A 115343-nucleotide genomic window follows, 5' to 3' on the forward strand; every position below is an offset into this window, starting at 1 on the left:
CGATCTTCAGATATTTATAATTGGCCGCGGTTACAATAACCGCTGGCAAGGTGTCCTGACCATAAGCCGCCGCCCAATGACTCAGCGTGCAGGCGACGGTCAACGCAATAAAGGTTCCCGGTTTCATAATTCGCAGATTTTTTTCTAAAGCTACGCTCCCCAGCCCCTAATCGTATTGACAACCGTCACCGGCACAACTGATCGGCATCAAAATGATCTAGGAGATTTCCCCCTTCTCATTCACCTGCACCCGAAGGCGCTTGCTGCCGTTTTGCAGAACCAGTTTGTATTTCTTTTCCGCACTCCCCCCATCCGCGCTGAAATAATTCACCAGGTAGACGTCCTTGGTGATACTCCAGTTCGGGTATTGAGTGACCACGGCCTTCGCAACCGCCGAAGGCAACCGGATATCCTTGTACTTCTCCGCGGTCCGCAGCAATTTCCCATCCTTATCGTACGCGGCCAGGATCTCCCCCTCCGGCAGATAGAACGAGATGAAATAGGTTTCATAGTCTTCTTCATAGTAGTCCGAATTCTTGATGTCGTAGGTGGCGGCCATGCGCTGAAGCCGCTGCACTGGCACGGCTACCTCCTTGCCCCCCACATTCTTCAGGTATTTGTAATTGGTGGCAATAACGGAAACCTCCGGTAACACCTCCTGGCATAAAGCACGCGTCGCAGAACCCAGGACGCATAGTCCTGCCAATAGCATGAACGTACCCGATTTCATACATTTAAATTTTAAATTTTAAAAAAAGGATTTGCCTAAAGATAGGCTGTAAATAGGCCGCCCGCAGTGACTCCGGTCATCGCATGGGATGATTGAGGTTATAATGATCTCTATCAGCCTCCCGCTTGACCTCTCTCAGCAGCATCCGAAACGGGACAGGTTAGTTTTAGGTATGAAGAAGATTGTTCTGGCTACCGACTTCTCCGATAACGCCGGCCAGGCTGCCGCCTGCGCGGCGGGTATCGCCGCAAAATGCGGCGCCACGCTCTATATCCTGCACGCCATGGACGGCGCCACAGACCCCGTTATCGAGCCCGTGGCGTTGGATACCGTCCTGCTGGAAAGATATACCCGGGAACGATTCGACCGCCTGCGGGCGGTGAAACAGCACATCGCCGATCAATACGCATCCCTGCGCACTGAACTGCGCCTCTCCCGTGCCATGGCCGCCGACGCGATCCTCGCCCTGTCCCGGAAAGAACAGGCCGATCTTATCATCATGGGAGCTCATGGCGGCGGCCGCCTTAAAGAGCTGGCTATCGGCAGCGTAGCCGCCGATGTCATCGACCACAGCAACATCCCCGTCATGGCAGTCCCTCCGGAATATATATTCCATGAACCGGATACCTTTTTGCTGGCCATCAAAAGACCCGGTGAGAATGCCGCGCCGCTGAATGTCCTGATCGGGATGGCCGCGTCCTTTGGAGCACGCATCGACATCGTATCCTTCGTCAATTCGCGCGAGACGGGAACCCCGGATGACCTTGAGACCGAAAAACAGCTGAATTATTACACCGGGTTCCTGCAACGCTCTTTTCCCGCCCTCGCATTCACCTCCGAAAAACTGGATGGCGACGACTTCCAGCTGTCCATCGACCGGTATTGCCGCAGCCATGATGTCGATATGGTTGCGCTGTTCAAACATCCCCGCCACCTTCTTGATATGCTATGCTGCCGGAACAACACCCGCAGAGCCGTTTTCCACTCCCACGTTCCCGTCCTCGTCCTGCCCGGTTCATAGCCCCGCCCGTCTATGCCCTCTCCGCCACACGTGACGGCCGCAAGTCCATAGGATGACAGGCATCACCTATCGGGCTGATACGTCTCACAAAAATGATGGCGTCCATGTCCGAAGTTTATCATAACCGCTTCAGCGGCAAAATCAAGAGTTTATGAAGAAGAAAATGCATATCCTCGTCCCGACGGATTTCTCCCCGGCCTCACGCGCCGGGATCCGCTTTGCCATACAATGGTCGCAACAGCAAAATGCTCACCTGACCTTCGTCCACGTCATGCATATCGTACGCCCGACCAGATGGACCGATAAGCAATACGATACCTTTGCCGCATCGGAAAGAGCCTTGTATACAAAAAAGCTCAGGGCCTTCATCGCTGATATACAACGTCGCCAGCCCTTGCGTCCCAAATCCTGGTCGTTAGTCTTGCTGGAAGGCTTCAACGCTGACCTGGCCCTGATCGACTATTGCCGCGAACATCCCGGTATCGGGCTGGTCTGCATGGGCACGAAGGGCGCCAATCGCACAAGACGCATCTTCGGAACGAATACCGGCAATTTTATCCTTCAGTCCGATAAACCCGTGATCGCCGTTCCCGCCACCTACAGAAGAAAGCCCATTTCCCGCGTCACTTACGCCAGCGACCTGGCTGACGCTGCACGCGAATTGAAACAGGTGGTCGCTCTCGCAGGCCCTCTTCACGCAAAGGTTGGTATCCTTCATCTGACGGAAACCGGCGAGACGACGCCCGATCCCGAAACCCTGAAAAAGCTTTGGAAAAAGGAAGCCGGCCGCAATGTGACGATAGAATTCAGAAAAGCCGACCCCGCCGTTTCGATCGCAAAGAATCTCCAACAAACAGCCCGGACCCTTCAGCCCTCGTTGCTGATCCTGTTCTCCAACCGCCGCCGCACTTTCTTCCAATCCCTGCTCTATCCCAGCAACGCCGAACGCCTGGCCGTTGCCGCAACCGTCCCGCTGCTGGTATTGGGAAAAGAAGGCTAATAACGCTATCGTCCCAGGATCAATACCCCTTTTTGCATCATATCATCGACGATATTCCTCGCATACCGTTTGGCCATCGCATCCGTCGGATTCCTGCTGAAGGCCTTCGATTGCCCCGACCACAGCAACTCCCCGGTCGCTACCCGGTAAAGATTGCTCTCCAGCAGGACCTCGACATCCGTGACGACATAGCCCGGCTCCGAATAGTACCTCCCCACCCGGTAATAATATCCATAGTATCCCCGATAATAGCCGACAGGACCATAATAGAATCCTCCCGGCACCCAACGATCCTGCTCGTTGACGCTCAACACCCGCACGGTCACTACACCATCGAATTGGCCGCCCAGCAACAACTGACGCATCTTCGCCGAATCCATCGTGGCGAAATTCGGCCCGAAGACATCCAGGCTTGTCAGCGCCATGAATCCCCGCCGTTCCAATTCCGCCTTGATATGATCCTCGCCCAATTTCCGTTTCTCAAGGTCCTTTCCGAACGAGGCAACCAATACCCGCGAAAATCGCCCGGGTTGGATTTCCCGGTCGCTCCAGGATGCCGTCAGCCTCACCGACGGCTCGCACGAATACAACAAAATGACAGAGATCAGCAGCGGCGCACACAACGCCCGGCTAAAAGTGAAATGCCGTTTCATATTCATGATTTTTTAATTAATTGCAAATCGATCAATTGCAGATCCCCTGCACCTCCACCTTACAGATGCCCTTTCCCCATTTATTCAAATAGTTCACCGTCGCCTCGATGGCGAAGATCTGGCTCTTGATCAGCGTCGTCAACTTCAGCAAGCCTTCCTCTGCCGGCGTGGTCACCGCGCTCGCTCCTGTTCGGCCATACTCTTCTTCCAACAGCCGGCTAAAGACGTCATGATAGTAGTAGATGTCATCCAGGTATTGCAAAACCGCGTCCCTGATATAGCGGATATCGCCGCTGCCCAGGAGGGTCCCGGCATCCTGACGGGTTATCCCAAGACCCGTTTTCAGAGTTCGTAATAAGGGCAGTTGAATCTTGTTTTGGTATAACGTGGCGCGCTGATGGAAGCGGCTGATCTCTGCGGAAAGCCGGGCGGCAAATCGCGCAGGATAAGCCTCCCCGCGTCGGGTGGCAGCAAGGACTCTTTGCATTTTCTTCATCAGGTTCCCAAGCCGCCGGCTGATCACCCGGTCCTCCCGTTCCATCTTGACCACCATCCCTGCGATCAGCCCGGACTGCGTGATCCTGTTTTCCAGGATCCGCTCGAGCCACATTTTCTCTTTCCGGTCCGTGCCGAAATGCCTGAAACAGACGTTTCTATATTGCCGCTCCTCCCGGGGAAGGCCGGGGTCCTCCTCCCGGAACTGCTTCAGGAATTCGATCGTTTGAAGTTGCATGGTTATCGATTTCTTCCCAAGATAACGCTCCCGATAGGACGGGGGACAGGAGCAAGGTCATGAACTCGCATGATTTCCCCGCCTATCCCATTTGACATCCATCAGGATGGCGCCGTACGTGATACAGGCCAGCAGCGGGAAAAGGATCCACCCCAGCACGGGAATCCCAAACGCCACCTTCAGCACAAAAAAGATTCCAAAGGCCGTCCAGACCATCCGCCAGAATTTCCAGGGCGCCTCCTGGTCTCTGTTTAGCCGGTTCGCAAGGACCAGTGCCATCAGACCGCTGGCGAATAACCACAGCGCTACATAGCCGAAAAGCAGCCCGATCGCAAGAGGGATGCCGACGATGGTGAAGAAGCACAACCCGATGATCACCGGTACGGCAACAACAAACAGAAAGCCCGCTCCCAACGACCTCAGCGTATCCCGGGAGAGACGTTGCCCGGCCTTCCGCAGGAATCCCCCGAACAGGTATTGCAATACGATGATCTCCACAAACCCTGCGCCCAGCCAGGCAAGCAGCCCCAACAGGGTCATGCTGCCAAGAAAATACCAATGGCTTCGTGGAAGCGCCAGGCTGTCGTCACGGACGGCCTTGCCATTCCTGACCGAAGAACCAAAATCAACCGCGCTGCCGCTCCAATACCGCACCGGCCCGTCAAAGGATGCGTTCGTCCCGATACCCAGCGATTGGGCCGCCGCCAGTACCGAATGGCCCGCCACGGCGCCGTCGATCTCGATGGCCCCTCCCCGGCAGTCCAGGTCTCCACCTACGGAACCGTACAAACGAAATCGTGCCGCACCCGAACGGATGCTCCCTTTTACAATCCCATTGACCGATAGGTCGCCGCCCGTCGCCAGCAGGCTGCCCCCGACCACACAACCTCTCTCGATCGTTAGTGTCCCGCCGGCCAAAGCGACATCGCCGCGAACAGATCGGGAGATCCGTAGGTCTCCACTCGCACAACGAACCTTCCCGCCGGCATACCCGCCGAGCGTTACCCGTCCGCCGGCAATCAGGATCTCATTATCCACCGTATCATTGAGATACACCGTTCCGCCCGCCACGATGAGATCTCCGTGTATGGGTGCGTTGACGACAACCGTTCCTCCCGCCAGGTAAACATCTTCATACACCGGGTGGTTGATAACCACATTCGAACCCGACTCGATGATGATGGAAAAGGCCCGCTGTCCCGTAAAAAGGAAAAAAACGAGCAAAACCGCCGCCCGGAACAGGCGCCGGATCGATAGAAAAGCATGCTCGTTAAAGGGTGATTCCGCTATCATAACAGTTGCTTTTTGAACCCAACAGGATTGCCCAAATGTAAACCCCGCCCGCCGCCGCCGTCATGATGCCTGTCACAACCCCGATTGATGATCATCAAGCTGATCACCTTTAACCTTCCCGCCGTAATCAACATCAAGACCGTCCCTGACGTTCATCATCACCTCCCATTCGCCGTTGGCTTATCTTTTCTTAAAAAGGGATGGGAACCAAACTTTCAAAAAATGCACTGAGCATATTGCAGGCCCGATACCTGCTCAAAGACGAAAAAGGCCGGATCATCGAAAGCCCCGACGGGCTGTTTCAGCGGGTCGCAACGGCCATTGCCCGCGCTGAGTTGGCATGGGGCAACGAGGCTGACCGGCTCCATTGGGAAACAGTCTTCTTCGACATGCTCAGCAGTCTCCGTTTCCTCCCCAATTCTCCCACATTGATGAACGCGGGAACACCCTCCGGCCAGCTTAGCGCCTGCTTCGTACTGCCGGTGGAAGACTCCATAGAAAGCATCTTCTCCACTCTCAGGGACGCCGCCATTATACAAAAAAGCGGCGGCGGTACCGGATTCAATTTCTCCCGTCTCCGGCCCCGGCACGACCTCCTCGCGGCCACCGGCGGGTCAGCCTCCGGCCCCGTGTCGTTCATCAGGGTCTTCAATGCGGCCACCGAAGAGATCAGGCAGGGCGGCAAACGTAGAGGCGCCAACATGGGCATCCTGGATGTCGATCACCCGGATATAGAAGAGTTCATCAATTGCAAACGACAGGAAGGCGCCCTCTCCGGCTTCAATCTCTCCGTCGGAATATCCGACGCCTTTATGAAGGCCCTGCAAAACAAGGAGGACTGGCCGCTCAGACACCCTTCAACGAATGCTGTCGTCAGGACCGTCCCCGCTTCCCGGCTTTGGGATGCCATCGCGGACAACGCCTGGCGCACCGGCGACCCCGGCCTCCTCTTCCTCGACACCATCAACGTCGCTAACCCGACCCCTGGACTCGGACGCATCGACGCGACCAACCCTTGCGGGGAAGTGCCGTTGCTGCCATACGAAGCCTGCAACCTCGGATCGATCAACCTCGTCCGTTTCATTCGAAAGGAACAAAACGGCAACACGATCGACTGGCCGGACCTGGGCCGGACGATCCATTTCGCCATCCGTTTCCTGGATGACGTCATCGAGTGCAACCGCCATCCCATCGATGCGATCCGCAAAAGGGTACGCTCAAACCGGAAGATCGGCCTCGGCATCATGGGTTGGGCCGACTTGCTCGCCCTGCTGGATATCCCCTACGACTCCGATGAAGCGCTTGCGCTGGCCCATCGTCTGATGAAATTCCTCCGGGAGGAAAGCTACGCCGCCTCCGCGGCCCTCGCCGCTCAAAGAGGCCCCTTCCCCAACTGGGATAAGAGCGTCTATGCCGCCGGCCTGCCCCTCCGCAACGCTACCCGCCTCAGCATCGCCCCCACCGGAACCATCTCGATCATCGCGGACGTCTCCTCTTCCATCGAACCCCTGTTCGCCCTTGCCTGGCACCGACAGGGCGCCGTCGAAGGCGAAGAACTGGAATTCTTCAGCGCACCCTTCGCAGAATACCTGCACCAAAGACAGTTGCGGACGGGCGCCCCAATCGGCGAGGCGCCGGACAATGGCTCGGCGACAGACCTCCGCCAGCTCCCGGCCGCCGCCCGCCGCCTCTTCAGGACCGCGCTCGAAATAACCCCCGAATGGCACCTCAGGCACCAGGCGGTCTTCCAGCAATATACCGACAACGCCGTATCCAAGACGATCAACCTCCCCGAGTCGGCTTCACCCCAGGACATCGCCCGGATCTATCGATCCGCCTGGGAACAACGCCTCAAAGGCATTACCGTCTTCCGGCACAACTGCCGCTCCGGCCAACTGCTCCACCCTGGCCCATTCTCCGCAACCGAAGCCTGCAAAGTATGCATCGAATAACCCATCAATACCCGAATATGGCTACCATTACAAAAGCCAGGGACCTACGCCCGGGCATAAACCTGGACCCGTCAGCGGGTCACAACGCGGAATTGGCAAACATCTTCCACCAGATGGCCTCCTGCTACCGATACCTCGGCGCCAGGCATCGCTTTCGCGTTATCGCCTACGACAATGCCGTCCAAACCATCAATGGCCTCAAGGACGATATCTCCACTTACGCCGCCGGCGTAAAGACCCTGGACAAACTGCACGGCGTCGGCGTATCCATCGCCTCCAAGATCATCGAATTCCTCCAGACCGGGCAGATCGCCGCTTTCGAAAAGCTCAAACAACGGGTGCCTCCCGGACTGCTGCCCCTCATGGACATCAATGGCTTCGGTCCGGCCACCGTTAAAACCCTCCACAAAAAGCTGGGCGTCAGCAACCAGGAAGAGATGCTCGCTGCCATCGAATCCGGAAGGATCGGGCGCCTCAAAGGCTTTGGTCCAAAGAAAATAAACAATATGCGCAAGGGCCTTCAACTTTTCGCCGGACGGCAGACCCGGATGCTGCTCTGGGACGCAATGCAGATCGGCGACTCGATGCTCAATGCCGTCCTCGCCATTCCCGGCGTGAAAAAGGCCGATCTCGCCGGCAGCCTCCGCAGAAGAAAAGAAACCATCGGCGACATCGATATCGTCGCTACGGCGGACAAAAAGGACTGGACGACCATCACCGGCCGGTTCACCAACCTGCCCGTCGTCCAACGGGTTCTGGCCGCCGGCAAAACGAAGGCCAGCATCCTGCTGCAAAAAAGCAACGCACAGATCGACCTTCGCCTCGTATCCGAACAGGAATACGGCTCCGCCTTGTTGTACTTCACAGGCTCCCGCGAACATAACATCGCCCTTCGCACCTGGGCCAAAACCCGGGGATGGAAGCTTAACGAATACGGCGTTTTCGAAACGGATACAAATAAACGGCTGGCAGGCGCTACCGAAGAGGAGATTTACCGGCTCTTCGGCATGCACTTCATCCCGCCCGAACTCCGGGAAGAAAAAGGCGGCATCGACCTCGCCCGCAAAGGGCCCCTGCCAAAGCTGATCGAAATAAAGGACATCCGCGGCGACATGCACGTACACAGCACCTGGAGTGACGGCACCGCAGACATCGGCGATATCGCCGGACACTTGCGCAAGACCTTTCCCGCCTACGAATATGTCGTTATCACCGACCACTCCCCCAGCCAGCGCGTGGCCCGCGGACTGACGCCACAGGAATTTACCCGGCAATTCGCCGAGATCGACAGGCTGAACGCTAAATTGGGCCTCCCCTTTGTCAGGAAAGGTGTGGAAGTCGATATCCTTGCGGACGGCTCGCTCGACCTCTCCGACCACCTGTTGAAACAGTTCGATTGGGTAGTTGCCTCCATACACAGCCTTTTCAACCAGGATAATACGGAAAGACTGATCACAGCCTGCGAACACCCCCTCGTTTGCTGCATCGGGCATCCCGGCGGAAGGCTCATCGGTAAAAGGGAACCCTATCCCGTCGACTGGCGCCGGTTGATCCAAAAGGCGGCAACAACGGGCACCGCCCTCGAGATCAATGCCCAGCCCGAACGTCTGGATATCCCCGACACGATCGCAAAAGAAGCGGCAGAAAAAGGCGTCCGGCTCGCCATCGGCACGGACGCACACGCTCTCAACCAGTTCGACTTCATGTCCATGGGAGTCTCCATGGCCCGCCGCGGCTGGTGCACAAAAGAAAACATCCTCAACACGGCGCCATGGAAGGAGATCGAACGATTCCGGTCGGCAAAAAGACACGGCGAATGAATCATTTCCGTTCTGGCAATATCAACAACGGTATCCTCGCTTCGAAGATCATTTCATGCGTATGGCTCCCCACAAACCATCGCTGCGGCAAGGAATGCGGTCGCGCCATCATTACCACCATTCCGATGTTGTGGGTTCCCCCGAAGTCATTGAGATGCTCCGCTACATCGTCCCCCATCTCATACTCGTATTTTATGTCCCAGGTCTTTTCCAGGCTCCCCAACGGATTCGGTTGATGCAGGATGCCGATGAACTCCTTTGTTCCCTTCTGAATGACGCGAAGCGCATAAAGCCTCGAAGAAAACACAGCCACCAGCTCTCTCAGGGTATCGAGGACATGAAGATCCGTATCCGGCCGGACATCGTTTCCAAGCAGGATTGCCGAAGGCGGCAGATAGCGCGCTTCCTCCGGCACCACAAGCAGGGGTGTGGTGGTCTTCCGGGCCAATGCGGTTACCGTACTCCCGAAAACCCTGCGGAGCGCCTTACCTCTGCTCTTCATTCCCACAACGAGGAGATCGGCGTTCTCTTCTTCCGCCGTCTCGAGAATAGAGGCGACAACAGGCCCCTTTACCGATCGGGTGTTCATCGCCTGGGTTTTACCTTGCTTAAAAAGATCCTTCTGACGAAGAAGACCCGACTCGACAAGCTCCCTGGCGTCCGCAGCGTCGATCACCGCCAGCGACATCGTGTCTGTTACAGGCACAGGGATCTCCTGGTACACCGCCAGGATCGTAACGGCCGCGTCGAGCGCGGCCGCCAACTTCGCACCATACTCCACCGCGCGATCGGCCGCCGCGGAAAAATCGGTTGCAACAAGAATGCGTTTCATGATATCTGTTTTTTTAGTCGATAAAAATGCCGTAACGATCCGCTCCTTTCCGCGGTGCTCCTTAATGCAACAAACCCGCCAGCGACCGCACCCTGCCATAGTCCTCCTCTCCCGCCCGGTGCAAAAGCAGGTACTCGACGATATGGTTCAAACTCACCACTCCCTCGAATTGACCGCCTTCCACCACCGGGTACAATTGCTCGTCATCGCGCCCCAACTGCTCCAGCACCGTATCCGCCGTCGCCGCCCCATCCAGCAAACTCACCTCCCCCTTCACAAGGCTATGCAACTTTTCCCCATAGCGCTTCTCCGCCAGCGCCTTGACTACCTCCAACCGGTTGATCGACCCCACCGGCCTGGCCCCTTCCATGAGCATGAAATACTTGCTGTGATTCGTCATCAGGATACTCGCCGCTTCCCGGACTTCCATATCCGCCTGCAGACTGGCATAATCGTTCATCACCACCTCATTCAGCCGGATTCCCTTTACCAGCGACCGCAACCGGAGATAATGTTCCTCCGTCCCGGCGCTGAACAAAATAAAGACACCGACCAACGGCAGGATCGGGTTGATGACGACGATGCCCAACGCTATAAAGACCCATGCAATACCCTTCCCGATCGCCGCCGCAATGGTCGTTGCCCGCACATAGTTCATCCGGAAACCCAACAAAGCCCGGAGTATCCGCCCGCCATCCATCGGGAAGGCAGGGATCAGGTTAAAGACCGCCAGCCCCACATTCACCATTCGCAGATCAAATACGAACATCCCCAATCCAAAGGCCGGTGCCCGCTCCGGCTGCGCCCAGAACGGAGCGCCGGGATCCTGCAGCAACCAAAGCAAAAAGGCAATGATGATATTCATGGCCGGTCCGGCAAGACTGATCGACAACTCCTGCCGCGGATTGTCGGGAAATTTCTCGATGCTGGCCGTCCCTCCGATCGGCAAAAGCACGATGTCCCTCGCCCGGATACCGAAATATCCCGCCGCCATCGCATGCCCCAGCTCATGCAGGGCCACACAGGCAAACACCGCCAGGACGAACAATAGCGACCACAGCAGCCGGCCCGCATTCGTACCCTGCTCGACATTGAGCAGGACTACCCAGCCAAGCAGCAACAAAAAGGTCCAGTGCACCGAAATACGGATGCCCCGGACGCTGAGTATTTTTATTGACCCTTTCATCGTTTCTTTTTCTTAAAGAAAGCACACCCGGCAGGAAAATAGTATGAGCAGGGTCAACGTTGAAAGTGACTCGGGTCATTGGTCCGACCCTCCCCGCTCCGTTACCTTCATAGCATGATAAAATATCCTTCCACCGCCATCTACAAAGATATCATGGGCCGTGTGCCCATCCCGCCGGCTGTATCCCTGCTGCTGCCCTTCCACCCGGTATTCTCCTCCCACGCCGAACTGAAACATCGCGTTAAGATCGCACTGGAGAATGCCCGCCACGAATTGCTCCGCAACTACACCGCCGAAACCACCCTCGCGGTCATGGAAAAGCTCGCGAGACTGGAAGCCCAGCTCGATTACGCTACCCCCCATAAAAGCATCGCCCTCTTCGCATCCGCTCACCTCGGCAAGCTTTGGTATTTCGATACCCCCGTCGAAGAACGGCTCACGATCGGCGACACCTTTGCCGTCCGCGACCTGGTCGCCGACAGCAAGCAGCTTCGTAACTACCTGATTCTACTGCTCAGCGACAAGGAATGCCGCTTCTACCTGGCCGGCGAAGACCGCCTCGAACGGCTGCCGGCCTCCGCTCCCACGGAAGTTTTTGCATATGTCAACGAGAAACCCGAACGCGTCGCCAACTTCTCCGACCCCGGGCAACGCAAAGAGATCGTAATGGACAAGTTTCTCCATTATATGGACGATGAACTTTCCCAGGTCCTCACCCGCCACCCCTTTCCCGTCTTCTTGATGGGACCCGAAAAAGTGATCGGCCACTTCAAGGCTCACTCCGGCCATCTTCCCCAGATCGCCGCCTGTCTCCATGGCAATTATATCGATACGCAGGAATTCCAACTGCTGCAATTGATACAGCCCGCCCTCGAGGCCTGGCGCCGGCAGAACAAACAATCCATCCTCACCCTCGTCCGGAAAGCCGCCGACGACAAACGGCTCAGCACCGGCATCACAGCCGCCTGGTCCGACGCCTGGCATAACAAAGCCCGCCTCCTCGTCGTCGAAAAAGGGTACCGCTTCCCCGCCCGCCGCGGCGATACCCCCGACCAGATCTTCCGGGAAGATTCCGCCGAAAATAACCCCTTCTATATCCCCGATGCCGTAGACGCCCTTATCGGCCAGGTCATCGCCAACGGCGGCGATGTGGAATTTGTCGACGACGGCGACCTCGCAGAATGCCAGCACGTCGCCCTCATCCGCTATTATTGACCCATCTAAGGGTTATTGTGTAATGCCTGCGTCATAATTTGGCGGCTTCGTCAACCTGCGGTACCTTCACGGGCACGATCTTTTTTTACCTGGCCTAATCCTCCGTCCGACCATGCCTGCCGCAAGGAGTGTATATACGGTTTTAGCCATCCTGCTCCTGAGTACCGTTATTGGCCTGCTTCTGATCGCCCTCCGGTATAACCAAGCCTTCACCGATACTACAGACTGGATGCACCACACCATCGTCGTCCTGAACGCCGATCAGGATGCCCTGTCGGCTCTTCATGACTACGAAGCCGGGAAGATCGGCCACAACCTCGTCCAGGACCGCATCCTACGCCTGCAGCAGTTGACCGCTGACAACGCTTTCCAACAGGAAAGAACCCGAAAAATGCTGCTATTCTCGGCCTCGCTGCCGGATTTTCACACCGGCGGCCTCACCCTTCGCGATCCCAACGTAGACCGTATCCGGACGGCTCTACTCGAGTTCCAGGGAGAAGAGAACAGCCTGCTGAAAAACCGCGAAGCCGCTTCCGGCCAGAGCCGGAGATCGCTGAAAAACGCCATCGGCTACCTCCTGGCCGCCGTCTTCACCCTGCTCTCGGCCGGTCTCTATATCGCCTGGTACAATTTCAATCGCCGCCTCAAAGTGGAAAAGGCGAAACAAGAATCCGAAAGCTTACTGGCGCTGCTGGTCGATCACGTAAATGACTATGCCATCATCATGCTCGACGCCGAAGGAAGGGTGCTCAGCTGGAATAAAGGAGCCGAGCAGATAAACGGGTATACAAGAGATGAGATCATCGGCAAACCCTTCTCCCTCTTCTACACCGATGAAGAAGTGGCCCGCGGTGAACCGGAGCGCAATTTGCAAAAAGCCGCAAAAGAAAACCGGTACGAATGTATCGACATCCGCAAACGAAAGGACGGTTCCCAATTTCACGCCGACGTCATTTACACGGCCTTGCGCAATGAAAAGGAAGAACTGACCGGCTTTATCAAGATCACCCGCGATATCACCGACCAGATCGCCGCACAGGACGAGATCAACAAGTCCCTGGCCCGGGAAATAGAACTCAATGCGATGAAATCCCGTTTCGTAGCGCTCGCCAGCCACGAGTTCAAAACCCCGCTCAGCGTGATCCTCAGCTCCACCAACCTCATCGAGAAATACCACTCGCCCGAGATGGCCGAAAAGCGGCTCCGGCATGTGCATCGAATCAAGTCGAATGTGAACCATCTCAAACAGCTGCTCAATGATTTTCTCTCCCTGGCCAAACTGGAAGAAGGAGCGACCCACAACGAACCTGCCGCCGTCAATGTGATCGGGATAGCGGAAGAGACGATCCAGGATATGGACGAGACCAGGAAGGAAGGGCAACACATCGAATTCGAAATAACGGGCGACCCCGGTCCCGTAGCCCTCGATCCACACCTGCTCAGAAATATTCTCAACAACCTGCTGAGCAATGCGATCAAATATTCCCCGGAAGGAAGCCCCGTCCGGTTCCTGCTCCAATTCGAAGCGGAGACCGTCCGCTTCCAGGTCATCGACAAGGGCATCGGCATTCCCGTGGAAGAACAGGAACAGCTGTTCGATCGCTTTTTCAGGGCAAGCAACACTTCCGGCATCTCAGGCACCGGCCTCGGCCTCAGCATCGTAAAGCGATATCTCGACCTGATGGGCGGCACCATCCGGGTGGAAAGCCAACCCGGCGCCGGCTCCTCCTTCACCATCCAACTGCCGGCCCGCAGGGAACATCAACCCCAAACCATTCGCCGGTGACCAACTTCACCCATGTCCCTGACCCCCGTTCTCCTTTTCACCCCCGCCGCATGCTTAGCTTTGAACCATCAATCATCCTAAATTCATTTGTATGAGAACAGACGCAGATATCCAAAAAGATGTGATGGCCCAGCTCAAATGGGAAGCTTTCCTGCATGCCGAGAACATCGGCGTCGCGGTCAAAGACGGGGTCGTAACGCTGTCGGGACACGTCGACAGCTATAATAAAAAGATCGGCGCAGAAATGGCCGCCAAAAAAGTCCTGGGGGTAAAAGCCGTTGCCGAAGAAATTAACGTAGGAGTGTCCCCGATCTACCGCCGCACCGATACCGAAATAGCCGAAGCCGTTGTCAACGCCCTCCGCTGGCACAGCGCTGTCGTCGAAGACAAGATAAAGGTGAAGGTCGAAGACGGCGTCGTCACTCTCGATGGCCAGGTGGACTGGAACTTCCAACGCCAAAACGCCGTCGACGCCATCCAAAACCTCATCGGGGTTATCAGGGTGAACAACTTCATCGTGGTAAAACCATCACCGACCTCAAATGACTTACAGGAAAAGATTCGCCAGGCGCTCCTCCGCAGCGCAACGGTAGACTCCGATAAGATCGCCGTCACCGTAACCGGCAGCAAAGCGATCCTCACCGGCACCGTCCGCTCCCTCGCCGAAAAAGACGACGCCGAACTGGCCGCCTGGTCGGGCCGCGGTATCACCTCCGTCGAGAACCGGCTTGAAATAGCCATCCCGGAATTTTCTTTCTAGTTGTCCAGTCGAACGGATGCAGGTATAGTCGGAAGGGCGCCGCAAGGCGCCTTTTCCTATTCACCTCGGTATCTCCACCGTAACACTCGTCCCATCCCCAAGCTCGCTCTCCAGCCGGATCGTCCCCCCCAACAATTCGACATACCGCCTGACAATATGCAATCCAAGCCCCGTTCCCTCGATATTCAAGGCATTTCCACCCCGGAAAAAGCTGCTGAACAAATGCTGCTGATCTTCCGCCGAAATACCGATGCCCCGGTCCCTCACGACAAGGACAAGGGTAGCCTCCGCTGCAGCACGGGCGTCCAGCCGGATCTCCGAACCCTCCGGCGAGAACTTCACCGCATTGCTCAACAGGTTGATCAGGATATTCTTCAATAGCCGCTTATCACTCACGAACCCATCTCCCCCCTCCAACGAAAAAGCAATGGACTGCCCCGCCTTCGCCAGCGGCCGCATCTCCTCCACCACCTCCTCCAGGAACTCGCGTACGACGAACTCCGCAGGCTCCGGCTTCACCTTCCCCTCCTCCAGCTTGCCCAATGAAAGGAAATCCTCCAACAGCGTGTTCAGGTGCTTCACCGCGTCCCTGATCCGCTTGATATGCTTGTCCCGGTTATCCTGCTCCTCCGTCTTGGTATATCGCGAAAGCAACGCCGCCGAAGACAGGACCGTACTCAACGGGGTCCGGAACTCATGCGAAGCCATCGACACGAACCTCGACTTGATCTCATTCAACTCCTTTTCCTTGCTCAACGCGTCACTCAGCTCCGTCTGGCTACGCTCCAGCTCGTTCAGTGCCTCCCGCAATATCAACGTTCGCTGCTCCACCTTCGCCTCCAGCCCCGTGTTGAGCTTTCGAACATCTTCCGTGATATGCTCCAGCTGCCGCTGCCGGTGGATCAACTCCATTTCCGACTGTTTCCGCTGCGTAATGTCCACAATAAAAGCAATGACATACAATTTCTGCTTCTGCCGGTAATAGCTCAGGCTCACCTCCACCGGGAATTCCGTCCCGTCCTTCTTCCGGGCAAAAAGATCTCTCCCATGCCCCATCGTCCGGTTCCCGGGATGCTGATAGAATCCCTCCCTGTCCTTCACATGCCGCCCGTGGAAGCGCTGCGGGATCAGCACGTCGATCGTCTGCCCGGGAAGATCCTCCCGGTCGTATTCGAAAAGCCGGTAAGCGGCCGGGTTGAGCAAAATGATCTTCCCCTTGTCATCCGTAAGAATGATGCCCTCCGTCGCATGCTCGAACAACGCCGTCACCTGGTGCTGCTCCGACTCGATATTCCGGTAGAGCCTTTTTACGTACAACACGAAAAGGGTCGCCATGATCACGATCAGCAACGAAAAGGCATGCTGCAGTATCACCTGCTGCCGGTCCATATTGTCATGTGGATAGAAGGAAGCCAGGATGATCAGTAATGCACTGATCCATCCGAACAGCCAGGTGTCCCGGTCCCGGGGCACCAGAATAGTAAGGAGAATGGCGCCGATCAACCCGCCATCGATCAGGCTGTATTGAGGGTTCAGATATTGCAGCACCGCCGTGCCGATCGTAACAATAGAACAGAACAGAAGTATATGACCGGACTTTTCTTTAAACATCAGCCTTGGGATAGTTTTTTTAAATGTACGACTATCCTTTTAATAATACTTGATCACCGCAACCGGACCGTAGGGGAGCAACAGTTCCTTATCCAATTTTTCCACCGACCCGCCGTTCTCCAGCACCTTCTCGATAAGCCCGTCGATCTCGCCGTCCGCATAGAAGTCCGGATGATCGCCGCCCGGCGCCTGCCTCTCGACAATGATCAACCGCGAGTTCCGGCACCCCGCCGCCTTCCGCACCTCATGGACGCCGCAAACCAGCTTCCCGGCCTGGGCCGCCTTCTCCATTTGTTGCAGCAACAAACGCGTCCTCATCGCCTCCCAATCGGCCAGCTGCGGCGCCAGCAGGGCCATCAACTCCGCTTCGCTTACACCGATGCCTTCCTTCTGGACAACTCCGGCAATGTGGTGAGGGTAATGGGTCACCCGGGCAAAATGACCGGCTACCCGCTCGATCGCAACGACAAAGACAGGCAGGGGATACACTTTCAGCACCGCTCCCAATCCCTGGTCCATAAAATGAAGGAACTTATTCAACATGACCTCCCGATCCTCCACATATACGTTCTGCGAACCGTTGGTCTTGATCAGCTTCAGCCGGCTCCCATTGCTCCAATACATTCTTGACTCCTTTGCGCTCAGTAACAGCACCAGGAAATCCCGCGAACCGGCCTTGCAATCGGCAAGATCCCGCACCAGGAAAGGCTCATCCACCAGCACCCGCTCCTCGACCTCGTAATCCAGATAGATCACCTTCGAAACCTCCTCCGAAACGAAAAGGGCAACACCGACTTTATGGGTCGACGAGTTCAGCCCCCGCACCAACTGCTGCAGATTCCGGACGACCGGCATCGCCGTCTCAGCCGGGTGCGCTTTGAACAGCTTTTTCTCGGCCGCGGCCAGCGCCCCCTTCAACCGCGCTTCCAGCTCGGCCCGTGGGGTCATCTTGGGATTATAGGGCAACACCAGCGCAACGCTGGGCTTCCTCACCGCCGCCATCGCCTGCGGCAGGATCCTGGAGGGCATATCGGAAATTTGCATAGTTTACCGTTTAGCTTCAAAGATATCGGTCCGGCCACCCCAATTCCCATGAGGGCTGTCAGTAAAAAGGCTGATCGTGATCATCGCCAAAGGCCGGACCCCCGGTTATCTTCGGTAAAAAATTGGAATATGCAGAAGGCAGGCATCGTTCTATCCGGCGGCGGGGCCCGCGCCATCGCTCATCTGGGCGTCCTTCGCGCCCTCGAAGAACAGGACTTCCACCCCGCCGCCCTCGCAGGGTCCAGCGCCGGCGCCCTCATCGCCGCACTGTACGCCTCCGGCCTGTCGCCGGAAAAAATAAAGGACCTCTTCCAGGACTCAGCCTATTTCGGGGTCTTCCACCTCCTCTTCGGCCGGCCCGGCCTCTTCGATATGCGCGCTATGCGTTCTACTCTTGAAACCTGGCTCCCGGCAAAGAATTTCGAAGATCTGCCCGTTCCCCTCTATGTCGCCGCCACCAACCTCACCACCGGTCGCTCGGAGATAATTTCCTCCGGCCCCCTGCTCGAACCCCTCCTGGCCTCCGCCTGCGTCCCCATCATCTTCGAACCCGTCCTCTACCGCGGCTGCCAATGGGTCGATGGCGGCGTACTGAATAATTTCCCCGTCGAACCTTTGCTCCGCCACGGCCATTTCATTATCGGCTCCCACGTCAACCGGCTCACCGACCACCTTCCCCCTGACCCCGCTCCCCACAAAAGCCAGGTCCTCGAACGCTGCTTCCACCTGGCCATCGCCCACGACGTCTACCAAAAAGCCACCCACTGCGACATCTTCCTCGACCATCCCGGCCTCACCGGCTTCGGAATGTTCGACACAAAAAAAGCCGACCACCTCTTCAGGCTCGGCTATGAATATTGTCTGCAGGCGCTCTCCGTCAGATACTGAAGAACGTGGTGGCGATATGCTGGCTCCGCTCGAACCTCCCCGACTTCTCCTCCAGCCGGATCCGGAAGGTCACCCCCACGATCTTGTTCAGTTCCACCGGCGCAAACGGCCAGTCGGGTGACAAATGCGTGGTTTCACTGCTGATCACCGGCAGGATCCGCTCATGCAGTTTCTGCAACGCCTCCTGTCGCAAGAGGGCATCGGTCAGCTCCTCGAACCGGCCATGCGCCACCACACTCTGCCAGTTGCCCATATCCTGCAGCCGGTCAACCTCGAAACAGACCACCGGTTGTTTCCGCATGATCTCGACCTTTAATCCCTCGTGCGTATGGCAATATACATATTCGCCGTCATAATGATAACTGATCGGCACCACATACACCTGTTTCCCGTCGCTGCAGCCCAGCCGGCCCACGACCTCCTTGCGCAACAGCTTTTCGATCTCGGGGGAGCTTAATTTTCCTAACATGTCGTTGAATTTTCCACCGAATCTAGCGCGGCGGGCCGCCGAAGAAAATGACAAGGGTCATCCGGCCGCATGATCTGTTTCATACACCGGCCGCCGCACGAAAAATAACTTTAAGAAAAAATTGCCATGTCCGTCTTTCATCAGCAGATGCATATCCCGGTAGCCCATCGACGCACCATCACCGCTGATCTGGTAATCCCAGGCGAGGCTACCGCCATCGTCATCTTCGCCAACGCGGGACCCGGTAGCCGCCTCCACCGGCTCCATCTGGCCGTGGCCGCCCGCTTGCAGCATTCCGGTATCGGAACCCTGCTGCCCGATCTCCTCGATGAATCCGAACTCGCCGCATCCGCGGAATTCAATATTTCCCTGCTGACGAAAAGGCTGGTCGACGTGACAAAATTCATCAACGATCGCGATCTCTTCGGACATTACCGCCTCGGGTACTATGGCACGGCCACCGGCGCCGCCTGCGCCCTGCAGGCTGCCGCGGACCTGGATTCGCTTATCGGCGCCGTTGTCTGTCGAAGCGCCCGCCCCGACCTGGTCAGGGACGCTCTCCCCGAGATCCAGTCCCCCGTCCTGTTCATCGTCGGAAGCCTCGACCGCTACGTCCTCCAGCTCAACAGGGATGCCATGGAAAGCCTCTCGGTCGAAAAAAAACTCACCGTGGTACAGGCCGCTTCCCACTTTTTCGACGAATCCACGATCGCCGAAGCCGCCGACCTCGCCCGGTCCTGGTTCCACTGCCATCTCGGATTGCCGGCCCACAACCACCGCGTCCCGGCCTTATCGACCATCCTTCCAGCTCCGCAGATGGATCCCAAAGAATAGATAGAAAAGCCCGACCGACAACAGCGCGCAGGCCGTCCAAAGGGAAAGCCCATCATTGCCCGGAACAGGATTATACAACACCAGGAAAGAGAATACAAGCCCGGCCACGCCCAGCAGCGCCATCCACACCTTCTCCTGCCAGATCACCGGCAGATCGAAACAACGGCCGGCGATCGATATGCTCCGGAACAAAAGCCAGAAGCCGGCGAAAAAGGGCAACGACACCGCCGCCAGCACCGGCGTAAAAAAAAGAACGCCCGCAACCAGCAGGTCGAAGAAACCTCCCGCCAGATGCCAGCCCCACCCATGCACAGCCCTGCGGTTGCCAAGGGCAAAACCGGTCTCGGCAAGTCCGTTGATGACGAACGCAAGTTCAAAATATGGAGAAAGACTGCCATAACTGGCCACCGGATGACCAAATACAACCAGGCTGAACACCAACAACGCCATCCCCACCAAAAGAAAAAGCCACCAATAACGTACCACGCTTCGCACTTCGGATATCATACTCATGACACATCATTTTTAGCCGGTTCACCGGGCAGCACCAACATTGGAACATGGGTCTTGAAGATCATTTGCCGGGTCTCGCTCCGCAGGAACCATCGCTCCGGGCCCATCCGCGGATGCGGCTTCATCACCAACAGGTCGATCGGGCTGGCGTCAATATACTCGCTCAACGCGTCCGTCACCGATTCACCCGCGGGCATTTCGCACAACGGCGAAAAGGCCCCGATCGTCCGGTTCCCGCCGTCGGTCTGGTGCAATATCTCGATCACCTCACCCGCTCCTTTGTTGAACAGCCGGATGATGAACAATTTCGAATGGAACTTTTCGGCCAGCTCCCGCACCGGCGCCGGGATCGAAAAGCCCGTTTCCGTATACACATCGACGGCCATCGCAATGGCCTTCGGCGGCGAAAAACGAACCCCCTCCGGGATGATCAGCAGCGGCACCCCCGCCTTTCTCCCAAGCCCGGTTACCGTGCTCCCAAACGCCCGCCGCAACTCCCTCCCGCTTCCCTTCATCCCCACGACGATCCAGTCGGCCTGACGAGCCCGCACAACACGCAGCATCGCCGGCGTCGCCGATCCTTCACAGGCCATCGCCTCGATCGGCACCGCCCCGTCGCCCTTTATCAATTCCGCCTCGTTGGCCACATCCCGCTGCACCATCACCCGCATGTCCTCGGCATTCAGGATCACCGGCGCCTCCGTAACGGGAATGGGCATCTGCTCAAACGCGCTGGCAAGGATCACTCCCGCATCGAAGGCCTTCGCCAGCCGCACTCCCCAATCCGCCGCATTCCGCGCAGCCGGCGACAGATCGGTGGCGATCAGTATCTTCTTCATATTTTTTAGGTTGATCAGTTCTCATTATTCGTGAATACTCATCACCGGCACCGCACAATGCATCACCAGCCGCTTGGCCTGGCTCCGGTGGAACTCCAGCACATTGTGCTTCTTCGGAAACACCACCAACAGGTCCGCCCCACAGCCCTCCAAAAATTCACTCATCCCCTCGGTGATGTTCTCGGCCCGCACGATCCGCAACGCCGGCTGCAGACCCGTCAGCTCGCTCTTCCAATGATTATAGGCCATCGTGAACTCGCTCGCACTCTCGTCTTCCCTCAGCACATGAACCACCTCCAGCCGGATACCCGGCATATTTCCCATCAGCTGTAACACCGGTGTAGCCACCGGCAATCCGGCCGAAAGATCCTCCTGGTCACAGGCGACCACCACATACCGCATGCTCTGGAATCGTACTCCCTCCGGTACCACCAGCACGGGGTAGGGGAGATGCCGCACGGCTCGCACACTGTTGCTGCCGGTCAGCACATTCTCCAGGCCCCCGCCCGTGGCGCCCATCACAACCAGTAACGGCTCCTTCTCTTTGCAGTATTTCTCGATCTGTCCTTCCACCGTGCCGATTTCCATATCGCTATGGATGGTCAACTTACCCCGGCTCCGCCTGAAAAGTTCATGGGATAGATTGTCCAGCATCTCCCGGCCGCTGCCCTGCAGGTCCTCGAACGCCCTTTCCGGCATCGGTACCTCGGACATGCTCATGGGGATCTGGAAGATATACAGCAACTGGATCTCCGCCCCGATCGACAGGGCCAGGTCCGCTGCATACCTGGCTGCATTAGCCGAATTCTCGCTGAAATTCACTGGGACTACTATAGGTTTCATGATCGTATCGTTTCGGCTAAACTACACGCCGCCCGACCGATAACCGCTGACTCCCATCATCCCGCCCGCTGACTCCCGTCAACCTCCAATATTCATCCATCAACCGCAGATACCCCGCCGCAGCCTCCAGCGACACCCGCTTCTCCTCCTGCGAAACGGCGCTCCTCGCGCGAAGACTGTTGATCTTCGCCCGGATATTCGCCCTGTAAGCTTTATAATAGTTCAATAGCCGCCGCTCATCCCCACCCATCACACCCGGGAACTCCCGGCAATACCCGCTCACAAACCGTTCCGCCAGACCCGCGCATCCCAAACTGTCCAGATCCATACACAGGAACGCTATATCGTTCAACACATCCACTTGCCGCAGCCCGTCGTTGAACTCGATACAGTCGAATACCTGCGGCCGCTCCAGCAAAAAGATATTCCGGCAATGCAGATCCCCATGCCCGTCGCGGTACAGACCGGCCTTTCTCCGCCCGGCCAACAGCGCCCCATTGGCCCGCAGGAACCTGTCCGATAACGACATCGCCCGATCGATCACCTCCGCCGCCCAGGACCCAAGCCCCGCTCCCAACACCTCCTTCTCCTGTCCAAGATCATTGAACAGGTCTCGCATCACCGCCGCGTCCCCCCTCACATCCCCCTCAGCCGCCAACTCCGCCCCCCGGTGAAAACGCCCCAGCAGTTCGGCGAGGGCATCGATCTCCGACTCCCGCAACCGATCCCACCTGGCCAAAAGGTCCATCCGTCGGGAGGGCTCCATCTTGTGCATCCACACCGCATACTCGACGATACCTCCCCTCGATTCCTCCAACGACCATTCACCATCCACCCCCCACACCGGAACTACGCCAAGATAAATGCCCTCCGTCAATCTCCGGTTCAATTCCACTTCCCGCTCACAATAATGACGCCGCTTCTCCAACGTGGAGAAATCCAAAAAAGAATACTGCAAAGGTTTCTTGATCTTGAACACCGATCGCTCTCCCACAAGCACCCACGAGATATGGGTCTCGACCAGCTCCGGAACACCCTCCTCTCCCGGGATGCCTCCCGGCCGGCAAAGACTATGAATGGGAAAGGGGTTCATAAACGATCTTTATATACTCCATCGCCCGGCGAACCATTTCTTCGAGATTATCCCGCTCCGACCACAACACCAGGTGTTCCGCATCTTCCGCCTCCCATTCGGCCCCGATCCGCTCATACACCGCGAAATCGGCATCACTGTCCTTCCTTGGGACGGCCAGCCGCTCGCGGATCAATTCCTCCTTGGCCCGCACTTCAATAAGATACAACGCCGTCTCCGCTCCCACCGCCTCCCGGAAGGCTCGCCGCTCCTTTGCCCGGTGAAAGGTTGCGTCCACTACGACATCATCGTCATGCCGCACCACCGCCTCCCTCGCCAATCCGAGCATCCGTTCATATACCGCGGATTTCTCCTCCGGCGTATAGCTGATATCCCGGATCATTTCCTTCCTCACGCGGTCCGAACCGAGATATAAAGCCTTCAACCGCCCTGCCAGCTCAACGGCCAGCGTCGTCTTCCCACTGCCGGGCAATCCGAATACAAGGATGACCATATAAGTATTTTTAATACAATTTAACCCCTTGGTTAAAACGCCGGGGTGACAAACCTCATCCCTCCGCCTGATGCTTGTCCTTCCCGGCAGACACCGCCGGGCCTACCTTTATATCACTTGCAATAAATATTCCTTATATGAGAACAGATATCGAACTGGCCGCTTTCGTCGCCAAAATTCTCAAGTGGCACGTGGCCGTAGATGAATCGAAGATCAAAGTAAAGGTGGAAGATGGCATCGTGACGCTCGAAGGGACCGTAAACTGGGATTTCCAACGGCAGGATGTTGAAAAAATGGTGCGTTGCCTCCCGGACGTACGGCGTCTCGACAACCTGCTCAATATCAGGACCGGCCCCCGCGCCGCCTAATAAAGCAAATGCTCGAGCTTGGCCATGTCGGCGATCCGTATCTTGCCATCCTTGATGTCAACCAGCTTCTCCGACTTGAAGTCGCTGAGCGTACGGATCAGGGATTCCGTCGCCGTACCGACATACTGTGCAATATCCTCGCGCGAGATATCCAATGCCGCAGCCGCCTTGCCCTCGCCACCGGAATATTTTTGATGAATATCGATCAACGCCTTCGCCACCCGCTTCCGCAAAGACCCATAGGCCAGCTGCAACAGCCGCTCCTCCTTCTCCTGCACATTCTGCGCGATCAGCCGGATGAACTTCGTCGCCACCCGCAGATCCTGGTACAACGCCTGTAAGAACTCGTCCTTCGGGATCTGCGCCAGCTCCGCATCTTCCAACACCACCGCCGTATCCTCGTACGCGTTATTTTCCAGCACCGGCAGATACCCGATATAATCTCCCGCGGCGTATAAATTGGTGATATATTCCTTCCCATCCTCATGGATCCGGAAGGCCTTGACCTTCCCCTTCACCAGGTAGTAAACATACTTCGGCCGCCGGCCTTCCTGGTAGACGTTCTGCTTCTTGCCCAACTCCGCCGTTTCGTAATTATTGGGATCCAGGTTCAGCATCCCGCTCGAGCTGAGATCGCTGATCAACTCCCCCGCGCCTTTCAGGTCTGCCGCATACTTGTGCTGCAACACGTCGTATTTCTTCAGCCGGATCTCGATGGCGTTCAACAGCTCTATATCGTCGAACGGCTTGGTGATATAGTCGTCCGCCCCCATCTCCATCCCCTTTCGGAAATCCATCCGCTCGGTCTTGGCGGTAAGAAAGATAAAAGGAGTATTCAAAGTGGCGTCATTCTTCCGTAACAGGTGCAGCACCCCATACCCGTCCAGCTCCGGCATCATGATGTCGCAGACAATAAGCTCGGGCCGCTCTTTCAGGGCTACCTCGACGCCCCGCCTCCCGTTCTCGGCCGTGAACACTTCATAGCCGGCCAGCGTTAGGATCTCGGCAATATTCTCCCGGATATCATCATGGTCGTCGATAACAAGCAGTCTGCGCATGCTAAGTTTTTTTACAATACTACGGAATTGAGAATAATTGTCCAACTGAGAAAGATCAATACCGGCCCTGACCAGGATCATTTAGCAAAATCGGTTGCCCGATTACCTTGGCGCCCATGTCCACAGCAACCGACAAGCCCAAAACGGCGCTCCGCTGCACGCATTGCGGGGACCCCTGCCCCACGAATACCATCACCCTCGAAGACAAACCCTTCTGCTGCGAAGGCTGCCGCATGGTCTGGCAGCTCCTGGATCACAACGGCCTCTGCCAGTACTATGACCTCAACGCCCACCCCGGCCAAAGCCTCCGCCACCCGGTTCGCAAGGACAAATTCGCCTTCCTGGACGACGAAAAGATAGCCGCCGGCCTCATTCGGTTCCAAAGCGAAAACGAAACCCATGTCGGCTTCTACCTCCCCGCCATCCATTGCAGCAGCTGCCTCTACCTGCTCGAAAACCTCCGCCGCCTCGACCCGGCCATCCAATCCTCCCGGATCGACTTCGGCGCCAAAGAGATTGCCATCGTCTTCGACCCTAAGCGCATTTCCCTTCGCCAGGTAGCCGAACTCCTCACCAGCCTGGGCTACGAACCCTATATCAGCCTTCACGATCTCGGCAACCCCGGCCCGGGTGTCGACCGCCGCCTCATCTACCGCCTCGGGGTCGCCGGCTTCTGCTTCGGCAATATCATGCTCCTCTGCTTCCCCGAATATCTCGGTCTGAACGCCGCCGACGCCACCCTGCAGCAGGCCTTTCGCTACCTGTCCCTCCTTCTGTCCCTGCCGGTGTTCTTCTATTGCGCCCAACCCTTCTATTCCTCCGCCTGGAAAGGCCTCTCGAATAAATATCTCAACATCGACGCGCCCATCGTCCTGGCGATCCTCGTCACCTTCGCCCGCAGCGCCTGGGACGTTCTCTCCGGCTCGGGCTCCGGCTACTTCGACTCGATGAGCGGCATCGTCTTCTTCATGCTCGCCGGCCGCGTCCTCCAGGATCGAACTTACCGTCAACTCTCTTTCGACCGCGACTACACCTCCTACTTTCCCGTCGCCGTCACCGTCCTTCAATCCCAGTCGGAACCTGTCATCCGATCCCTCCCCGATATCCGCTGCGGCGATACCCTGCGCATCCACAACGGCGAACTCATCCCCGCCGACGGCATCCTCACCCGCGGCCGCGCCTTCATCGACTACAGCTTCGTCACCGGCGAATCCATCCCCGTGACAAGATCCGTAGGCGAATTGGTGTACGCCGGCGGCCGGCAGACGGGCGGCGCCATCGAACTGCTCGTGGTCAAAGAAGTGGCTCAATCCTACCTGACCCAACTCTGGAATCGCCAATCCACCCCCGAAGCCCCCGCGCCCTCCTTCGTCAATGCCCTCAGCCGCAACTTCACGCTCATCGTTTTCCTCATCGCCGCCGCCGCCGCCACCTACTGGCAGATCCATAACCCGGCAAACACCTGGAAGGCGGTCACCGCGGTGCTGATCGTGGCCTGCCCCTGCGCGCTGCTGCTCTCCAGCACCTTCACCAACGGCAACCTCCTCCGCATCCTCGGCCGCAACGGGCTCTACCTCCGCAACGCCGGCGTACTCGAGGACATCGCCAGGGCCACACATATCGTTTTTGACAAAACCGGCACCCTTACCGATACCAACACTCCCGTGCTCGCCTACTCCGGCGCCCCGCTCACCAACCGGCAGGAACAAGCCATCGCCCTGCTCACCGCTCAGTCCGCACACCCGCTCAGTAAGGCCCTCGCCGGTAAATTCTGCCCGCCCACCGCCTCCCTGACCCTCCACGACTTCTGGGAATACCCCGGCAAAGGCATCGAAGGATATGTCGACGGTAACCATTACACCATCGGCTCGGCCGCTTTCGTAGAGGCCCAGACCGCCGAACACGACCTCCCCGGCTCCCGCGTCTTCGTCGCCTGCAACCACAAGGTCCTCGGCTCCTTTACCATCTCCAGCCACTACCGCGAAGGCCTCAGGACCATGCTCAGCCGGCTCGATCCGCGGCTACACCTTTCCGTGCTCAGCGGCGACAGCGCACGCGAGGCGGACCGTCTCCGAAACCTGCTCGGTATCGATATTCCCATGTTGTTCACACAGTCTCCCCTCGACAAATGCCGGTATATCTCCTGCCTCCAGAAACAGGGGGGCAACATCATGATGATCGGCGACGGCCTCAACGACGCCGGCGCCCTCAAACAAAGCGACACAGGCATCGCCGTCAGCGCCGATTCCAACAACTTTACCCCGGCCAGCGACGCGATCCTGAAGGCGGAAAGCCTGCAAAAACTTCCCGCCTTTATCCGCCTCTGTCGCGCCGGCCGGCGCATCATCGTGGCCAGCTTCGCACTCTCCATCATATATAATGCCGTCGGCCTCTGGTTCGCCGTCCACGCCGCCCTCTCCCCCTTGCTGGCCGCCATCCTCATGCCCGCAAGCACCCTTTCCATCTTGCTGATCACCTATGGCAGCAGCAACTTTCTGGCGAAGAGGGCAATGCGAATGCCGGTTGAGCAAGATCAGCCTGCGGATTGACGACGCTCATCCCCCAATCATCACCGGTCAAATATTTTTACCCCATGAACGTCATTATCATCCTGCTCATCGCCAGTATCTCGGTCGCCGCGATCTTCCTCGGCGCCTTCCTCTGGGGCGTCAAACACCATCAGTTCGACGACAACTATGCACCACCCCAGCGCATTCTCTTCGACGACACGAATATCATCGATATACATCATCCCGAAAACCTGAATTGACGCATCATGCAAGTAGAAAAGTTCTATTACGACAACAAGACAGTGAAATGGTTTGCCTATGCCGTCGTCTTCTGGGGCGTCATCGGCATGCTCGCCGGCCTCTGGGCCGCGATCTGCCTCTATTACCCGGCCATGAACCTCGGCATCCCGGCTACCACCTTCGGCCGCATGCGCCCCGTTCACACCAACGCGGTCATCTTTGCCTTCGTCGGCAACGGCATCTTTATGGGGGTCTACTATTCCCTCCAACGCCTCTGTAAGACCCGGATGTTCAGCGACACCCTGAGCAAGCTGCATTTCTGGGGCTGGCAGGCGATCATCCTCACCGGGGCCCTTACCCTCTGGATGGGCAAGACAAGCGGCAAAGAATACGCCGAGCTCGAATGGCCCCTCGACATCGCGATTGCCGTGGTCTGGATCATTTTCGGGATCAACCTCTTCGGCACCATCCTCAAACGCCGCGAAAAACATATCTACGTCGCCATCTGGTTCTATATTGCGACCTGGGTCACCGTAGCCATGCTCCATATCGTCAACTCCATCGAATTGCCGGTGACCCTGTGGAAAAGCTACAGCTGGTACGCCGGCGTACAGGACGCGCTGGTCCAATGGTGGTACGGCCATAATGCCGTGGCCTTCTTCCTCACTACGCCCTATCTCGGGTTGATGTACTACTTCCTGCCAAAGGCCGCCAACCGCCCCATCTACTCCTACCGCCTCTCCATCATCCACTTCTGGGCCCTGATCTTTATCTATATCTGGGCAGGCCCTCACCACCTGCTTTACACGGCCCTCCCCGACTGGGCGCAATCCCTCGGTGTGGTCTTCTCCGTTATGCTCATCGCCCCCAGCTGGGGCGGGATGCTCAACGGCCTCTTCACCCTTCGCGGCGCCTGGGATAAGGTCCGCGAAGAACCCGTACTCAAATTCCTCGTCGTGGCGATCACCTGCTACGGCATGGCCACCTTCGAAGGTCCCATGCTCAGCCTCAAAAACGTCAACGCCATCTCGCATTTCACCGACTGGACCATCGCCCACGTCCACATCGGGGCCCTGGGATGGAACGGCTTCCTCACCTTCGGCGTCCTCTACTGGCTCATCCCCCGGATGTGGAATACCCCGCTCTACTCGAAGAAACTCGCCGGCACACACTTCTGGATCGGCACCATCGGCATCGTGCTCTATGCCGTCCCCCTCTACTGGGCGGGCTTCACCCAAAGCATGATGTGGAAGAGCTTCACCGAAGAAGGCCAGCTCAAATTCCAGTTCCTCGAAACCGTGACCCATATCATCCCCATGTATGTCACCCGCAGCATCGGCGGCGCTCTCTATCTCGTCGGCGTGCTGATCATGGTGTACAACCTCCGCAAGACGATCGCAAAAGGTAGCTTCGTCGCCAATGAAGCCGCCGAAGCGGCGCCCCTGCCGGAAACAACGACCACTCACGGCCGCCAGTACTGGCACCGCTGGATCGAACGCCGCCCCATGCAGATGCTGCTGTTCAGCCTCATCGCAGTGGCCATCGGCGGTCTCATCGAACTGATCCCGACCTTCCTGGTCAAGTCCAATATCCCCACCATCAGCAGCGTAAAACCCTATACCCCGCTCGAGCTCCATGGCCGCGATATCTACGTCCGCGAAGGCTGCTATCTCTGCCACTCCCAGATGGTCCGCCCCTTCCGCGACGAAGTGGCCCGCTACGGGGAGTACAGCAAGGCCGGCGAATTCGTCTACGACCACCCCTTCCAGTGGGGATCCAAACGCACCGGCCCGGACCTCGCAAGGGTAGGGGGGAAGTACCCCGACAGCTGGCACTATAATCACCTCCTCGACCCCAGCTCCATGTCCCCCGGATCGATCATGCCCTCCTACGGCTGGCTCTTCGACCACGAGATCGACACGGTCCACACCTATAAAATGATCAAAGCAATGCAAACCCTCGGCGTACCCTATCCGGATGGCTATGCACAACAGGCCAACAACGACCTCGTCACCCAGGAACAATCGATAAAAGCCTCCCTGAAAGGGGACAAGATCGGCACTGGCCCAAATAAAGAGATCATCGCCCTCATCGCCTACCTCCAACGCCTCGGAAAAGATATCAAATCCGCCCCCAAGGATCAGACTGCCGCAAACAACGACGGACACGAAGTAATGGGTAACTAAAAAGAGAAAACACATGAAATTCATCCACTATATCGAAAACATCAGCGGGATCAGCATCTACGGACTCTCATCCCTGCTGCTCTTTGGCGCGATCTTTCTCATCATGCTCATCTGGTCCGTCAAAGCCGACAAAAAAATGATCGAGGAGATCAGTCGCATTCCCCTTAACTAACCAACCCAATAAATTCCCGATATGGCACAGTCTACCGACAACCCCTTCGTAATTTTCATGCTGATCATCATCGTCATCCTGGGGATCGCCATCACCCTGCTCGCCAACGTCGTGCTTGGCGCCGCCCAGTTTCGCGCTTCGAAACCCGAACCCGGCGAGACCCCTGCAACCGGCAACGACCCCGCAGGGCAACCGCAGCCCACCGCCTCGAATCCCCCAACCCTCGCCGGCGTCGCCGGCGCCCTCGCCGTCCCCACAGTCAACGGCCTCTCCGACACCGCCTTCTACCTGCTGGTCAGCGTCGTCGCCCTCGAGGTCTTCATCATCATGGCCCTTCTGTACAACCTCCGCGTCATCATCGGCCGCCAAAAAGCCGCCGCTGACAAAGCCACGGCAACCGAAGCCGCACCCGCCAAACCACGCATCTCCTGGTGGGACCGGTTCAACAACCTCAAACCCATCACCCAGGAAGCCGACCTCGACCTCGGCCACGACTATGACGGCATCCGTGAATTGGACAACCGCCTCCCTCCCTGGTGGCTCTACGGCTTCTACTGCACGATCCTCTTCGCGGGCGTCTACCTCTGGCGCTATCATATCTCGCACACGGCGCCCCTGCCTCTTGAAGAATACCGCATCGCCGTCCTCCACGCCGAGCACGAAAAGGCCGAATACCTGAAAAAGGCGGCCAACAACATCGACGAGAACAGCGTAAAATTACTCACCGCCCCCGCCGACCTCGCCGCCGGCAAGGCCGTATTCGAAACAACCTGCTTCGCCTGCCACGGCAAGAACGGCGAGGGTGGGGTGGGACCTAACCTCACCGACGAGTACTGGCTCCACGGCGGCAGCATCAGCGATGTCTTCAAGACCATCAAATACGGCTGGCCCGACAAAGGCATGAAAAGCTGGAAGGACGACTATTCTCCTTCCCAGATCGCCCAGCTCGCTTCTTATGTAAAGTCTCTCGCCGGCACCCATCCCGCAAACCCGAAACCGCCACAGGGCACGGAGTATAAACAATAAAAAATGGAACCCAGCCAACCGTCCCCCGCCAATCCCATTGTCCCCCCTACCGGGTCCGACCAGTCTTTCCGCGATCACCTCGCCACCGTCGACGCCCGAGGCCGCCGGAAATGGGTCTTTGCCCAAAAGCCGAAGGGAAAATGGTACAGCCTCCGCACCTATATCAGCTGGGGCTTCTTCATCCTTTTCTTCGCCACGCCCTTTATCTACGTCAACGGCCAACCGCTGTTCCAGTTCAATATCCCCCAGGCCCGGTTCATCCTCTTCAGCAAGGTCTTCTGGCCCCAGGATTTCTTCATCTTCGGGCTCACGATGGTCACCTTCATCGTCTTCATCATCCTCTTCACCGCCGCCTTCGGCCGCCTCTTCTGCGGCTGGGTCTGCCCGCAGACCATCTTCATGGAAATGCTCTTCCGTAAGGTGGAATACGCCATCCTCGGCGATGCGCCGGCCCAACGCCTCGCCCGCAGCCGGCCCCGTACCACCGGCTGGCTCCTGCGCAGCGGTCTCAAACACGTGGTCTTCTTTCTCATATCGTTCCTCATCGCCAACACCTTTCTCTCTTATATCATCGGCGTCAAAGAACTCGGCCGCATCATCACCGAACCCCCCGGACAACACATCGGCGGCCTCTCCTCGCTGCTGATCTTCACCGGGGTCTTCTATGCGGTCTACGCCTTCTTCCGCGAACAGGCCTGCACCGTCGTCTGCCCCTATGGCCGCCTGCAAAGCGTCCTGCTCGACCGCAACTCGATGATCGTGGCCTATGACTACAAACGAGGCGAGCCCCGGATGAAATTCCGGAAACAGAAAGCCGCCGACGCCGGCGATTGCATCGACTGCGAACAGTGCATAAAGGTCTGCCCCACCGGTATCGACATCCGCAACGGCACGCAGATGGAGTGCGTGGGCTGCACGGCCTGCATCGACGCCTGCAATGCCATGATGCAAAACACCGGCCGGCCCCTTGACCTCATCCGCTATGCCTCGGAGAACGGGATCGCCAACCACGAGCCCCTGAAGTATACGCTCCGTATGAAGTTCTACACCAGCCTGCTCACCGTCCTCGTCCTGATCCTCGCAGGCCTGCTCTTCAGTCGGAAGGAAGTGGACGCTACCATCATGCGCACCCCCGGGATGCTCTACCAGCAACGGGGCGCCGACAGCGTCTCCAATCTCTATACCATCAAAGTGGCCAACAAAACCATCCACAAGGTGCCCCTCCGGCTCCGGCTGGAAGGCGGCGAACACGGCTCGGTCCAGGTCATCGGCGGCAATGCCATTGCCATCAAACAACAGGAAGAAGGGTCCGGGAATTTCTTCGTTATCCTGCCCAGGGCCGATATCCTCGCCCGTAAGACCCCCATCCGCATCGGCATCTATGACAACGATAAAAAGATCGACGAGATCCGCACCAATTTCCTCGGACCTCAACCCGATCAGAACTAAACTTCAGAAAAATAAAATATATGAACTGGGGAAACAAATTACTGTTGGTCTTTGTCATCTTCGGCAGCGGCATCTCCTATATGGTCTACCGTTGCATGCAGACTCCCGTGGACCTCGTCTCCAAAGACTACTACAAAGACGAACTGGCCTATCAACAGGTCATCGATGGCTCCCGTCATGCCAATGCGCTCTCCACGATGCCCCGGCTCGCCGCAACCGAAGCCGGCCTGCGGCTTCAGCTCCCGGTCGAAATGAAGCAAAAGACCCTTACCGGCCGCATCCGCTTCTATTGCCCCGCCAACGCCGCCCGCGACCGGGAGATCCCCCTCAGCCCTGACGCCGAATGCCGCCAGGATATCCCCAAAGATGTCCTCAGCCCCGGCCAATACACCGTCAGCATCAGCTGGGATGCAGGCGGTATCAACTATTTTTCCCAACAGTCCCTGACCATTCGCTGACCCGCAATGATCGCCAACACTCTCTCCGCTCTCGCCCTCGGCTTGCTCAGCAGCCTCCACTGCGTCGGCATGTGCGGCCCGCTCCTGCTGGCCCTGCCATCCCGCTCCCTTTTATACCACGTAGGCCGGATTCTCACGTACTCCTGCCTGGGCCTCCTTTTTGGCAGCCTGGGCCGCCATATCTATCTCGCCGGCTGGCAACGATCCCTCTCCATCGCGATCGGCTCACTGATCCTCCTCCTCTTCATCGCCCGCCGCCTCGGGTTCGGCATCCCCCGCATCAACCCGCTGCAACGGCTCCTCATCCGCCTCTGGCGATCCCCATCAACGCCCACCTTCTTTATCCTTGGAATGGCCAACGGTCTGCTGCCCTGCGGTATGGTCTATCTCGCACTTGCCGCCGCCCTCACCCGCACCACGACTTCCCAAGCCACGCTCTTCATGACCTGCTTCGGCATCGGCACCCTTCCCCTGCTCATCACCACCCAATACCTCGGCCGCAAGGTCGCCCTCAACCTTCGCCCGCAACTGCGCAGCCTCTTACCCGTAGTTACCGTCACCATAGCCCTGCTCCTCATCCTCCGCGGCCTCAACCTCGGTATCCCCTTCATCAGCCCCCGCCTCGCCGCCGCACCGGGACACGCCATCTCCTGCCACTGACCCCCCGGGATCCTCACCCGCCGGCGATCATGGCAATGAATGACGTGCATCATGGCAAAACCGTGACTTATTGCCTAGCTTCAAAAGGAACAAACCGAAACCATCAATCTAAAACCGAAATAACGATGTCAAAGCAAATTGATTATGACCTGGATGCCCGGAAAAAATTGAGATCCGGGGTAGAGCGGCTGGCAAAGGCGGTGATCATAACCCTCGGCCCAAAAGGACGAAACGTGGTCTTCGAAAAAATGGATGGCTCACCCCAAATGTCCTGTGACGGCGTAACGGTAGCCAAACAGGTGGAACTGGAGGATCCCGTCGAAGAGTTGGGAGCGAAGATGGTACGGGATGCTGCCGTTCGCATTGCCGAATCCGCCGGCGACGGCACCACCACCGCCACCTTGTTGGCGCACACCCTGATAGATGCTGCACTGAAAAAGGTGGAGGCGGGAATGAGCCCCCTGGACATAAAAAACGGCATCGATAAGGGTGTCAAAGAGGTTACGGCAAAGCTGAAAAAGATGGCCATTACGGTCAATACAGACAGCACCCGGATCGAACAGGTGGCGTCGATATCCGCCGGGAATAACCCCGAAATAGGGAAATTGATCGCCGATGCCATGCGCAAGGCAGGGAAAGAAGGAGTCATTACCATAGAAGAAGCAAAAGGCTTCGAAACCTACGTGGAAGTCGTGGAAGGAATGCAGTTTGACCGGGGCTATCTCTCGCCTTATTTTATCACTAACCCGGAAAAGATGAATGTGGTCTTCGAGACCCCATACATACTCATCTGCGATAAGAAGATTTCGGGGATGAAAGAAATGATCCCGTTACTGGATAAAGTTTCACAGGCCAATCAGCCCCTGCTCATCATAGCGGAAGATGTCGACGGAGAGGCATTGGCCGTATTGGTGGTAAATAAGCTCAGAGGCGTGATCAAAGTGGCGGCTGTCAAAGCGCCCGGGTTCGGCGACCGTCGAAAGGAAATGCTCGAAGACATCGCCGTACTCACCGGCGGAACCGTCATAACCGAAGAAAAGGGATTGAAGCTGGAAAACGCCGATATATCGCACCTCGGCAGGTGCAATAAAGTCATCGTTACAAAAGATAAAACAACCGTCGTCGGAGGTTCGGGCGACAAAAAAGGCATCGAAGGGGCTATCGCACAAATCAGGGAACAGTTGAAAACCACCTCTTCCGACTACGATAAGGAAAAATTGCAGGAACGGCTGGCAAAGCTGGCCGGTGGGGTGGCGATCGTATACGTGGGCGCCTCTTCGGAGATCGAACTGAACGTCAAGAAGGATGTCGTGGATGACGCCCTTAATGCCACCCGGGCGGCCATGGAAGAAGGGATCGTACCCGGGGGCGGAGTGGCCTATCTCCGCTGCCTGCCGGAGTTGGATCAGGTTCAGGGCCTCAACGACGATGAGAATGTAGGGCTGAAGATCCTTCGCAAAGCACTCGAAGAACCGCTGAAGCGGATCTTGATCAATGGAGGCCTGGAACCATCGGAGATCGTCCAGAAAGTAAAAGCGGGCGAAAACGATTTTGGCTTCAACGCCAAAACAGAGCAATTTGAGCACCTGCTGGAAACAGGCATTATCGATCCGGTAAAGGTCAGTCGCCTGGCACTGGAATATGCCGCATCCGTAGCCGGGATGTTTATTACGACGGAATGCGTGATCGTGAAGAAGCCCGAGAAAAAGGAGGATACCCTGTCACCTCTTGCCCCGGAAATGTTATGACAGACCCCCGCCGGACCGAAATACCCGCCTACATCGCAATAAAATACGGATTCCGAAGGTCGGGCTTATTGTACCGGAGCTCGGATCCCATATCCTGCTGGTACACCCCCCTGTTGGACGCATTCAGGATCGCATGGCCGGCAGCAGTGTCCCATTCCATCGTTGTCCCCATTCTCGGGTAGATATCCGCCCGGTTCTCCAGCAGCATCATGAACTTCATGGAACTTCCCGCCGGGCGGAGGGTCGCATGTTGAAATCGGCTGACGAAGATCTTTGTGTCCGCGGACAGGTGAGACCTTGAAACGGCAACGGTTATACGCCTTCTTTCCAGCAAGTTCTCCAACCGGTTCCTTTCAGCACGGGGAGGAAAGACGGTCAGCTTTCCTTTCTCTCTTTTATAAACCCCCGTTTCTTTCGAGCCCGTATACATCGCATCGGTACAGGGCAGGTATATCACTCCTCCCGCAGGCATGTCCCTCCGAACCAACGCAATGTTGACGGTAAATTCGCCGTTCCCGCTGATGAACTCCTTCGTTCCGTCCAGCGGATCTATCAACCAGTAATATTCCCAAAACTTTCTTTTCCCGAACTCGATATCCGCCCCTTCCTCGGAAATAATAGGCAAATTTGTCTTACCGAGCCGTTCCAGCAGGATGGCCTGGGAATTCCTGTCCGCCTTTGTTACCGGTGATTTGTCGGGTTTGATCATTGCGCTGAATTCTCCGGATCGATATACCTTCATGATCGCTTGACCCGCCTCCAGCGCCGCCGATTCCGCCAATTCCAGTAAATACCGAGTATCTGTCATTCACTGTTTAATTTATGCATTCTGTTCAATATAGCAAAATGCCTATCGGACAAAGCCGTCAAGGATCAATACATGAAGTGACGTCTGTCATCTAAAAGCGCAGGAATTGGCGGTAATTTGGATCAAACATTTTCAATATGGATTTTCGATACCATAAGGAAGTATCGATCCCGGTGGAAAAAGTTTCCCTAAAAGGGGAATTGATCATTCCGGAAATGGCAACGGCTATTGTTATATTCTCTCATGGCAGCGGCAGCAGTCGTTTGAGCCCCCGGAACACAAAAGTGGCAAAACACTTACAGCAAATGGGCTTCGGCACACTGTTACTCGACCTCCTCACGCCGTTGGAAGATAAACTGTACTCCAACCGGTTTGACATAGAATTGCTCACCCTTCGACTGATCGGGGCTACGAAATGGGTGAGCACCCTGGGCGAGGCTTTAAACTGTTCTATCGGTTATTTCGGCGCCAGCACCGGCGCCGCGTCGGCGCTGAAAGCTGCCGCTGATCTCCCACAGGTAAATGCCGTCGTATCCCGTGGCGGCAGACCCGATTTGGCCATGGACGTACTGGACAAGGTCAAAGCACCCACTTTGTTGATCGTCGGTAGCCTGGATTATGATGTGTTGGAACTGAATGAAAAGGCATATCGGCAACTCAATTGTGAAAAAAAGTTGGAACTGGTGCCGGGCGCTTCTCATTTATTCGAAGAATACGGCGCACTGGACAAGGTCACGGCAATGGCAGGCAGCTGGTTCAGCAAATATTTACAGCCGCAGCATTCCCCAGGCCTGGTAAAATCAACCTAATAATTTTCATCCCATGAGCAAAACAAAGAAACCCAGGGATCCCGCCGAGGTTCCCCAGCCGGATAAGAATCCCGAAGTAACACCCGCTACAACACCGGAGAACCCGGTATCGCCCGACGAGGATCCCGGCATCGTTCCCCAAACTGAGCCGGAAGAACCGACAGGACCCTCTCCAGCCGAAATTCCCCCGCCTCAGCCCGCTTTCTTTGTCTCTCTTCTCCATTTATCGAGGTAATACATCACTTCCTCATCCGTCACTTGCTCAAAATTTTCATAAAAGGCGCCCACTCCATAAAATTCTTCCGGTATCAATACAACGATCAATTCATCTGCCACTTCCGACAATTTTCGGACGGCCTCATCGGAAGCCACCGGCGCCGCAATGACAATCTTGGCAGGGTTATTCTTCCGCAGCATGTTGATAGTGCCCAGCAGGGTATTTCCCGTAGCAATCCCGTCATCGATCACAATTACCGTCTTGCCGGTCAGTGATTCCGGCTCCTTACCCCCCATGAACTTCCGGTACATTTGTTTCAATCGTTCCCGTATTGTTTTGATCTCCTGGTCGATATAAGATTGCGGTACGCCACGATGCGGAATGACGAAGGCGTCGGTCAGGCTTACGGCTCCGATAGCATACTCCCTGTTGGCCGGGTGGCCGATCTTTTTGGTAAGGATCAGGTCCAGCGGAAGGCCCAGCTCTTTCGCCACCGCATATGCAACCGGCACACCCCCCCTGGGAACGGCAAGTATCACTCCCGGCCGGCCCTCGTATTTCTTCAGTTTTTCTGCCAGCAACTGGCCTGCTTCTGTTCTGTCGGTAAACATAAGAAGAGATTTTGTTGAAAATAGACAAAAGACCGGACCGGGAAGTTGACAACCATCAGCTATCGGAATGATCTGTGTCCTTGTATCGCAACTTGGGTTCTTGTTAATTTTAGTCATGCGGGATTTATTAACCTTGATCAAACAGCGCCAGTCATCGCGATGCGCCTTCGACCCGGACAGACCGGTCCCAAAAAAAGCTTTGGAGGACATTTTGGAGGCAGCGTGCTGGGCGCCGACTGCCCACAATATGCAGAACTTTGAAATCGTCGTCGTGGACGACAAAAAGCTGCTGGAAAAGATTAGGGAGATCCATTTTCCCGTATCCGAGACCTTCATCCAGGAAAACTACCTTCAGTTGTCGTTCTCGGAGGAAGAATTGAAAAGGAAAAAGACGGGAGTGCTAAGCACCATGTTCCCCAAAAGCTGGCTTCATCCCGGCCTCATCGCAGAGCATTCATCCCTCAACGAAACAGACCAGCCCTTCCTGGAAAGACACCATCAATTGCTTAGCTGCCCGCTCATGGTCTTTCTTTTGTACGATCCAAAAAGACGGGCGCCCGGCTCCGACGGGGATTTCCTGGGTGTCATGAGCCTGGGATGCGTATTGGAAAATATGTGGCTGATGGCCGCCAGCCTGGCCATCGGATTTCATGTGGTAAGCGCGCTCTCGGGGAGCTCCCCGGAAGCGGAGCTAAAACGGATCCTGCATATCCCCAATCATCTTTCACTGGCCATTGCCTTCCGGCTGGGCTATCCTTTGGCTTCCACTTCCTACCTGCGCGTAAGAAGGGATATCGACAACGTCACCCATCACAACGGCTTTTAAAGGAATCGCCTGGAAGATTGCCGTCAACTCCCGCATCAAATAGGCAGGAAATCACCCACTATGACAACCACTGGATATATATGAGCAAAGCCGGCCTCAATTTGTTGACTGCGATTACATTTTACCGTATTGCCACGGCTCCCCTATTGTTGCTCCTATTGTGGCGGCACGAGCTGGGCTGGTTCAAATGGTTGCTGGCCGTCAGCTTCTTTACCGACGCCATCGACGGGTTTTTCGCCCGGAAATATAACATCACCAGCATCGCAGGCGCCCGGCTGGATTCCATCGGCGACGACCTTACAGTATTGGTGGCCATCGTGGGAATGTTGGTGTTGAAATGGGATTTTGTGCTTCGGGAAAAAGTTATTTTGTTGATACTCTGCGGACTATTTATCATACAAACAACCCTTGCTCTCGCACGATACGGCAAGCAAAGCAGCTTCCACACCTTGCTCGCCAAAGCGGCGGCAATCCTCCAGGCAGCCTTTCTCCTGTCGCTTTTCTTCCTCCCCCATCCACTCTATTTGATTTTTTATAGTATGGCGATTATAACGGCCCTTGACCTCGTGGAAGAGGCTATTTTGGTAATACTGTTGCCGCGCTGGCAGGCTGATGTGAAAGGTATTTGTTGGATAAAGCGTGATCAGGTTCAATCCGGCCGGTGAGGCCCATCGATCGATCTTGACCCGGCAACCGATACCTTCTGGACTGAGACACCCGCGCCACACCCCAATCAAACGAATGATTCAGCGTCACCCGGCATCGGCGGGTGCCTTTTTCAGCCATTGCCGGTAAAGGAACGTGCCGACAGGCATGGGGGCCCAGAAGGACAGAAACCTGTAGACAAGGGTGACGACGATGGCTGTTCCTGGAGCAACGCCCGCCCTCGCAAAAAAGAAGCTCATACTGCTTTCATAGAGGACAAGTGAACCGGGCAAAAAGGGCAAAAGAGAAATGATCTTTGTGCAAATCAAAGTTAACAGCACAACGACAGGTGAAATGGGATGACCCATGCCCAAAAACAGTACATATAACGTGAGCCCATCCGCAGCAACAACCGCCAGTTGAAGAAAAAAAGCTCTTATAGTCGTCGGCAGGTTGTTTTTTATCAGTGGCCACAAGGGTATGTCATTTTTCAAAATGTCATTTTCACTCATCCTCTTACTGATACTCTTGAACAACTTTTTGACGATGCCGGCCCTTGAAAATCTATCGTACAGGCGGCTAAGCATATTCTTCCGGCCGGCGAAGGCCACCGCCAACCCAAAGCCCAGGTAGACGAGGATGCCGGCTGTCAGCACCCCTTTGAACGAATAGAACGGCTTGTAAACAACCAGGCAGGCTGCCAGCAAGGATATTATAATTGCCTCCATCGCCGAATAGAAGATCAGCAGCTCTTCCAATATGAGTGAAATGGCCGGCGTCCTCGAAAGGTCGAATCTTGCAAGAAAACTGATCAGGAAGGTGTTTCCGCTTATCCCCGCACTTGGAACGGTCTGATTGAAAAACAGGGAGATGATCGACGCCTTCAGCAGCTCCCAGCGCCCCGGCAACCGGGGCATCTTGTAAGCGGTAAGCAATAGCCGGTAGATCATCGCGGTGAAAAGGTAAGTCATCAACTGCCCGCATAGCGCGGCGATAAGCCAATACGGGTTTACTTTTTCGAGCTGCCTGAATTCATTTTTGATTTCAGAAAAGTAGTAGACCGCCAAAACGAATACCAAAACGAAAAAGATGAAAAATAGCAACCATGATCTTGTTTTAACCGTCTTCATATCTGCGAAATTACCATTTACGCCCTACGAGATCAACCGCCGGTAAGCGCCGGCTTATGCTGCCTTCAATTGCCGTCTCCTTCTTCCTCGATCACCAGTTTATTGTCTACCTCCACTACACCCGGGGCAGACCATGCGGCATGTTCGACATCCTCTCCTTCCGACAGGGAGGATACCGCGCCCCTGATCACCACCTTGCCTCCGGTTACCTCCACAATGATCCGGTCGGCATTCAATCGTACATTCCGGCGCAGGCTCTCCCGTATCCTTTCCCGAATACCTTCCGACGGTACGTCCGGCCGCACACGGATATAGTTGTTGATGCCGCGTATTCCCTTCAGGCCCTTGATCAGTTCCGCTGCAGCCCTGCGCTGGAAATTCCAGGTCACGCTTCCCTCCAATGTCACCATGCCTTCATCCACAGCGATCCTTATCTTTCTCTCATCGATGTCCTGGTGCATGCTCAATGCCGTTGCCGCCGCTTCGGCAATTTCGGTATCTGTCCTGCTGTCGCCTCCATAGGAGCCCACATGGACATCGTCTGCAATAGCCCGGACGCCTGAAATTACCTTTATGGCTTCCATCCCGGCCATCTTCTTATAATAACTGTCGACCTCACCGGTCAGCGTAACGACCCCATGGCTGACGGAAACATCGATCTTGCTGGCATTCAATGCCGGTTCACCCCGTAACTGGGCCAGGACATCCTGCTGGATCTCGACATCGGTTCGCATAAAATGATTTCTGCCAAGGTAGGAATGCGACCCGCCTATAATTATGACCCATCTCAAGGAGAAGGGTGAGACGTGTCAATAGCGCAATGTCGCAAATACGGGATAATGATCGCTCGACTTTGAATCCCGGATCACATAGGCGTTCTTGAATACAAATCCTTTGGAAAATAAATAGTCATTTACGGGGCTCACCAACCCCATCATCGCCTTGGCGGTGCTGCCAACCCGCGATGTTTGCCAATTGAATCCATTGCTGTTGAATTTATTGACGACCGACCGGGAATACCCCCGGAAAGCGGTATTAAAATCTCCTCCTATCAATACATATTTGTAGTGCGCCGCTTCCTGCTGACCATAGCGGATCACGGAATCAACCTGGTCTGCCCTCATTTTCCGGCTCATGGCTACGGTCTCCGTGTGTACGCTGAACACCAATATCTTCTTTTGATGGATATTTACTTCACCGATGGTTACGCTTCGCCGTTGCTGATTCTGCCATTTTGCATGCGGCAGGATCAATTTTTCGGGATGTTCAATGGTGCCTCTCGTCAGGATAGCATTCCCGATATCTTTTTTATCCGACCTGTCATAGGCAATGGGAATATACAAGTAATTCAAGCCCAAACCCGTTGCGATGGCTTCCACCCCCTCTTCATTCATCTCCTGTAACAAATAAATATCAACGGGCGTCTTCCTTTCCAGCTCTTTCATTTCGGAGATCGCGAGTTGTATCTTCCGGGCTTTTTTGATATTGAAGGTTACCACATTGAGCGAGTCGGAGGGCTCCTGGCTTTCGATTTCCTTTTGGCCCGAATCAAAGATCGGCCTATTGGCATCGCCATAAAAATTAAGGGCGCGGCAAGAAGACAGGAAGACCCAAAATATGATCCCAAACCACTTGATCACTACACATCTACGCATGTATAACAAAGATAAGGTATCTAATATACGAAATTTTATCCATACGCGGTCTCTTTATCCGCCTCTTTTGCCCGGCCTGGTTACCGCCGGCGATGCCGGCCTCGGGAAGCCGCCTCCCGGGGAGCCGCCCCGCTGCTGCTGAAAGTTCTGTATCCGCATTATCCCTCTTTCGCGGGATTGTTCCTGCCTGTTCAGGTTGGGTATGGACGAACCCGGATTGCTGTTCATATTCTTCCATTGCCGGCCATCCCGTTGCTGCCAGTTACCCTGACCGTCCCGGCGGAATATGTTTCCCCTCTTATCGGTAACTATACGGTCAGGTACCGGCCTGCTGACCACATCCCGGCGAAACCGGTAGATATTGTCATTGTGGTTGATGTTCTCCACCCGCCGTATATCTCTTTCATATAATCCATGGCCCCGGAAATGGTGCCAAACATACGGAGGACGATAGATCCTTGGCCCCCACCATCCGCTTGCCCAGAATCCCCAACCCCAGCCAATACCGGCGTTGAACCAATCCAGGCCAAGATCATAACCGAAGCACCATCCGTACCAGGGATTATACCACATATTGAATCCCCAGGTCCATGGCCGCGGATAGTAGAAGGTGCCCCACCAGGGCTGATAATAGAATCCGGTGCCATATACCACCGTGGGCCCATACACAAAATTATCCAGGTACCCGGGTGTATAGCCCATATAGATGTAATCCGGGGTTACGTCATAGATATAGACATATTTGACAGTGTATACAGGGCAGTCCGGCGGGATCAGATCCACCTCCTCCGGTCGGACGGTACAGGCTGCCCAGGGCCCGAAGGGACTGTCGGCGACAAACCATACCCCATTGTCCACGCAATAAAAATGGTTCCGGTAACGGATCACGGTCTCGGGTGAATTCAAGGCATATTGCATGTGCGTGCCACGGATATCCGCGAACTTCGGGTCGCCGTCGTAGGTGACCTGTACCGTCGCGGTTTTCCGGTCGATGCGGGCCGTCTGTGGTATCTGCGCATCTACAACAGCTTCCCGGGCAGCGGCCGTACCGGCCACACTTGCCAGCACATTGTCTTTGGGTGAACCTTCTGGGATCTTCGCGAAGTCGTCTGGCAGCGAATCCGCAGGTGCATACACCCACCCGCCCGTCAGGCTGTCTGATCGGAACCACCGGCCGGCAAGCAGAACAAAAAATTGCCGGGATGCGATGTCCACAAAAATGTCATTATTCGAATTGGAGACGTATAGCAGACCCGTTCCCGCAATGGAAGAGTATAAAGGGTCCCCCTGGGATTGTATCAGCTCGGCGGGCTTGGTGCTTACTATGATATCGGCAATGATATCCGCACCTTCCCGGGCCGTATCGGTGTGTGAACCGACTGCACTATCGGCGCCATCGATGGCAGCCTGTACCTTCAGCAGATCCCCGGGCGCCGTGCGGCTATAGCTGAAAGGACCGCTCGGCGAAAGAGCAAAATACCAATGCCTTCCTCCATACAGGTACCAGCCATTGCCGTGCCTCAGGATGGTATAGGGCGTATTCACGACGGCCTCCATGCCAAAGTCATTGTTCAGTTGTATTCGGGGTTCTCCGTCGATGACTACCAATATTGAGGGACGGGTCGCGAAGAATATCCGGGGCGCCTCGTTGTTGAGTCCCTGCGATAATTTCTTTTCTCCCGTTTCCATATCCAGGTCGCTGAGCAGCTCATCGAGGGGGATAACCGGATCCAACCCCGGGATGCCCGCCTCCAGGGTCGCCTTAAGTTGGTTGATCCTCGCTGCATCCGGGTCGTCAGGCAGCTTCAGGTCAGGAATTTTTACCGATAGAAGGGTAACCAGGCGGTCGTCCCTGTCCGTCTCCACGGTCGCGACTGCCAGGAACATGCCGAATTCCGGGTTGGTCTTACCTTTTTCCAGCAGGGAAAAGGCCGACCGGTAGTGCAAAATATTGTTTCGGAAAGAATCGGGTTGCGGCTGGTAAAGGGTCAGAATGGCGCCGTCCGGCGCCATCAGCGACCGGGGCCATTCATTTTGCGCCGTTGCAGTCAAAGAAAAAAAGACGCAGCACCAGGACAAGGAGAATAGGTTCAATAACTGTTTCATATCAAAAGAGCAATTTTTAGGAAGCGATCCACCCCCCATCCACCGGCATAGCATGCCCTGTTACAAAAGATGCCGCATCCGAGCAGAGCCAGACTACCGCTTCCGCCACTTCAGCAGGCTCTCCAAACCGGCCCACAGGCTCCATATTGACGAATTGTTGCTCCGCCACCTTATCCTTTCCGGTAAGCCGGTCGATCATAGCCGTTCGTATCACCCCCGGGCACACGGCATTGATACGTACCCCCAGCTTTGCATTCTCCAGGGCAGCCGTCTTGGTAAGACCTACCACCGCATGTTTGCTCGCCACATAGGCCGGAAGTCCCGGAAAACCGACCAGCCCGGCGACCGACGCGCAATTGACGATAGCCCCCTTTCCCTGCCTGAGCATATGCGGCAATTCATGCTTCATACACAGCCAGATGCCTGTAAGGTTAATAGCGATCGTCCGTTCCCAGTTGTCCTGTGTGCATTCCTGCGTCACGGCCGATACCCCTTCGATGCCGGCATTATTGAAAGCAAAGTCCAGCCGGCCATAGGCGGAAAAGACCTTGTCGATCATTCCTGTAACATCCCCGGCCTTCGAAACATCACATTTCACGAACAGCGCCTCTCCTCCTGCCGCTTCGATCTGCTTCAGCGTCGCCTGTTCCTTGTCCTCCAGCCAGTCGGCGATGACCACCTTCGCACCCCTCCCGGCAAAGGCCAGTGCCGTCGCCTGGCCGATACCAAAACTACCTCCGGTGACAACAGCTACTTTGTTCTCAAAGATCTTTTCCATGTCGATGGTTTTAGTCAATGAATAGTTGGTTTCCCCGGGTCCTTTCATGCACTTCCGGCGACTCATCGCCATAGCCCAGGATGATCGCCAGCTTTACTTCTTCGGAGGCCGGTACATGCAGCCTGGAAAAGATCTTCGTTTTTTCCACGTATTTCCCAAAGCCAATGGGACAGGTATCCAGTCCCAGGGACTTTGCCGCCAGCATGATATTCTGGGCGCACATCCCGACATCCAGGGAAGCCCATTCATTATCGCGGGGAGCAGTAAGGAAGATAACCACCGGCGCTCCGTAAAAGACGGGGTCTTTTATCGCATGGAGATCGATCCCATGGGAAAGGTGCAAAAGACCCGAAGCCGCCTTCAATAACTGTGCAATACCGGATACCCCGGACTTCAGCGCCCCTTTCGTCATCACCGCCGCTATCTCGCTGGAGAAGGAATGGATGGTTTCTTTGTTCGTGAGGACATAAAATTGCCAGGGCTGTTTATTCATGGCCGACGGAGCCATCCGCCCCGCGTCCAGCACCTGTTCGATCAATTTCTTGTCCACCGGTTTGTCCTTGTATTTTCTGACTGCGCGTCGCGCATAAATAGTCTTTATGGTCTCCGTTTTTTCAACGGGTTCAGTGACAATTTGGATAGCCATGACCGGGTAGTTTTCCATAAAGCTAGTTCCCCCTCTTTCAGCCGGCGATGATACCAATCACCCTCCCGGATGATTGGCATCACGACAAAAGCAGGTATGTCGGTTGTAACTTGAAGAAAATAGAATTCTATGGGACATCCAAAAACACCCCGGACGGACGCACTTTTTGGGACTTTCCTGCAAGATATCCACAGCATAAAGGAAAGGCATCCGAATACCTTTCGGAAGAGATACTATAGGTTCGACTATGCGGCAGGCGAGGAGGCAGGATTCTCCCTATCCATTGAACCGGACAATTTCCCGAAAGTCGTGAAAAAAGAAATTGTACAGGCATTCGACAGGCGACTCAACCAGGATTTACTCCCGGTAATCGGTCAGATGAAAAAAGACCGCAAAGCAATCAAGCCCTAAAACAACTATTCCAAATGCAAACCTTTCTGATAGCAACTGATTTTTCAGCAGCTTCGCGCAATGCTACTCAATATGGATTAGAACTGGCCCGGGCATTCAATGCACGAGTGATCCTCTTTACCGCCTATCAGCAAGTGCCTGTTACGGTCACAGAACCGCTGATTTTGGTTGCTACGGATATGCTCGGGCTTGCAAAACAAAAACTGGAAGGGGAAGCCCGCTTCTTTAATTCCAGGGGAGCTACACCCCTTGAAATAATGGCTAAGGAAGGTTCCACTGCCAATGCGATTCTCGAAGCCGCCAAAGAAATGCATGCAGACCTTGTATTGGCGGGCATGAAAGGAGACGGCAAGGCAACGCGCAGGTTTTTTGGCAGCACAGTCACTTCTTTAGCAAGGAAAACGACTGTTCCGTTAATGATAATTCCGGAAGAGGGGGCCTATAAAGCTCCCGGTACGATCGCCTTGGCAAACGATATTTCCTTTCATGCCGGTACGCATTTATTGGATTTCCTACGCTTGTTGGTGCAGAAGTTTCATTCGACACTATACATAGTAAGAGTTGTCACAAAAAAAGAAAATGAAGTGGTCGAAATCCTGAACAGGCCTTCCAACCTGAGCGAAATGGTGTCCAACCTGGAGCCCCTGTACGAATATCCCCTCGATAAGAACATCACCAAAGCCCTGAAAGATTTTATTTCGACGCACGACGTCGATCTGCTGGCGATGGTGCCCCATCAGGAGTCCTTTCCTGAAAGATGGTTCCTCCGAAGCAAGACCAGGGAAATGATCTTCAAAACGGATATTCCCTTGTTGATCCTGCCCGGTTTTCCTCATCGGGGAGAACATCAGCATTCGGTCGTTTTTTAAGTCAGCCGTAATGTATCACACCGGTTGCGGTATAAATACCGTAGGTGTCCGGAACGCATGGTGCGGAGCTATCTCCCGCGGGTTTTTGATACGGCAGCATTACCCCCGTTGAAAATTCAAAAAAAGAGGGCAAAATAAAAATAATGCCCTGTTTATAATCCAATACCTTGAAAAGCCGATACGAAAATAAGCACCGAACCGCGGCCAACCCCTGTCCGCCGTCAATCCGATGAATGATCCTTGTCGGGGCTATCGCATTCCGGATCGGCCTGTTGCCGGCTTCCTTGGACGATCACGGTCCTTTCAACCAGGTTGGAAGGAGCAAGGACAGCCGCCGGCAGCGTTTCAGGTTCCTCGGAGAGCGCTCCGGGCCGGGGGCATTAAACCCCGAACGGAAACGTCTCCGGCATTTGATGACCATCCGGCTGGAGATGCAAAGGATGCAAGGCCGTCGTCTTATCCAAATAGATAAAAGCATCATAGCGCAAGGGGAGAATACTGGGAACATAGTTCCCATATTGTTCATATTGTGAATTGTACACAACGCCGATGGCCCGGTGGCCGATATGATTTTCCATGAAGACGTCATGATGAAAATCATTCATGATCAATAACTTATTTTTCTTGTCGGCGGCATGCAACAGGTATTCCCATGACCCTTTGACGCCCGGAGGAACGTCCATTTTTTGCATCGCCGCCCCCCAGCTCCGCCCGGCGATGGCAGTGCCTTCATAGGAGCCAAACCCCACCAACACCACATTGTCATCATGATATTTCAGCCTGGCCAGCTCCCCGATATTATACATCCCCTCGTCGCTCATGTCGGTCGCCCGGGCATCCCCGACATGCGTATTATGCGCCCAGACGATGGCCTTGGCCTTTTCACCATGCAATCGCAATAGCCGGTCAAGCGTTTGGGCCATATGATCATCACGGACATTCCAGGAATGCGCTCCGCCATGCACCATCGCCCGGTAATACCGTTCAGCATCCACCATTACCAGCGCGTTTTGCTCGGCGTTGAACACATTTTCATGATCGGTATTGTACGAGGGAAGCTTAACCCGGATCTCCTTCAGCAAATGCACCACTTCATTTTCACACAATTCGGGCACAAATTGAGTTGCCCTGGCATAGGATTGTCCATCTTCATATCGATAAGGTTCAAAACACTTGAACGCTTCTTCCGCAACCTTCAGCGCCTGGGGATCCGTTTTTCCAAGGTATTGCATGATATTCTCCATGCTCTCCCACAAGCTGTAGACATCCAACCCGTAAAATCCAACCTTTTTATTCAATGCCAACCCCCGATTGTGCCCCTGCAGCCAATCCGCCAGTGCCACGATCTCCCAATTGGCCCACATCCAGGTCGGCCAACGGTTAAAAGAATGAAGTACGGTAAAGGCCCCCTTCCCTTCCTCCGCATAATTTTTTACGTAGCGGTTTAGCCGGTAGCAATCGGGCCAATCCCCTTCGACGGCGATGAAATTGAACCCTTTCTCTTCTATCAGCCGCCTGGAAATACAGCTACGCCAGTTGTAGTAGTCATGCGTGCCATGCGAGGCTTCTCCCAACATGACCACCTTCGCCTCGCCGATCCGCTGGAACAAGGGGTCCAGGCTGTTGCGATCCGTAAGGGGATAGGCCCACTGCCGGATGGCGGCGGTTGCCTCCCCCTCATTGACAAGGGGTGGTTTGGTGAAATAATGAGGCATGTGGAGCTTTTCCCAAAGCAAATGGATTAAGTCGAAAGATCAAATGAGGGCTGTCATGTTCCATTGTGATGGAGATCACCCGTCTCGATTGCGGTATGGTTCATTGCAAACACCGGTCGCCATACCCGAATTCCGCCCCCTCCTCCAACTCCGGCACATCCCGGCCGCCATAGCGTATGATACAATACGCCATCCAGATCACCAAAATGGGTGAACAAAAGAACATCCCCACCGCAACAGCCCGCCAGAATCCCGAACCCAATCCCAGCAGGATACAATAAACCACCAGGTAGCCGCTGACCACCCAGGTGGCAAAACGAGCATTGTGCATCATGCTTAAAGTTACGACTCTTCGGGCACAGCCCGTTTCATTACGGTACAACTCTATAAAAAGATCGTCCTGGGCATCCGGCCCGACTATGGCGACAACCTCGGACGGCGCCTGAAGATCTCCTGACTACAATCACCCCGTCCCCTGACGTCCCTCATCGCTCCAGCCACGTTGCATCACGACCTTTAAAGAAAAAAAGGTATGGAAAAGATATTGCTGGCAATGGACGCCGCCCATCTCAACATGAAATCCATCGATTTCGCCTGCTACATCGCCCGGCTTACCCGCAGCCGCCTCACCGGCGTCTTCCTGGAAGGCCTCGTCAATGGCGAAAGCCGGTTCGCCGATGACGCCTTCGGCGGCGGCGCCTGGGATTCCGACGACGACAATCCCGATATCGTTCCGGCTACCATCCCCTCGGCCCTCACCGAAGCCAACATCCGTATTTTCCGTGAAGCCTGCGTGTGCCGCGATACCCTCTGTAGCATTCATCGCGACCGCGGCATCCCCTTATCCGAGATCCTCTCCGAAACCCGCTTCGCCGACTTGCTCATCGTCGATCCTGAAACCTCCTTCACAAAGTCCGACCGGCATATCCCCGGCCGCTTCGTCAAGGACGTCCTCGACTCCTCCGAATGCCCCGTTCTCATCGCACCCTACACCTTCGATGCCATCGAAGAGATCATCCTTTCCTATAACGGTTCCGCTTCATCCGTCTATGCGATCAAACAGTTCACTTCCCTCTTCCCCGAACTTTCACACAAAAAAGTATTCGTGGTCAACGTCCGCCAGGACGATACCCCCGCCATCGAAGACCAGTTCAAAATGAAGGAATGGCTGAAAGCCCACTATGACAGTGTGGAGTTCGTCCTGTTGAAAGGCGACGCCTCCGACGAGCTCTTCGGCTACATTCTCGAAAAAAAGAATGCCGTCGTCGTCATGGGCGCCTATGGCCGCAACATGGTCTCCCGCTTCTTCAAACCCAGCCATGCCAAACTGATCATTAAGACGATCAACCTTCCTGTCTTTATCGCACACGTCTAGAAAGGCCTTGACGATACCTTCACTGTTCATCGCAGACGGCCGGCGCTTTTTGCCATGCTATCCTTCCGCGCCTTCTCCCTCTTCCGGAAGAACCCGCGCAGCAGGAAATTATGTTGCAACGCCTCGAGGTCCTCATCCAGCTTTTGGCTGCTGGTCCGCAAATGTTCCATCGTCACCCGCAGATCATCCGCCACTTCCTCGCTGTGCAATAATACCCCCGCCGGCGTTCGATCACTCTTCAGCCCCTCCGTTCCCTGGCGGATATCCGCCGCCGCTTCGGCAACCCGGCCGGAAGCCGTTCGCAATCCCTCAAGCGTTTCCTGCAACTGCTGAAATACAAGGGTATCCGTAAATGCCCGGTGAACCAGCCCGGCCGAATCGTTCAACGAACCCGCAAACACATCCAGCTTCTCCGTCAGCTCCTCCGCCCTTTCCGCCGCGGAATGAAGTCCGCCTACCGTCCGCCGCAGCTGCCCGGCCATCCGCTCGTCATTCAGCAACACCCCAAGCGTCCCCCTGCCCGTATTGATCTTCTGCGCAATCACCTTCAACTCCCCCGTGATCACCAACAGGTTCTTGTTGTTCGCTTGCAAAGTGGCCAGCATATCCTCCGTACGAACCGTTTGCTCACCGGTAAGCACCGCCATCTCAGCGACACGTCCCGTCGTTTTCGTCCCCCCGTAAAGGATCACGATCCGGTTGCCGATAAACCCATCGGTACCGATCTTCCCTCGCGTGTCCCGGTAAATATGGGAAAACGGATCCCTGCCGATCGAAAGAAGCACCTCCACCCGGTTATTTTCGTCAAGGCTCACCCGCTTCACCGTTCCGATCTTCACCCCCGATAACCAAACATTGTTTCCGGGCTGCAAACCCTGCGCATCATCGAACAGCACCCGGATCCGAACGGTCCTGGCAAAGCTCTGCTGACGGCTCCCGACCGTCAGCACGGCAAGAATAAAGAGCCCTGCCCCAACAGCCACAAATATGCCCAATAGGAGATGGCGGGTATTTTCACGCATGGTCATCGCATAGCATTTACAACTTGAACGATCAGGATCTCTTCGACAAATATGAGGAACATCGACACGACTACAGCCGAATTGGCCGCCTTCCCGACGCCGACCGTCCCCTGTTCGGCCGTATATCCCATGTAACAGCTCGTCATACCAATGGTAAATCCATACACCAACGACTTGAAGGCCGACGAAAAAAGATCAAGGAACGAGATGCGCCCAAACGCATCTTCGATAAATGCCTCCAGGCTGGTCTGTTCATTCTGGTGCACGTTCAGAAAAGAACCCGCCAGACCGACAAATGCCATAAAGGTCACCAGTACCGGCAGCATCAGGCTGATCGCCACGACACGGGTCACTACAAGGAATTTAAAGGGATTGACCGAAGATACTTCCATCGCATCGATCTGCTCCGTTACCCGCATCGACCCCAATTCCGCCCCCATATTCGACCCGACCTTTCCCGCAATGATCAGCGATGTGATCAGCGGCGCCAGCGCCCGCACCAGCGCAAGCGATACCAGTGAAGGAAGCCAGGACGTGGCGCCGAAATCCGCCAGCGATGGCCGCGACTGCTTGGTGAAGACGATCCCCGTGATGAAGCCGGTCAATGTTATGATCCCGATGCTCCGCAACCCGATCTCCCGGCATTGCCTGACCACTTCCCGCCATTCATAAGGCGGCTTCAACGCCACGCGAAACCATCGGGTGACAAATGCCGCTACGGCATATAACCGGAGAAAGATAGCCCGCCACATGAATATAAAGGTATCCGGCGCCCGCGAAGCGAACTATGACAGGACTCACCCGCCTCGCTGACCGCCCTCACCTTCCCCGCCTGGCGCCAGGGGTAATTTGCCAAAAACGCTGTCATGAACAAACCAAGCCCGGTTGTCCTGCTCCTCGTCCTGGCCCTCACGGGTTGGCAAACCTCCTCTCACCCGGATCTCGTCGACCGGTTCTACCAACAGCGCAATAACCGCCCTTTCTGGTTCAGCCCCAATGATCAGGCGGGCGCCGGCCGTGCACGGTTGCTCCGATTCATCGACAGCGCCGCCTGGCTCGGCCTCGACAGCAATGCCTACCATCCCGACGCGCTCCGGCAACTCGATGCGGCCACTCGCACCACCCCCGACACCCGAACCATCATCGACGCCGATCGTAGATTCACCGCAGCCGCCCTCGCCCTCGCGGCCGATTCCTGGCGCGGTCACCCGGACAAGGCCCTCCGGTACGACGGGGTCTCCCCGGCCTTCTCTCACCACGAAGACTCTTTCCTCCTCGCAGGCCTCAACTCCATCAACCCGGACGCAATCGATTCCTGGCTGAATAACCTCAACCCCGCAACGACCCGCTTCAAAGCGATGAAAAATGCCCTTGCCCTGGCCCTCGACAGCGGCGACACCAGGCTGTCCACCCGCATCTCGGCAACGCTCAACATGTTCCGCTTCGTCCACCATTTCGCCTTCGATCGCTTCATCATCGTCAATATCCCCTCGGCTATGCTCTATTACTATTCGGCCGATACTCTCACCCTCCAGATGCGCGTCGTCGCCGGCCAGACGTCCAAACGGACTCCCCGCTTCGCAGCCTGGTGCAACGCCCTCACCCTCTATCCCTACTGGAACGTCCCCCGCCGCATCGCCGTAAACGAATTCCTCCCCCTCCTCAAACGCTCCCCCCAATTCGCCGATCTCCCCTATTTTGAACTGCGCGACGAAATGGGCCGCCTCGTCGACCCGACCACCGTCGACTGGAAAAAAGTTCATCCCGGTAATTTCCCCTATAGCATCCGCCAGGTCCCCGGCTGCGAGAACGCCCTCGGCGTCCTCAAATTCGAACTGACCGACCCCTTCGATGTCTATATGCACGACACCAATCTCAAACGCGCCTTCAGCGCAACCAACCGCTACCTCAGCCACGGCTGCATCCGGCTCGAACAGGCCGCCCGCCTCGGCGACCTCCTCCTCGACCACCGGCTCGATACGACCTTCCTGGCAGCCTGCCTGAACAACCAAAAGCCCCAGTCCATCCCCCTGGTCAAGCCCGTTCCCGTTTTCGTCGTCTACCTCACCGCCATCCCCGACTCCACCGGCAACCTGCGCACATATAAGGACATTTATCATCTGTTCGACTGATGCCGGTCATACCGCCCGCACACAGCGGAACGTAGTTTTAATCCAGCAAAACATTCGTTATGGAAGATTTTACAAAAGTGGAACACCTCGTCGATCATGTCCGGGAATACATGCAGGTCCGCGCCGACGAGGTCCGCCTGGGCGTCGCCGAACGGACCTCCGGGGTCATCGCCTCGCTGGTCGCCGGCGCATTCATCACCATCATCCTGGTCATCTGCTATATCTTCGTCGGCATCGCCGCCGCCCTCCTGTTGGGCCGTGTCCTTGACGACCTCATCGCAGGATTCCTGATCGTTGCGGTGATCCAGCTGGCCTTCGGCCTCCTGGTCTATAGCCTCCGCCAACGCATCATCCGCATCCCCGTGATGAACGCCATTCTCGATCAATTACTCGTAAAAAAGACAGATCATGAACAAAATTAGATCCATCGCCCAGCTGCGAACCGAACAACTCCGCCTCGCCCGCGAACGCCGCGGACTGGAAGACGATATCCGCAAAGACTGGCACGGCATCCGCCATGCCTTCGACCCTGCCGAGTACACCCGCGAAGCACTCGCCTCCGGCCTCCACTGGCTCGGCCGCCGGCTCTTCCAAAAAGACGAACCCGCCAAACCCTTCGCCCGCATCAGCCGCGCGTTTTCACGAAAATCCAAATAACCCGCCCGCCACATGAAAAAATTAGTCGTCCCCTTCGAGGGCAGCAGCTACCACGGTGAATTGCTCGATTTCGTCAAAGCCCTGAGCACGCGGTCGAAACTATTCCTCACCGCCGCCTTCGTCCCCAACGTCGACTATGCCCAGCTCTGGCCACCCGTCGCCGCAGTGGAGGCGACGACGGCCATCCCCCTGGCCGACGCTTACGAAAAGATCGCCGTCCGCCACGGCCGCCAGGTTGAACGCTTCTGCGAAACACACTCCATCGCCTGCCGTATTCGCATGGACACCTCCGATTTCGCCGTCGCCGCCATCCGCAAAGAGACCCGCTTCGCCGATCTCCTCCTCCTCAGCAGCCGCCATTTCTTCGATAACCTCTCCGACCACCAACCCAACGCCTACATGCAGAAGGTTCTCCATGACACCGAATGCCCCGTCATGCTGATGCCCACCGAACCCACCCTGCCCGGCTCCATCATCCTCGCCTACGACGGCACCCCCGGCTGCGTCCGCGCCATCCGCCAGTTCGCCCAACTCTTCCCGGAATTCGCCAATATCCCCACCACTCTCGTGTATGTCGACGAAAAAGGAAGAGGCTCCATCCCCGACAACGATCTCATCCGCGAGCTCGGCAACATCCACTTCCGCAACTTCCGCATGCTCCGCCTCCGGATGTCCACCGACCACTTCTATGACTGCTGGATCGGCATGATGACCAACCCCTGGCTCGTCGCCGGCGCCTTCGGCCGCTCCGAATGGTCCCGCCTCTTCGCCCACAGCTTCGTCAACCGCCTCATAAAAGAACACAACATCCCCCTCTTCCTGGCTCATTGCTGACGCCGATAATCGAACCACCCCCTCATCCCACAATCCTCCCATCCGCCATCTCAACGATCCGATCAGCCCTCTCCGCCAGATCCCGGTCATGCGTCACCACAATGATCGTATTCCCCTGCCGCGCCAACTCCCGGAATATACCGATCACCCTCTCCGTATTCGCAGAATCCAGGTTCCCCGTCGGCTCATCAGCCAGGATCAGGTCCGGCTCATTGATCAACGCCCGGGCGATCGCCACCCGCTGTTGTTGCCCCCCCGACAACTTCCCCGATGGCTGACGCGCATACCCATCCATCTCCATCTGCCGCAATTTGTCCATCGCCCGCTCCTCCACCGTCGCCGCATCCCACCGCCCCAGCTTCAACGCCGGTAACATCACATTCTCCAGCGCCGTGAATTCCGGCAATAAAAAATGGAACTGAAACACAAACCCGATATGCTCATTTCGAAACTTCGCCAGCTCCTCCTCGTCCAACCCCGTTACCTCCATGCCCATGATCGTCACCGTTCCCTCATAGTCGGTATCCAACGTCGATAACAGGTACAGCAACGTTGATTTTCCACAACCCGATTTCCCCATGATGGTCACAAACTGTCCCTTGTCCACCGATAAAGACACATCATACAACACCTGCTGCCTCGCGGGCTCGGTAAACACCTTCACCAGTTTTTCGGCTTTTAGCACTTCCGTTGCCATAATTCTCGTTTTTAATTCCGTCGAAAAGCCCCCCACGTCGCCCCTAAGCCCTCAAAATAGCGACCGGGTCCACCTTCGCCGCCCTCCTCGCCGGCAGCCAACCCGCCGCCAGCGTTGTCAACAACCCAAACCCCGCCCCCAGCAGGTAATGCCGGCTCTCGAAGGTCACCGGGTAGGTCTTGATCAACATAAAATCATCATGGGGGAAGGGCATCGTCGACAACCCATAAGAAAGCAAAAATCCCAGCAACAACCCCGCCACCCCACCGGCCACTCCGGTGACCAGCGACTGCGACAAAAAGATCGTCGTGATATCCTTCCGGCCGAACCCCTGCGCCTTCAGGATCGCAATATCCTTCATCTTCCCAAGGATGACCATATTCATAATATTGTAAATGCCGAACCCCGCTACGACCAGCATCGTAAAACTCACGACATAGGTGAGCGTATTGCGGATGCGGTTGCCTGCCTTGATGGATGCATTCGTCGTCTCCCAGTCATCCGCCCGGTAACCGTATTGCCTGGCCAGCAAACGCGCCAGCGAATGCGCCTGCTGGTTATTCTTCAACTTGATCCGGATATCGGTGATATAATCCCGGTCCTTCCCCAGCAGCTGCTGAAGGTCCTGCAAACTGACATACACCTTCCCCTCATCCACCGACCCCAATCCAAATTCATAGATACCGGCCACCCTGAACCGCATTTGCGCCCCGGAGGATGCCGTTGCCGTGACCAGGTCGCCGACGCCGACATTTAACTTCTCCGCCAGCTTCCGCCCGATCAGGATCCCGTTGGCCGTGGTCAGCAGGTCCCCGGGCCTCCCGTTCACCATCTTCCCCGTGAGCCCAAAGATCCGGTCCTCCTCGCGAATATCCACCCCGTCGGCAATGACGCCCAACTGCACCGGGCCATAATTGAACAACACCTGCACCGAGATCAACGGCGAAACGACTGCCACTCCGGGAGTCCGGCGCATTCCGGCGATGATCCCCGGCGAATTCTTCAGGTTGAGCAGAATGGCCCGCGGCCGCGGATGCCGCACAATGATCCATTTTCCGCTATCCTCTTTGAAATATTGAGCGGAAACCGAATTCCGGTAGTCCGTCTTCACGTCATTGTAAAAATGAATGTCCGGCGTAACCGAAAGCAAAATATCCGAGATGACATTGTTCACCCCCGTCATGAAGCTGATCATGAAGATGAACATCGCGATCCCGAACGTTACCCCCAATGTGGCGACAAGGGTCTGCTTCTTCCGGCTCAACAGGTGCACCCGCGCAATGGATAAATTTACCGGCAGTTTCATGGTGCGTCGGTTTTTTCAGGTGGCCGTACCGCCGTATGTTCATCGATACCCGAAACCACCTCGATATCGTCGAGGGTTGCGATCCCTGTCTCCACCCGCACCGTCTTCCATCGGCCCCGCTCCCCGATCCGCACACTGTCCGGGGCGGCCATCGCCGATCGAGGCAACACCAGGCAACCGGCCTTGCGCCGGATGATGATGTTCGCTTCCACCGAACTGTGGATAAAGGCCGGCGTCACCCCGTCGGCAAACTCCGCATCGACCCGGAAGGTCTGATCCACCTCGTTCATCACGGGATAGACCCGGCGGATCTTCGCCATATAGACCCGGCTTCCTGCTGCATCGGACTGTACAAGCACGGTCAGCCCGGGGACGATCCGCCCGATATCCTGCTGGTCCACCGCAAGACGGATCTCCGGCCGCCGGCTATCACCCACCAACGCCACAACCTCGTTTGGCCGCACCGCCTCACCTGTTTCCTTGAAAGTCTCGTATACGATGCCCTCCCGGTCGCTGCGGATCGAATATTCCTTCAGCTCCTTCGCCACCACACCCAACTGGGCCCAGGCGTCGTTCCGCGTCACCCGCAACTCGTTCTGCGCTGCCTCGTATTGCTGCTCGGCAATTCGCTTCTCATTCTGCGCCATCTCATAGTTCATCCTGCAATTGTCGAGATTGTTCTTCGTCCCGATATTCTCGCTCCACAACTGCTTCCACCGGTAATAGACAAGACTGTCATTCCTCAGCCGGATTCCCGCATTCTGCAACGCAAGCTCCAGGTTCTTCAGCCTTGGGCCGCCACCGGAAAGATCGTTCTCCGTAATGGCATAGGTGCCCGCCGCCGCATCGGCCCGCCTGCGGACGTCCTCCGCGCTGACCTTGTACAACAACTGACCCTTATGAACGGTATCGCCGTCCTTCACGAACTTGTGGACGATCCTGCCGGTGCACAGCGCGGCAAGGCTGTACTCGTCCCCCGGCACGATCTTCCCCGACGCATAGACGGTCTCGATCAGTTCCTTTCGTTGCGCATGGATCGTCGTAACACGCCGGCAGCCCCAACATCCGATAAACGTCAGGGCTGCAAAAAAAGAAAAGGCACGATAAACACGCATACTAACTGGTCATTAATTTGAATTGTACCGGTTGCTTCTTATACGACTTCACATTTCTCCCGTTCTGGATCGCCGGCACCCACTTGCCGCTGCGCTCGATCACCCGGATCGCCTCCTGCCGCAACCCACCGGTCTCCGGTCCGGAAACAGCCTCCACATTACTCACATTCCCTTCCTTGTCCACGATGAACTGGACCACCACCGTCCCCTGGATCTCATTGTTGATCGCATCCTCCGGATACCGGAAGTTCTTGTTCAGATAACGCATCCAGGCCGCCGTCCCACCGGGATATTCCGACTCGATCTCCACCTTCGTAAAGGTCCGGTCATAGTCCTCGACGTTTTTCGGCTTCGGCGCTTCCACCACGCCATTACCGGTCGCGGAGACGGGCGGTGCTGTCACTCCCTCATCCTTGACACCTTCCTGGTTGATCACCCCGATCCGCGTTTCATTCAATTTCTCCTGCTCGGGCGGCCTCTCGTCCTCCTTCACCTCGTTATCCCGGACGATCTTCGGCGGGGTGAATTTGGTGATCTCCACCTTTGCCATGACCTGCTTAGGCGGCGGTGGAGGCGGGGGCGGCTCGTTATGCTGCGCTTCCTTGACATCCTCCAGCTGCACATCCACCACCATGAATTGCTGCTTGACCGGCGCCGGCGATCGCCGGGCGATATAATCGACGCCGAATAGCGCGCCGGTGATGACCGCGACCCCTGCCAGCGACAATAACAATCGCTGTGGATAGTGGCGGCGCAGCTCGTATGCCCCGTACGCCTTGTTCCGCCCTTCGAAAATGACGTCGATCAGGGAGGACTCTAATATTTTATTCGCTTCCATAAATAGATGTTTTGCGGTTTATTGATGCGGGTGATGCTGGTGATGCCGCGTGTTCGTATGAACATGCAACAACGCATACAGCGGGCACCATCCCCAGATCGCCGTTAACGCAAAGAAAAAGGCCAGTGCGAAAAGCGGCATATTCCAGTGACCAAGACTCGCCTGGTCGACAGCCAGATCGGCCAATGCTATGCCGGCCAGCAGCCGGATGACGATTTCGACATTTGCTATATTCCGTTTCATGATTGAAAGCTTTTCATAAAAGTACCATCGGCCCGATGCTGTTCCCATGATCTCTATCAGTACCGGCGATGATCAATTTCATAATATGAGAGGGGCCGGCCGCGGTAATTTGAGGTATAATGTGAAATGTGACGTATGAAAAATATTCTGCTTATCGGGGATCAGCCCGCCGCGGGCAACAACATCAGGGATATCCTCGCCCTCTCCAATTTCAAGGTGCTGACGGCGCAGGACACCGTCGAGGCCGGTGCGCTTGCTTTAAAGGAAAGACCCGACCTGCTCATCTGTGATCTCGCCGGGCCCGGCGCCGATCTCCAGGCTACCCTTGCCTCCATCCAGCACGAGCCAACACTGAGACGACTCCCGCTCATCGTCTTCACCGGCGACGCGGACAAAGCAAATACCCGCCGCATCATGGACCTCGGCGCCGACGACTACCTGGTAAAGCCCTTCGAGGGCATCGAACTGCTGCGCGCCGTCGACGCCTGTCTTGAAAAGCAACAACGTCGCCTGCAGGCCCCGCAAATGGCAGCCGGATCCCACGACCCGGTACCGCCCGTGGACGCCGGACCCTGGCGACCCGCAGACCGCGACCTTCAATATTATAGGAAGAAGAAAATGCTCTACGCCGAAGGCCATCGGGCCTCACAGGTTTGGTATATCGCCGAAGGCAAAATAAAAACGTTCCTCGTTCACCCCGACGGCAAGGAACTCATCACCGGCATCCATGGCCCGGGGGAATGCGTCGGCTACACCGCTGTCCTCGGCCGCGGCGCCCACACCGACAACGCACAGGTCCTCGAAGACGCCCAATTGATCGGCATCTCCCGCCAGGAATTCCTCTCCATCCTCCAATCCGACTCCGCCCTCGCCCGCCAACTCGTTCACTGGCTGGCCAAAAGCTCCGGCGAAACAGACGCCGGCATGCTGAATTTGGCCTATAGCTCCCTGCGCAAAAAGGTCGCCAACGGCATCCTCCGCCTGGCTGCCAATCTCCAGCAACAAATCGAAGGTAAACGCTACATCACCGTCTCCCGCGAAAACCTCGCGGCCTTCGTCGGCTCTGCCCCTGAATCCCTCACCCGCACCCTGGGCGACTTCCGCAAGGAAGGACTCATCGACATCACCGACGGCCGCATCTGGCTGCTCAACGAAGAAAAATTAAGGAAGATGCTCAATTGATTCGGCAGCCGCCTCTGTCCGGTTCGCCTCTTCGCACACACTCATCACCGGTACCCGGGAATGCGCCACCATCCCCGCCGACCGGCTGCGGTGAAACTCCATCCAACGGTGACTCTTCGGGAACAGCATCAACCAATCCGCCTCATGCTCGCCGATGTATTTATCCACACCCTCCGCTATATCTTCCGCCGCTACAAAATGCAACTCGGGATATAGTTCTCCCCAGGCCTCCTTCCACCGGTACAGCTCGAACACTTTCCCGGATTCGCCCGAGTCCGATCTCCGGGCCACATTGACAACATCGAAGCGGGCGGCAAACAGATCCCGTAACTCCCGCAAAAATGCCACCGTCACCGGCAATCCCGACTCGATATCCCCTGCCTCCGCGGCCAGGACGATCCGGCGTATACGCCGGAATCCGGCGCCCGCAGGGATGACCAGCACAGGGTAGGGGAGATGCCTCGCGGCATCCACAGCCGGGCTGCCCCCGATCGCCCCCAATACCGAACCCCGCGGTGCACCCATCACGACGGCAAACGGCCGCAACTGGCGGCTGACCTCGGCAATTTGATATTCCACTCCGCCGATCACCTGCAACGTGCGAACGGTAACCTGGCCACGGGTCCTGGCCATCAGCTCCGCAGCGAGCCGGTCCAGCAATGCCAACCCCGCCTTCTCCAGCTGATCGAATACATACCCCACCGGCGCCTCCGCCGGCATCGCAGGGATACGAACCACATGCAATAAATGAACGTCGCCCTCGATCGCCAGCGCCATGTCCGCGGCATACCTCGCCGCATTCAATGAATTGTCCGTGTCGTCCACGGGAACTAAAAGCGTTCTCATAAAAAGATTTTTTACGAATCTACGCGAACGGCAAACCCGCCGGCATGACCCGGATTAGCCGCCCGGCTGACGGCCGTCAGCCTTTTCCGCATCGGGAAATCGGATTTTGGAACAAAGAAATGTGATCATGAAAAAGCTATATGCGCTGGCGTTGCTGCTTGCGGCGCTATCCCTCTCCGCCTTCGGCCAGGACGACGCCCGGGTAATCCCCACATCCGCCGCCAAAACCCGTTCCTTCGGGCCCACCCTTAGCTTCCGCTACGCCGCCGGCCGCGCCACGCCCTGCGTGACCCACATCACCGCCCTCTTCCAACAACAAATGAGCGCTGAGGACCGCAACGTGCTCACCGAACTCTTCGGTGAGAAATTCTTCCGGGAATTCTTCGCCCCACTCGACTCCCAGCTCAACGTCCGCGAGGTCAGCGCATCCGGAGTGATCATTAGCCCCAACGGCTATATCGTCACCAACTGCCATGCCGTCGATAAGGCTCGCAGCATCGCCGTATTCCTTACCGACCAACGCTCCTATCGGGGCGAGATAATTGCCACCGACTCGTTTTCCGACCTTGCGCTGCTGCACATCGATGAATACGGCCTCCCCACCATCGAGTTCGGGGACTCCGACTCGACCGAGGTCGGCGACTGGGTACTCGCCGTCGGCAATCCCCTCGACCTTGCCTCCACCGTCACCTCCGGCATCATCAGCGCCAGGTACAGAAGCCTCGACTCAAAAGGGGACTCCAATTCTCTCGACTGCTATCTGCAAACCGACGCCGTTGCCAATCCCGGTAACAGCGGCGGAGCCCTCGTCGACCTCGAAGGAAGACTGATCGGCATTACCTCCGCGATCGAAACACCGAACGGGGTCTTCGCAGGCTACTCCTTCGCCATCCCAGCCAACATCGTAAAGAAGGTCGTCAACGACCTCTATCGCTACGGGCAGTTGCGCCGGGGATACCTCGGCATCGTCGTCAGCACCATGAATGACGCCAAGGCACAGGACCTCCGGCTCGCACTGCGGGCCGGCATCTGTATCGATCGGATCGACCCGCACGGCGGAGCAGCATCCGCCGGCCTGCAAACCGGCGACGTCATCGTCCGCATAAATGACGACCCCGTTGCATCGACAACCCGCTTCAGGGAATTGATGGCCCGCTACCGCCCCGGCGACAAAGTGCTGGTGGCCTTCCTGCGATACGGCCGGGAATTCCGCCTCATCATCCCCCTTCGCGCCCGAAGCAATACGGGCGATGTAATTCATGGCTGGCAATGACCCCGGTCATAAGGCGGGCCGCCTGCGGGGACTATTTTTGACAGACACGTTCTTTCACCAAAATCCATTTGCACATGACAACGATTCATAAGGCCCTCGCAGCATGCCTCCTGTTGCTTTCCCTGCACACCGGGGCAATCTGCCAGCAAAACCTGCCTCCGGTCACGGTCACCGCCACCACAAATGTCGACAAGGCGGTCACCTCTTCCTTCGCCCGTAACTTTCCGGACGCCCTCGACGCCCAATGGTTTCGCGCGAGTAAGAATTTTCTCGTCCGGTTCATGATGACCGACCAGCAAAACTCCGCCCTCATCAAAAAGAACGGACAGATCGTCTATCACATCGCCTGCGGCTATGAAAAAGACCTGCCCTCCGATGTTCGCATGATCGTCCGCACCCATTACCCCGATTTCTCCATCACGACGGCCATCACCGTCGAAGAACAGGGTCGGAAGATCTGGGTGGTCAACCTCCAGGACAAAAAGAAGCTCATCCTCGTCCGCATCGAAGACGGCGAGCTGGAAGAAGTGGGTAACTATAATAAAACAATCTAAATACAAAAATCATGGAAAAGATATTGATCGCCATCGACAGTCACGACCTCGACCCGAACTCCGTCAGCTTCGCCTGCCATATCGCCAAACTGACGCAGTCTAAACTCTCGGCCGTCTTCCTCGATGACCGCCGCGCCGCAAGACAGCTCGCCTTCGAAGCCATCACCGAGCCCACAGGCATTGCGGCACAGACCATCCTGGAAGCAACCCTCGAACAAGCGGAAAGCAACACCCTTCGGGAAAACAATATGCTCCGGTTCAAACAGCTCGCCACCGAAGAAGGCGTCCGCTCCACGATCTATCTCGACAGAGGCGTTCCCGCCAAAGAACTGATCGCCGAATCGCTCTTCGCCGACCTGCTGATCCTCGACGCCAATACCTTCGGCGATCTCGCGGGCGATCCTCCCTCCGGTTTCGTAAAGGACATCGTCCACGACGCAGGCTGTCCCGTCCTCATCGCACCGGAGAACTTCAACGGCATCGATAACATCGTCTTCTGCTACGACGGCGGCCGCTCCTCCCTCTACGCAATGAAACAGTTCGCCCACCTCTTTCCCAGCCTCGCCGGGCAACGGACAAAAGTGGTCGACCTTCATCCCGATAGCACCTCCTCCCTGGACCAGGCCCGGATCGTCACCTGGCTGAAGACGCACTTCGCCGGCGTCGACTGGCTCGCCGTTCGTCCCGACGAAGCAAAGGCGCTATTCAACTTCCTGAGCGAAAAGGGCGATGACATCGTCGTCATGGGCGCCTACGGCAAAGGCCTCCTGTCCTCCTTCTTCACCGAAGACGGCCAGCTGGGCATCACCCGGACGACCCGTGTCCCGCTGTTCATCACACAGCATTGACGGCAAATGTCCACTCCCGAGAACGGCCTGACCTCGGCGGAGGCCGCCGCCCGCCTTCGCCAATATGGACCGAATACCCCACCAGGGCCAAAAGGATCCGATAGTTGGCGCCTGCTGGTACAACTCATCCGCGAACCGATGTTCGGCCTCCTGGTCATCGCCTGCACCCTGTATTTTTTTCTCGGCGAATCGGAACAAGGCGCCCTCATGGCCGCAGCGATCGTATTCGTAACGGCCATTTCTTATTATCAGCAGATGCGCAGCACCGGCGCCCTCAAAGCCCTGAACAGGTTCTTCGAACCCGGTATTACGGTCATCCGCGACGGCCGTGAACAGCCTGTCCCCACCGCCAGCCTCGTCCCCGGCGATCTCTTCCTCATCGAGGAAGGTAACCGGGTCCCCGCCGACGCCATCGTCGTCGAATGCAACGACCTGAGCGTAAACGAATCGATCCTCACCGGCGAATCCCTGCCGGTCGAAAAACACATCGGTAACGACAACTCCCGCCTCTTCCAGGGCACCCTGGTAAGCTCCGGCAGAGCCTGCGCCCTGGTCACGGCCACAGGCCGCAACACCCAACTGGGAAAGCTCGGCAAACAACTCTCCGGAATCCCGGTCACCCGAACGACACTCCAAAAACAGATCGACTCGTTCCTCAAAACGATGACGCTCGCCGGCATCGCCGTATTCCTCCTGATCTGGGCTGTCAATTTCGCACATGATCATAACCTCGCCCAAAGCCTCCTTCAAGGCCTGACGCTCGCCATGTCCGTCATCCCCGAAGAGATCCCGGTGGCCTTCTCCTCCTTCATGGCTCTCGGCGCATTCTACATGGCCAGGCACGGCATCATCACCCGACAGCCCTCCACCATCGAAAACCTCGGCGCCGTAAGCGTCATCTGCCTGGATAAGACGGGCACTATCACCGAAAACCGGATGAGCGTCGCGGCCATCTATGATCATTCGACCCGCCAATTGACGACCGAAATGATCCCCGGCAACAGGGTCCTTTATTTCGCCCGACTCGCAAGCGAAGTGGAACCCTTCGATCCGATGGAAAAAGCGATCGCCTCCGCATGGACCGCAGCTTCCGGTCCCTATCCACCGATGATCCATGAATATCCCCTTGGCGGACACCCTCCTATGATGACCCATGTCTATCGCGTCGACGGCCGGATCATCGTGGCCGGCAAAGGCGCGCCGGAACGCATTTTGTCCATCACCCGCCTCCCCGCCGCCGACCAGCGCATCATCCGTCAGCACGTCGACACCCTCGCAAAAAAAGGCTGCCGGGTGCTCGGCATCGCCTCCGCCACCGCCGGCCCACAAGAACGGTTCCCCCCCGATCAGGACGGCTTCGACTGGCATTTCGAAGGACTCCTGGCTCTCTTCGACCCGCCAAAACCCGGGATAGCACAACAAATGCAGGCCTGGCGACAGGCCGGAATCAAAGTGAAACTGGTCACCGGCGACTACCCCGAAACGGCTCTGACCATCGCGTCCATGGCCGGGGTTCCCATCGAAGGCAAACCCGTATCCGGAGACGAATGGATGGCCGCAACACCAAAAGAGGCGCAACGGCTCGCCGCGGACAACAGCCTCTTCGTAAGGATGTTTCCCGATGCAAAGAAAACACTCGTCGAGACGCTCGAACAACAGGGCGGGATCGTTGCGATGATCGGCGATGGCGTCAACGACGCGCTCGCTCTGAAGGCTGCCGGCATCGGCATCGCCATGGGCATTCGCGGAACAGAGATGGCAAGGAATGCCGCTGACCTCATTCTCACCGAAGACAACCTGGATAGGGTCACCGAAGCCATTCGCCAGGGCAGGAAGATCGGCCGGAACCTGCGTAACGCCATTCGCTATATCCTCTCCATTCACATCCCCATCATGGCCGCCGCCGCCGTGCCCGTCTTCCTCAACTGGCGATATCCCAATATCTTCACCCCCATCCATGTCATCTTCCTCGAACTGATCATGGGACCCACCTGTTCGATCTTCTTCGAGAAAGAACCCGCCGGCCGCGAATTGATGAAATTGCCGCCCCGCCCTATCCGCCAATCGCTCTTCACCCCGGCCGAACTGTCCATCAGCGCCCTGCAGGGTATTTTCATCTCCCTCGGCGTCCTCCTCCTGTACCACCACATGATGCGCCGGGGATACCCGCTCCCCTATGTCCGTACATTGGTGTTCCTTACCCTGGTCATCGCAAACGTCTTCCTGACCCTCGTAGACCGTTCCTTCACCCACACCCTCCCGGTCACCCTCCGCTACAAGAACCCCCTGCTGAAATATACCCTTTCCGCATCCATCGCCTTCCTCGTCCTCCTGCTCACGGTGCCATCTGTCCGAACGGTATTCGGATTGCAACCGCTCCCCTTCCGCCACATATTGCTCTGCCTCGCCATAGCGATGGCCGCAACCGGCTGGTTCGAAATCGGGAAAGCCATACGGTCAAAATAAAATGCCCCGCCGTACAAAACGGCAGGGCAGCCATAACCATTACCTCATCGCGCACTATTTGACCGAAATATGTTTGGACGCAGCCTTTTTCGCATCCTCGGTCTTCGGAAGGGTAACTTTCAAAAGCCCGTTCTCATAGCTGGCGTCGATCTTGTCTTTGTTCACGCCATCGGGAAGGGTGAAGCTCCGGCTGAAGGAGGAATAATTGAATTCCTTACGCGTATAGCGTTCGTCCTTCTGCTCCTTCTCTTCCTTTGTCTCGGCGCTGATCGTCAGCACATTTCCCTCGACGTCGATGTTGAAGTCCTCCTTCTTCATCCCCGGCGCGGCCAGGCTGACATCAAACTGTTCCTTCTTCTCGGCGATATTGACGGCCGGCACATTTAAAGGATTCAGGTTGTTGAACAGCGATCCGCCATTAGTGTCGTTGAATAAAGATCCCCATGGGCGGAAAAAATCGTTGAAAATGGATGGGATGGTTTCCCCTCTCCTGATCAGATCTTTAGTTGCCATAAACGGTGAAATTTAATTTGAATTAATTCGGTTGACTGCATAAAGGTAGGCCCGCCCGGACGCCATGGTACTAACCCCCGTCAACTGCGGATATGAACTTGGTTACCTGTCCCTTCACCAGGTACCCCGCCGTCCCGGCAAACAGCAACACGGCGACACCCAATAAATAATAGGGCGCGGCCCTCCAGGCCACCCCCGCCATCGCCAGCCCGCTTTGTACCAGCAGGAACAGTTCATTCCCCACGACCCCAACGATAAAGCAGGACAATCCCCAACGGGCCGGCCCTTCCGGCTTAGCCGATAACCCGGTCCCAATAAAGAACCCAAGCAGGAAAAAGCTGACAAACCCCAACACCACCAAATGCAGATAACCAATGATCACCGGCCGAAAGCCAAAGGCGAAGGTACCTAAGGCCGGTACCGCCGAAAGCGCCTGCAGACCAATCTTGACGACAAAGGCCAACACAGACAAACGCAACAACAAACCCACCCAACCCACTTCGCGTTTCCGCGCACCGGGCCGTAACAACAGCCTCTCCCCGCGGAACAACAAACCCCTCAGCCCCAACAGCAATACCACCAACGCCGTTACCTGCAATAGCCCCGCCGACGCTGCCACCACTCTCACCCACACCGGCGGACCCATCCACAACAAGGATAACCCATATGCCGGCACACAAGCCGCTCCCATCAGCCCCGCAAACCATCGGAAACCTATGGCAGATAGAGGCACTCCCCGCTCATGCAGCAGCCAAAAGAACAACCCCATCACCCCAAAGCTGAACCATCCATTATACTGGAAATGCAAATACAAATAGATGGAATTGTAGTAAAAGGTCATATTGCCCAGCCGGTGCGCCATGCTGTAGGCCAAAAGATAGGGCCCCGCACTCGACACGACCAGGAAGATCAACGCCATCCGCAGACAAAGCTTTACCACCGCGGGCAACAGACATCGCCCCAGGTCCCGCCAATAACAAATGGCGAAACAATAGGAAAACACCACCGACAAAGCGGAAAAGAAAATAGCCACCGCCCCATACCCCTGCATCATAAAACTCACCAGCATGCCCAGGCTCGCCAACTGGTTGAACCAGAATAGCGATGGATACAGCTTGCCGATATTCCCCCCGCTCTTTACCAGGATATGAAGCATCCCGACAAACAATGCCGTCGTGATCCATCCCGAAAAAGCGAAATGTGAATGGGCGTTCAGTAAGTATTTATAATTCACGACGGGTAAGTAGAACGCTCCCTTATACCGCAACAATAATCCCAGCGCAGCCACGATGGCCAGGTTAAAAAGACAAAGTGCCGTCCATCGGCGAAGCCGCCGGCCATCGGCCCGTAAATACAAAGTTTTATTCATGAGAGGACAAAAAGGTGATAAAAGACAAAATTGATCATACTTATACGCGCTAAATGCGAACTATATCATGTCAAAACATGATATAAATCATATTCAGGCCCCTGTCCCCGCCGTAATCTTGTTCCGTAAAAATCACCAATCAATGAAGATCAATACATTCTGGATCGCCTCCGTCGTCCTGGGTCTCCTGTCGTCCTGCTCCAACAACAGCTCCTCGGGCCCCACCGCCTCCACAACCGACGCCTCCACATCCGCCGCATCGACCTCCGCCAATTACGACTCGGTCCGCGGCTCCGGCAAATTCAAACACATCGACCTGCAACCCACACCCCAGCCAACCCTGGTGGCCGCGGGCAAAAGCGTCTATGAACTCAAATGCTCCGCCTGCCATAAGCTTACCGGCGAGAAACTGGTCGGCCCGGGCTGGCTCGGCGTCACCAACCGCCATACACCCGAATGGATAATGAACTTCGCCACCAACACCGACGAAATGATCGACAAAGATCCCAAAGCGCAAGCCATGTTACAGGTCTGTATGGTCCGCATGCCCAACCAGCACCTCTCCGATGATGACGCCCGCAACATCCTCGAATTCATGCGCAACAACGACAAGGACAAATAACATTCACCCAACACGCTAAAAAATGAATAGTCGATCCTCAGCCATCCTGCTAGCAGGACTCTTTGGCGCCGCATTGGCGCTCCCCTCCTGCAAACCCCGCAGCGAAGCCGGCGCCATCACCAGCGATGCCGCCGAAAAAACCTATGTCGCCCCCGGTAAATACGACGAATTCTACAATTTTGTCTCCGGCGGCTTCAACGGCCAGGTCTCGGTTTACGGGCTTCCCTCCGGCCGCCTCCTGAAGATCATCCCGGTCTTCTCCGTCTTCCCCGAAAATGGCTATGGCTACAGCGAAGAAACAAAAGCCATGCTCAATACTTCCAATGGCTTCGTTCCCTGGGATGACCAACACCACCTCGAGCTGTCCCAAACCGATGGCAAACCCGACGGCCGCTGGCTCTTCGCTAACGCGAACAACACCCCCCGCGTGGCCCGGATCAATCTCTCTACCTTCAAGACCGAAGAGATCCTCGAGCTGCCGAACAGCGGCGGGAACCACTCTTCCCCCTTCTGCACGGAGAATACCGAATACATCGTGGCCGGCACCCGCTTCAGCATTCCCATGGGTGACAAACAAGACGTCCCGATCAACTCCTACAAAAAGAATTTCCACGGAACCGTCAGCTTTATAAAGGTCGACTCGCTCTCCGGCCGTCTTCAGCTGGCCTTCCAGATCCTGCTGCCCGGCGTCGATTTCGACCTCAGTCACGCCGGCAAAGGGCCAAGCAAAGACTGGTTCTTCTTCTCCTGCTACAATACCGAACAAGCCCATACGCTGCTCGAGGTCAATGCCTCCCAGCGCGACAAGGACTTCATCATGGCCGTCAACTGGAAAAAGGCGGAACAATATGTCCGCGACCACAAAGGCGCCCTCCGGTCCACACCCTATATCCACAATGTCTACACCGAAAAGACCCATTCGGCAACCAGCTCCACCGAAACCCAGGTGACTATCCTCGATCCTACCGAACTGAAGGATTTCGTCTATTTCATCCCCTGCCCCAAATCCCCGCACGGCTGCGACGTCGATCCCTCCGGCGAGTACATCGTGGGCAGCGGAAAGCTGGCGGCCCTGATCCCGGTCTTCTCCTACACAAAGATCCAGCAGGCCATCGCCGGTAAGCAATTCGACGGCGACTACGCCGGCATCCCCGTCATCAAATACGAAGCCGCCCTCTACGGCGAAGTGCAGAAACCCGGCCTCGGCCCCCTGCACACGGAATTCGACGGGAAAGGGAATGCCTACACCTCGATGTTCGTTTCCTCCGAAGTCGTCAAATGGAGCCTAAAAGATCTCAAGGTTCTCGACCGCGCTCCGACCTATTATTCCGTCGGTCACCTCTGTATCCCCGGCGGCGATACAAAAAGCCCCTATGGCAAATATCTGATCGCCTATAACAAGATCACAAAGGATCGCTACCTGCCCACCGGCCCCGAGCTCGCGCAAAGCGCCCAGCTGTACGATATCTCCGGCGACAAGATGAAAATGATCCTCGACTTCCCCACTGTCGGCGAACCGCACTACGGCCAGGCGCTCCCCGCGGAGATCATCAGTAAAAACTCCGTCAAATATTATAAGATCGAAGAGAACGGGAACCCCTATGTCACAAAAGGCGAAAAAGAGGCCAAGGTGGTCCGCGAAGGAAACAAGATCCATGTCTATATCACCGCCATCCGCTCCCACTTCGTTCCGGATAACATCGAAGGCGTAAGACTCGGCGACGAGGTCTACTTCCACGTCACCAACCTCGAACAGGATTGGGATATCCCACACGGCTTCGCGGTCAAAGGCGCCGCCAATTCGGAGATCCTGATCATGCCCGGAGAGACCTGCACCCTGAAATGGATCCCCACTGCAATCGGCGTGTTCCCGATCTATTGTACAGACTTCTGCAGCGCCCTTCACCAGGAAATGCAAGGCTATGTCCGCGTGTCCCCCGCCGGCAGCAATAACCCGCTCCTCTTCGGCACCAACCTTGCTGACTCCGGCGCCGTCGCAAAAAAATGAACTAACCCCGATTCATAAAAGGATTCCCATGAACAGCAAACTATCTCCCCGAACCCGTATAGCAACCGTTCTCGCTTCGGCCGCCATGCTGGCCGTGCTGGTTCTTCCCATCTGGCGGATCGAACTCTCGGCCCCACAATACCCCGAAGGCCTGGTCCTGCAGATCTACAGCACCCATATCGGCGGCAATGTCGACGTGGTCAACGGCCTGAACCACTACATCGGTATGCATACGCTGCATACCCGCGATTTCGTGGAATTCATCGTCCTGCCTTATATCATCGGGGGATTTGCTGTCCTCGGTTTCCTCGTATCGGTCATCAACAGGAAAAAGGCCTTCCTCGCATGGATCGCCCTATTCCTGTTGATCGCCTTTACCTCGATGATCGACTTTTATCGCTGGGAATACAACTACGGCCACAACCTCGATCCCAATGCACCGATACAGGTCCCGGGGATGGCTTATCAGCCCCCGCTCATCGGCTTCAAACAGCTTCTCAATTTCGGGGCCTATAGCATCCCCGATCTGGGCGGCTGGCTCTTCGTCCTTGTCGGCGTCGTCCTCGTTACCCTCGCGATCCTCGACTATCGCCCAAAGCAATTCTCACAACCGGTGACCAACCGGCGCAAGCCGGATTCCGCAAGCCCCGCAGGCCATACCCTCACAGTTCTCATCCTCGCAACAGCCGCCGCCTTCTCCTCCTGCCGCCAAGGCCCCGCACCCATCCGCCTCGGCCAGGACTACTGCGTATTCTGCAAGATGACGTTCAGCGACTCGCGCTTCGGCGCCGAGATCATCACCCGCAAAGGTCGTATCTACAAATTCGACGATATCCATTGCCTCCGCGGCGCCATCGGGGATAATCAACCGAAGAGAACGGATATTTCCGCGATCTACCTGGTCGACTTCGAAAAAGGCGGCTGGCTCAAAGCCCAGGACGCCGCCCTCCTCGAAAGCGAAACCTTTCGCACCCCCATGGGCGGCAACATCGCCGCCTTCGCCGATTCCCTCCACCGTCAGCGATATCTCGAACAGAATCAAGGCCACCTCATCACATGGAACGATATCTATCAATAATTGCAGCCTTCCTCCTCCCGCTTCTCACAACGGGAAAGACGATTACTGTGCACCCCGGACCCGGCCGCCCCATCCAACAGGCGATATCAAAAGCGGCTCCCGGCGACACGATCGAGGTCTCTCCGGGAACTTACACCGAAAAAGGCCTCGTCATCCCAAAACCCGTCACCCTCAAGGGCATCGGCTACCCGGTGCTGGACGGCGAAAATAAATACGAGATCCTCACAATAACATCGGATAAAGTCACCCTGCAAGGCTTCGTTATCCGCAACTCCGGCTATTCCGGCTGGAACGACATCGCCGGTGTTCGCATCGTCGCATCTCATCACATCACCATCCGGCAAAACAAATTCGACAACACCTATTTCGGCCTCTATTGCCAAAACAGCGACAGCTGCATCCTCGAGAACAACCAATTCCACTCCTGGGCCCGCCCCGGCCGTCAGGCCGGCAACGGTATCCACTGCTGGCACTGCAACAATATGCAAATAACCAACAACACCGTCACCGGCCACCGCGACGGCATCTATTTCGAATTCGTCACCAACTCGGTCATCAGCGGCAACAACAGCTTCTCCAACCAACGCTATGGCCTCCACTTCATGTTCTCCCACAACGACCGCTATACCAACAACCGCTTCAGCAATAACGAGGCCGGCGTCTCCGTCATGTTCTCCCACGGAGTCGACATGCAAGCCAACACCTTCGCCGATAACCAGGGCGGCGGCGCCTTCGGCATCCTCCTGAAAGAGATCAGCGACAGCCGCATCGAGGCCAACCGCTTCCAACACAACACCGTCGCCATCTATATGGAAGGCACCACCCGGGTAGACGTCCGGCGCAATACATTCTCCGGCAACGGCTGGGCCCTGAAGGTCCAGGCGAGCTGCTCGGCCGACACCATCACCCAAAATAATTTCAAAGGCAACACCTTTGACGTGGCTACCAACGGCTCGCTGGTGCTCAACAACTTCGATGACAACTACTGGGATAAATATGAGGGTTACGACCTGAACCGCGACGGCCTCGGCGACGTCCCCTATCACCCGGTCAGCCTCTATGCCATGGTCACGGAAAAGAATCCCGCCGCTATGATGCTCTTCCACAGCTTTATGGTAAGCCTGCTGGACCGCACGGAAAGAGTCCTTCCCGGCGCCACGCCCGCCGGCCTGGCCGATCACTCACCCAAAATGAAACCATTCCCGCTATGATCCGGTTCTCCGATATTTCCAAACGGTTCAGCCGCTACCAGGCCCTCGATTCCATCGACCTTCAACTCGGGGCCGGCAGGGCGATCGCCCTCATCGGCCCCAACGGCAGCGGCAAGACTACCCTCATCAAATGCCTGCTCGGTATGGTCGTCCCCGACATAGGGTCCATCACCTTCCGGGATAAAGACATCCGCAACGATCACACCTATCGCGCCGATATCGGCTATATGCCCCAGATAGGACGATACCCGGACAACATGACCATCGGACAACTGATCGATATGATGAAGGACATCCGTCAGTCCGCTAACCCGTCCATCCAACGCCCGGACGCCCGCCCACTCGATGAAGAGCTCATAAAAGACCTCGGCCTGCAACAGCTCTTCCACAAACGCATGCGCAGCCTCTCGGGCGGCACCCGCCAGAAGGTCAGCGCCTGCCTGGCCTTTCTGTTCGATCCACAAGTGCTCGTCCTGGATGAACCTACCGCAGGTCTGGACCCCGTTTCCTCCGGTATCCTCAAGGAGAAGATCGACACCGAGACCGCGAAAGGAAAACTCGTCCTCATCACTTCCCACATCCTCTCCGAACTGGACGACCTCGTCGACGAGGTCGTCTACCTCCAGGAAGGCCGGGTAAGATTTCATAAAACGATCCCACAACTCCAGGCCGACACCGGCGAAAAAAAACTCGTGCGGGCTATCGCTCAGATCATGATATGAAAAATAATCGACTCGTTATGGCAAAACTTATAAAATACGTTCTCCTCGATATCCTCCGCAACCGGATGCTGGCCGCCTATACGGGCTTCCTGCTGGTCATTACCATCACCATGCTCTGCCTCGCAGACAATCCCACAAAAAGCATCCTCGCCCTGCTCAACATCGTCCTCATCGTCGTCCCCCTGGTCAGTATCATCTTTTCCACGATCTACTACTACAATTCCGCGGAATTCATCGAACTGCTCCTGGGCCAACCCCTCAAACGCAAACGCATCCTCCTCAGCCTCTTCACGGGGCTCGCTGCCTCGCTGCTGATCGCTTTCGGCATCGGCGTCGGCCTGCCCCTGCTCATCGCCATACCAAACGCCGCCTCCGTGTTGCTGATCGCCGTTGGCGGCATCCTCTCCGTCATCTTCTCGGCCCTCGCTCTCCTGGGTTCGGTCACGATGCGCGACAAGGCAAGAGGCATCGGAATGGCCATCCTGGCCTGGTTCTACTTTTCCCTCCTCTACGACGGCCTGGTGCTCTTTTTGTTGTTCCAATTCAGCGACTACCCGCTGGAGACACCCTCCGTCATACTCGGCGCTCTCAACCCCGTCGACCTCGGCCGTATAGTCCTGCTCCTGCGCGTCGATAGCTCGGCCATGATGGGCTACACCGGCGCAGTGTTCCAATCGGTCTTCGGCAACACCGCCGGAACTGCCCTGGCCTTTCTCATCCTCCTCGCGTGGGCCACCGCGCCGGTTTATTGGTCCATCCGGCGGTTCAATCGAAAAGACCTGTAAAAGCACTCAAACGAAAGCAAAACTCCGGCCTGCTGACCAGGATCAAGGAACTGCCTGAGGTTTCTCAATAGCCGCGGCGGCCGCCGTGGCTAACTTACTTTCCAAAATCCCCACCATGCGCAGAAAGGAAATGGCGGACCTCCTCCGCCGCTATTCGGTCCGCCTGAACATTCTCGCCCGAAAGATCGCGGCGCGATACGACGAAGAGGATATCCACGACTTCCGCGTACTCGTAAAGAAATTACGCGCCTTTATAAGACTGGTCAGCCCCGCCGCCGGACGACGCCGCCTCCCCAAACGCCTTCGGCTGTTCTACCACGCCGTCGGCGCCATCCGCAACCTCCAGCTCCAACGCGCCGGCCTCCAAAAAGTCATAGATGGCGGACACACAAAATCCGTTGAAACGCTGCTCGGACATCTCGACGAAGAACTCGCCGCGGCAAAGATGTCGGCCGGGAAGTTGTTGCAGCCCGGCGAACGCCCCTTCGGCAATCTTGCTGCAAAATTGACGGCAGAACTACCCGCCCGTATCGACCAGGGACACCGTCACCGCTTCCTGGCCGCTAACAGCCAGGTCATCGACCCGACAACCTTCCCGCAACTCCCCGACGACGAACGGCTCCACACCCTGCGCAAATCGATAAAGGATCTCCTCTATACCTGGCCCTGGCTCGGAAACCGCGGCCGCAAACTCGCCGCAGAACGCCTCGGCGGCCACAAAGCAATGAAAAAGGCCGGCCGCCTGCTGGGCGAATATCTCGACCTCCGCCTGAAACTTCAGCTCCTCGCCGGCCAGGACGCCGCTCACGGATTCTATGCCCACCTGCGCGATGACTGGGCCGAAGAAAGAACAACCCTCCGCAGACAGATCGATCTCTCCCTCGGCCAAAAGCTCCACTTCGCCACCCGGCCGCAGATACATCCATCCGATACCCCGGTCAACCCCCTCTCCGGTAACACTCCATCCTTATCCAATGAACTTCACCTCGATTAATACCAGCCTCCTTCTCGCAAGCCTCCTGCTGACCGCCGCGATCGCAAAAAGCCAGGACGACTGGCCACGCACCATCGCGGCAGCAGACGGCAGCACCATCCGCATCTTCCATCCCCAACCCGATTCCCTCACCGGTAATAACCTGCTCTTTCGCGCCGCTTTTTCATTGACAAAAAAAGGCTCGCGTCAACCCCTCTACGGCTCCTTTAGCGCCTGGGCCGCCGTGGAAACGGATAAGAACAACCGGGTCCTCGACCTCCGTGCCGCCAACGTCGTTAACCTCCGGCTCGTCGCCGGCGCCATGGCCGATTCATTCTTCGCCGGCGCCGGCGGAGATTCTGTCTCCGCCCTCCGCGAGACGATCGAATGTGGCCTGCCCTCCATCGGCAGGGATCTCTCGATCGATCGCCTCATCACCCTCCTCGACACCGTCCCTTTCCAGCCGGACCCCTCAACCGGCCTGAGCCACACGCCGCCCCGAATCCTCATCGCCAACCGCCCCTCCCTCCTAATTTTCATCGACGGCGTCCCCCGCCTCAAATGGAACCGCGACTATGCCCTGCCCGCGGTCGCCAACAGCCCCTTCACCATCCTCGAATCCAGCGATAACTGGTGGTACTGCTACGGCGGCCGCCATTGGTACATCGCCCCCTCGCCCGAAGGGCCCTGGCAACACACGACCTATATCGCCCCGGACCTCCATCACGTTGCAACATTCATCGATGGCATCAATAACCGCGAATCGGAACATTCCGATACCCTCCGGGAAGGCAACGCCGTCATCACCACGCTCCTCTTCAGCAGCACTCCCGCCGAACTCCTGCGGACCACCGGCGACCCCGCCCTCACCGCCATCCCCGGAACCCGTCTGCGCTATGCCGCCAACACCGACGATCCCCTCCTCCTCGATACCATCACGCACAAATACCACCTGCTCATCTCCGGCCGCTGGTTCACGGCGCCCTCGCTTGCCGGGCCCTGGAAATACCTTTCGCCCGACTCCCTCTCCCCCGATTTCGCCAGGATACCCGAAGGCTCGCCCGCCGATCAGGTCCTGGCTTCCGTACCCGGAACCGCCGCAGCCCGCGAGGCAATCATCGACGCAGGGATCCCGCAGACCGCTACGATCGATCGCCACTCCGCCACCACCGCCGTCTCCTGGGACGGCCGTCCCGATTTCATCCCCATCCCCGGCACCCGCCTCTCTTACGGCCGAAACACCGCATCGGTCGTCATTCGCGCAAAAAAACATTTCTATTGCGTAGACAAAGGGGTATGGTTCACGGCGCAAAGCACCACCGGCCCCTGGATCGCCGCCACCGACCGCCCCGAAGACATCGGGAACATTCCGCCTGACTGCCCCGTCTACAACTGCAAATACGTCTATATCTACGGCTTCAATAATAACGCTGTCTTCACCGGTTACACCGCCGGCTATCTCCAATCCTATGTCGACGGCAACACCCTCGTATATGGAACCGGCTACTACAACCCGGCCTATACGGGTAACACCGTCTACCCACGCCCCGCGACCTATGGGTTCAATATCCGGTATAACCCCTGGTTCGGCTGGAGCCTCGGCTACGAGTACAGCCCCGACTGGTTCAACACCGCCACCGCCTGGGGCATCGGCGACGGCAGCAACGGCTGGTTCGGCCCCAAAGACTACCGCCCGCCTTACGTGTGGCACCATTACAGCGGCCACGGACTCTATACAACGGATTTCCGGCTCATCGCCCCCACAAGCTATAACAACAATCTATATGCGCTTCGCACCGACCTGGCGCCCATACCCCCGCCCGAGCTGCTCGCGACGGACAGCGCCGGCAATGTCTACCGCGCCGACGGCCGCGGCGGCTGGCAGCTTCGCAATGGCGATGCCTGGATTCCTATGACCACCCCCTTCCTCGACCACCTGCGCGACCGGCTCCTGCGCGGAGAGACGCGCGTCCGCAACTTCCGGCAGGCCGCCAGCCCCTTGATGGCCCCAACCCCACAATCTCCCCAATATGGAAAAAGGAACAACCGGTGACAAATCCCCACGCAAACGGAAGAAGATGTCCTGGAGCAAGGCGCTTACCTGGATCCTCTCTCCCGTGTTGCTTTTCGTCTTTATGTACCTGGCAGGCATGTTCCACGGCGGCGCCCGCGACATCAGCTGGGATGAATTCGAAAAACAGATCCTCGACCGCCACGCCGCCGACAGCATCGAGATTGTCAACAACGAGACGGCCGAAGTATTCATAAAGAAGAACTTCGCGAACGACCCCTGGTTCAAACCCGTTATGAGACCCGGTACCGACTCGGTCCAACCCGGCCCTCATTTCTCGGTACGTATCGGCTCCGTGGACCAGTTGCTGCACAAATTGGACGAATCACAAAAAGATACTCCCCCCGCCGATCGCGTGCGACTGAATTACGTCAAACGCAGCAGCCCCCTTTCCGGCCTCCTCGGCTGGCTCATTCCCTTCGCAGTGTTCCTGCTCTTCCTCCGCCTGATGGGCCGAAGCTCCGGCGGCGCCGGATTTGACGCATCCAATCCGTTCAGCTTTGGAAAATCCACGGCCATACTCCAAACCGCCGGTAACAAAAGCTCCGTCACCTTCAACGATGTCGCCGGCCTTATCGAAGCCAAACAGGAAGTGCACGAGATCGTCGACTTCCTCAAAGATCCCAAACTCTATACCTCCCTCGGCGCCAAGATCCCCCGCGGCGTCCTCCTGGTCGGTCCCCCCGGCACCGGCAAAACGCTGCTCGCACGTGCAGTGGCAGGAGAAGCCGACGTCCCCTTCTTCTCCCTCTCCGGCTCCGAATTTGTCGAGATGTTCGTCGGCGTCGGCGCTTCCCGCGTCCGCGACCTCTTCCATCAAGCCAAAGAACAGGCGCCCGCCATCGTCTTCATCGACGAGATCGATGCCGTCGGGCGCTCTCGCAGCCATAACACGTATTTCTCCGGCAGCAACGACGAACGTGAAAATACCCTGAACCAACTCCTCACCGAAATGGACGGCTTCGGCGCCAACAGCGGGGTCATCGTACTGGCCGCCACCAACCGGGCCGATATGCTCGACCCCGCCCTCCTCCGACCCGGCCGGTTCGACCGCCATATCTATCTCGAACTTCCCGATATCACCGAACGGGAAGCCATCTTCAACGTCTACCTGCGCCCCCTCAAACTCGCCGGCGAACCCGCCGACCCGCACTTCCTCGCCGCCCAGACTCCCGGTTTCTCAGGCGCCGATATCGCCAACATCTGTAATGAAGCGGCCCTCTTCGCCGCACGACGAAAAGCCGCGGGGGTCGAAAAACAGGACTTCCTCGACGCCATCGATAGGGTAGTGGCCGGACTCGAAAAGAAGAGCCGCATCATCTCCCCCGGCGAAAAACAACGCATCGCCTTCCATGAAAGCGGCCACGCCGTCGTCAGCTGGTTCCTGCCCGAAGTAGACCCTCTCGTCAAAGTCTCCATCATCCCCCGCGGCCGCTCCCTCGGCGCGGCCTGGTACCTGCCCGAAGAACGCCAGCTCCGTACCCTCGGCGCCTTCCGCGCCGGCCTCTCCGCTGCCCTCGGCGGCCGCGCAGCCGAAGAACTGATCTTCGGCGAGGTCTCTTCCGGCGCCCTCGACGACCTCGAAAAGGTCACCCGCGAAGCCTACCAGATGGTGGCCTTCTATGGATTCGATCCGAAACTCGGCAACATCAGCTTCTATAACTCCACGGGAACACAGGACAGCGCCTTCCAAAAACCCTATAGCGAAGCCACCGGCCGCCTCATCGACGAAGAGGTCCGCCACCTCGTCAGCGAAGCCTATGACGCCGCTATGACGCTCCTTCGAACACACAAACCAGGCCTGGAAGCCCTCGCCGCCCTGCTCCTCAAAAAAGAAGTGGTATTCAAAGAAGACCTCGAATCCATCCTCGGCCCGCGCCCGCAAAAGACCGCCCCCCAAACAAATTTACATTTTGATAATACCCCCGCTAACTAAGGAGTCCACGCCCTTCCCTAATTTTATTTTTCCTACCAGCAACTATGGACAGCAACGGACACCTCGTTTCAAGGCTTCGCACGGACGACGATACTGCTTTGCAGTACCTCTATCAAACCTATCACCCTGCCGTACTGGCCAACATCCGCCGCCTCGTCCACCACGAAGCAGAAGCGGAAGACATCCTGCAGAACGTTTTCATGACCCTCTGGGAAAATCGTCATAAATTGATGCCGGCCCAGTCCCTGCCCGGCTGGCTCTTCACCGCCAGTTACTACAAATCCCTCGAATACCTCCGCACCGCCCTCCGACTCAGCCTGACACCGCTCACGGAACAGGTAATGAACATCGCGACAGAAGGCCCCACCGAAAGCAGCTTCGATGATCAACTCGCCCTCATCAACGAAGCCATGGAAACGCTTCCTCGCCGGAAGAGAATGGCCTTTCAACTCTGCCGCCTCGAAGGAAAAACCTATGACGAAGCGGCAACCCTGCTCCAGATCTCCGCCGAATCCGTAAAAGAATACGTGAAAAGTTGTTCCGCCCTCATCCGCAAAAGGATCGAAAAAGACAAACCTTCCATCGCGATCCTGCTCCTCCTTATATATATATCTGCCTGAGATCCTCCCGAAACGATTAACATTTTGGTAATACAAAAAGCACCCCCCTTTTTGCATATTCCGTCATTTCATTATAGCAACTATGGATTCATTACAACAATTGATCAGGAAATTCTGGACGGGAACAGCAACCAGGGAAGAGCGCGAGCAATTGCTTCAACGGCTGGATGCCGGTGAAGACATGCTCAAAGAAAAGATGCAGGTTTTGTTCGAAGAAGACATCGCACCAAAGAAAAAACCCGTCCGGAGATTGCCGTCCATCGCCGCCTGGGTCGCCGCCGCAGTCATCATAACCGCCCTGGCGCTGCCGGCCCTTTACCGGCCAATCGCCCACCAAAAGAAGAACCTTACCGCTGAAACCCAAACCTTACCCCGCATCGACACGATTGTCAATCACGGTTCAAAAGCGCTGGACCTGACCACAAGCGACGGATCCCAGGTGCTCCTGTATCCCGGTAGCAGCATCCGGTTCAGGCATTCGTTCGACACGAACAAAAGAGAAATACGGCTGGACGGCAAAGCCCGGTTCAACGTCGCACGCGACATCCACCGGCCCTTTCTTGTCCTGACGCACGATCTCACCACTACGGTCCTCGGCACGACCTTCCTCGTCAACAGCATTCCCTCCGGCGATTCCTGGGTACAGCTGTTCGAGGGCAGCGTCAAAGTACTGTACAAACCACAACAGGGAAACACACAGGAGGTGCTGCTGCAGCCTGGCGAAGAGGTCCTGGCTCATTCGGCATCAAACAGCCTGGTCATAAGCCGGATGCCCCGTCTATCGCCACAGTCGCCCGCTTTCGCGGCATCGGCTTCATCGGAAAAAAGGACAAAACCGGGTGAAAGCTTCGCATTCCATCAAGAGCCGCTTTCCACCGTGTTTCAACAACTGGGAAAACGCTATCATACCAGGATAATATATGACCCTGACCTGGTCAGGGGCCTGGTCTTTACCGGCAGCTTCACCGCTGACAGAGACCTGACCTCCATCGTCCGCATCATCGCAACACTCAACAACCTGGAGGTGAAACCACAGGGAGACAGCCTTATCCTCAGCCGATAGTTTCACGCGCCGACGAAAAAAACAACTAAATACATGGTACACCTTTTTATGAGATCCCTCTTGGGTCCCGGGCTCCTTCTATTCCTTTGCCTGGCACGGCATACGGCCGCAGCACAGTCCGCACATGCCACCCTCAGAGGTGTGGTCCTCACCGAACAAGACAAGCCGATCCCCGGCGTAACCGTCAGCATCCACGCCCTGAATGCCACCGACAGCATTCCCCCCGTGCTTACAGACGATAGGGGCATATTCATCCTGAACGACCTGATCCCCGGCCACCGGTATCAATTCAGCTTTACACATGTCAGCTACGAGCCGGCCACCGTCAGATCCCTGCTGATCCACCAGGGTGAAGACAATACCCTGCTGCAACGGCTAAAATCGGCTGTCGCCAACCTCAACGACGTCGTTGTCGTCGGCTATGGTTCCCAATCCAGGGCCAAATCCACCGGCGCCATCAGCTCGCTCACATCAAAGGACTTCAACACCGGCGTCTACACCTCGGCCGCCGAACTGCTCCAGGGCAAGATCCCCGGACTCAATATCTCCCACGACGGCAACCCCCTGGGGACACCCTCCGTCGTCCTGCGCGGCCCTTCCACCCTCAGGGAAGGCCCGGCCCAACAACCCCTCTACGTGGTCGACGGCGTACCCATCCCCGTTGACGGCGTGATCGATATGACGGACATCGAATCCGTCGACGTCCTCAAAGACGCGGCCTCCACAGCCATCTACGGCTCGCGCGCAGCCAACGGCGTCATAATGATTACCACCAAGAAAGGCAAGGCCAACGGCTCCAAAATATCCTACAATTCCTTCGTCGGCGTGCAAAAGATCTCGCGCCGCGTCCAGATGATGTCGGCAACCCAATACCGCTCCTTTCTCAAAAAGAACAACCTCGTCCTCGACCCATTCGACGAAGACAACGTCAGCACTGACTGGCAAGCGGCCGTCACCCGCACCGGTGTCTCCCATAATCACAACCTTTCCGCCAGCGGCGGCAACGGCAAGACCAACTACTACTCCAGCGTCGACTACCGCGCCGTCCAGGGCATCATCGATGGCTCGGATCTCAACTCCGTCACCTTCCGCGGCAACCTCGAACAAACCGGCCTCGACAACCACCTCAAACTCTCCCTCAACGTCAGCAACAATGTCTCCAATACGGACGATATCCCCGCCGATGTGCTCTACAATATGATCGCCTCGCTTCCGACCATGAAGATCAAAAACGCCGATGGCGCCTATAAGGAAGATTACAATGTCTCCGTCGCCAACCCCGTCGCGCTGATCGCCCAGAACACCAACAACATCAAAGCCAAGACCCTGTTCGGCAACGCCGCGGCTAGACTGACCATCATCGACGGGCTGGACCTCAATGCCAACGTCTCCTACCAGAACAGCCAGAGCAACCAGGGCATCTACTACGATAAGGCCTCCCGCCTTGGCCTCGGCCTCAATGGCCAGGCCATCCGCAGCGCCTACGAAGGCGAACAGAAACTGGTCGAGACCTACGGCAATTACGGCCGCTCCTTTGGCGATCATGAGTTCAAACTACTCGTAGGCTATTCCTGGCAGGAACAAACCAGCGGTGACGGCTTCCGGGCCACCAACCAGGGCTTCGCCTCCGACGCCACCGGCTATTACAACCTCGCCCTCGGCAGCCCACCCGCAGGATACAAGGTCAACTACGGCAACACCTCGATAAGCACCCTGCGCCTGATCTCCCTCTACTCCCGGCTCAACTATTCCTTTGCCAACCGCTACCTGCTCCAGGCCAGCCTGAGAAGGGACGGCTCTTCGGCCTTCGGCGTCAACAACCGATGGGGCACCTTCCCAACGGTCTCGGCCGGCTGGCGGATCTCACAGGAATCCTTTATGCGCTCCAGTCGCATCTTCGACGAGCTGAAGCTCCGCGCAGGTTACGGTATCAGCGGCAACTCCCTCGGCTTCGATCCCCTCATCAGCCAGCTCATCTACGGCTCCACCGGCTCATTCTACTACAACGGCGCCTACCTCACCGGCATCGGACCCGTACAGAACAACAATCCCAACCTGAAATGGGAAAGCACCGGCATGCTCAACCTCGGGCTCGACTTCGCCCTGCTCAAAGGCCGCTTCGGCGGTTCGGTCGAATACTATGATAAACAGACTTGGGACATGATCTGGACTTACTCCGTACCGGCCTCCACCAACTTCGTCAACACCCAGACGGCCAATGTCGGCCGCATGCAGAACAAAGGGGTAGAGATCAGCCTCAACGCCGTACCCGTCGACAGCAGGAAATTCCGCTGGAACAGCAACTTCAACATCGCATTCAATACCAACGTCGTTAAATCTCTTTCGAACAGCCGGTTCAAACTCAACTATTTCAACACCTCCGCCGCCGGCTCCCATGGCCAGTCCAGCGCCTATACCCAGGTGGTCGAACAAGGTTTCCCCATCGGCCAGTTCTACCTGTGGAAATACGAAGGGCTCAATAAGCAAGGCATCTCCCAGTTCCTGAGCGCCGCCGATACCATGACCATCAACCCCACCCAAAGCGATCGCTTCCTCGCAGGCAACGCACAGCCAAAAGCCGTCTTCGGGTTCTCGAACGATCTCTCCTATGGCCCCCTGACTCTTAGCTTCCTGATGCGCGGTGTCGTCGGCAACAAGATCCTCAATACCACCGCCTCGAACCTCAACTACGTCACAGAAGCCACGCATTTCAACATGCCCGTAAGCGCTTACAACGAAGCGACTACCGACCTCCGCTCCAACTTCACCTCCACCCGCTACATCGAAAAGGGCGATTACCTGCGGCTGGACAATATCACCCTGGCCTATAACTTCAAATTGAACACACCCTATCTCAAAAGACTTCGCCTATACACCACAGTCAACAACGTATTCGTTCTCACCGGCTATTCCGGGCTGGACCCCGAGATCCGCGTGGGCGGAAACTCCCCGGGGGTCGATTATAACGACTACTATCCAAAAACGCGTTCCTATATCATGGGTCTCAATGTCGATTTCTAACGTCAAAAAGTAAAACAATGAAATCCCAAATAACAATTCTCGCTATCCTCGGAGTCCTTAGCGCAGGACTCATCACCTGCACCAAATTGAATGTGGATGTCAAATCTCAATTGACCGCCGCCAATTTTCCCAAAACAACACAGGACTTCGTATCCATGGCTGGTCCCGTATACAGCGCCCTTACCGCCGAAGGGAACAACGGCAACGGGGTGTGGATGGTCAACCAGCTGGCAGGTGACGAATGCATCCTCACCGCCAACGGCGGCAACTGGTACGACGGCGGAAAATACCGCGAGCTTCACCTCCATCTCTTCTCCAACATGAACGCCCAGATCGACATCGTCTGGCAATGGGGATTCAACGGGATCAATACCTGCAACCGCGTGCTCAAGCTGTTCGAAACTGCCGCCAATGACAGCGCGAAAAACACCGCCATCGCCGAAATCCGCAGCGTACGCGCCTACTTCTATTTTATGATGATGGACATGTTCGGCGGCATCCCGATCAACACCACCTTCGGCGACACCGCCGCCAAGCCCCGCGCCACCCGCACCGATGTCTTCAACTTCATCGAAAGCGAACTAAAAGCCGCCATCCCGGCCCTCCATACCAACGTCGACGCCACGACCTACGGCCGGCCCACCAAATGGATGGCCTACGCTTTGCTTGCCAAGCTCTACCTCAATGCCGAAGTCTACACAGGATCCGCCCGGTACTCCGATGCCGCCGCAGCCTGCGACACGATTATCCAGCAAGCCACCGGCAACGGCGCCTTCGCCCTCGACGCGAATTATATCAATATGTTCAAGATCAACAATGGGCCGCAGGTAAAGGATTTTATCTTCACCATCCCCTATGACGCCAACAATACACCCGCCGGGATATACGTGGAAAGATACTGGCTCCACCCCAACCTCAAGACCAAATATAGCCTGCCTTATTCGCCCAGCGGCAGCCTCCGCACCCTTCCGGCCTTCTACGCCCTGTTCGACGACCCCAAAGACAGCCGCAACAAGATCTGGCTCACCGGTAAACAATACTATTACGACGGCACACCCATCACCATCCAAACCACCAAACAGGGCGTCGACGCTACCTATACCGGCGCCGATGCCAGCGCCCCGGTTACTTATCAATTGGAATTCACGCCCGACATAACCTTCCTCGACCTCACCAGCTTCGAGACAGGTAACGATCAACTCGGCCGCGCCAAAGGCTACCGCTGCATCAAATTCTACCCCGACAGCACTTCGTCCACCCGCAACCAGGGCAACGACTTTCCCGTCTTCCGCTACGCCGACGTGCTGCTCATGAAGGCAGAATGTATCCTCCGCGGCGCTGCCGCCACCCTCGGCCAGACTCCCCTGTCGCTGGTCAACCAGGTCAGAAGCCGCGCCGGCGCCGCCGCCTTCACGACCATGAGTCTCGATACGCTCCTCAATGAGCGGGGCCGCGAGCTCTGCTTCGAGAACTGGCGCCGCAATGACCTCATCCGCTTTGGAAAATTCGAACAACCCTGGGGTGTGAAAACAGACGCCGATCCACGGAAGCGCATCTTTCCCATCCCCGCCAACGAACTTATCCTTAACCCATTATTGACCCAAAACCCCGGATACTAATGAAACGGAAACTTATTCTTTTCCTGTCCCTGGCGCTCATCACCGCCTCTTCCACCCGGGCGCAGGGTCCCGCTTACCACCTTATCGCCCACCGCGGCGGAATCGTCGACAGGCAATATGACGAATATGACCCCCGCGGCATCCAGGCCGCCATCCACCGCGGCTACTGGATGCTCGAAGTCGATATCCATATGTCAAAGGATAGCGTCCTCGTCATGAGCCACGACGACAGCCTGGACCGGGTATTCGGCTGCCCGAAAAGGGTAGGGGACATGGACTATGCCGACATCAGCAAACTGGTGAGCCCCAGGGGACACTACCATGTCCTGACCTTCGACGAACTGTGTAGAATCTGCTCCGGCAAAGTCCGCCTCATGATCGACATCAAGGGCGACCGTGACCACCTCCCCCCCGTCTTCTTCCGGAAGATGAAGGAGATCATGGAGAAATACAACCTCCTGTCGACCGCCTGGTGGATCAATGAAGTCTCCCGGAATTATTTCATGGGTAAAGGGAAATTCGAGTTTCGTATGACCGAACTGGAAGGAATGAAGCGCCGCCTCGCCGCAGGGGAACCTATCGCAGACAATTATTTCCTCTTCGATGCCGGTAACCGCCTCACCTCCTCCGCCGTCAAATGGTGCCAACTCCACGGGGTCACCGTCGTACCCACCGTCAACAAGGACCACTATAACGGACTCGAAGACCACTTCGCCGGCGCCAAAAGAGACATCGAATTCCTCAAAGCCTGTGGCGTCACCGAATTTCAAATCGACTCCTGGTACGACACCGCATTCAAGCCCGCGTCTCAAAAACCCATCTCAAAATAATGATACCCGTACAAAAATATACCGCCCTGCTCCTCCTGGCCCTGGCAGCACTCGCACCCGCCCGGGCACAACAAGCCAAACCCATACTGCATTTCAACGCAGCCGGGAAATTCAGGATCATCCAGTTCACCGATACTCACTTTCAATTCAACTCCATCCGCTCCGACAGCGTAAAACTCTTCATCCGCCAGATCATCGAAAAGGAACGACCCGACCTCGTCGTCTTCACCGGGGACATCGTCTGCTCCCCCAAGGCGACAACCCGGGAAGGATGGCTCTCCCTTACACAACCACTGGTGGAGACCAAAACACCCTGGGCCATCACCTTCGGTAACCACGACGCCCAGTACGACATGACCCGGCAACAGATCATGCAGCTACTGGCGACCATCCCCTATAACCTCTCGGTCCCCGGACCGCCCGAACTGTCCGGCTGCGGCAATTATACATTGGAAGTGAAAGCAAACGACGGTAGGACGAATGCCGCCCTGCTATATCTCTTCGATTCCCACGAATGGCCCTTCGACCGGCGGCCGGATCGGCCCAATGAACATACAGTCTATGGCGAATATGACTGGATTCGCATGGACCAGATCCAATGGTACAGGAATACCAGCCAGGCCTTCACCCACGCAAACCACGACAAGGCTCTTCCGGCCCTGGCGTTCTTCCATATCCCCCTGCCCGAATTCAAAGACATCATCGGCAACCCGACAACAGTGGGATTCCAGGGCGAAACGGTTTGTTCCCCCGATGTCAACTCCGGGCTCTTCGCCTCCTTTATCGATATGAAAGATGTAATGGGCGTCTTCTGCGGCCATGACCATAACAATAATTACATCGGCTGCAGAATGAACATCGCCCTTTCCTATGGTTGCGTCACAGGCCGGGAATGCTATGGGATCACCGATCGCGGCGCCCGCATCATCGAACTCACAGAGGGGCAGCGGAAATTCGACACCTGGCTCTATACCACCCATAAGACTAAGAAATTTATGGTCAGCTACCCCGATTCCTTCATTTCCGAATGAATCAGCGGTAGGCCCCCCGCCCGGTTTTCCCACCGGCGGAACAGCCAGCTCTTCACCGCCTGGGTCAGAAGGACATAGGCCACTAAGATCAACGCAAGGAATACCCAAAAAAGGGAAGGGAGCGTCACGAACCCGAGATAGGAGGCCAACGGCGAGACCGTGATCCATACCCCGGCGGCGACGATCAGTACCGAACTCACCATCAACTGCCAGGAAGCTCTGCTTTCGATGAACGGGATCTTGTTGGTTCGAATGACATGGATGATCAATGTTTGCGTGCAGAGCGATTCTACGAACCAACCCGTATGGAACAACGCCGGGTTGTGACCGGCATGGAAGACGGTCCATAGCAGGAAGAAGGTGACATAGTCAAAGATCGAACTCACCGGGCCTATAAAAAGAATGAACCGAAGCAGTTCGTCGATCGTCCACTTCCGGGGCTTGACCAGCCAGTCCTCATCCACCTTATCCGTAGGGATCGTGGTCTGTGAAAAGTCGTACAGCAAATTGTTGGTCAGGACCTGTATCGGCAACATGGGTAGAAAGGGCAGGAAGGCGCTGGCGCCCACCACGCTGAACATATTGCCGAAATTCGAGCTGGCGGCCATCTTGATATATTTGATGATATTGCCGAACACGCTTCTGCCTTCGGCGACCCCCTGTTCCAGCACAAGCAGGCTGTTCTCCAGCAGGATGATATCCGAGGATTCCTTGGCGACATCCACCGCGGTATCCACCGAAATGCCGATATCGGCGCATTTCAGCGCCGGGGCATCGTTGATGCCGTCCCCCATGAAGCCCGTGACATGGCCATTTTGTTGCAGCGCTTTAATGATCCGCCTCTTATGGGCCGGGACGAGCCTCGCAAAGATGATATAGTCGTCCACCTGGGCCGCCAGCTGCTGATCGCTCATTTTCCCGATATCCGGACCCAGGAGCACTTTTTCGGTGGACATACCCACCTGCTCGCAGATATGACAGGTAATGGCTTCATTGTCCCCGGTGAGGATCTTCACTCTCACATTCATTTTGTTCAGCCTGCCGAGAGCTTCGGAAGCCGTCTCCTTGGGCGGGTCGAAGAAGGAGAGAAAACCCATCAGGACCAATTCCGATTCGTCACCGACCTTGTAGACCGCCTTGCGGCCGTCGCCTTCGAAGCGTCTATAGCCCAACGCTACAACCCGGAAACCCTTGCCGTTCATTTCATGTACCATTTGCAGGCATCCTTCCCTGTCTTTTGGCCCCATGGGGTTTATGACCTCGTTGTCGTCCATCATCGTACAGACATCCAGCAATCCCTCCGCCGCCCCCTTGCAGATGAGGATGTGCCGGCCGGAGCCGTCCTGTACAACCACCGACATTCTCTTTCGCTCGAAGTCAAAAGGAATTTCGTCGACTTTCCGGTAAGCGGCCTTGATATTCAGCGCGGCTTCCAGTTCCTCATGCTCGAGCACCGCATCGTCGAGAAGATTCTTGAGCCCGGTGTGGTAGTAGCTGTTGAGATATCCATAGTCCAGCACCTTCCCGCTCGGTCGCCCCCGGATGTCCATATGCTGTTCGAGCACGATCTTGCCGCGGGTGATCGTCCCGGTCTTGTCTGTACAGAGGACATCCATCGCGCCGAAATTCTGAATGGCATTCAGACGCTTCACGATCACTTTCTTCCTGGACATCGCAATGGCACCCTTGGAAAGATTGACGGACACGATCATGGGGAGCATTTCCGGGGTAAGACCGACAGCCACCGCCAGTGCAAACAAAAATGCTTCCAACCATTGGTGCCTGACAAATCCGTTGATAAGGAAGACGGCCGGGACCATCACAAATATAAACCGGATCATGAGCCAGGTGAAACGGTTGATGCCGCGGTCAAAGCTGGTAGGCTCCCGCTCGCCGGCGATGCTGTAGGCCAGGGCGCCAAAATAAGTTCGGTCGCCCGTGTTCACCACTACTGCCTTCGCCGTTCCGCTGACGACATTTGTTCCCAGGAAGCAGGTATGTGGCAGCTCCAGGGGGTTGTCGGAATGGAGTTCGGCCGCCTTCTCGCTTTTTTCCACAGGAAGGGATTCCCCGGTAAGGGCGGCCTGGTTGACAAAAAGGTCTTTTGCTGACAGCAGCCGGAGGTCTGCCGGGATCATATCACCCGCCCCAAGCATGACAAGATCGCCGGGCACCAGTTGCTGCAACGGCAGTTCCGAAGACTTGCCATCGCGCACGACGGTCGCATGGGTTCTCACCATCGCCTTGAGTTTCTCGGCGGCTTTGTCGGCCCGCATTTCCTGGAAGTACCGGAGCACGATACCAAGCACGACCATCGTAAAGATGACAAGCGCCGAAGAGATATCCGATGTGACCCAGGAGACGATTCCCAGGACGCCGAGCAGAATGACCAGGGGGTTCTTGAGGTGGTTCCAAAGCCGCCGCATCCAGGAAAGCGATTTCTCGCGGGCAATTTCATTGAAACCGTACTGGCGCAGCCGCGTCTCTGCTTCTTCACTGCTGAGCCCGTCATCGCAAAAACGAAGGTGGGACTTCAATTCCGGTAACGGAAGATCGATCCCACCATTCAAACCTTTAACACCTGCTTTATACATGGGCGATAAATAACGGTAACTTATGCTCCTGGATCACCGGGTCGGCAAAGCTTCGCTTCGCAAGATAAGAGAAAGCGCTTCGCCCATAGCTCCCGCTCACAAGCATAACATGCTTCTTCTCGCTGATCCAGCTCGAGAAGTAATGCGCGGCCTTGAACTGCAGTTTCGAAAAGCTGATACAGTTGAAATGGGCCTTCGTATACTGCCGCAGATGCTCCAGCTCGGGTACGGCCGACACCGGCTCATCCCGGACATAGACCATCTCCGCCGGCAGATCGGTCATATAAGGGAACAGGTAAGCAAACTGCTTGATCGCAAAAAGACTCTCCTTGGTGGCGTCATACGCGAAGAACAAATGATCGCATTGCACATAGTCCTCCGGGATGACCAGCACCGGGCACTCCGCAGCCTGCAACGCTTCCTGCAACAGGAAGTTCGGCTGCCGCAAACGGATATCCGAATAGAACAACTCGCCACTGAGCAGGATAACGTCGGCAAACCGGCTCTCCTTGATCAGCATATGCTTGTCCCACTGCCCCCCATTCTCATGCACCTGGTGCCGGATATACCGCTCGTCGCAATGCCGCGCAAACAGCGTCTTATTGGCCTGCACGGCCTCCCTTTCCGACTCGACGAGCCGGTCATAAGGTGCGAGTATCGGCAACTGCGAGACCGAAGCCATCGCCTCATAATCCATCGGGCAGAAGAAAAGCCCAAGCGCATGCACCGGCTCCTGGTCCTGCATCCATTGCAGGAAACGCATCGCGCCCTTCGGAAACTCCCGCCCGGCGCCGATAAAAAGTACCTGTTTCATAAAAAAGATGTTTTATTGTATAGTCATTTCACCGCCGGCCTGTCGCAGCCCCTGCACAGTCATTCTCCAACCGACCGGCCACTGCCCCATGGGCCTCCCGTCAGCTCCTTCCCATGATCGTTCTGCTCCTTCAGGCTCCAACCCCGCGTCATGCTGGTCTCGATCCAGAAATTGCCGCTCCGCCGCAGGACCACCAACGGCACTCCCAACAAATCCCCCAACCGCACCTCCAACTCCCCAACCGTCATCCCGTCGGTAAGCCCAACCTCGCTGTCAAGGATATCCTCCGCCTGGCGCCGCCATTTCTCCCCATCCCCATCCTCCACCTCCGACAGCCAGCGCACGCCGACTTTCGGGAATTCGATTTTCAAAAATGGATAGCGGGAGGAGAAGACTTTCTCTACTTCCTTGATAAACTGTCGATTGACGTGTGCCTTCATAATATGTGTTCCCATACCAAAAGTATTTCTTGCCCAACAATGGATCATGACCAGCAACAGCCGCCGGCCTGATCTTTATCATATCCCCACGACCGCCTTCGACCTGGTCGGTGCAGTCCCCGGAACATCCGCCGGGGCAATCTCGAGCACCATCCGGCCCTCGATCTCGCCCTTCTTCATGTCCGCAAAGATGGAATTGATATTTTCCAGCTTCGCCGGATGCACCGTGGCCCTCACCTTGCCGGCTACCGCAAAATCGATAGCCTCCTGCAGGTCCTGCCGCGTTCCTACGATACTTCCCCGCACCGTATACCGGTTCAGCACCGTCTCGAAGATCGGCAGATCAAACCCACCCGGCGGTAACCCGTTCAACGAGATGACCCCCTTCCTTCGTAAAGCAGACAACCCCTGCTTGAATGCGATCGGCGACACCGCCGTCACCAGCACCCCATGCATCCCGCCCACCTCTTTCCTGAGATATTCCCCGGGGTCCTGCTTCCGGGCATTGACGACAAGACTCGCGCCCAGCTTTTTAGCCAGCTCCAGCTTCTCATCGGCGACATCGATGGCTGCCACCTGCATCCCCATAGCCTTGGCATATTGCACCGCAAGGTGCCCCAAACCACCAACGCCGGATACCGCCACCCATTGGCCCGGTCGAACCTCCGTTTCCTTCAAACCCTTATACACAGTCACCCCCGCGCAGATGATCGGGGCCATCTCCACAAAATTGATCCCTGCCGGGAACCGGCCCACATACCGCGCATCGGCGATCACATACTCGGCATAACCGCCGTCCACGCTGTAACCGCCATTCTGCTGGTGCTCGCAAAGCGTCTCCCAGCCCGTGATACAATATTCACAACACCCACAGGCACTGTACAACCAGGGTACACCGACGATATCGCCTTCTTTCACATTCGTGACTTCAGGACCAACCGCAGCCACATACCCGATCGCTTCATGGCCGGGGATCAACGGCATCTTCGGCTTCACCGGCCAGTCGCCATCCACCGCATGCAGATCGGTATGACAGACTCCGCTCGCAATGACCTTGACAAGAATTTGATGAAGACCCGGTTCCTTCACCGGCATCTCCTCTATCTGCAACGGCTGCCCAAACGCATGGACCACCGCCGCCTTCATTTTTTTTGGTAACATGATAGTAATTTTAAAGCTTCCTCAGGCAAAGTGTAAAATGTACATCCAGGTTGTCCTTCACCCGGACCAGCCCTCCCATCTTCGTCGGGGGCACCAACCCGAAATCACTGAAGGTCAACGACCGGCTACCCTGTAGCACGATGGTCCCGCCATCCACCATCAGACTGCTGTAGTCGATCTCGAATTGCCGGCTCACACCCGACAACCCGATCTCCACCGAACCCTTCAACGACTGGATGACGCCGCAAGGCTCCGGCATCCGGTCAAGACTGATGAACGAAATCGATAACTCGGGATATTGTCCGTCGCGCAATGCCTTACGGAACTCGCCCGTCATCATCCGGTTATTACAGTCGAACCCATCGATCGGCAACCGGATCTCCCCACTGAGGGCAACTCCCCTGGCGCCACGGCAAGGCTTGGCGAAACAGATGGTATCCGGCGCCGCATATTCCCCAACCATACACGAAAATCGATTGACATTCGTCCGGCCGCTGACCTGCAGCGTACTGTTCTTATCCACCACCCATCTGAGCGTATCCCGCCCCGGCAAAAACAGGAACAAAAGAAGTAAGAGTCCCATAACAAAATATTTACTGCGCGAAGCCCCTCCGGGCTTCGCGCTGACAGACTAGAATCCAACGGTGGCCGCTACGACATACCCATGGAACTGCCCACCGCTACGATAGTCGTTGGTAGGAAAGTCCAGGTAGCTCTGCGTAACATACTCGCCTTTCAAAAGAACATTCTTTGTCAGGAACCAGCCGGCCGCTGCCGCAAACCGGTTCACCGTAATGGCGCTGTTGATGCCTTTCAACTCCGCCGTTACACCATTGTACCGCGCGCCGACAAACAGGTTCTCCTTGTGACCAAAACGATAGACCCCGTCCACCGCATACTGGTTGAAATGCCGGTTGATCTTTTCAGTTGTACCCCGGCCCTCTCCGTATTCATAGGTGCCGAACAGCTCGAATCCGGCGATCTTCGCAAACGCATTGAACATGGCCGCATCGACCTTGTAGCCGAACCCGGGGTTCAGCCGGCCCGAGAAAGCATCTCCCTCATAGGCGCTCTCCCCGTTGGCAGGAACTACATAGGGTTTCTCCATCACCATCCAGTAGCTCGATCCCGCACGGTCGCCGAAATAAAGGTCATTGCTGGGGCTGCTGTTGATATGGTAACCCGACGCGCTTACCCGCAGACGAACCAGCTCGGATACCTGGCGGTCGATCCCGATCTTCGCATACACCGCCGGATTCTTCCGGATAGACCCGTTCTGGACATTCCGCACAACCGAGTCGATGCTGGCTTTCAGCATCCCGTTGGTCAGCCCGACCATCCCGAATACGCCGTTCTTCTGAACCGTGACCTCACCCCCGATCTCGGTGGCAAAGGCATCTACGATATAGTTCTCGATAAAGGGATTGTAAAGGGCATGACCTCCATCCGTCCGCCGGAAATGCTGATCGCCGTAGTTGATCTCGAACTGCCCGAGCTTAATGGTGGTATATTTCATGATATCCGACCAGATCTGCCCCTTGAAAGGCAGCTTGTCGAACTGCAGGTAACCACCCCGGACCCAGGTCTCATTATGGTGACGGGTCGAGAGATAAAGCGCTACATTAAGATGGATGCCATCCGCCAGCAGGAAGTCCGTATACAGGTTGGCCTCCGCCTGGTTGAAGCCCGGGCTGATCGCATACAGCCCGTTATTCGTGAATTCCCCCATCCAGTTCTTCTCTTTCAGATTCTGGAACTCCTGGGTGAAACCGGCGCCGATGCGCACTTTCACGCCGTCGAAGGCGGCGCTGTCTTTCTTCTGGGACTCGAATACATTGATACCCGATTTGTCATAGGCCCGCAGGTAAGGGATCGACCCTTGCAGCGTCTGGGCTCTTAGTCCCGCAGGCGCGACCGCAGCCAGCAGGAACGATAAATAAGCGATGTTTTGGAAAAGACGTTTCATACAATGTTATTTTTTTTGGTTGTTTAAGCTTTTTTCAAAATAAGGTGGAAGGAAAGGACGATCTCGTTGCCCGTTTTGATCGTGCCGAGCATAAACGTCGGCGGATCGACGCTGAACTCCTTCATACTGATCTTCTCCGTACCGGTGACACTGATGGTGTTGTCGGCGTTGAGCTTACAAAGCGCGATGACATCCTCGTCACGCACCGCACCCGCAATACTCAGCTTGCCCTTGCAGGTGACTACCGCACCCCCGGCTTCGGCAGGGGCTACCGTTATCGAGTTGACGGTATAACTGATCACGGGGTTCTTGTCGGTCTTCAAGGCCTTGTAGGCATTGTTGTCCATGCTGCTGTGCTCGCTCTTCAGGCTGGTGACAGGCGTACTGAAGACCAGCTCGTCAACGCCCACGATCTGCCCGGTGCCGTTGATCGTGAAATTGGCCGAACAATCCGCCTTCGCGGACTTCATCGTCCAGTCGTGCAAGGTGGAAGTTCCGCTAACGGTAAGGTCTATCGTAGTGCCTGCATACCGGCCTTGTGCACCCGCCGCAAGGGCGCCCATGAAAAAAGGAAGAAGGAATAAGTGTCGCATAAAGAATTTTTTTTGGTTGACGAGGTAAAAATATCCGTCGGCCAATGCCCGGGAAATGACAGTGATCATCACCGTGAATGATTAATCCCCAAAAAAGAAGGAAGCACGGTCAGTGCTTCCTTCTACTTGCGTCATACGATAATATTGATCACCACCGGAGTTCACCGCGGAAATACTCCACCCATTCTTCTCCTTCCAGCCAGGCGGCCGTAACCTTCGTAGGATGCCGGATGCCATCCCAGCTCACATAGCCGCCGGCAGTGACCCGCCAGGGCGTCCGTTGTAGATGCCCTCCCTTCCCGCTCCTCCACCGCTGCAGCGTTTCAAATCGAACGAATTCCCCCGCTTCATTGAAGGAGAACAGTCCATGAACCGCCGATTCCCCAGCGCTGATAAAGGCTGCCGCCCGATCGGGCCCGACCCCCTCCCAACGGATATACGGTTGAACCGCATATGCCGGTATCAATAACGCCTCGGACAGCACCGTCACCAGCGCCGACTCGTCCATCTCCCTGCCCCGAACATCCTCGATCGTAAATATCTTCAACAGCCGAACCAGCATATTGCCCCGCCCACTCTGAAACTTATCCCTCGCCTCCAACGGCAGCACTCCGCCAACCCTCATCCTCATGTGCACGATCCGGACCGGATCCGGCACGGAATTGAATTGCTGGCATTCCATCTTCCGCCACCGGCCCCCACGCGATAGCTTCATTTCGACATTCGCCCACTTCAGCTGCGCATACCATTGTTTCTTCCGCCCCGCGAATCCGCAGACGGTCATATAACGCCTCACCGGCGCGGGTAGCTCTGCCAGTTCGTCCGATGAAAGTTCCGCCACTTCCCGGCTCAGGAACTTTCCCCGCTCCTGGCGGATCTCATCCAAAAAAAGTTCGTGTAAAGTGGTCATAGATCTTATTTTATTATGGGGACAGAAATAGCATGCTCCATCTGCGCATACAGTGCCTCGACGTCTCGCTGATGACATAGTTCAGTACCCGGATTCATCACCGTCGCCGCTCCGCAGGCCACGCCAAATCGAACAGCCTCCTCCATCTCCATATCCCGGCCCAGACCCACCACGATGCCCCCAACAAGCGAATCCCCCGCGCCCACCGTGCTCCGCCGCTCCACCACCGGCGCCGCCATCTCCTTCACTCTCTCTCGGGTCACGAGCAAGACTCCGGCTGCACCCCGGGATACGACAACGACTTGCGCACACCCTCTACTCACGATCGCCTTCGCCGTCTCCTCCGGCCTCTCCGGTAAACCCATCTCCCTGGCCAGCCAGGCCAGCTCATCTTCACTGGGTTTGATCAGGAAGAGCCCAACCTCCAGCGCGGCGCGCAGCTCCGCTCCCGCCACATCCACCACCAACTTCGCGGCCTTTCGCTCGCATAACCGCCGGATACGCGACCACAGATCAGGCGGCGCCCCCGCAGGCAGACTCCCGCTGACAATGACGATGCCGCCCTTATCCAGCGCGGTCAACGCATCCAGGCACCGCGTCCAGCTATGCTCTGTTAAGGGAGCGCCGGGTTCGATGAACCGGTATTGCTTCCCCGTACTGATCTCATGAATATTGATATTCTCCCGGATATCCGCCAGCATCGGCACCGGGTAAGTGTCGACACCTTCAACCCTCAGCAACTCGGTCAACAACGACCCATGATATCCGCCGGAAGGATACACCGCCAACACCGCTCCCCCAAGCCGGTGGATCACCCGCGCAACATTGATGCCGCCGCCGCCAGGCTCCAGGCGCGGCGCGGCGCATCTCATCTTCTTCTCCGGCTCGAGTTTGTCGATCTCGATTCCCTTGTCGACACAGGGATTGAATGTAACCGTAATAATAGGGGTCATAAAAACAGTTTAAAAGGGTCACAAGATCATATCGGCATGGACACTCTTCTCCGCCTCGAGGATATTCTCGATCCCCTTCAGCAACGCATCCGCATTAAAGGAAATAGTGTCGATGCCTTCCCGTACCAGGAACCGCGCGAACCCGGGATCATCGCTGGGCGCCTGACCGCATAAGCCGATCTTCACACCCGCGGCCCTGGCGGCATGAATGACCTCGGCGATCAATTGCAGGACGGCCTTGTTCTTCTCATTGAAAAGTCCCGCCACCAACGTCGAATCCCGGTCGATGCCAAGCGTCAACTGCGTCAGGTCATTACTGCCGATGGAAAATCCATCAAAGATGCGCGCGAAATCTTCCGCGAGCAGGACATTGCTGGGTATCTCCGCCATCATATACACCTTTAATCCATGCTCGCCTCGGTTCAGACCAAACTCCGCCATTTCCGCGATCACCTTCTCTCCCTCCTCCACCGTCCGGCAGAAAGGGATCATCACCTTCAGATTGGTCAACCCCATCTCCTCCCGGACCTTCCGGATCGCCGCACATTCCAACCGGAACCCCTCCTTGTACAGCGGGCTGTAATACCGCGAAGCGCCCCGGAATCCCAGCATCGGGTTCTCCTCCTTGGGTTCGAACCCGGCGCCGCCCGGCAACCCCGCATATTCATTGCTCTTGAAATCGCTGGTCCGCAGGATCACCTCCTTCGGGTAAAAGGCCGCCGCAATGGTGGCAACGCCCTGCGCCAGGCGATCGATGAAATATTGCCGTTTATCCGCATATCCCCGCGTGAGGGCCGAGATCTTGTCCCTGACCGGTCCGGCGGGCAAGCTCGCAAAATCCGCACAGGCCATCGGGTGCACCCCGATAAAATTGGTGATGATAAATTCCATCCGCATCAAGCCCACTCCCCCGTTCGGATAATAGGAAAGCTCGAAGGCCTGGTCCGGATCGCCAACGATCAACATCGGCTTGACCACCGCCGGCATCGCAATATTCCGCAGATCGGTTGTCGTCTCCTTCCACTCCGCCTTCCCCTCATAGATCGAGCCTGTCCCACCCTCGCAACACGAAACGGTGATCACGTCCCCATCGCTCACACAAGACGTCGCATTGCCCGTACCCACCACCGCTGGGACACCCAGCTCCCGGGCCACGATGGACGCATGACTCGTCCTCCCGCCCTTGTTGGTAACGATGGCCGCAGCTTTCTTGAGCACCGGGTCCCAGTCCGGACTGGTGCTGTCCGTCACGATGATCTCTCCGGGCTCCAATCGCCCGGCCTCCCCGGGATGACTCATGATCCGCGCCTTCCCCGCGACGATCTTCTTTCCCACCGCCTCGCCGGATGCAAGCCGCTTTCCCTTGCTCACCACGGAATAGCTGGTGAGCATCCGCGGGTCCCGCCTCGACTGCACCGTCTCCGGCCGGGCTTGCAGGATATACAGCTCCCCACTGACCCCATCCTTCGCCCACTCGATATCCATCGGTTGACCATAATGTTTTTCTATCAGCAGCGCCCATTCCGACAACCGCAATAGCTCGCTGTCCTCCAACACATACCGGTCCCGCAACGCTGCGGGCGTCTCCACATTGACCGTGTTCCGTGTGAGGTTACCCCGCACCATCGTCATCTGCTTGGCCCCCAACGTCCGCCGGATCACCGGGTCCTTTGCCTTGCCCAGCATCGGCTTGAAGACAAGCCACTCGTCCGGCGTCGCCGCCCCCTGCACAAGGTTCTCCCCAAGCCCCCAGATGCCGGCAATATGCAGCACATCGCGGAAACCGGATTCCGGCTCGAGGGTGAAGATCACTCCGCTGCTGCCCTTGTCCGTATCCACCATCCGCTGGACGCCGGCCGACAAGGCGACACTGGCATGCGCAAATCCATTGTCCTCCCGGTACTTGATCGCCCGGTCGGTATACAGCGAAGCAAAACACATCTGCACGGCATCCACAACCGCCGCCTCGCCACTCACAAAAAGAAAGGATTCATGCTGCCCCGCAAAACTGGCGTTCGGCAGGTCCTCTGCCGTGGCGCTGCTCCGCACGGCCACAAGATGCTCGTCGGCGGGACAAAGCCGCGCATAGGCATTCCCAATAGCCAGACCCAGGTCATCCGGCATATCGGCGCAATAGATCAGTTGCCTGGCGCTCCCGCCGATCTCGGCCAGGTTCGAATAACTCACCCGGTCCAGCCGCTCCATCAACGCGGCCAGCTTCTCCGGCAACTCATTGAACGAAAGAAAATACCGGAAGGCCTCCGCTGTCGTCGCAAAGCCATCCGGTACCCGTATCCCCTTCGAAGAAAGCGCCGTCAGCATCTCGCCCAGCGAAGCATTCTTTCCGCCAACCGCCGGGATATCCTTGATCCCCGTTTCCGCAAATGATTTTATATAAGTAGGCATATCTATGTCTTTTTAAGAACACAAGATAGACCCACCCCGCCGCCACCCCCCTGACCCCCGTCACCCCCAAAATTGAGCTTAGTCACTCTACCTCACCACGATCTTCCCCGTCATCTGCGCCTGCTGCGTCCGCACACTGATCACATAGATACCCGGAACCGGCCGGCGGCTCAACGTCACCGGTATCAACGCCCCATTCGCCTGCGCCGTCGTCATATACACGGCCTTTCCCGAAAGATCAAAAAGGGTTACCGTACAACTCCCCGCAGTGACCCCCGAAAGCCGGACCGTAAAAGCATCCACGACCGGGTTCGGATACACCGTAAAGTTGCCGGCCGCAACGGAGACTTCGATGGCTACCACCGCTGAATACGTTGCCGTCCCATCAATATCCACCTGCTTCAACCGGTAAGAATTGACCCCGGCAACCGGAGCGGGATCCGTAAATGCATAATCCGTCAGAACATCGCTGTTGCCCACACCCCGCACCTCGCCGATCGTCGCGAAATCCCCGCCGGAAACACTCCGCTCGATCTCGAAATGGTCGTTATTCTTCTCCATCGCCGTCTCCCACTTCAACACGACGCTGCCGTCAACCAGCTGACCCGTAAACGCCGCCAGCTTCACCGGCAGGAACACAAATCCGCTGTTGGCCAGCACACCCGCACTGTTCGTACCGGAACCGCTGTTGGCCGAAGATGCGCCCGCGCTGCCACTGTTGAGTCCCCCCACGCCGACATTCGTCGTGGTAGTGATATTGGTCGTCGGCTGCGCACCCGGGTACAGGACTACCCCCTGACCACCACCACCGCCGCCGCCATGCGAATTCGCATCGGTGACGTTCCCGCCATTCCCGCCATTACCCTGCACCTTCAGGGGACAACTCGCCGAAGCGCTGAATGTATTGACATTCATCAGCACCGTGCCGCCCGCACCGCCACCACCGGCGCCATCGTTGCCGCTGTTCGCCGCATTGGCGCCATTCGCGCTTATCGTCACACTCCCCGAACACGAAGTGGCCAGGCTGTTGGCCTTCAGGATGACAATGCCGCCGCCGTTCGAACCCGCGGACCCGACACTGTTGTTCTGTTGGCCGCCACCACCGCCGCCACCCATGAAAAACCGGCTGTTCTGTATATAAGCGCTGAGCGCGTTGCCTCCATAACCTCCCACAGGCGTCATCGTGCAGGTCCACCCGGCGCCACCCTGGCCACCGGCCGAATAGTTGCCGCCGCCGGCGCCGCCGCCATTGTCGTCACTGCCGCCGCCACCGCCACTGGCTAATGGATTCCGGCCATATAGATAACCCGTGTTGTTCACCTGGATGCCCTCACCCCGCGCCGCATAGTTTGAACTGCTGCTCGCGTACACAGCGGTCTCGCAATTCACCTCGTAATTGGCCGACGCACTGCCGCCCCTGAATCCCGCGCCATCGGCCGTAATAGGGTAGGCCACCGTCAGCTTTCCGCTCACCTGCATCGCTACCACCCCGCCGATCTTCCCATTCCACGGCAGCGCTGTGATGGCCGCCGTCGTCACATAATCCGGCGACCCATACTTGCGGAAACTGATGATCTGCACGCTGCTCGCCCCGCCGAAAGCATAAGCATGGGCCGGCGCCGCGGTGACCGTCAACGAATTCGGCAACCCCGCAACACTCGCGATCGTCGCTACTTCATAGATACCTGCGTTTGCCGCCATACCCACCTTCCCATAATTACTGTTATTATTCTTCTTGCTGCCGACCACATCGTCCTGCATCTGCATGATAATGATCTGGTCACCGGCATTGAACGTGTGATACGTCTGGTTCACATTGCTGAGAGAAAGGGTCGTGCCGCTGATCCCGGTAACCGCCGCATAAGCGTTGATCTGCGCCTTCCCTTCAAATGCTGCTGCAAAAGCAGCCAAAATCAATAATATTTTCTTCATATAGGTAGAATTAAAACTGTCCCCCCCTCGTCCAATGGCGGGCCAAATCCTCAAAACATTGTAAAACAAATCAATGGAGTGATATTCAAAACCGGAAGATTTCCCTTAATGGGTTTTTAATCCAAAAACGGGAAAAATGCGCCCGAAGAGGCTAACCCAAAACAAGCCCGTTCGTAGTTCATCCTCTACACCCCGCCGCCGCACTCTCTACATGGGATCAAGCGCTCCATCGATTTTTTTCGGCCCCGCCTTGCCCCATCTTTGTATCGTTAACACAAGCAAATATTCAAGGACCCAGGCAAGCCGATCCGTATCCGTGAAAACCTGATCCGTACCCATGAGATCCCGATCCGTATCCTATCCCTTTCATCGTCACCCTTTGAAAACCGTTTACCCTAAAATCCAGATCCAACACCCCCGGGCAGGTACCCGGGGGTCCTTTTTTTGGCATCAACCCGCTCCAGCAACGGACTACTAATGGAAATTCCTTATATTGGCCTAAAGACCCGGATCGACCTTCGCAAATTCCCCTAAGTACAATTTCCGGTTAAGGCATTGAGGGTGGTAGTATTAACCCTTGAAGAAAATGAAAAGTATTCCCGCGTCCCGCCCGCCCTCCTATCGGGCGCTGGAACGATGGTCGATCTATCTTGCCTCCACGGTGATGGCCATCGCCATCGCGGTACTCGCCGGCTGGCAGTGGGACATCGTTTGGCTTCGCCGTCCCATCCCGGGTCTCGCCTCCATGAACCCCACCACCGCCCTGTCCTTTCTGCTCTCCACCCTGTCCTTTCTCGCTCTTACCCGTCGCAAGCGGTCCCGCTATCAACGCCCCGTCGGCGTTTGCCTCGCCGCCGCAGTGACGCTCCTCGGCGCCGCCTGTCTCACCGGCTATCTCCTTCCCCCACTCGCGATCGACCAATGGCTCTATTCTGCCCGGCTCAGATCCGGCATCCACGACAACCGGCTGCACCGCATGGCGATCAACACCGCTGTCTGCTTCATCCTCATCGGGCTTTCTCTCTGCAACATCAGCATATCCGGTCTCCGCCGCCGGTTCTCAAAGGCCACGCTGATCCGTCGCCAACGCGTCGCCGACGGCGCCGCACTCCTCACCGGCATACTCGCCGGGTTCTGCCTGCTGGGCTACGCCTACCGCGTAAGCGACTTCCAGGGATGGTTGTTGTATTTCTCCATGGCCGCGCACACCGCCTTTTGCTTCGCACTCCTGGCCACAGCCCTGCTCTTCCGCACCCACCAGGGGCTGATCCATGTATTCACCGATTCCCTTACCGGCGGAATAATGTCCCGCAGGCTGCTCCCCTTCGCCTTCCTGGTCCCCGCCGGCCTGGGATGCCTGCGCCTCCTGGGCCATTGGAATGGCCTGCTTACCACCGAATTGGGCGTCACCCTGCTGGTGCTGAGCATCATCATCTGTTTCGTACTCGTCATCTGGTACAATGCCCGGCTCTTAAACCGTCGCGATAACCAGCGTCGCCAGGCAGAGGCAGCCCTCCTCGCCGCCGAATCCCGCTGGTCATCCCTCGTCAGCAGCATAAAAGATATGGCCATCTTCCTCGTCAGCCCCGACGGCACCGTCCTATCCTGGAACGATGGCGCCGAAAAGATCAAAGGGTATAAACAAGACGAGATCGTCGGCCAACCCATCTCCGTCTTTTATACCCCGGAAGACCTGGCTGCCGGTGAACCCAAACACAACCTGCAACTCGCGATAACCAACGGCTCTCACCAATCCCAGGGCTGGCGAATTAGAAAGGACGGCTCCCGCTTCTGGGCCGAGATCGTCTTTACCCCCATTTATGACCAGCATCACCAGCTGCAAGGCTTCGCCAAGATCACCCGCGACACCACCGGACAAAAACTCGCACAGGAAAAGATCGCCTATCTCGCCCGTCTCATCGAAGATACCAGCGACGCCATCTTCTCCACGGGCAACGACGGCGCTATAAAGACATGGAACCGCTCAGCCGAATCCCTCTTCGGCTACACCGCCGCCGAGGTCATCGGCAAACTGGCCACCGATCTCATGCGCCCCCAGATCACCGACGATGTCCGCGAACCCATCCGCCGGGAGCTCGAAGAACACGGCTTTTGGAAAGGGGAGATCGTCTATCTCGACCAGGCCGGGGACAAACACACCATCCTGCAGTCGGTATCCAATGTCCACGGACCCGATGGGAAGCCCGATGGTTACGTCATCGTTGGCCGCGACGTGACCCACTGGAAGCAAGTGGAAGACCAACTCCGGCAATTTAACACCCTCCTCGAGACCCAGGTAAAAGAAAAGACGACCGAGATCTCCCAGTCCAACGCCGATCTCCGTTCCCTCGCTTCCCACCTGCAGGACATCCGTGAAGAAGAACGCGCCGCTATGGCCCGCGAAGTGCATGACGAACTGGGCCAGCAACTCACCGGGCTCAAGATGGACCTCGCCCTCATCGCAAAACGCCTTCCGACCGCCGGCATGGATTGGCTGATCGAAAAGACCCAACAGACCATCGCTCTGCTCGACACGACCATCCACACCGTCCGTAAGATCGCCACCGAACTACGGCCCAGCATCCTCGACGACCTCGGCCTCGTGGCCGCCATCGACTGGCAGGCCCAGGAATTCATGAAACGTTCCGGCATCGACACCGTATTCCAAAGCGACCTGGCCACCCTCGATCTCACCCCATCCGTGTCAATCGGCCTCTTCCGCATCTGCCAGGAATCCCTCACCAACATCGCCCGCCACGCCGGCGCTCATAACGTGGAAATCACGCTCAAAAAAAACGACGGCCGGCTCGAGCTCTCCATCAGCGACGACGGCCGCGGCATCGACGCGCAAAGACAATCCAGCAATGGCAAGACCCTCGGCCTCCTCGGAATGAAAGAACGCGCCCTGATGATGGGCGGCGCCCTCACAATAGACAGCTCACCCGGCAAAGGCCTCAGGCTCTCGGTCACCCTGCCTCTTCACCATCAACACAAACCATAAATTATAAACCCTCCTATGCTCAGAATCCTGATCGCCGATGACCACACCGTAGTCCGCCGAGGACTCCGCCAGATCCTGCTCGACGAATTCCTCGCCGCCCATATCGTCGAGGTGGCCGATGCCGACGAACTCTTCAACCAGGTACTGAAAAATGAATGGGACGTCGTCATCACCGACATCTCCATGCCCGGCCGAAGCGGCCTCGACGTCCTCCAACTCATCCGCCAACATTACCCCAAACTCCCCGTCCTCGTTCTCAGCGTCCACCCCGAAGACCAATACGCCATCCGCGTGATGCGCACCGGCGCATCCGGCTATCTCAACAAGGACTCCGCCCCCGAAGAACTGGTCAAAGCCGTCCACCGCATCCTTCTCGGAAAAAAATACATCACCCCCTCCCTCGCGGAAAAACTGGCGGACTCCCTCGACCAGGGCGCCGACCGCCTCCCCCATGAGAATCTCTCCGATCGCGAATTCGAAGTACTCAAGATGCTCGCCGCCGGAATGCCGGTGGCCGACATCGCCGATACGCTTTCCCTGAGCCCCACCACCGTCAGCACCTACCGCGCCCGCATCCTCCAAAAGTTGAACGCAAAGACCAACGCCGACCTCACCCGCTATGCCATGGAGAACAAGCTCATCTGACGATAACGCCTCAGCCCCCGGCAAGTCGTCCGCTGACAACGTGTAGTCGTCCGACTACAATATGCCCCCAATCCCATTACACGAGTCCGGTCAGCTCCTCTACCCCCGCCCCCCGGAGCCGGTACTATCTTTGTACCCATGGATCGCAAACACCTCCTTATCGTCGATGATGCACCCCTGATCATCTCCCGGCTGACAACGCTGCTCGAAGATTTGCCATGCCTCGCTTCCATCGACAGCGCAGCCACCGTCGCAGAAGCCGTCGAAAAATTGTCCAACTCCCCGCTCCCCGATATTGTCCTCCTCGATATCAATCTTCCCGACCGCAACGGCATCGACTTCCTCCGCCAACTCCATCGGGACTACTCCCATATCATCGTCATCATGCAGAGCAACCAGCAGGGCGCCTCCTACCGCAATCTCTGCCTCCAGCTCGGCGCCTCCTATTACATCGACAAGTCCACCGAGTTCCAGCTCATCCCCCTCATTCTCTCGACCATTTGCTCCGGCTCCATGTAGTCATTCCTCTACGCCCATCCGTCATATCCAGTACAACCGATTCACCAAGCCTTCTATTTCCGGCAACCCGCCCACTTCCGTTCTTTGTCGAAACAATTTTCTATGAACAGCTACCCCTGGCAGTTGACAACCTGGACCGCCCGATTGGAACATCGGCAGCCGTTTTATCTCGCCGTGATCGACGGCGAGACCCGCCTCGGCTTCGTCAACTCGCACTTCCACCTGCAATTCCAGCAGGGGGACAACCCAACCCAAACCACGTTGCTCCGCTGTCTCATAGACGCGCGCGACCGGCGCCGCTTCGACAACGCGGTCACGGCCTGCCTCGCCGAAGAAAAGGCAGTCCGCCTCGAAGTGCGCATGCTGACGCCAAAAGAAACCAGGTTAAGATGGGAACTCCGGTTCCTTGAATCCATCGGCAACAGACCCGGACGACTGGTCTGTCTTGGCTACGCCGTCTCCAACGAAACATCGGGCGACCTACTCACCCACCCCGGCAACGCCACCGGCCTGGCTATCGACTCAACGCAGGACACCGGTTCAACCCCGGAGGCCGCCGATGTCATCGGGGAACTCCAGCAGCGCCTGATCCACCAAAAAGAAATAACACATAAAAAGGTTCGCGAAGCGGCAATCCACAGCGAACAGCTCGAACGCGAACGCATCGGCCACGAACTTCACGACAACATATGCCAGATCCTCAGCAGCGCACAGCTCTTCCTCAGCTGCCTCACGCGCGAGAACGCAGATTTCGAGACCATAAAAGCAAAGACGGCGTCCATCCTCGCCACAGCCATCGAAGAGGTCCGGGCACTCTCCCACAATATCACCCCTCCCGGCCTCCACGAAAAAGGCCTTATCGAATCCGTCGACTGCCTCCTGGACGACATCCGCTACACGAACCGCTTCAACATCGATTTCGTATGGGCCGATCAGGCAACCCTGGAAACCCAGGACGCCAGTCTTAAGCAAACCATCTTCCGCATCATCCAGGAACAGATGCAAAACATCGGTAAATACAGCAAAGCCTCCTCCGTCCGGATCACCCTCCAGGCCGCCGACGAGCAACTACGGCTGCAGATCACCGATAACGGGGTCGGCTTCGACCCCAAAACAATTCGCCACGGCCTCGGCCTCGATGGCATCTGCCGCCGGGCAAAGCTCTTCAACGGGAAAGCCATTTTCCATGCCGCCCCCGGAAAAGGCTGCTCCCTCATCGTCACCATTCCCCTCGAACTCAAACCCATTGGCTGAACCCGGAACTCAAACCCATCCGCAAAAATTCCCAATATGCAGATCATCCACGTAACGCCAGGCAGATCCGACAACGGCCGCAACTTCGTCGTTAACAACCTCGCCATCCAACAAACCCGTGCCGGCCACCACGTCCGCCTCTGGGCCATCACTAAATACCCGCGCCACGATTTTCCGCCAAAACCCTTCCTTACCCGGCTCTTCCGTGCCCGTCGCAACCCCTTCGCCCTCGACCGGCAACTCCTGGCGGCTCTCGACACCATCGGCAACGGAACCATAAGCTCCCTGAACCCCGAAACCATCAGCCCCGATACCGTCTTCCATCTCCACGGGGCCTTCTCCCCGATCCTGTACTCCCTGGGAATGGCGCTGCACCGGCGCAACATCCCCTTCGTCCTCTCGGGGCATGGCGGATACAACACCGTCGCCATGCAACAACACGATTCCTGGCGCAGAAAACTCTACTTTCGCTTCTACGAGCGAAAGCTCCTCGAGGCAGCCCAAACGATCCACTGCCTCGGCAAAAGCGAAATGACCGGCATCCGCCGCCTGTATCCTAACAAAAAGACGGTCACCATCCCCTACGGATTCGAGTCCGGCGCCCCCTGTTCCAGCAATCCCCTTCCCGGCGTGTTCATCCTGGGCTACTCCGGCCGCCTCGAGATCCGCAACAAAGGACTCGACCTCCTGCTGCCGGCCTTTGCCTCCTTCCAGCGTATGGTCCCCCAGGCTCGCCTGTGGATCGTCGGAGAGGGTAGGGGCCGCACCAACCTCGAAGCCCTCGCCTCCCGCCTCGGTATCGCCGACAAGATCATCTTCTTCGGCCCCCGCTTCGGCGACGAACGCCTCGCCCTCCTATCCAAAATGCAGCTCTTCGTCTGCCCCAGCCGCAACGAAGGCCTCCCTTCCTCCGTTCTGGAAGCAGCCTCCCTCGGCCTGCCCTGCGTGGTCACCGAAGCGACCAACTTCGGCGATGCAATAAAAGAATATGCCTGCGGCGAAGTGATCCCCGCCCCACATCCCTTCTCCCTTCTACAGGCCATCGTCCGCGTCCACGAACGCATCCTGCAAAACGGCAGATCCACCCTGGGCAACAACGCCAAAAGGATGGTCCGCGAAGGCTTCGACTGGCGCAAGATCATCGAATGCTTTCAAGACGATCTCTACCGTTTTGCATAAAACAAACTTGACCTTTCCGGCAAAAAGGACTATCTTCACCATACCCTTTTTCAGACATCTGACGCTAACCATAACCGCCATCAAAAAAACCTTTCTTGATGATGATCCGTGTTCCCAGCGTCTACCTGGCCGACGATGACCCCGATGACCTCGAATTCTTCAAAGCCTGCATGCTGCGCCTGCACCCGCAGGTCAGCGTCTCCCTGTTCAAAGACGGAAGCGAATTGTTGAATTGCCTGAGCAGTTGCAAATTGGCCTACCTCCCGCACTGCCTGATCTTCGACTACAAAATGCCCAATCTCGGCGCCCCGGAACTCCTTCAGGCCACCGGGCCCGGTACCCCTTTTGCGGCAATCCCCAAGATCGTGTGGAGCACCTCCAGGCGCCAAAAAGAGATCGACGAATGCCTTCGCCTCGGCGCCGCCCGCTATATGGTCAAACCCACTACGAACCAGGAACTGGAGATATTCCTCCAATCGCTGCAGATCCCGGCCCCCTCGGCGGCATCCGGCGAATGGCGCCCGCAACGATTATGAACCCCGATACAAAGCCAGGCATCCCCAAGAATGTAAAGCCAGGCATCCCCAATAAAAAGGGGCGCCCCGACCGGGACGCCCACACCAAAAACACCACTACTAAGGCTATCAATAATATTTATTGGATAAGGAATCCTCTGGCCACCGTCTGCCCCTTCATCTCATATTGCAGGTAATACACCCCCGTAGGCAGCGCATCGAACTCATACCTCCAGCGCAAACCCCGATCCACACCGACCAACGCACCCGCAGCATTGACGATCCGCACAGCCGAAGGCTGCATTCCCGTGAAATACGCGATCACGGAATGTCCCTGCGTCACCAGCCGCAACCCCTCGTCGGCCGATCGCTGCAATTTCACCACCGAAGAATAGAATTCCTTCCCCGACGACCGGTGCACCAGCAGCCGGTATAAAACGACCCCGGCTGGCGGCTGAACATCGGCATACGCATAGGTCCTTATCCCATCCCCCGGGATGCCGGCCACATCGCCCAGCTCCGTCCAGGACGAACCGTCGGCACTCCGTTCGATGGTAAAATAGCCAACCTCCCCCGATTGATCGATCGTCCAGGACAGCGCAGCCGCATCGCCCTGCCACACGCCGGCAAATGCCGTCAGCGAAAGCGCCAGCACCGTCCCCTGGTGGGAAGCAGTGGCGCCGATAAAATTCCGCGCAACCGCCGCCTGCTGCACATAATGACTGGTCGTATTTACGCTCGAAGATGCCGATGCCAGCCAGGAACTGCCCAGCGATGAGTCCGTATACTGCAACACCGCCTCGGGATTGCCGTTGAGCTCCGAAGGCTGGTAATACAGCTGGATCGTACCGGTAAACGCGACCTGGCTGCCAAGCGAATACACCCGGTTGATGCCCGGCGCTGGCATAAGGTTCAACGCCGTATGCGAGATTTGCAAATTATTGGCGGCAACCGTCCAGTCGGCCGAAGGGGTCAGTACCAGGCTGTCCGCACTGAACAACGTCCCGCTCTTAACGGTAAGCGCCGAACCGCTTCCCACAGAAAAGACGACCGTCTGCGCGCCGGCGGTAAGAAAGGCAAGACCGCAGACAAGATGTATCGAAAAAAGAAAAAATCGTTTCATGATAAAGGATTAAACGTACAAAGCATTAATTGACCTGATCGCCAATGGATTCATACTGATTTTACCACCGCCGCACAACCTTCCGCCGTCCGCAATAGGCGAACCCACCACCGCATTGCCGGGATCCTGCAGGATATCGCTGGCGAGATCGGATTTCCCTTGCCGGATGGCCTTTTCATGCAATGCCTCCTGCAGTTGAAGCTGAAGGTCCTTGTCGGGTAATGAGTTCATGGATATAGGCTTCTCAAACGAAACGAGCCGAAAGCAAGGACATAGATAGCGCCGGCGCCATTGTAGCAAAAAATAAGTGCTTGTATTTATTGAATCCGTCTATAAGTTTCAAAAACACCTAATACAAAGTGCAACGACAAATAAAAAACGCAGCGGCAGGGTTTACGGAATGACGACCCTGCCATGAGCAAGCTATTGACAAAGAAGATCACCATTTTTCTCTCCGCGGACGCTAACGCGATGCAGGAGTATTATAATGGACACGACCCCGCCCCATTGTACAAAAGACAACTGAGCCACGGGTTCGAGAACTATATCTTCAATTCCGTAGCAGCCATCAAGCGGCACACCCAGGTCATCTATAATGTCTGTTATAAAGAGGAAGAAGAAAAAGAGAACGTCGAGACCCTGACCTATTCCATCCGCCACCACTTCCAGGAAAAGAAAGCCCTGAAAGAGGCCGAGTTCGAGAAGTTCAAACGCAGAAGCTATATGCTCCTGTTCATGAGCCTCGCCGTGGTCATTCTCTTTCAGGGACTTGTCCCCTACATCCTCAATGCCGATCACCGCATCCACTCGGGCCTCAGCAACAGCCTCGACGTGCTTTGCTGGGTTATCCTGTGGCGGCCCATCGACAAGCTGATCTTTTCCTGGAACCCTTATCTCAAAGACATTTCTATCCTCGACCGGCTGGCAAAGGCCGAGATCGTCGTCATCGATAATGAAGAATAACCTTGTAATGATATTGACCCTGATCACATACCACCCCGTTCCAGCCCAGTCGCACACCGGGTTCGAGCAATATTATTGCCCGGGCTCGTCCCTGGCTGCCGCACCGGTAACCCGGGTCTGGTACGCGACAGCCGGAAAAAGCTATATCGAGGCGCGATATAACTATGATGCCGAAGAGAATATCGGCCTCAGCGCCGGCAAACAATTCGGCGGCACGAATGCAAAAGGCTGGTATTGGACGGTCACCCCCACCGCCGGCATAGTGACCGGCAGTTGCCAGGGGTTCTCCCTCGGCGCCAATCTCGGGCTCCGCTATAAAAACTGGAACTTCTCCTCGGCCGCCCAGTTCACCCCGGCAAAAGGTGAAGGCTATGCCTGCAGCTGGTCCGAGCTCGGCCGGCCTCTCGGCAACAACGCATACCTCGGCGCGGCCCTCCAGCAGGACTGCCGCACCGGCTCCGGCTGCACGCTCAGCCCCGGCCTCACGGCGCAGCTGTCCGTGGCCGGCTGGACGGTGCCCCTCTATGTCTTCAACCCTTTTGACAAACGCGTCTTGCTGCTGATGGGCGTTACACGCGAATGGGTACTGCAAAAAAGCAACGCTAACCAAAAAAATGCCCCTTAAGCCAATGAACCAACCATATCTGATCTTCATTTGCGCCGCCCTCGGCGTCATGGCATTCCTGGCCTTACGGTATTTTCAAAGCCGCCTCCGCACCTTCGCGATGAGCAACGCCGCCCTCGAACAGGAAGTCGAAGACCTGCAGGAACAGCTGGACAGATACATCCGCAAAGAACAACGCAGCAGCCGCGAAGCCGCCGAGTACAAACAGGTGCGCGAAGGACTGCTCACCGCCCTGAGCCACGAGATCCGCACGCCGCTAAACGGCATAATGGGAATGGCATCGCTGCTCACCGGGACAAGCCTCACCCCTGAACAATTGGAATTCACCCGAACGATACACGACAGCGGCGAACACCTGCTAGCCACCGTCAACCGGCTCCTCGCCGGCAGCATCCTGAATCTCTCCAAATCCGGCTCCCTCGAAGATAGCCCGCCCGAATCGAAGGATTTCTCTCTGCGGGATTGTATCGAAGAGACGCTGCAGCTCTTTGCCGGCACGGCAGCAAAAAAGGGCGTAGATCTTATCTATATCATCGACGCCGAAGTCCCCGAGATCATCACCGGCGATCGCAAACGTCTTTCACAGGTTCTCGTCAACCTCGTCGAAAATGCCGTCCGCCATACCCACACCGGCGAGATCACCATCAGCGCCGGCCTGCTCCGGGCCGCGGAAAAGAATGCTCTCGACCTTTGCTTCGAAGTAAAAGATACCGGATCCGGCATCCCGGCGGAAAAACTGGAACAACTCTTCAAAGGCATCGGCGAACCCGAACCCGCCACCCAACACGCATCGGATAAAGCCGCCGGCGAAAACCAACCCGCCGGCTTCGGCCTCGTCATCTGCAAACGCCTCGTCGAAACCATGTCCGGCTTCATCGAAGCGGCAAGCGAACCCGGCCGCGGCAGCCATTTCACTTTCAGCATCCGCACCGCCAAAAGCCGCCAGGAAGCCCGCCGGTCGGCCGCCCGGCAACACCACGTCTTTGAAGGCCGCCAGGTGCTGGTCGTGGATACCCACGAAGCCCGGCGGAACTCGCTGGTCAAACGCCTGGAAAGAATGCAGATGCTCCCCGTCGCCGCGGACTCCGTCCGCCAGGCCCTTGGCATCCTCTCCCGGCATCCCGCGATCGATCTGCTCATCGCCGATAACGGCCTGCCCCCCACGGAGCTCGTCGAATTGATCAAAACCGCAAAGTCCCGCAAACCCGTCGTTTCCACCGTCGGTTGCCGCAACCCGGGCGACAACACCGCCGCCCCATTCGACACCGTCCTGTCACTGCCTATCCGCCAGCACGAGCTGAACGATCACCTGCTCGAGCTCCTGACCACACCCGCCGGCGAGTCCGTCCGGCCGGAATCCGGCCCCCTGCTGCCAAGCAACCTGGCCCAGGAATATCCGCTCCACATCCTGGTGGCGGAAGACCATCCCGTCAACCAGAACCTCGCCCTGACCGTTCTGGACAAGCTGGGCTACAAACCCGATATGGCCGCCAACGGAAAAGAAGTGCTGGAACGGGTAAGTCACCAGAACTACGATATCATCCTCATGGACGTCCAAATGCCCGAGATGGATGGACTCGAAGCGACCCGCATGATCCGGCGCTGCATCCAAAACCAGCCCATCATCCTCGCCATGACGGCCAACGCTATGCAAGGCGACCGCGATAACTGCCTGCAGGCCGGGATGGATGACTATATCAGCAAACCCCTCGAACTCGACGAACTGATCGCCCAATTGAAGAAGTGGAGCGCCGTCGTCCGCGAAAAAATAAACAACAATTAAAATCCCATTATGAAACACATCTATCTGATCACCGGATGCCTCCTGCTGGCGTCAACGCTGTATGCCCAGGTCGGCATCGGCACCGTATCCCCCAATTCCACCCTCGACATCCGGGGCTCGCTCTCGGCAGCCAGCCGTTCTTTTACCGCTTCGACCACCATCGCAGCCTCCGATCACACCCTCGTCTTTACCGGGACATCGGCGGCCACCGCCACCCTGCCCGACGCAACCGCCTGCACAGGCCGCATCTACTCCATCAAGAATTTCAGCACGACATCACCTGCACCCGTACTCACCATCGCCACCGTCTCTTCGCAGAAGATCGACGGACTCAGCTCCTGGTCGCTCGACGAGACAAACGAAACCGTCACCCTGATCAGCGACGGCGCCAACTGGGAAGTATATAGCGCGGGAGCCCCCGGGTCCACCGGCAGCAGTTGGAACGAAGGCGGCAATGGAGTCAACGCAGCGCGGAGCCTGGGAACCACAACCAACTTCGACCTCCCCTTTATCACCAACAACACCGAACAGATGCGGATCAAGACCACCGGTTCCGTCGGCATCGGCTCCACAGCCTTCTCCGCCAGCCCCGAAGCCCTGCTGGTCTACCAGAATAACTCTTCTTCTTATAACGTCATCGCCGGAAAAGGTAGCCTCAACAACTATCTCCAGTTGAACATCCAGAACAAGAACAACGGCGCCAGCGCCTCCTCGGATTTGGTCGCTACCGCCGATAACGGCAGCGAAACGGCCAACTACGTCGACCTGGGGATCAACTCCAGCGGCTACAGCAGCAGCGGCATCACCGGCGGCGCCGATAACGCCTACCTGTACAGCGCAGGCAACGATTTCGCCATCGGGAACAGCACCTCCGGAAAGAATTTGCTATTCTTCACCGGCGGCACCGCCACAGCCAACGAAAGGATACGCATCCAGTCCGCAGGAAACGTGGGGATCAACACAACAAGCCCGGCGGCAAAGCTCGACGTGGCCGGAACCGTCAAACTGGGAACGGCCGGAACCGTACTCAATTCCATCATCCGGTTCACCAACCAGAGCATAACCGATAATACGCCTTTTGACTACAACAGCGCCAGGACGGAAACCCTGACGCTTTCGGGAGTAAACCAATATGCCACCATTATCGTGACGCCAAGGAGCGCTCTCCCCACGCCCCTGGGCATCGGCTACGCCTACGCATCCGCCGCCAATACCGTCAATATCGTGATCATGAACAGCGGGACTACGACGACGCTTGGCACGGTGGCCTTCGACATTACGGTCATCCAGTAAACAATATGGGGATAGTTTTCTACAATCCGGACGCCTAAGGTTTCGATCACGTTCGCATAAAAAGATCTTTCAGCGCATCGGCAATCCGGCCAAGCCCGGCCATGTCATTCGGCTTGACGAAGTATTGGACGGCCCCATGCCGTTTACAAATTCCGACGTATTCGGGATTGCTGGAAGTACTCCATATCACCTTGGGGATCAATTTGTAACTGGGGTCGCGCTCGGTCGCCCGGAGTACGTCGGCGCCGGTCATCCCCGGCATCTTATAGTCCAATAACATGAGTCTGGGAAGCTCATTGCCCCCACAGTCCGACAGCCATTCCATTACCTCCCTGCCATTGGGGATCGTTTTTATACCGGCATCGGGCAATCGTTGATGTAAAAGGTCGATGATCATCTCCTGATCCTCAGGATCATCATCTGCGATAAGGATGTATGGCTGATTGGGCATTTAATTGAGGCGCATTTACGCGGACAAACGGCAAGATTGATGCCAACCGGGCCCGGGTCGGAAAAGTATGGCATTTTCCTTGAATGCTATTATTCTTATGCCTGACGCAAAACCTATAAAACCAACCCTCCCCATCCGTACGGAGGATCAATACCATTTGATGATCGATGAGGTAGAGGACTATGCCATCCTCATGCTTGACCCCAACGGGGTCATTCTCAATTGGAACAAAGGAGCGCAAAAGATCAAGGGATACGAAGAACACGAGATCGTCGGCCACCATTTCCGGATCTTTTACCGGCCCGAAGACCGCGACGCCGGTCTGCCCGAGCAGCTCATGGGCCGCGCGAAAATGCACGGCAAGGCCGTCCATGAGGGCTGGCGCATGAAGAAAAACGGCACCGCCTTCTGGGGCAGCATCGTCATCACTGCGCTCCACGACAGCAACGGCGAGATAATCGGGTTCTCGAAGGTCACCCGCGACCTCACCGAACGCAAACAGGCCGAGGACAGGCTCCTCCAATACGCCCGGCAACTGGAAGCGCAGAACCAGGAACTCCAGCAATTCGCCTACGCTGCCGCCCACGACCTGAAGGAACCCCTTCGCAAAATGCAGCTGTATTATTCGGTCCTCCTCGAACATTTGGATGAACC

111 protein-coding genes (2 of these 111 cut by a window edge) are annotated in these 115343 nt (G+C 56.8%); 61 read left to right on the forward strand and 50 right to left on the reverse strand.

The features are described 5' to 3' along the window. Positions 1 to 127, reverse strand: the 5' portion of a protein-coding gene (locus VHE34_RS02790) for a nicotinate-nucleotide adenylyltransferase (protein WP_325584345.1). 392 nt of this gene lie to the left of the window's left edge; 127 of the gene's 519 nt are visible here — the first part of the coding sequence; it begins with the start codon at positions 125 to 127; its stop codon lies off the left edge, out of view. A 90-nt stretch (positions 128 to 217) separates the two neighbouring features. Continuing rightward, on the reverse strand, positions 218 to 730 hold the full coding sequence (locus VHE34_RS02795; RefSeq protein ID WP_325584348.1) for a nicotinate-nucleotide adenylyltransferase: 513 nt from the start codon (positions 728 to 730) through the stop codon (positions 218 to 220). A 172-nt stretch (positions 731 to 902) separates the two neighbouring features. Between VHE34_RS02795 and VHE34_RS02800 the strand changes: the two genes are divergently transcribed. Together VHE34_RS02800 and VHE34_RS02805 are read left to right on the forward strand one after the other, a co-directional pair. Further along, the gene (locus VHE34_RS02800; RefSeq protein WP_325584350.1) at positions 903 to 1751 is read left to right on the forward strand and encodes a universal stress protein; all 849 of its coding nucleotides are present in this window, start codon (positions 903 to 905) and stop codon (positions 1749 to 1751) included. A 151-nt stretch (positions 1752 to 1902) separates the two neighbouring features. Then, positions 1903 to 2751 carry a universal stress protein gene (locus tag VHE34_RS02805; protein ID WP_325584352.1) on the forward strand — a complete coding sequence of 283 codons (849 nt, stop codon included), beginning with the start codon at positions 1903 to 1905 and terminating at the stop codon, positions 2749 to 2751. A gap of 5 nt (positions 2752 to 2756) precedes the next feature. Here the strand turns inward: VHE34_RS02805 and VHE34_RS02810 are convergent, their stop codons facing one another. From VHE34_RS02810 to VHE34_RS02820, 3 genes are read right to left on the reverse strand one after another with little or no spacing between them, the layout of a single operon-like run. Further along, complete coding sequence (locus VHE34_RS02810; RefSeq protein ID WP_325584354.1) at positions 2757 to 3404, reverse strand: hypothetical protein; 648 nt, start codon at positions 3402 to 3404, stop codon at positions 2757 to 2759. 31 nt (positions 3405 to 3435) lie between these two features. After that, entirely contained in the window at positions 3436 to 4137 is a 702-nt protein-coding gene (locus tag VHE34_RS02815) for a hypothetical protein (protein WP_325584356.1), read from the reverse strand. Positions 4138 to 4194: 57 nt separating this feature from the next. Beyond that, positions 4195 to 5430 carry a hypothetical protein gene (locus VHE34_RS02820; RefSeq protein ID WP_325584358.1) on the reverse strand — a complete coding sequence of 412 codons (1236 nt, stop codon included), beginning with the start codon at positions 5428 to 5430 and terminating at the stop codon, positions 4195 to 4197. A gap of 200 nt (positions 5431 to 5630) precedes the next feature. On the opposite strand from VHE34_RS02820, the gene VHE34_RS02825 reads away from it, so the two are divergent. Further along, positions 5631 to 7382 carry an adenosylcobalamin-dependent ribonucleoside-diphosphate reductase gene (locus VHE34_RS02825; RefSeq protein ID WP_325584360.1) on the forward strand — a complete coding sequence of 584 codons (1752 nt, stop codon included), beginning with the start codon at positions 5631 to 5633 and terminating at the stop codon, positions 7380 to 7382. Positions 7383 to 7399: 17 nt separating this feature from the next. After that, complete coding sequence (gene polX, locus VHE34_RS02830) at positions 7400 to 9202, forward strand: DNA polymerase/3'-5' exonuclease PolX (protein WP_325584362.1); 1803 nt, start codon at positions 7400 to 7402, stop codon at positions 9200 to 9202. A gap of 1 nt (position 9203) precedes the next feature. On the opposite strand, the gene VHE34_RS02835 is transcribed toward polX, so the two are convergent. Together VHE34_RS02835 and VHE34_RS02840 are read right to left on the reverse strand one after the other, a co-directional pair. Then, positions 9204 to 10034, reverse strand: coding sequence for a universal stress protein (locus VHE34_RS02835; protein ID WP_325584364.1), 831 nt, complete (start codon positions 10032 to 10034; stop codon positions 9204 to 9206). A gap of 61 nt (positions 10035 to 10095) precedes the next feature. After that, the gene (locus VHE34_RS02840) at positions 10096 to 11220 is read right to left on the reverse strand and encodes a site-2 protease family protein (protein WP_325584366.1); all 1125 of its coding nucleotides are present in this window, start codon (positions 11218 to 11220) and stop codon (positions 10096 to 10098) included. A 114-nt stretch (positions 11221 to 11334) separates the two neighbouring features. Here VHE34_RS02840 and VHE34_RS02845 point away from each other — a divergent pair, with 114 nt between their 5' ends. The 3 genes from VHE34_RS02845 (at position 11335) to VHE34_RS02855 (ending at position 14981) form a co-directional block, all read left to right on the forward strand. Continuing rightward, positions 11335 to 12435 (forward strand): hypothetical protein, encoded by a 1101-nt coding sequence (locus VHE34_RS02845; protein ID WP_325584368.1) that lies wholly within the window; start codon positions 11335 to 11337, stop codon positions 12433 to 12435. Positions 12436 to 12547: 112 nt separating this feature from the next. Next, positions 12548 to 14221, forward strand: a complete 1674-nt coding sequence (locus tag VHE34_RS02850; protein WP_325584370.1) for a sensor histidine kinase — start codon at positions 12548 to 12550, stop codon at positions 14219 to 14221. Between the two features lie 91 nt (positions 14222 to 14312). After that, positions 14313 to 14981 (forward strand): BON domain-containing protein, encoded by a 669-nt coding sequence (locus VHE34_RS02855; RefSeq protein ID WP_325584372.1) that lies wholly within the window; start codon positions 14313 to 14315, stop codon positions 14979 to 14981. Between the two features lie 60 nt (positions 14982 to 15041). Here VHE34_RS02855 and VHE34_RS02860 read toward each other — a convergent pair whose 3' ends face one another. Then, on the reverse strand, positions 15042 to 16592 hold the full coding sequence (locus VHE34_RS02860; protein WP_325584374.1) for a PAS domain-containing sensor histidine kinase: 1551 nt from the start codon (positions 16590 to 16592) through the stop codon (positions 15042 to 15044). A gap of 39 nt (positions 16593 to 16631) precedes the next feature. Beyond that, a complete protein-coding gene (locus VHE34_RS02865; RefSeq protein WP_325584376.1) occupies positions 16632 to 17621 on the reverse strand; it encodes a hypothetical protein in 990 nt (329 codons plus the stop codon). 144 nt (positions 17622 to 17765) lie between these two features. On the opposite strand from VHE34_RS02865, the gene VHE34_RS02870 reads away from it, so the two are divergent. Then, on the forward strand, positions 17766 to 18524 hold the full coding sequence (locus VHE34_RS02870; RefSeq protein WP_325584378.1) for a patatin-like phospholipase family protein: 759 nt from the start codon (positions 17766 to 17768) through the stop codon (positions 18522 to 18524). On the opposite strand, the gene VHE34_RS02875 is transcribed toward VHE34_RS02870, so the two are convergent. Then, the gene (locus VHE34_RS02875; protein ID WP_325584380.1) at positions 18514 to 18993 is read right to left on the reverse strand and encodes a pyridoxamine 5'-phosphate oxidase family protein; all 480 of its coding nucleotides are present in this window, start codon (positions 18991 to 18993) and stop codon (positions 18514 to 18516) included. The genes VHE34_RS02870 and VHE34_RS02875 overlap by 11 nt on opposite strands. Positions 18994 to 19119: 126 nt before the next feature. Between VHE34_RS02875 and VHE34_RS02880 the strand changes: the two genes are divergently transcribed. Beyond that, positions 19120 to 19827: a dienelactone hydrolase family protein gene (locus VHE34_RS02880; protein ID WP_325584383.1), complete on the forward strand. Its 708-nt coding sequence runs from the start codon at positions 19120 to 19122 to the stop codon at positions 19825 to 19827. On the opposite strand, the gene VHE34_RS02885 is transcribed toward VHE34_RS02880, so the two are convergent. Genes VHE34_RS02885 through VHE34_RS02905 form a run of 5 tightly spaced genes read right to left on the reverse strand, consistent with a single transcriptional unit; the run spans position 19783 to position 23608 of the window. Then, positions 19783 to 20340 (reverse strand): HdeD family acid-resistance protein, encoded by a 558-nt coding sequence (locus VHE34_RS02885; RefSeq protein ID WP_325584385.1) that lies wholly within the window; start codon positions 20338 to 20340, stop codon positions 19783 to 19785. The genes VHE34_RS02880 and VHE34_RS02885 overlap by 45 nt on opposite strands. After that, entirely contained in the window at positions 20337 to 21179 is an 843-nt protein-coding gene (locus VHE34_RS02890; protein WP_325584387.1) for a universal stress protein, read from the reverse strand. The genes VHE34_RS02885 and VHE34_RS02890 overlap by 4 nt, the downstream gene beginning before the upstream one ends. Positions 21180 to 21203: 24 nt before the next feature. Beyond that, positions 21204 to 22022 (reverse strand): universal stress protein, encoded by an 819-nt coding sequence (locus VHE34_RS02895; protein ID WP_325584389.1) that lies wholly within the window; start codon positions 22020 to 22022, stop codon positions 21204 to 21206. Between the two features lie 16 nt (positions 22023 to 22038). Next, a complete protein-coding gene (locus tag VHE34_RS02900; RefSeq protein ID WP_325584391.1) occupies positions 22039 to 23115 on the reverse strand; it encodes a phosphotransferase in 1077 nt (358 codons plus the stop codon). Next, on the reverse strand, positions 23093 to 23608 hold the full coding sequence (locus VHE34_RS02905) for an AAA family ATPase (protein ID WP_325584393.1): 516 nt from the start codon (positions 23606 to 23608) through the stop codon (positions 23093 to 23095). Before VHE34_RS02905 ends, VHE34_RS02900 begins: the two co-directional genes overlap by 23 nt. A gap of 137 nt (positions 23609 to 23745) precedes the next feature. Between VHE34_RS02905 and VHE34_RS02910 the strand changes: the two genes are divergently transcribed. Then, positions 23746 to 23976, forward strand: a complete 231-nt coding sequence (locus tag VHE34_RS02910) for a BON domain-containing protein (RefSeq protein ID WP_325584395.1) — start codon at positions 23746 to 23748, stop codon at positions 23974 to 23976. On the opposite strand, the gene VHE34_RS02915 is transcribed toward VHE34_RS02910, so the two are convergent. Then, the gene (locus tag VHE34_RS02915; protein ID WP_325584397.1) at positions 23973 to 25034 is read right to left on the reverse strand and encodes a response regulator; all 1062 of its coding nucleotides are present in this window, start codon (positions 25032 to 25034) and stop codon (positions 23973 to 23975) included. The two genes, VHE34_RS02910 and VHE34_RS02915, sit on opposite strands and share 4 nt — an antisense overlap. Positions 25035 to 25150: 116 nt before the next feature. On the opposite strand from VHE34_RS02915, the gene VHE34_RS02920 reads away from it, so the two are divergent. From VHE34_RS02920 to groL, 9 genes are all read left to right on the forward strand, one after another. Next, on the forward strand, positions 25151 to 27583 hold the full coding sequence (locus VHE34_RS02920; protein WP_325584399.1) for a heavy metal translocating P-type ATPase: 2433 nt from the start codon (positions 25151 to 25153) through the stop codon (positions 27581 to 27583). A 44-nt stretch (positions 27584 to 27627) separates the two neighbouring features. Continuing rightward, complete coding sequence (gene ccoS / locus VHE34_RS02925) at positions 27628 to 27804, forward strand: cbb3-type cytochrome oxidase assembly protein CcoS (protein WP_325584401.1); 177 nt, start codon at positions 27628 to 27630, stop codon at positions 27802 to 27804. Between the two features lie 6 nt (positions 27805 to 27810). Then, entirely contained in the window at positions 27811 to 29970 is a 2160-nt protein-coding gene (ccoN, locus tag VHE34_RS02930) for a cytochrome-c oxidase, cbb3-type subunit I (RefSeq protein ID WP_325584402.1), read from the forward strand. Between the two features lie 13 nt (positions 29971 to 29983). After that, entirely contained in the window at positions 29984 to 30142 is a 159-nt protein-coding gene (locus VHE34_RS02935; RefSeq protein WP_325584404.1) for a CcoQ/FixQ family Cbb3-type cytochrome c oxidase assembly chaperone, read from the forward strand. A gap of 21 nt (positions 30143 to 30163) precedes the next feature. Further along, on the forward strand, positions 30164 to 31168 hold the full coding sequence (locus VHE34_RS02940; protein WP_325584406.1) for a cbb3-type cytochrome c oxidase N-terminal domain-containing protein: 1005 nt from the start codon (positions 30164 to 30166) through the stop codon (positions 31166 to 31168). Between the two features lie 3 nt (positions 31169 to 31171). After that, a complete protein-coding gene (gene ccoG, locus VHE34_RS02945; RefSeq protein WP_325584408.1) occupies positions 31172 to 32617 on the forward strand; it encodes a cytochrome c oxidase accessory protein CcoG in 1446 nt (481 codons plus the stop codon). 20 nt (positions 32618 to 32637) lie between these two features. Next, positions 32638 to 33075, forward strand: coding sequence for a FixH family protein (locus VHE34_RS02950; protein ID WP_325584410.1), 438 nt, complete (start codon positions 32638 to 32640; stop codon positions 33073 to 33075). 6 nt (positions 33076 to 33081) lie between these two features. Beyond that, positions 33082 to 33735 carry a sulfite exporter TauE/SafE family protein gene (locus VHE34_RS02955; protein WP_325584412.1) on the forward strand — a complete coding sequence of 218 codons (654 nt, stop codon included), beginning with the start codon at positions 33082 to 33084 and terminating at the stop codon, positions 33733 to 33735. 125 nt (positions 33736 to 33860) lie between these two features. Then, positions 33861 to 35483 carry a chaperonin GroEL gene (groL, locus tag VHE34_RS02960; protein WP_325584414.1) on the forward strand — a complete coding sequence of 541 codons (1623 nt, stop codon included), beginning with the start codon at positions 33861 to 33863 and terminating at the stop codon, positions 35481 to 35483. 28 nt (positions 35484 to 35511) lie between these two features. Here the strand turns inward: groL and cysQ are convergent, their stop codons facing one another. Then, positions 35512 to 36291 carry a 3'(2'),5'-bisphosphate nucleotidase CysQ gene (gene cysQ, locus VHE34_RS02965; protein ID WP_325584416.1) on the reverse strand — a complete coding sequence of 260 codons (780 nt, stop codon included), beginning with the start codon at positions 36289 to 36291 and terminating at the stop codon, positions 35512 to 35514. Positions 36292 to 36428: 137 nt separating this feature from the next. Here cysQ and VHE34_RS02970 point away from each other — a divergent pair, with 137 nt between their 5' ends. Together VHE34_RS02970 and VHE34_RS02975 are read left to right on the forward strand one after the other, a co-directional pair. Then, a complete protein-coding gene (locus tag VHE34_RS02970; RefSeq protein WP_325584418.1) occupies positions 36429 to 37100 on the forward strand; it encodes a dienelactone hydrolase family protein in 672 nt (223 codons plus the stop codon). A 13-nt stretch (positions 37101 to 37113) separates the two neighbouring features. Continuing rightward, on the forward strand, positions 37114 to 37335 hold the full coding sequence (locus VHE34_RS02975) for a hypothetical protein (protein ID WP_325584420.1): 222 nt from the start codon (positions 37114 to 37116) through the stop codon (positions 37333 to 37335). Here VHE34_RS02975 and VHE34_RS02980 read toward each other — a convergent pair. Continuing rightward, positions 37293 to 37928 (reverse strand): phosphoribosyltransferase, encoded by a 636-nt coding sequence (locus tag VHE34_RS02980; RefSeq protein WP_325584422.1) that lies wholly within the window; start codon positions 37926 to 37928, stop codon positions 37293 to 37295. The genes VHE34_RS02975 and VHE34_RS02980 overlap by 43 nt on opposite strands. Positions 37929 to 38043: 115 nt before the next feature. Here VHE34_RS02980 and VHE34_RS02985 point away from each other — a divergent pair, with 115 nt between their 5' ends. Both VHE34_RS02985 and VHE34_RS02990 read left to right on the forward strand, forming a co-directional pair. After that, positions 38044 to 38754 carry a nitroreductase family protein gene (locus tag VHE34_RS02985; protein ID WP_325584424.1) on the forward strand — a complete coding sequence of 237 codons (711 nt, stop codon included), beginning with the start codon at positions 38044 to 38046 and terminating at the stop codon, positions 38752 to 38754. An 80-nt stretch (positions 38755 to 38834) separates the two neighbouring features. Then, a complete protein-coding gene (locus VHE34_RS02990; protein WP_325584426.1) occupies positions 38835 to 39419 on the forward strand; it encodes a CDP-alcohol phosphatidyltransferase family protein in 585 nt (194 codons plus the stop codon). An 87-nt stretch (positions 39420 to 39506) separates the two neighbouring features. Here the strand turns inward: VHE34_RS02990 and VHE34_RS02995 are convergent, their stop codons facing one another. The 6 genes from VHE34_RS02995 to VHE34_RS03020 all read right to left on the reverse strand — a co-directional run bounded on the left by VHE34_RS02995 (position 39507) and on the right by VHE34_RS03020 (position 45714). After that, positions 39507 to 40529, reverse strand: a complete 1023-nt coding sequence (locus VHE34_RS02995) for a lysylphosphatidylglycerol synthase transmembrane domain-containing protein (RefSeq protein WP_325584428.1) — start codon at positions 40527 to 40529, stop codon at positions 39507 to 39509. Positions 40530 to 40594: 65 nt separating this feature from the next. Next, positions 40595 to 41263 (reverse strand): BON domain-containing protein, encoded by a 669-nt coding sequence (locus VHE34_RS03000; protein ID WP_325584430.1) that lies wholly within the window; start codon positions 41261 to 41263, stop codon positions 40595 to 40597. A 75-nt stretch (positions 41264 to 41338) separates the two neighbouring features. Further along, positions 41339 to 42184: an endonuclease/exonuclease/phosphatase family protein gene (locus VHE34_RS03005; protein ID WP_325584432.1), complete on the reverse strand. Its 846-nt coding sequence runs from the start codon at positions 42182 to 42184 to the stop codon at positions 41339 to 41341. Positions 42185 to 42238: 54 nt separating this feature from the next. Beyond that, the gene (locus VHE34_RS03010; RefSeq protein ID WP_325584434.1) at positions 42239 to 44290 is read right to left on the reverse strand and encodes a hypothetical protein; all 2052 of its coding nucleotides are present in this window, start codon (positions 44288 to 44290) and stop codon (positions 42239 to 42241) included. A 16-nt stretch (positions 44291 to 44306) separates the two neighbouring features. Then, positions 44307 to 45068 (reverse strand): SDR family oxidoreductase, encoded by a 762-nt coding sequence (locus VHE34_RS03015; RefSeq protein WP_325584436.1) that lies wholly within the window; start codon positions 45066 to 45068, stop codon positions 44307 to 44309. A gap of 10 nt (positions 45069 to 45078) precedes the next feature. Then, complete coding sequence (locus VHE34_RS03020) at positions 45079 to 45714, reverse strand: nitroreductase (protein ID WP_325584438.1); 636 nt, start codon at positions 45712 to 45714, stop codon at positions 45079 to 45081. A 129-nt stretch (positions 45715 to 45843) separates the two neighbouring features. Here VHE34_RS03020 and VHE34_RS03025 point away from each other — a divergent pair, with 129 nt between their 5' ends. Beyond that, a complete protein-coding gene (locus tag VHE34_RS03025; RefSeq protein WP_325584442.1) occupies positions 45844 to 46125 on the forward strand; it encodes a hypothetical protein in 282 nt (93 codons plus the stop codon). A 14-nt stretch (positions 46126 to 46139) separates the two neighbouring features. Further along, entirely contained in the window at positions 46140 to 46994 is an 855-nt protein-coding gene (locus tag VHE34_RS03030) for a universal stress protein (RefSeq protein WP_325584444.1), read from the forward strand. A 380-nt stretch (positions 46995 to 47374) separates the two neighbouring features. Here the strand turns inward: VHE34_RS03030 and VHE34_RS03035 are convergent, their stop codons facing one another. Together VHE34_RS03035 and VHE34_RS03040 are read right to left on the reverse strand one after the other, a co-directional pair. Then, positions 47375 to 48709 carry an erythromycin esterase family protein gene (locus VHE34_RS03035; protein WP_325584446.1) on the reverse strand — a complete coding sequence of 445 codons (1335 nt, stop codon included), beginning with the start codon at positions 48707 to 48709 and terminating at the stop codon, positions 47375 to 47377. A 100-nt stretch (positions 48710 to 48809) separates the two neighbouring features. Beyond that, positions 48810 to 49043 carry a hypothetical protein gene (locus tag VHE34_RS03040; protein ID WP_325584448.1) on the reverse strand — a complete coding sequence of 78 codons (234 nt, stop codon included), beginning with the start codon at positions 49041 to 49043 and terminating at the stop codon, positions 48810 to 48812. A 198-nt stretch (positions 49044 to 49241) separates the two neighbouring features. Here VHE34_RS03040 and VHE34_RS03045 point away from each other — a divergent pair, with 198 nt between their 5' ends. Next, positions 49242 to 50084 carry a universal stress protein gene (locus tag VHE34_RS03045; protein WP_325584450.1) on the forward strand — a complete coding sequence of 281 codons (843 nt, stop codon included), beginning with the start codon at positions 49242 to 49244 and terminating at the stop codon, positions 50082 to 50084. 26 nt (positions 50085 to 50110) lie between these two features. Here the strand turns inward: VHE34_RS03045 and VHE34_RS03050 are convergent, their stop codons facing one another. Continuing rightward, a complete protein-coding gene (locus tag VHE34_RS03050) occupies positions 50111 to 51112 on the reverse strand; it encodes an MlaD family protein (protein ID WP_325584452.1) in 1002 nt (333 codons plus the stop codon). Next, a complete protein-coding gene (locus VHE34_RS03055; protein WP_325584454.1) occupies positions 51109 to 51858 on the reverse strand; it encodes an ABC transporter permease in 750 nt (249 codons plus the stop codon). Before VHE34_RS03055 ends, VHE34_RS03050 begins: the two co-directional genes overlap by 4 nt. A 114-nt stretch (positions 51859 to 51972) precedes the next feature. Between VHE34_RS03055 and VHE34_RS03060 the strand changes: the two genes are divergently transcribed. From VHE34_RS03060 to VHE34_RS03075, 4 genes are read left to right on the forward strand one after another with little or no spacing between them, the layout of a single operon-like run. After that, positions 51973 to 53238, forward strand: a complete 1266-nt coding sequence (locus VHE34_RS03060; RefSeq protein ID WP_325584456.1) for a L,D-transpeptidase family protein — start codon at positions 51973 to 51975, stop codon at positions 53236 to 53238. A 59-nt stretch (positions 53239 to 53297) separates the two neighbouring features. Continuing rightward, positions 53298 to 53660 (forward strand): hypothetical protein, encoded by a 363-nt coding sequence (locus tag VHE34_RS03065; RefSeq protein WP_325584458.1) that lies wholly within the window; start codon positions 53298 to 53300, stop codon positions 53658 to 53660. Next, a complete protein-coding gene (locus tag VHE34_RS03070) occupies positions 53647 to 53895 on the forward strand; it encodes a hypothetical protein (protein WP_325584460.1) in 249 nt (82 codons plus the stop codon). The genes VHE34_RS03065 and VHE34_RS03070 overlap by 14 nt, the downstream gene beginning before the upstream one ends. Before the next feature lie 12 nt (positions 53896 to 53907). After that, complete coding sequence (locus tag VHE34_RS03075) at positions 53908 to 54729, forward strand: hypothetical protein (protein ID WP_325584462.1); 822 nt, start codon at positions 53908 to 53910, stop codon at positions 54727 to 54729. Between the two features lie 22 nt (positions 54730 to 54751). Here VHE34_RS03075 and VHE34_RS03080 read toward each other — a convergent pair whose 3' ends face one another. From VHE34_RS03080 to VHE34_RS03100, 5 genes are read right to left on the reverse strand one after another with little or no spacing between them, the layout of a single operon-like run. Further along, positions 54752 to 55426: an ABC transporter ATP-binding protein gene (locus VHE34_RS03080; protein ID WP_325584464.1), complete on the reverse strand. Its 675-nt coding sequence runs from the start codon at positions 55424 to 55426 to the stop codon at positions 54752 to 54754. Positions 55427 to 55469: 43 nt separating this feature from the next. Continuing rightward, positions 55470 to 56732 carry an ABC transporter permease gene (locus VHE34_RS03085; RefSeq protein WP_325584466.1) on the reverse strand — a complete coding sequence of 421 codons (1263 nt, stop codon included), beginning with the start codon at positions 56730 to 56732 and terminating at the stop codon, positions 55470 to 55472. Further along, positions 56729 to 57847 (reverse strand): efflux RND transporter periplasmic adaptor subunit, encoded by a 1119-nt coding sequence (locus tag VHE34_RS03090; protein ID WP_325584468.1) that lies wholly within the window; start codon positions 57845 to 57847, stop codon positions 56729 to 56731. Before VHE34_RS03090 ends, VHE34_RS03085 begins: the two co-directional genes overlap by 4 nt. A gap of 1 nt (position 57848) precedes the next feature. Beyond that, positions 57849 to 58685, reverse strand: coding sequence for a TonB family protein (locus tag VHE34_RS03095; protein ID WP_325584470.1), 837 nt, complete (start codon positions 58683 to 58685; stop codon positions 57849 to 57851). 18 nt (positions 58686 to 58703) lie between these two features. Further along, positions 58704 to 58928 carry a DUF2892 domain-containing protein gene (locus VHE34_RS03100; protein ID WP_325584472.1) on the reverse strand — a complete coding sequence of 75 codons (225 nt, stop codon included), beginning with the start codon at positions 58926 to 58928 and terminating at the stop codon, positions 58704 to 58706. A 135-nt stretch (positions 58929 to 59063) separates the two neighbouring features. Here VHE34_RS03100 and VHE34_RS03105 point away from each other — a divergent pair, with 135 nt between their 5' ends. After that, positions 59064 to 60110 (forward strand): cyclic nucleotide-binding domain-containing protein, encoded by a 1047-nt coding sequence (locus tag VHE34_RS03105; RefSeq protein ID WP_325584474.1) that lies wholly within the window; start codon positions 59064 to 59066, stop codon positions 60108 to 60110. Here VHE34_RS03105 and VHE34_RS03110 read toward each other — a convergent pair. After that, a complete protein-coding gene (locus VHE34_RS03110) occupies positions 60090 to 60956 on the reverse strand; it encodes a universal stress protein (protein WP_325584476.1) in 867 nt (288 codons plus the stop codon). The genes VHE34_RS03105 and VHE34_RS03110 overlap by 21 nt on opposite strands. A 127-nt stretch (positions 60957 to 61083) precedes the next feature. Here VHE34_RS03110 and VHE34_RS03115 point away from each other — a divergent pair, with 127 nt between their 5' ends. From VHE34_RS03115 to VHE34_RS03130, 4 genes are all read left to right on the forward strand, one after another. Next, positions 61084 to 62229 (forward strand): S1C family serine protease, encoded by a 1146-nt coding sequence (locus VHE34_RS03115; protein ID WP_325584478.1) that lies wholly within the window; start codon positions 61084 to 61086, stop codon positions 62227 to 62229. A 74-nt stretch (positions 62230 to 62303) separates the two neighbouring features. Next, positions 62304 to 62783 (forward strand): hypothetical protein, encoded by a 480-nt coding sequence (locus VHE34_RS03120; RefSeq protein WP_325584480.1) that lies wholly within the window; start codon positions 62304 to 62306, stop codon positions 62781 to 62783. Positions 62784 to 62794: 11 nt separating this feature from the next. Next, positions 62795 to 63631: a universal stress protein gene (locus tag VHE34_RS03125; protein WP_325584482.1), complete on the forward strand. Its 837-nt coding sequence runs from the start codon at positions 62795 to 62797 to the stop codon at positions 63629 to 63631. A 6-nt stretch (positions 63632 to 63637) separates the two neighbouring features. Beyond that, complete coding sequence (locus tag VHE34_RS03130; RefSeq protein ID WP_325584484.1) at positions 63638 to 66097, forward strand: cation-translocating P-type ATPase; 2460 nt, start codon at positions 63638 to 63640, stop codon at positions 66095 to 66097. A gap of 54 nt (positions 66098 to 66151) precedes the next feature. Here the strand turns inward: VHE34_RS03130 and VHE34_RS03135 are convergent, their stop codons facing one another. Both VHE34_RS03135 and VHE34_RS03140 read right to left on the reverse strand, forming a co-directional pair. Continuing rightward, positions 66152 to 66610, reverse strand: a complete 459-nt coding sequence (locus tag VHE34_RS03135) for an Hsp20/alpha crystallin family protein (protein ID WP_325584486.1) — start codon at positions 66608 to 66610, stop codon at positions 66152 to 66154. Positions 66611 to 66680: 70 nt separating this feature from the next. Continuing rightward, positions 66681 to 67979 (reverse strand): hypothetical protein, encoded by a 1299-nt coding sequence (locus tag VHE34_RS03140; RefSeq protein ID WP_325584488.1) that lies wholly within the window; start codon positions 67977 to 67979, stop codon positions 66681 to 66683. 142 nt (positions 67980 to 68121) lie between these two features. Here VHE34_RS03140 and VHE34_RS03145 point away from each other — a divergent pair, with 142 nt between their 5' ends. From VHE34_RS03145 to VHE34_RS03215, 15 genes are all read left to right on the forward strand, one after another. Continuing rightward, the gene (locus tag VHE34_RS03145; RefSeq protein WP_325584490.1) at positions 68122 to 68601 is read left to right on the forward strand and encodes a cytochrome c; all 480 of its coding nucleotides are present in this window, start codon (positions 68122 to 68124) and stop codon (positions 68599 to 68601) included. Between the two features lie 22 nt (positions 68602 to 68623). Further along, positions 68624 to 70609, forward strand: coding sequence for a Sec-dependent nitrous-oxide reductase (gene nosZ, locus VHE34_RS03150; protein ID WP_325584492.1), 1986 nt, complete (start codon positions 68624 to 68626; stop codon positions 70607 to 70609). Between the two features lie 28 nt (positions 70610 to 70637). Beyond that, positions 70638 to 71687 carry a nitrous oxide reductase accessory protein NosL gene (locus VHE34_RS03155; RefSeq protein ID WP_325584494.1) on the forward strand — a complete coding sequence of 350 codons (1050 nt, stop codon included), beginning with the start codon at positions 70638 to 70640 and terminating at the stop codon, positions 71685 to 71687. Next, positions 71666 to 72898, forward strand: coding sequence for a nitrous oxide reductase family maturation protein NosD (locus tag VHE34_RS03160; protein WP_325584496.1), 1233 nt, complete (start codon positions 71666 to 71668; stop codon positions 72896 to 72898). The genes VHE34_RS03155 and VHE34_RS03160 overlap by 22 nt, the downstream gene beginning before the upstream one ends. Then, the gene (locus tag VHE34_RS03165; protein ID WP_325584498.1) at positions 72895 to 73620 is read left to right on the forward strand and encodes an ABC transporter ATP-binding protein; all 726 of its coding nucleotides are present in this window, start codon (positions 72895 to 72897) and stop codon (positions 73618 to 73620) included. The genes VHE34_RS03160 and VHE34_RS03165 overlap by 4 nt, the downstream gene beginning before the upstream one ends. Positions 73621 to 73637: 17 nt before the next feature. Then, a complete protein-coding gene (locus tag VHE34_RS03170; protein ID WP_325584500.1) occupies positions 73638 to 74405 on the forward strand; it encodes an ABC transporter permease subunit in 768 nt (255 codons plus the stop codon). A gap of 115 nt (positions 74406 to 74520) precedes the next feature. Continuing rightward, complete coding sequence (locus VHE34_RS03175) at positions 74521 to 75399, forward strand: CHAD domain-containing protein (protein ID WP_325584502.1); 879 nt, start codon at positions 74521 to 74523, stop codon at positions 75397 to 75399. Further along, on the forward strand, positions 75380 to 77431 hold the full coding sequence (locus VHE34_RS03180; RefSeq protein WP_325584504.1) for a hypothetical protein: 2052 nt from the start codon (positions 75380 to 75382) through the stop codon (positions 77429 to 77431). Before VHE34_RS03175 ends, VHE34_RS03180 begins: the two co-directional genes overlap by 20 nt. Next, positions 77409 to 79385 carry an ATP-dependent zinc metalloprotease FtsH gene (ftsH, locus tag VHE34_RS03185; protein ID WP_325584506.1) on the forward strand — a complete coding sequence of 659 codons (1977 nt, stop codon included), beginning with the start codon at positions 77409 to 77411 and terminating at the stop codon, positions 79383 to 79385. Before VHE34_RS03180 ends, ftsH begins: the two co-directional genes overlap by 23 nt. A gap of 44 nt (positions 79386 to 79429) precedes the next feature. After that, on the forward strand, positions 79430 to 80005 hold the full coding sequence (locus tag VHE34_RS03190) for an RNA polymerase sigma factor (protein WP_325584508.1): 576 nt from the start codon (positions 79430 to 79432) through the stop codon (positions 80003 to 80005). An 82-nt stretch (positions 80006 to 80087) separates the two neighbouring features. Continuing rightward, positions 80088 to 81068 carry a FecR family protein gene (locus tag VHE34_RS03195; protein ID WP_325584510.1) on the forward strand — a complete coding sequence of 327 codons (981 nt, stop codon included), beginning with the start codon at positions 80088 to 80090 and terminating at the stop codon, positions 81066 to 81068. Between the two features lie 48 nt (positions 81069 to 81116). After that, positions 81117 to 84089 (forward strand): SusC/RagA family TonB-linked outer membrane protein, encoded by a 2973-nt coding sequence (locus tag VHE34_RS03200; protein WP_325584512.1) that lies wholly within the window; start codon positions 81117 to 81119, stop codon positions 84087 to 84089. 17 nt (positions 84090 to 84106) lie between these two features. Then, positions 84107 to 85708 carry a RagB/SusD family nutrient uptake outer membrane protein gene (locus VHE34_RS03205; protein ID WP_325584514.1) on the forward strand — a complete coding sequence of 534 codons (1602 nt, stop codon included), beginning with the start codon at positions 84107 to 84109 and terminating at the stop codon, positions 85706 to 85708. Then, positions 85708 to 86538, forward strand: a complete 831-nt coding sequence (locus VHE34_RS03210; RefSeq protein ID WP_325584516.1) for a glycerophosphodiester phosphodiesterase — start codon at positions 85708 to 85710, stop codon at positions 86536 to 86538. The genes VHE34_RS03205 and VHE34_RS03210 overlap by 1 nt, the downstream gene beginning before the upstream one ends. Further along, positions 86538 to 87569: a metallophosphoesterase family protein gene (locus VHE34_RS03215; RefSeq protein ID WP_325584518.1), complete on the forward strand. Its 1032-nt coding sequence runs from the start codon at positions 86538 to 86540 to the stop codon at positions 87567 to 87569. The genes VHE34_RS03210 and VHE34_RS03215 overlap by 1 nt, the downstream gene beginning before the upstream one ends. On the opposite strand, the gene mgtA is transcribed toward VHE34_RS03215, so the two are convergent. The 11 genes from mgtA to VHE34_RS03270 all read right to left on the reverse strand — a co-directional run bounded on the left by mgtA (position 87542) and on the right by VHE34_RS03270 (position 101338). After that, a complete protein-coding gene (gene mgtA, locus VHE34_RS03220; RefSeq protein WP_325584520.1) occupies positions 87542 to 90163 on the reverse strand; it encodes a magnesium-translocating P-type ATPase in 2622 nt (873 codons plus the stop codon). The two genes, VHE34_RS03215 and mgtA, sit on opposite strands and share 28 nt — an antisense overlap. Beyond that, positions 90156 to 90977: a hypothetical protein gene (locus VHE34_RS03225; protein ID WP_325584522.1), complete on the reverse strand. Its 822-nt coding sequence runs from the start codon at positions 90975 to 90977 to the stop codon at positions 90156 to 90158. The genes mgtA and VHE34_RS03225 overlap by 8 nt, the downstream gene beginning before the upstream one ends. A 59-nt stretch (positions 90978 to 91036) precedes the next feature. After that, positions 91037 to 91432, reverse strand: a complete 396-nt coding sequence (locus VHE34_RS03230; RefSeq protein ID WP_325584524.1) for a hypothetical protein — start codon at positions 91430 to 91432, stop codon at positions 91037 to 91039. Between the two features lie 63 nt (positions 91433 to 91495). Next, positions 91496 to 92578: an alcohol dehydrogenase AdhP gene (gene adhP, locus VHE34_RS03235; protein WP_325584526.1), complete on the reverse strand. Its 1083-nt coding sequence runs from the start codon at positions 92576 to 92578 to the stop codon at positions 91496 to 91498. A gap of 10 nt (positions 92579 to 92588) precedes the next feature. Continuing rightward, positions 92589 to 93161 carry a hypothetical protein gene (locus VHE34_RS03240; RefSeq protein ID WP_325584528.1) on the reverse strand — a complete coding sequence of 191 codons (573 nt, stop codon included), beginning with the start codon at positions 93159 to 93161 and terminating at the stop codon, positions 92589 to 92591. Between the two features lie 48 nt (positions 93162 to 93209). Next, positions 93210 to 94544: a hypothetical protein gene (locus tag VHE34_RS03245; RefSeq protein ID WP_325584530.1), complete on the reverse strand. Its 1335-nt coding sequence runs from the start codon at positions 94542 to 94544 to the stop codon at positions 93210 to 93212. A gap of 23 nt (positions 94545 to 94567) precedes the next feature. Next, positions 94568 to 95137 (reverse strand): hypothetical protein, encoded by a 570-nt coding sequence (locus VHE34_RS03250; protein ID WP_325584532.1) that lies wholly within the window; start codon positions 95135 to 95137, stop codon positions 94568 to 94570. Between the two features lie 148 nt (positions 95138 to 95285). Then, positions 95286 to 96047 (reverse strand): DUF6544 family protein, encoded by a 762-nt coding sequence (locus VHE34_RS03255; protein ID WP_325584534.1) that lies wholly within the window; start codon positions 96045 to 96047, stop codon positions 95286 to 95288. Positions 96048 to 96052: 5 nt separating this feature from the next. Next, entirely contained in the window at positions 96053 to 97000 is a 948-nt protein-coding gene (locus VHE34_RS03260; RefSeq protein WP_325584536.1) for a 1-phosphofructokinase family hexose kinase, read from the reverse strand. 18 nt (positions 97001 to 97018) lie between these two features. Continuing rightward, a complete protein-coding gene (gene ppsA, locus VHE34_RS03265) occupies positions 97019 to 99406 on the reverse strand; it encodes a phosphoenolpyruvate synthase (protein ID WP_325584538.1) in 2388 nt (795 codons plus the stop codon). 87 nt (positions 99407 to 99493) lie between these two features. After that, complete coding sequence (locus VHE34_RS03270) at positions 99494 to 101338, reverse strand: T9SS type A sorting domain-containing protein (RefSeq protein ID WP_325584540.1); 1845 nt, start codon at positions 101336 to 101338, stop codon at positions 99494 to 99496. Positions 101339 to 101924: 586 nt separating this feature from the next. On the opposite strand from VHE34_RS03270, the gene VHE34_RS03275 reads away from it, so the two are divergent. From VHE34_RS03275 to VHE34_RS03300, 6 genes are all read left to right on the forward strand, one after another. Then, on the forward strand, positions 101925 to 104339 hold the full coding sequence (locus tag VHE34_RS03275; protein WP_325584542.1) for a PAS domain S-box protein: 2415 nt from the start codon (positions 101925 to 101927) through the stop codon (positions 104337 to 104339). A gap of 15 nt (positions 104340 to 104354) precedes the next feature. Beyond that, positions 104355 to 104984, forward strand: a complete 630-nt coding sequence (locus VHE34_RS03280; protein ID WP_325584544.1) for a response regulator transcription factor — start codon at positions 104355 to 104357, stop codon at positions 104982 to 104984. 138 nt (positions 104985 to 105122) lie between these two features. Then, positions 105123 to 105503 (forward strand): response regulator, encoded by a 381-nt coding sequence (locus VHE34_RS03285; RefSeq protein WP_325584546.1) that lies wholly within the window; start codon positions 105123 to 105125, stop codon positions 105501 to 105503. Positions 105504 to 105605: 102 nt separating this feature from the next. Then, on the forward strand, positions 105606 to 106757 hold the full coding sequence (locus VHE34_RS03290; protein WP_325584548.1) for a sensor histidine kinase: 1152 nt from the start codon (positions 105606 to 105608) through the stop codon (positions 106755 to 106757). 36 nt (positions 106758 to 106793) lie between these two features. After that, a complete protein-coding gene (locus tag VHE34_RS03295; protein WP_325584550.1) occupies positions 106794 to 107936 on the forward strand; it encodes a glycosyltransferase family 4 protein in 1143 nt (380 codons plus the stop codon). Positions 107937 to 108034: 98 nt separating this feature from the next. Next, positions 108035 to 108472: a response regulator gene (locus VHE34_RS03300; protein ID WP_325584552.1), complete on the forward strand. Its 438-nt coding sequence runs from the start codon at positions 108035 to 108037 to the stop codon at positions 108470 to 108472. Between the two features lie 118 nt (positions 108473 to 108590). Here the strand turns inward: VHE34_RS03300 and VHE34_RS03305 are convergent, their stop codons facing one another. Then, positions 108591 to 109574, reverse strand: coding sequence for a hypothetical protein (locus VHE34_RS03305; RefSeq protein WP_325584554.1), 984 nt, complete (start codon positions 109572 to 109574; stop codon positions 108591 to 108593). 9 nt (positions 109575 to 109583) lie between these two features. Beyond that, positions 109584 to 109805 (reverse strand): hypothetical protein, encoded by a 222-nt coding sequence (locus VHE34_RS03310; protein WP_325584556.1) that lies wholly within the window; start codon positions 109803 to 109805, stop codon positions 109584 to 109586. Between the two features lie 183 nt (positions 109806 to 109988). Between VHE34_RS03310 and VHE34_RS03315 the strand changes: the two genes are divergently transcribed. The 4 genes from VHE34_RS03315 to VHE34_RS03330 are packed head-to-tail and all read left to right on the forward strand — an operon-like array spanning position 109989 to position 114238. Then, a complete protein-coding gene (locus VHE34_RS03315; protein WP_325584558.1) occupies positions 109989 to 110537 on the forward strand; it encodes a hypothetical protein in 549 nt (182 codons plus the stop codon). Between the two features lie 7 nt (positions 110538 to 110544). Further along, positions 110545 to 111162 (forward strand): hypothetical protein, encoded by a 618-nt coding sequence (locus VHE34_RS03320; RefSeq protein WP_325584560.1) that lies wholly within the window; start codon positions 110545 to 110547, stop codon positions 111160 to 111162. A gap of 4 nt (positions 111163 to 111166) precedes the next feature. Further along, positions 111167 to 112945 (forward strand): response regulator, encoded by a 1779-nt coding sequence (locus VHE34_RS03325; RefSeq protein ID WP_325584562.1) that lies wholly within the window; start codon positions 111167 to 111169, stop codon positions 112943 to 112945. Between the two features lie 9 nt (positions 112946 to 112954). After that, positions 112955 to 114238: a hypothetical protein gene (locus VHE34_RS03330; protein WP_325584564.1), complete on the forward strand. Its 1284-nt coding sequence runs from the start codon at positions 112955 to 112957 to the stop codon at positions 114236 to 114238. 46 nt (positions 114239 to 114284) lie between these two features. On the opposite strand, the gene VHE34_RS03335 is transcribed toward VHE34_RS03330, so the two are convergent. Next, positions 114285 to 114689 carry a response regulator gene (locus VHE34_RS03335; RefSeq protein WP_325584566.1) on the reverse strand — a complete coding sequence of 135 codons (405 nt, stop codon included), beginning with the start codon at positions 114687 to 114689 and terminating at the stop codon, positions 114285 to 114287. Between the two features lie 97 nt (positions 114690 to 114786). On the opposite strand from VHE34_RS03335, the gene VHE34_RS03340 reads away from it, so the two are divergent. Next, on the forward strand, positions 114787 to 115343 hold the 5' end (the start) of the coding sequence (locus VHE34_RS03340; RefSeq protein ID WP_325584568.1) for a PAS domain S-box protein. It continues 601 nt past the right edge of the window; 557 of the gene's 1158 nt are visible here — the first part of the coding sequence; its start codon is at positions 114787 to 114789; its stop codon lies off the right edge, out of view.

Origin of the sequence: Puia sp., from assembly GCF_035546395.1 — a bacterium.
GTDB lineage: Bacteria > Bacteroidota > Bacteroidia > Chitinophagales > Chitinophagaceae > Puia.

Bases quoted from the DNA above. Each gene is read 5' to 3' on its own strand.
- VHE34_RS02795 (WP_325584348.1), bottom strand. From the start codon at position 730: ATGAAATCGGGTACGTTCATGCTATTGGCAGGACTATGCGTCCTGGGT.
- VHE34_RS02800 (WP_325584350.1), top strand. From the start codon at position 903: ATGAAGAAGATTGTTCTGGCTACCGACTTCTCCGATAACGCCGGCCAG.
- VHE34_RS02805 (WP_325584352.1), top strand. From the start codon at position 1,903: ATGAAGAAGAAAATGCATATCCTCGTCCCGACGGATTTCTCCCCGGCC.
- VHE34_RS02810 (WP_325584354.1), bottom strand. From the start codon at position 3,404: ATGAAACGGCATTTCACTTTTAGCCGGGCGTTGTGTGCGCCGCTGCTG.
- VHE34_RS02815 (WP_325584356.1), bottom strand. From the start codon at position 4,137: ATGCAACTTCAAACGATCGAATTCCTGAAGCAGTTCCGGGAGGAGGAC.
- VHE34_RS02820 (WP_325584358.1), bottom strand. From the start codon at position 5,430: ATGATAGCGGAATCACCCTTTAACGAGCATGCTTTTCTATCGATCCGG.
- VHE34_RS02825 (WP_325584360.1), top strand. From the start codon at position 5,631: ATGGGAACCAAACTTTCAAAAAATGCACTGAGCATATTGCAGGCCCGA.
- polX (WP_325584362.1), top strand. From the start codon at position 7,400: ATGGCTACCATTACAAAAGCCAGGGACCTACGCCCGGGCATAAACCTG.
- VHE34_RS02835 (WP_325584364.1), bottom strand. From the start codon at position 10,034: ATGAAACGCATTCTTGTTGCAACCGATTTTTCCGCGGCGGCCGATCGC.
- VHE34_RS02840 (WP_325584366.1), bottom strand. From the start codon at position 11,220: ATGAAAGGGTCAATAAAAATACTCAGCGTCCGGGGCATCCGTATTTCG.
- VHE34_RS02845 (WP_325584368.1), top strand. From the start codon at position 11,335: ATGATAAAATATCCTTCCACCGCCATCTACAAAGATATCATGGGCCGT.
- VHE34_RS02850 (WP_325584370.1), top strand. From the start codon at position 12,548: ATGCCTGCCGCAAGGAGTGTATATACGGTTTTAGCCATCCTGCTCCTG.
- VHE34_RS02855 (WP_325584372.1), top strand. From the start codon at position 14,313: ATGAGAACAGACGCAGATATCCAAAAAGATGTGATGGCCCAGCTCAAA.
- VHE34_RS02860 (WP_325584374.1), bottom strand. From the start codon at position 16,592: ATGTTTAAAGAAAAGTCCGGTCATATACTTCTGTTCTGTTCTATTGTT.
- VHE34_RS02865 (WP_325584376.1), bottom strand. From the start codon at position 17,621: ATGCCCTCCAGGATCCTGCCGCAGGCGATGGCGGCGGTGAGGAAGCCC.
- VHE34_RS02870 (WP_325584378.1), top strand. From the start codon at position 17,766: ATGCAGAAGGCAGGCATCGTTCTATCCGGCGGCGGGGCCCGCGCCATC.
- VHE34_RS02875 (WP_325584380.1), bottom strand. From the start codon at position 18,993: ATGTTAGGAAAATTAAGCTCCCCCGAGATCGAAAAGCTGTTGCGCAAG.
- VHE34_RS02880 (WP_325584383.1), top strand. From the start codon at position 19,120: ATGTCCGTCTTTCATCAGCAGATGCATATCCCGGTAGCCCATCGACGC.
- VHE34_RS02885 (WP_325584385.1), bottom strand. From the start codon at position 20,340: ATGAGTATGATATCCGAAGTGCGAAGCGTGGTACGTTATTGGTGGCTT.
- VHE34_RS02890 (WP_325584387.1), bottom strand. From the start codon at position 21,179: ATGAAGAAGATACTGATCGCCACCGATCTGTCGCCGGCTGCGCGGAAT.
- VHE34_RS02895 (WP_325584389.1), bottom strand. From the start codon at position 22,022: ATGAAACCTATAGTAGTCCCAGTGAATTTCAGCGAGAATTCGGCTAAT.
- VHE34_RS02900 (WP_325584391.1), bottom strand. From the start codon at position 23,115: ATGAACCCCTTTCCCATTCATAGTCTTTGCCGGCCGGGAGGCATCCCG.
- VHE34_RS02905 (WP_325584393.1), bottom strand. From the start codon at position 23,608: ATGGTCATCCTTGTATTCGGATTGCCCGGCAGTGGGAAGACGACGCTG.
- VHE34_RS02910 (WP_325584395.1), top strand. From the start codon at position 23,746: ATGAGAACAGATATCGAACTGGCCGCTTTCGTCGCCAAAATTCTCAAG.
- VHE34_RS02915 (WP_325584397.1), bottom strand. From the start codon at position 25,034: ATGCGCAGACTGCTTGTTATCGACGACCATGATGATATCCGGGAGAAT.
- VHE34_RS02920 (WP_325584399.1), top strand. From the start codon at position 25,151: ATGTCCACAGCAACCGACAAGCCCAAAACGGCGCTCCGCTGCACGCAT.
- ccoS (WP_325584401.1), top strand. From the start codon at position 27,628: ATGAACGTCATTATCATCCTGCTCATCGCCAGTATCTCGGTCGCCGCG.
- ccoN (WP_325584402.1), top strand. From the start codon at position 27,811: ATGCAAGTAGAAAAGTTCTATTACGACAACAAGACAGTGAAATGGTTT.
- VHE34_RS02935 (WP_325584404.1), top strand. From the start codon at position 29,984: ATGAAATTCATCCACTATATCGAAAACATCAGCGGGATCAGCATCTAC.
- VHE34_RS02940 (WP_325584406.1), top strand. From the start codon at position 30,164: ATGGCACAGTCTACCGACAACCCCTTCGTAATTTTCATGCTGATCATC.
- ccoG (WP_325584408.1), top strand. From the start codon at position 31,172: ATGGAACCCAGCCAACCGTCCCCCGCCAATCCCATTGTCCCCCCTACC.
- VHE34_RS02950 (WP_325584410.1), top strand. From the start codon at position 32,638: ATGAACTGGGGAAACAAATTACTGTTGGTCTTTGTCATCTTCGGCAGC.
- VHE34_RS02955 (WP_325584412.1), top strand. From the start codon at position 33,082: ATGATCGCCAACACTCTCTCCGCTCTCGCCCTCGGCTTGCTCAGCAGC.
- groL (WP_325584414.1), top strand. From the start codon at position 33,861: ATGTCAAAGCAAATTGATTATGACCTGGATGCCCGGAAAAAATTGAGA.
- cysQ (WP_325584416.1), bottom strand. From the start codon at position 36,291: ATGACAGATACTCGGTATTTACTGGAATTGGCGGAATCGGCGGCGCTG.
- VHE34_RS02970 (WP_325584418.1), top strand. From the start codon at position 36,429: ATGGATTTTCGATACCATAAGGAAGTATCGATCCCGGTGGAAAAAGTT.
- VHE34_RS02975 (WP_325584420.1), top strand. From the start codon at position 37,114: ATGAGCAAAACAAAGAAACCCAGGGATCCCGCCGAGGTTCCCCAGCCG.
- VHE34_RS02980 (WP_325584422.1), bottom strand. From the start codon at position 37,928: ATGTTTACCGACAGAACAGAAGCAGGCCAGTTGCTGGCAGAAAAACTG.
- VHE34_RS02985 (WP_325584424.1), top strand. From the start codon at position 38,044: ATGCGGGATTTATTAACCTTGATCAAACAGCGCCAGTCATCGCGATGC.
- VHE34_RS02990 (WP_325584426.1), top strand. From the start codon at position 38,835: ATGAGCAAAGCCGGCCTCAATTTGTTGACTGCGATTACATTTTACCGT.
- VHE34_RS02995 (WP_325584428.1), bottom strand. From the start codon at position 40,529: ATGAAGACGGTTAAAACAAGATCATGGTTGCTATTTTTCATCTTTTTC.
- VHE34_RS03000 (WP_325584430.1), bottom strand. From the start codon at position 41,263: ATGCGAACCGATGTCGAGATCCAGCAGGATGTCCTGGCCCAGTTACGG.
- VHE34_RS03005 (WP_325584432.1), bottom strand. From the start codon at position 42,184: ATGCGTAGATGTGTAGTGATCAAGTGGTTTGGGATCATATTTTGGGTC.
- VHE34_RS03010 (WP_325584434.1), bottom strand. From the start codon at position 44,290: ATGAAACAGTTATTGAACCTATTCTCCTTGTCCTGGTGCTGCGTCTTT.
- VHE34_RS03015 (WP_325584436.1), bottom strand. From the start codon at position 45,068: ATGGAAAAGATCTTTGAGAACAAAGTAGCTGTTGTCACCGGAGGTAGT.
- VHE34_RS03020 (WP_325584438.1), bottom strand. From the start codon at position 45,714: ATGGCTATCCAAATTGTCACTGAACCCGTTGAAAAAACGGAGACCATA.
- VHE34_RS03025 (WP_325584442.1), top strand. From the start codon at position 45,844: ATGGGACATCCAAAAACACCCCGGACGGACGCACTTTTTGGGACTTTC.
- VHE34_RS03030 (WP_325584444.1), top strand. From the start codon at position 46,140: ATGCAAACCTTTCTGATAGCAACTGATTTTTCAGCAGCTTCGCGCAAT.
- VHE34_RS03035 (WP_325584446.1), bottom strand. From the start codon at position 48,709: ATGCCTCATTATTTCACCAAACCACCCCTTGTCAATGAGGGGGAGGCA.
- VHE34_RS03040 (WP_325584448.1), bottom strand. From the start codon at position 49,043: ATGATGCACAATGCTCGTTTTGCCACCTGGGTGGTCAGCGGCTACCTG.
- VHE34_RS03045 (WP_325584450.1), top strand. From the start codon at position 49,242: ATGGAAAAGATATTGCTGGCAATGGACGCCGCCCATCTCAACATGAAA.
- VHE34_RS03050 (WP_325584452.1), bottom strand. From the start codon at position 51,112: ATGACCATGCGTGAAAATACCCGCCATCTCCTATTGGGCATATTTGTG.
- VHE34_RS03055 (WP_325584454.1), bottom strand. From the start codon at position 51,858: ATGTGGCGGGCTATCTTTCTCCGGTTATATGCCGTAGCGGCATTTGTC.
- VHE34_RS03060 (WP_325584456.1), top strand. From the start codon at position 51,973: ATGAACAAACCAAGCCCGGTTGTCCTGCTCCTCGTCCTGGCCCTCACG.
- VHE34_RS03065 (WP_325584458.1), top strand. From the start codon at position 53,298: ATGGAAGATTTTACAAAAGTGGAACACCTCGTCGATCATGTCCGGGAA.
- VHE34_RS03070 (WP_325584460.1), top strand. From the start codon at position 53,647: ATGAACAAAATTAGATCCATCGCCCAGCTGCGAACCGAACAACTCCGC.
- VHE34_RS03075 (WP_325584462.1), top strand. From the start codon at position 53,908: ATGAAAAAATTAGTCGTCCCCTTCGAGGGCAGCAGCTACCACGGTGAA.
- VHE34_RS03080 (WP_325584464.1), bottom strand. From the start codon at position 55,426: ATGGCAACGGAAGTGCTAAAAGCCGAAAAACTGGTGAAGGTGTTTACC.
- VHE34_RS03085 (WP_325584466.1), bottom strand. From the start codon at position 56,732: ATGAAACTGCCGGTAAATTTATCCATTGCGCGGGTGCACCTGTTGAGC.
- VHE34_RS03090 (WP_325584468.1), bottom strand. From the start codon at position 57,847: ATGCGTGTTTATCGTGCCTTTTCTTTTTTTGCAGCCCTGACGTTTATC.
- VHE34_RS03095 (WP_325584470.1), bottom strand. From the start codon at position 58,685: ATGGAAGCGAATAAAATATTAGAGTCCTCCCTGATCGACGTCATTTTC.
- VHE34_RS03100 (WP_325584472.1), bottom strand. From the start codon at position 58,928: ATGAAACGGAATATAGCAAATGTCGAAATCGTCATCCGGCTGCTGGCC.
- VHE34_RS03105 (WP_325584474.1), top strand. From the start codon at position 59,064: ATGAAAAATATTCTGCTTATCGGGGATCAGCCCGCCGCGGGCAACAAC.
- VHE34_RS03110 (WP_325584476.1), bottom strand. From the start codon at position 60,956: ATGAGAACGCTTTTAGTTCCCGTGGACGACACGGACAATTCATTGAAT.
- VHE34_RS03115 (WP_325584478.1), top strand. From the start codon at position 61,084: ATGAAAAAGCTATATGCGCTGGCGTTGCTGCTTGCGGCGCTATCCCTC.
- VHE34_RS03120 (WP_325584480.1), top strand. From the start codon at position 62,304: ATGACAACGATTCATAAGGCCCTCGCAGCATGCCTCCTGTTGCTTTCC.
- VHE34_RS03125 (WP_325584482.1), top strand. From the start codon at position 62,795: ATGGAAAAGATATTGATCGCCATCGACAGTCACGACCTCGACCCGAAC.
- VHE34_RS03130 (WP_325584484.1), top strand. From the start codon at position 63,638: ATGTCCACTCCCGAGAACGGCCTGACCTCGGCGGAGGCCGCCGCCCGC.
- VHE34_RS03135 (WP_325584486.1), bottom strand. From the start codon at position 66,610: ATGGCAACTAAAGATCTGATCAGGAGAGGGGAAACCATCCCATCCATT.
- VHE34_RS03140 (WP_325584488.1), bottom strand. From the start codon at position 67,979: ATGAATAAAACTTTGTATTTACGGGCCGATGGCCGGCGGCTTCGCCGA.
- VHE34_RS03145 (WP_325584490.1), top strand. From the start codon at position 68,122: ATGAAGATCAATACATTCTGGATCGCCTCCGTCGTCCTGGGTCTCCTG.
- nosZ (WP_325584492.1), top strand. From the start codon at position 68,624: ATGAATAGTCGATCCTCAGCCATCCTGCTAGCAGGACTCTTTGGCGCC.
- VHE34_RS03155 (WP_325584494.1), top strand. From the start codon at position 70,638: ATGAACAGCAAACTATCTCCCCGAACCCGTATAGCAACCGTTCTCGCT.
- VHE34_RS03160 (WP_325584496.1), top strand. From the start codon at position 71,666: ATGGAACGATATCTATCAATAATTGCAGCCTTCCTCCTCCCGCTTCTC.
- VHE34_RS03165 (WP_325584498.1), top strand. From the start codon at position 72,895: ATGATCCGGTTCTCCGATATTTCCAAACGGTTCAGCCGCTACCAGGCC.
- VHE34_RS03170 (WP_325584500.1), top strand. From the start codon at position 73,638: ATGGCAAAACTTATAAAATACGTTCTCCTCGATATCCTCCGCAACCGG.
- VHE34_RS03175 (WP_325584502.1), top strand. From the start codon at position 74,521: ATGCGCAGAAAGGAAATGGCGGACCTCCTCCGCCGCTATTCGGTCCGC.
- VHE34_RS03180 (WP_325584504.1), top strand. From the start codon at position 75,380: ATGAACTTCACCTCGATTAATACCAGCCTCCTTCTCGCAAGCCTCCTG.
- ftsH (WP_325584506.1), top strand. From the start codon at position 77,409: ATGGAAAAAGGAACAACCGGTGACAAATCCCCACGCAAACGGAAGAAG.
- VHE34_RS03190 (WP_325584508.1), top strand. From the start codon at position 79,430: ATGGACAGCAACGGACACCTCGTTTCAAGGCTTCGCACGGACGACGAT.
- VHE34_RS03195 (WP_325584510.1), top strand. From the start codon at position 80,088: ATGGATTCATTACAACAATTGATCAGGAAATTCTGGACGGGAACAGCA.
- VHE34_RS03200 (WP_325584512.1), top strand. From the start codon at position 81,117: ATGAGATCCCTCTTGGGTCCCGGGCTCCTTCTATTCCTTTGCCTGGCA.
- VHE34_RS03205 (WP_325584514.1), top strand. From the start codon at position 84,107: ATGAAATCCCAAATAACAATTCTCGCTATCCTCGGAGTCCTTAGCGCA.
- VHE34_RS03210 (WP_325584516.1), top strand. From the start codon at position 85,708: ATGAAACGGAAACTTATTCTTTTCCTGTCCCTGGCGCTCATCACCGCC.
- VHE34_RS03215 (WP_325584518.1), top strand. From the start codon at position 86,538: ATGATACCCGTACAAAAATATACCGCCCTGCTCCTCCTGGCCCTGGCA.
- mgtA (WP_325584520.1), bottom strand. From the start codon at position 90,163: ATGTATAAAGCAGGTGTTAAAGGTTTGAATGGTGGGATCGATCTTCCG.
- VHE34_RS03225 (WP_325584522.1), bottom strand. From the start codon at position 90,977: ATGAAACAGGTACTTTTTATCGGCGCCGGGCGGGAGTTTCCGAAGGGC.
- VHE34_RS03230 (WP_325584524.1), bottom strand. From the start codon at position 91,432: ATGGGAACACATATTATGAAGGCACACGTCAATCGACAGTTTATCAAG.
- adhP (WP_325584526.1), bottom strand. From the start codon at position 92,578: ATGTTACCAAAAAAAATGAAGGCGGCGGTGGTCCATGCGTTTGGGCAG.
- VHE34_RS03240 (WP_325584528.1), bottom strand. From the start codon at position 93,161: ATGGGACTCTTACTTCTTTTGTTCCTGTTTTTGCCGGGGCGGGATACG.
- VHE34_RS03245 (WP_325584530.1), bottom strand. From the start codon at position 94,544: ATGAAACGTCTTTTCCAAAACATCGCTTATTTATCGTTCCTGCTGGCT.
- VHE34_RS03250 (WP_325584532.1), bottom strand. From the start codon at position 95,137: ATGCGACACTTATTCCTTCTTCCTTTTTTCATGGGCGCCCTTGCGGCG.
- VHE34_RS03255 (WP_325584534.1), bottom strand. From the start codon at position 96,047: ATGACCACTTTACACGAACTTTTTTTGGATGAGATCCGCCAGGAGCGG.
- VHE34_RS03260 (WP_325584536.1), bottom strand. From the start codon at position 97,000: ATGACCCCTATTATTACGGTTACATTCAATCCCTGTGTCGACAAGGGA.
- ppsA (WP_325584538.1), bottom strand. From the start codon at position 99,406: ATGCCTACTTATATAAAATCATTTGCGGAAACGGGGATCAAGGATATC.
- VHE34_RS03270 (WP_325584540.1), bottom strand. From the start codon at position 101,338: ATGAAGAAAATATTATTGATTTTGGCTGCTTTTGCAGCAGCATTTGAA.
- VHE34_RS03275 (WP_325584542.1), top strand. From the start codon at position 101,925: ATGAAAAGTATTCCCGCGTCCCGCCCGCCCTCCTATCGGGCGCTGGAA.
- VHE34_RS03280 (WP_325584544.1), top strand. From the start codon at position 104,355: ATGCTCAGAATCCTGATCGCCGATGACCACACCGTAGTCCGCCGAGGA.
- VHE34_RS03285 (WP_325584546.1), top strand. From the start codon at position 105,123: ATGGATCGCAAACACCTCCTTATCGTCGATGATGCACCCCTGATCATC.
- VHE34_RS03290 (WP_325584548.1), top strand. From the start codon at position 105,606: ATGAACAGCTACCCCTGGCAGTTGACAACCTGGACCGCCCGATTGGAA.
- VHE34_RS03295 (WP_325584550.1), top strand. From the start codon at position 106,794: ATGCAGATCATCCACGTAACGCCAGGCAGATCCGACAACGGCCGCAAC.
- VHE34_RS03300 (WP_325584552.1), top strand. From the start codon at position 108,035: ATGATGATCCGTGTTCCCAGCGTCTACCTGGCCGACGATGACCCCGAT.
- VHE34_RS03305 (WP_325584554.1), bottom strand. From the start codon at position 109,574: ATGAAACGATTTTTTCTTTTTTCGATACATCTTGTCTGCGGTCTTGCC.
- VHE34_RS03310 (WP_325584556.1), bottom strand. From the start codon at position 109,805: ATGAACTCATTACCCGACAAGGACCTTCAGCTTCAACTGCAGGAGGCA.
- VHE34_RS03315 (WP_325584558.1), top strand. From the start codon at position 109,989: ATGAGCAAGCTATTGACAAAGAAGATCACCATTTTTCTCTCCGCGGAC.
- VHE34_RS03320 (WP_325584560.1), top strand. From the start codon at position 110,545: ATGATATTGACCCTGATCACATACCACCCCGTTCCAGCCCAGTCGCAC.
- VHE34_RS03325 (WP_325584562.1), top strand. From the start codon at position 111,167: ATGAACCAACCATATCTGATCTTCATTTGCGCCGCCCTCGGCGTCATG.
- VHE34_RS03330 (WP_325584564.1), top strand. From the start codon at position 112,955: ATGAAACACATCTATCTGATCACCGGATGCCTCCTGCTGGCGTCAACG.
- VHE34_RS03335 (WP_325584566.1), bottom strand. From the start codon at position 114,689: ATGCCCAATCAGCCATACATCCTTATCGCAGATGATGATCCTGAGGAT.